115 protein-coding genes, 1 tRNA gene and 1 pseudogene (1 of these 117 cut by a window edge) are annotated in these 109,315 nt (G+C 68.6%); 70 read left to right on the plus strand and 47 right to left on the minus strand.

What is annotated here, in order from left to right:
* From hslU to DFQ59_RS01415, 11 genes are all read left to right on the plus strand, one after another.
* Nucleotides 1-441: the 3' end of an ATP-dependent protease ATPase subunit HslU gene (gene hslU / locus DFQ59_RS01365; protein ID WP_114277869.1), read on the plus strand. It extends 885 nt beyond the left edge of the window; only the last 441 of its 1,326 coding nucleotides appear in the window; the start codon falls outside the window, past its left edge; its stop codon occupies nt 439-441.
* Between the two features lie 139 nt (nt 442-580).
* Nucleotides 581-949, plus strand: coding sequence for a gamma-butyrobetaine hydroxylase family protein (locus DFQ59_RS01370; RefSeq protein ID WP_114277870.1), 369 nt, complete (start codon nt 581-583; stop codon nt 947-949).
* Between the two features lie 53 nt (nt 950-1,002).
* On the plus strand, nt 1,003-1,752 hold the full coding sequence (gene ubiE / locus DFQ59_RS01375) for a bifunctional demethylmenaquinone methyltransferase/2-methoxy-6-polyprenyl-1,4-benzoquinol methylase UbiE (RefSeq protein ID WP_114277871.1): 750 nt from the start codon (nt 1,003-1,005) through the stop codon (nt 1,750-1,752).
* Between the two features lie 3 nt (nt 1,753-1,755).
* Nucleotides 1,756-2,388: a ubiquinone biosynthesis accessory factor UbiJ gene (locus tag DFQ59_RS01380; protein ID WP_114277872.1), complete on the plus strand. Its 633-nt coding sequence runs from the start codon at nt 1,756-1,758 to the stop codon at nt 2,386-2,388.
* Entirely contained in the window at nt 2,385-4,058 is a 1,674-nt protein-coding gene (ubiB, locus tag DFQ59_RS01385) for a ubiquinone biosynthesis regulatory protein kinase UbiB (RefSeq protein WP_114277873.1), read from the plus strand. The genes DFQ59_RS01380 and ubiB overlap by 4 nt, the downstream gene beginning before the upstream one ends.
* A gap of 416 nt (nt 4,059-4,474) precedes the next feature.
* Complete coding sequence (hisI, locus tag DFQ59_RS01390) at nt 4,475-4,870, plus strand: phosphoribosyl-AMP cyclohydrolase (protein WP_114277874.1); 396 nt, start codon at nt 4,475-4,477, stop codon at nt 4,868-4,870.
* A complete protein-coding gene (locus DFQ59_RS01395; RefSeq protein WP_114277875.1) occupies nt 4,867-5,190 on the plus strand; it encodes a phosphoribosyl-ATP diphosphatase in 324 nt (107 codons plus the stop codon). Before hisI ends, DFQ59_RS01395 begins: the two co-directional genes overlap by 4 nt.
* Before the next feature lie 73 nt (nt 5,191-5,263).
* The gene (gene tatA, locus DFQ59_RS01400; protein ID WP_114277876.1) at nt 5,264-5,509 is read left to right on the plus strand and encodes a twin-arginine translocase TatA/TatE family subunit; all 246 of its coding nucleotides are present in this window, start codon (nt 5,264-5,266) and stop codon (nt 5,507-5,509) included.
* A 74-nt stretch (nt 5,510-5,583) separates the two neighbouring features.
* Nucleotides 5,584-5,937, plus strand: coding sequence for a Sec-independent protein translocase protein TatB (gene tatB / locus DFQ59_RS01405; protein WP_114277877.1), 354 nt, complete (start codon nt 5,584-5,586; stop codon nt 5,935-5,937).
* Complete coding sequence (tatC, locus tag DFQ59_RS01410) at nt 5,921-6,979, plus strand: twin-arginine translocase subunit TatC (protein ID WP_114277878.1); 1,059 nt, start codon at nt 5,921-5,923, stop codon at nt 6,977-6,979. Before tatB ends, tatC begins: the two co-directional genes overlap by 17 nt.
* Before the next feature lie 96 nt (nt 6,980-7,075).
* A complete protein-coding gene (locus DFQ59_RS01415; protein WP_114277879.1) occupies nt 7,076-8,926 on the plus strand; it encodes a thioredoxin domain-containing protein in 1,851 nt (616 codons plus the stop codon).
* Here the strand turns inward: DFQ59_RS01415 and DFQ59_RS01420 are convergent.
* Genes DFQ59_RS01420 through DFQ59_RS01435 form a run of 4 tightly spaced genes read right to left on the minus strand, consistent with a single transcriptional unit; the run spans nt 8,900 to nt 11,341 of the window.
* Nucleotides 8,900-9,409, minus strand: coding sequence for a DoxX family protein (locus DFQ59_RS01420; protein ID WP_114277880.1), 510 nt, complete (start codon nt 9,407-9,409; stop codon nt 8,900-8,902). The two genes, DFQ59_RS01415 and DFQ59_RS01420, sit on opposite strands and share 27 nt — an antisense overlap.
* Before the next feature lie 14 nt (nt 9,410-9,423).
* Nucleotides 9,424-10,224, minus strand: a complete 801-nt coding sequence (locus tag DFQ59_RS20430) for an HvfC/BufC N-terminal domain-containing protein (protein WP_114277881.1) — start codon at nt 10,222-10,224, stop codon at nt 9,424-9,426.
* Entirely contained in the window at nt 10,208-11,077 is an 870-nt protein-coding gene (gene bufB / locus DFQ59_RS01430; protein ID WP_114277882.1) for an MNIO family bufferin maturase, read from the minus strand. The genes DFQ59_RS20430 and bufB overlap by 17 nt, the downstream gene beginning before the upstream one ends.
* Before the next feature lie 3 nt (nt 11,078-11,080).
* Nucleotides 11,081-11,341: a BufA1 family periplasmic bufferin-type metallophore gene (locus DFQ59_RS01435; protein ID WP_114277883.1), complete on the minus strand. Its 261-nt coding sequence runs from the start codon at nt 11,339-11,341 to the stop codon at nt 11,081-11,083.
* 162 nt (nt 11,342-11,503) lie between these two features.
* On the opposite strand from DFQ59_RS01435, the gene DFQ59_RS01440 reads away from it, so the two are divergent.
* Nucleotides 11,504-12,487 (plus strand): zinc ABC transporter substrate-binding protein, encoded by a 984-nt coding sequence (locus DFQ59_RS01440; RefSeq protein WP_114277884.1) that lies wholly within the window; start codon nt 11,504-11,506, stop codon nt 12,485-12,487.
* On the opposite strand, the gene DFQ59_RS01445 is transcribed toward DFQ59_RS01440, so the two are convergent.
* The 6 genes and pseudogenes from DFQ59_RS01445 to rpsU all read right to left on the minus strand — a co-directional run bounded on the left by DFQ59_RS01445 (nt 12,424) and on the right by rpsU (nt 19,647).
* Nucleotides 12,424-14,790 (minus strand): putative bifunctional diguanylate cyclase/phosphodiesterase, encoded by a 2,367-nt coding sequence (locus DFQ59_RS01445; protein WP_114277885.1) that lies wholly within the window; start codon nt 14,788-14,790, stop codon nt 12,424-12,426. The genes DFQ59_RS01440 and DFQ59_RS01445 overlap by 64 nt on opposite strands.
* 138 nt (nt 14,791-14,928) lie before the next feature.
* Nucleotides 14,929-15,004: transfer RNA gene (locus tag DFQ59_RS01450), tRNA-Ile, on the minus strand.
* Nucleotides 15,005-15,083: 79 nt separating this feature from the next.
* Nucleotides 15,084-16,943, minus strand: a pseudogene (rpoD, locus tag DFQ59_RS01455) (RNA polymerase sigma factor RpoD); the annotation flags it as partial.
* Nucleotides 16,944-17,044: 101 nt separating this feature from the next.
* Nucleotides 17,045-18,805: a DNA primase gene (gene dnaG / locus DFQ59_RS01460; RefSeq protein WP_114277887.1), complete on the minus strand. Its 1,761-nt coding sequence runs from the start codon at nt 18,803-18,805 to the stop codon at nt 17,045-17,047.
* 147 nt (nt 18,806-18,952) lie between these two features.
* A complete protein-coding gene (locus tag DFQ59_RS01465; protein WP_114277888.1) occupies nt 18,953-19,402 on the minus strand; it encodes a GatB/YqeY domain-containing protein in 450 nt (149 codons plus the stop codon).
* 29 nt (nt 19,403-19,431) lie between these two features.
* A complete protein-coding gene (rpsU, locus tag DFQ59_RS01470; protein ID WP_114277889.1) occupies nt 19,432-19,647 on the minus strand; it encodes a 30S ribosomal protein S21 in 216 nt (71 codons plus the stop codon).
* Between the two features lie 365 nt (nt 19,648-20,012).
* Here rpsU and tsaD point away from each other — a divergent pair, with 365 nt between their 5' ends.
* Nucleotides 20,013-21,026 carry a tRNA (adenosine(37)-N6)-threonylcarbamoyltransferase complex transferase subunit TsaD gene (gene tsaD / locus DFQ59_RS01475; protein ID WP_114277890.1) on the plus strand — a complete coding sequence of 338 codons (1,014 nt, stop codon included), beginning with the start codon at nt 20,013-20,015 and terminating at the stop codon, nt 21,024-21,026.
* Between the two features lie 132 nt (nt 21,027-21,158).
* On the opposite strand, the gene plsY is transcribed toward tsaD, so the two are convergent.
* On the minus strand, nt 21,159-21,740 hold the full coding sequence (plsY, locus tag DFQ59_RS01480) for a glycerol-3-phosphate 1-O-acyltransferase PlsY (protein WP_114277891.1): 582 nt from the start codon (nt 21,738-21,740) through the stop codon (nt 21,159-21,161).
* A gap of 261 nt (nt 21,741-22,001) precedes the next feature.
* Here plsY and folB point away from each other — a divergent pair, with 261 nt between their 5' ends.
* Both folB and folK read left to right on the plus strand, forming a co-directional pair.
* A complete protein-coding gene (gene folB, locus DFQ59_RS01485) occupies nt 22,002-22,358 on the plus strand; it encodes a dihydroneopterin aldolase (RefSeq protein ID WP_114277892.1) in 357 nt (118 codons plus the stop codon).
* A gap of 1 nt (nt 22,359) precedes the next feature.
* Entirely contained in the window at nt 22,360-22,848 is a 489-nt protein-coding gene (folK, locus tag DFQ59_RS01490) for a 2-amino-4-hydroxy-6-hydroxymethyldihydropteridine diphosphokinase (protein ID WP_114277893.1), read from the plus strand.
* On the opposite strand, the gene DFQ59_RS01495 is transcribed toward folK, so the two are convergent.
* Together DFQ59_RS01495 and DFQ59_RS01500 are read right to left on the minus strand one after the other, a co-directional pair.
* Nucleotides 22,845-23,345, minus strand: coding sequence for an asparaginase domain-containing protein (locus DFQ59_RS01495; protein WP_114277894.1), 501 nt, complete (start codon nt 23,343-23,345; stop codon nt 22,845-22,847). The genes folK and DFQ59_RS01495 overlap by 4 nt on opposite strands.
* A 30-nt stretch (nt 23,346-23,375) precedes the next feature.
* Entirely contained in the window at nt 23,376-24,104 is a 729-nt protein-coding gene (locus tag DFQ59_RS01500; protein ID WP_211314777.1) for a pteridine reductase, read from the minus strand.
* A gap of 77 nt (nt 24,105-24,181) precedes the next feature.
* Between DFQ59_RS01500 and DFQ59_RS01505 the strand changes: the two genes are divergently transcribed.
* The 3 genes from DFQ59_RS01505 (at nt 24,182) to DFQ59_RS01515 (ending at nt 27,275) form a co-directional block, all read left to right on the plus strand.
* On the plus strand, nt 24,182-25,369 hold the full coding sequence (locus DFQ59_RS01505) for a class I SAM-dependent methyltransferase (protein WP_114277895.1): 1,188 nt from the start codon (nt 24,182-24,184) through the stop codon (nt 25,367-25,369).
* A gap of 361 nt (nt 25,370-25,730) precedes the next feature.
* Nucleotides 25,731-26,429 carry a class I SAM-dependent methyltransferase gene (locus DFQ59_RS01510; protein ID WP_114277896.1) on the plus strand — a complete coding sequence of 233 codons (699 nt, stop codon included), beginning with the start codon at nt 25,731-25,733 and terminating at the stop codon, nt 26,427-26,429.
* A gap of 48 nt (nt 26,430-26,477) precedes the next feature.
* On the plus strand, nt 26,478-27,275 hold the full coding sequence (locus DFQ59_RS01515; protein WP_114277897.1) for an undecaprenyl-diphosphate phosphatase: 798 nt from the start codon (nt 26,478-26,480) through the stop codon (nt 27,273-27,275).
* 44 nt (nt 27,276-27,319) lie between these two features.
* Here the strand turns inward: DFQ59_RS01515 and DFQ59_RS01520 are convergent, their stop codons facing one another.
* Nucleotides 27,320-28,576: a multifunctional CCA addition/repair protein gene (locus DFQ59_RS01520; protein ID WP_114278463.1), complete on the minus strand. Its 1,257-nt coding sequence runs from the start codon at nt 28,574-28,576 to the stop codon at nt 27,320-27,322.
* Nucleotides 28,577-28,608: 32 nt separating this feature from the next.
* Nucleotides 28,609-29,580, minus strand: a complete 972-nt coding sequence (locus DFQ59_RS01525; RefSeq protein ID WP_114277898.1) for a complex I NDUFA9 subunit family protein — start codon at nt 29,578-29,580, stop codon at nt 28,609-28,611.
* A gap of 192 nt (nt 29,581-29,772) precedes the next feature.
* Between DFQ59_RS01525 and DFQ59_RS01530 the strand changes: the two genes are divergently transcribed.
* From DFQ59_RS01530 to DFQ59_RS01560, 13 genes are all read left to right on the plus strand, one after another.
* Entirely contained in the window at nt 29,773-30,561 is a 789-nt protein-coding gene (locus DFQ59_RS01530; RefSeq protein WP_114277899.1) for a sulfite exporter TauE/SafE family protein, read from the plus strand.
* Between the two features lie 181 nt (nt 30,562-30,742).
* Nucleotides 30,743-31,996: an FIST signal transduction protein gene (locus DFQ59_RS01535; RefSeq protein WP_170141987.1), complete on the plus strand. Its 1,254-nt coding sequence runs from the start codon at nt 30,743-30,745 to the stop codon at nt 31,994-31,996.
* A 3-nt stretch (nt 31,997-31,999) separates the two neighbouring features.
* Nucleotides 32,000-34,294 carry a putative bifunctional diguanylate cyclase/phosphodiesterase gene (locus DFQ59_RS01540; protein ID WP_114277901.1) on the plus strand — a complete coding sequence of 765 codons (2,295 nt, stop codon included), beginning with the start codon at nt 32,000-32,002 and terminating at the stop codon, nt 34,292-34,294.
* A gap of 79 nt (nt 34,295-34,373) precedes the next feature.
* On the plus strand, nt 34,374-35,195 hold the full coding sequence (gene lgt, locus DFQ59_RS01545; RefSeq protein WP_114278464.1) for a prolipoprotein diacylglyceryl transferase: 822 nt from the start codon (nt 34,374-34,376) through the stop codon (nt 35,193-35,195).
* Complete coding sequence (locus DFQ59_RS01550) at nt 35,192-35,986, plus strand: thymidylate synthase (RefSeq protein ID WP_114277902.1); 795 nt, start codon at nt 35,192-35,194, stop codon at nt 35,984-35,986. Before lgt ends, DFQ59_RS01550 begins: the two co-directional genes overlap by 4 nt.
* Before the next feature lie 432 nt (nt 35,987-36,418).
* Nucleotides 36,419-36,769: a hypothetical protein gene (locus tag DFQ59_RS19390; protein WP_147275139.1), complete on the plus strand. Its 351-nt coding sequence runs from the start codon at nt 36,419-36,421 to the stop codon at nt 36,767-36,769.
* Between the two features lie 409 nt (nt 36,770-37,178).
* On the plus strand, nt 37,179-37,508 hold the full coding sequence (locus DFQ59_RS01555; protein WP_114277903.1) for a hypothetical protein: 330 nt from the start codon (nt 37,179-37,181) through the stop codon (nt 37,506-37,508).
* Between the two features lie 84 nt (nt 37,509-37,592).
* Nucleotides 37,593-38,396 (plus strand): hypothetical protein, encoded by an 804-nt coding sequence (locus DFQ59_RS19395; protein WP_147275140.1) that lies wholly within the window; start codon nt 37,593-37,595, stop codon nt 38,394-38,396.
* Between the two features lie 70 nt (nt 38,397-38,466).
* Entirely contained in the window at nt 38,467-39,339 is an 873-nt protein-coding gene (locus DFQ59_RS19400) for a hypothetical protein (protein WP_147275141.1), read from the plus strand.
* Between the two features lie 107 nt (nt 39,340-39,446).
* Nucleotides 39,447-39,851, plus strand: coding sequence for a hypothetical protein (locus tag DFQ59_RS19405; RefSeq protein WP_211314738.1), 405 nt, complete (start codon nt 39,447-39,449; stop codon nt 39,849-39,851).
* A 447-nt stretch (nt 39,852-40,298) separates the two neighbouring features.
* A complete protein-coding gene (locus tag DFQ59_RS19410; protein ID WP_211314739.1) occupies nt 40,299-40,604 on the plus strand; it encodes a hypothetical protein in 306 nt (101 codons plus the stop codon).
* A 154-nt stretch (nt 40,605-40,758) separates the two neighbouring features.
* Complete coding sequence (locus DFQ59_RS19415; protein WP_147275144.1) at nt 40,759-41,004, plus strand: hypothetical protein; 246 nt, start codon at nt 40,759-40,761, stop codon at nt 41,002-41,004.
* Between the two features lie 670 nt (nt 41,005-41,674).
* A complete protein-coding gene (locus DFQ59_RS01560; protein WP_211314740.1) occupies nt 41,675-42,367 on the plus strand; it encodes a methyltransferase family protein in 693 nt (230 codons plus the stop codon).
* On the opposite strand, the gene DFQ59_RS01565 is transcribed toward DFQ59_RS01560, so the two are convergent.
* On the minus strand, nt 42,361-42,669 hold the full coding sequence (locus DFQ59_RS01565; protein ID WP_147275145.1) for a hypothetical protein: 309 nt from the start codon (nt 42,667-42,669) through the stop codon (nt 42,361-42,363). The two genes, DFQ59_RS01560 and DFQ59_RS01565, sit on opposite strands and share 7 nt — an antisense overlap.
* A 286-nt stretch (nt 42,670-42,955) precedes the next feature.
* On the opposite strand from DFQ59_RS01565, the gene DFQ59_RS01570 reads away from it, so the two are divergent.
* The 10 genes from DFQ59_RS01570 (at nt 42,956) to DFQ59_RS01615 (ending at nt 49,292) form a co-directional block, all read left to right on the plus strand.
* Complete coding sequence (locus DFQ59_RS01570; protein WP_114277906.1) at nt 42,956-43,267, plus strand: muconolactone Delta-isomerase; 312 nt, start codon at nt 42,956-42,958, stop codon at nt 43,265-43,267.
* Between the two features lie 156 nt (nt 43,268-43,423).
* Nucleotides 43,424-43,705: a hypothetical protein gene (locus tag DFQ59_RS01575; protein ID WP_114277907.1), complete on the plus strand. Its 282-nt coding sequence runs from the start codon at nt 43,424-43,426 to the stop codon at nt 43,703-43,705.
* A gap of 125 nt (nt 43,706-43,830) precedes the next feature.
* Nucleotides 43,831-44,679, plus strand: coding sequence for a protein NO VEIN domain-containing protein (locus DFQ59_RS01580; protein ID WP_114277908.1), 849 nt, complete (start codon nt 43,831-43,833; stop codon nt 44,677-44,679).
* 34 nt (nt 44,680-44,713) lie between these two features.
* Nucleotides 44,714-45,070 carry an MmcQ/YjbR family DNA-binding protein gene (locus DFQ59_RS01585; RefSeq protein WP_211314741.1) on the plus strand — a complete coding sequence of 119 codons (357 nt, stop codon included), beginning with the start codon at nt 44,714-44,716 and terminating at the stop codon, nt 45,068-45,070.
* Between the two features lie 112 nt (nt 45,071-45,182).
* On the plus strand, nt 45,183-45,485 hold the full coding sequence (locus DFQ59_RS01590; RefSeq protein ID WP_114277910.1) for a hypothetical protein: 303 nt from the start codon (nt 45,183-45,185) through the stop codon (nt 45,483-45,485).
* A 116-nt stretch (nt 45,486-45,601) separates the two neighbouring features.
* Complete coding sequence (locus tag DFQ59_RS01595; protein ID WP_114277911.1) at nt 45,602-46,051, plus strand: GFA family protein; 450 nt, start codon at nt 45,602-45,604, stop codon at nt 46,049-46,051.
* Nucleotides 46,052-46,252: 201 nt separating this feature from the next.
* Nucleotides 46,253-46,798: a YbhB/YbcL family Raf kinase inhibitor-like protein gene (locus DFQ59_RS01600; protein WP_114277912.1), complete on the plus strand. Its 546-nt coding sequence runs from the start codon at nt 46,253-46,255 to the stop codon at nt 46,796-46,798.
* A gap of 84 nt (nt 46,799-46,882) precedes the next feature.
* Nucleotides 46,883-47,452 carry a hypothetical protein gene (locus DFQ59_RS01605; protein WP_147275146.1) on the plus strand — a complete coding sequence of 190 codons (570 nt, stop codon included), beginning with the start codon at nt 46,883-46,885 and terminating at the stop codon, nt 47,450-47,452.
* A gap of 184 nt (nt 47,453-47,636) precedes the next feature.
* Nucleotides 47,637-47,978 carry a zinc ribbon domain-containing protein YjdM gene (locus tag DFQ59_RS01610; protein WP_114277914.1) on the plus strand — a complete coding sequence of 114 codons (342 nt, stop codon included), beginning with the start codon at nt 47,637-47,639 and terminating at the stop codon, nt 47,976-47,978.
* Between the two features lie 720 nt (nt 47,979-48,698).
* A complete protein-coding gene (locus DFQ59_RS01615; RefSeq protein WP_114277915.1) occupies nt 48,699-49,292 on the plus strand; it encodes a hypothetical protein in 594 nt (197 codons plus the stop codon).
* Nucleotides 49,293-49,385: 93 nt separating this feature from the next.
* On the opposite strand, the gene DFQ59_RS01620 is transcribed toward DFQ59_RS01615, so the two are convergent.
* The 5 genes from DFQ59_RS01620 to DFQ59_RS01635 form a co-directional block, all read right to left on the minus strand.
* Nucleotides 49,386-50,768, minus strand: a complete 1,383-nt coding sequence (locus tag DFQ59_RS01620) for an acetamidase/formamidase family protein (RefSeq protein ID WP_211314743.1) — start codon at nt 50,766-50,768, stop codon at nt 49,386-49,388.
* A 467-nt stretch (nt 50,769-51,235) separates the two neighbouring features.
* Nucleotides 51,236-51,388: a hypothetical protein gene (locus DFQ59_RS19685; RefSeq protein ID WP_170141988.1), complete on the minus strand. Its 153-nt coding sequence runs from the start codon at nt 51,386-51,388 to the stop codon at nt 51,236-51,238.
* Between the two features lie 236 nt (nt 51,389-51,624).
* On the minus strand, nt 51,625-52,296 hold the full coding sequence (locus DFQ59_RS01625; RefSeq protein WP_114277916.1) for a cysteine hydrolase family protein: 672 nt from the start codon (nt 52,294-52,296) through the stop codon (nt 51,625-51,627).
* A 40-nt stretch (nt 52,297-52,336) separates the two neighbouring features.
* Nucleotides 52,337-53,008: a hypothetical protein gene (locus DFQ59_RS01630; protein ID WP_114277917.1), complete on the minus strand. Its 672-nt coding sequence runs from the start codon at nt 53,006-53,008 to the stop codon at nt 52,337-52,339.
* A gap of 141 nt (nt 53,009-53,149) precedes the next feature.
* Nucleotides 53,150-53,464: a DUF1840 domain-containing protein gene (locus tag DFQ59_RS01635; RefSeq protein ID WP_114277918.1), complete on the minus strand. Its 315-nt coding sequence runs from the start codon at nt 53,462-53,464 to the stop codon at nt 53,150-53,152.
* Nucleotides 53,465-53,675: 211 nt separating this feature from the next.
* Between DFQ59_RS01635 and DFQ59_RS01640 the strand changes: the two genes are divergently transcribed.
* Together DFQ59_RS01640 and DFQ59_RS01645 are read left to right on the plus strand one after the other, a co-directional pair.
* Nucleotides 53,676-54,104 (plus strand): hypothetical protein, encoded by a 429-nt coding sequence (locus DFQ59_RS01640; protein WP_114277919.1) that lies wholly within the window; start codon nt 53,676-53,678, stop codon nt 54,102-54,104.
* Nucleotides 54,105-54,123: 19 nt separating this feature from the next.
* On the plus strand, nt 54,124-54,663 hold the full coding sequence (locus DFQ59_RS01645; protein WP_114277920.1) for a permease: 540 nt from the start codon (nt 54,124-54,126) through the stop codon (nt 54,661-54,663).
* 64 nt (nt 54,664-54,727) lie between these two features.
* Here DFQ59_RS01645 and DFQ59_RS01650 read toward each other — a convergent pair whose 3' ends face one another.
* The gene (locus DFQ59_RS01650; protein ID WP_114277921.1) at nt 54,728-57,208 is read right to left on the minus strand and encodes an EAL domain-containing protein; all 2,481 of its coding nucleotides are present in this window, start codon (nt 57,206-57,208) and stop codon (nt 54,728-54,730) included.
* On the minus strand, nt 57,205-58,248 hold the full coding sequence (locus DFQ59_RS01655) for an ABC transporter substrate-binding protein (protein WP_114277922.1): 1,044 nt from the start codon (nt 58,246-58,248) through the stop codon (nt 57,205-57,207). Before DFQ59_RS01655 ends, DFQ59_RS01650 begins: the two co-directional genes overlap by 4 nt.
* Nucleotides 58,249-58,581: 333 nt before the next feature.
* Here DFQ59_RS01655 and mgtE point away from each other — a divergent pair, with 333 nt between their 5' ends.
* The gene (gene mgtE, locus DFQ59_RS01660; RefSeq protein WP_114277923.1) at nt 58,582-60,015 is read left to right on the plus strand and encodes a magnesium transporter; all 1,434 of its coding nucleotides are present in this window, start codon (nt 58,582-58,584) and stop codon (nt 60,013-60,015) included.
* 4 nt (nt 60,016-60,019) lie between these two features.
* On the opposite strand, the gene DFQ59_RS01665 is transcribed toward mgtE, so the two are convergent.
* Nucleotides 60,020-61,267 (minus strand): cation:proton antiporter, encoded by a 1,248-nt coding sequence (locus DFQ59_RS01665; protein WP_114277924.1) that lies wholly within the window; start codon nt 61,265-61,267, stop codon nt 60,020-60,022.
* A gap of 151 nt (nt 61,268-61,418) precedes the next feature.
* Here DFQ59_RS01665 and DFQ59_RS01670 point away from each other — a divergent pair, with 151 nt between their 5' ends.
* Together DFQ59_RS01670 and folA are read left to right on the plus strand one after the other, a co-directional pair.
* Complete coding sequence (locus DFQ59_RS01670) at nt 61,419-62,027, plus strand: TMEM165/GDT1 family protein (RefSeq protein ID WP_114277925.1); 609 nt, start codon at nt 61,419-61,421, stop codon at nt 62,025-62,027.
* 183 nt (nt 62,028-62,210) lie between these two features.
* Nucleotides 62,211-62,717 carry a type 3 dihydrofolate reductase gene (gene folA / locus DFQ59_RS01675; RefSeq protein ID WP_114277926.1) on the plus strand — a complete coding sequence of 169 codons (507 nt, stop codon included), beginning with the start codon at nt 62,211-62,213 and terminating at the stop codon, nt 62,715-62,717.
* A gap of 214 nt (nt 62,718-62,931) precedes the next feature.
* On the opposite strand, the gene DFQ59_RS01680 is transcribed toward folA, so the two are convergent.
* From DFQ59_RS01680 to pgl, 5 genes are all read right to left on the minus strand, one after another.
* A complete protein-coding gene (locus tag DFQ59_RS01680) occupies nt 62,932-63,771 on the minus strand; it encodes a symmetrical bis(5'-nucleosyl)-tetraphosphatase (RefSeq protein WP_114277927.1) in 840 nt (279 codons plus the stop codon).
* A gap of 44 nt (nt 63,772-63,815) precedes the next feature.
* The gene (locus DFQ59_RS01685) at nt 63,816-64,472 is read right to left on the minus strand and encodes a DUF2238 domain-containing protein (RefSeq protein WP_114277928.1); all 657 of its coding nucleotides are present in this window, start codon (nt 64,470-64,472) and stop codon (nt 63,816-63,818) included.
* A gap of 1 nt (nt 64,473) precedes the next feature.
* Nucleotides 64,474-64,857: a Co2+/Mg2+ efflux protein ApaG gene (gene apaG / locus DFQ59_RS01690; protein ID WP_114277929.1), complete on the minus strand. Its 384-nt coding sequence runs from the start codon at nt 64,855-64,857 to the stop codon at nt 64,474-64,476.
* A 417-nt stretch (nt 64,858-65,274) separates the two neighbouring features.
* Nucleotides 65,275-66,258, minus strand: a complete 984-nt coding sequence (glk, locus tag DFQ59_RS01695) for a glucokinase (protein ID WP_114277930.1) — start codon at nt 66,256-66,258, stop codon at nt 65,275-65,277.
* Nucleotides 66,255-67,001, minus strand: a complete 747-nt coding sequence (gene pgl, locus DFQ59_RS01700) for a 6-phosphogluconolactonase (RefSeq protein ID WP_245937137.1) — start codon at nt 66,999-67,001, stop codon at nt 66,255-66,257. The genes glk and pgl overlap by 4 nt, the downstream gene beginning before the upstream one ends.
* Before the next feature lie 186 nt (nt 67,002-67,187).
* On the opposite strand from pgl, the gene DFQ59_RS01705 reads away from it, so the two are divergent.
* Both DFQ59_RS01705 and DFQ59_RS01710 read left to right on the plus strand, forming a co-directional pair.
* A complete protein-coding gene (locus tag DFQ59_RS01705) occupies nt 67,188-67,694 on the plus strand; it encodes a GlcG/HbpS family heme-binding protein (RefSeq protein ID WP_114278466.1) in 507 nt (168 codons plus the stop codon).
* A gap of 18 nt (nt 67,695-67,712) precedes the next feature.
* Nucleotides 67,713-67,925, plus strand: a complete 213-nt coding sequence (locus DFQ59_RS01710; protein WP_114277932.1) for an acetyltransferase — start codon at nt 67,713-67,715, stop codon at nt 67,923-67,925.
* Between the two features lie 33 nt (nt 67,926-67,958).
* On the opposite strand, the gene DFQ59_RS01715 is transcribed toward DFQ59_RS01710, so the two are convergent.
* The 6 genes from DFQ59_RS01715 to DFQ59_RS01740 form a co-directional block, all read right to left on the minus strand.
* Nucleotides 67,959-68,396 carry a universal stress protein gene (locus DFQ59_RS01715; protein WP_114277933.1) on the minus strand — a complete coding sequence of 146 codons (438 nt, stop codon included), beginning with the start codon at nt 68,394-68,396 and terminating at the stop codon, nt 67,959-67,961.
* A 29-nt stretch (nt 68,397-68,425) separates the two neighbouring features.
* Complete coding sequence (gene rsmA / locus DFQ59_RS01720; protein WP_114277934.1) at nt 68,426-69,202, minus strand: 16S rRNA (adenine(1518)-N(6)/adenine(1519)-N(6))-dimethyltransferase RsmA; 777 nt, start codon at nt 69,200-69,202, stop codon at nt 68,426-68,428.
* Nucleotides 69,203-69,392: 190 nt separating this feature from the next.
* The gene (locus tag DFQ59_RS01725; RefSeq protein WP_114277935.1) at nt 69,393-70,361 is read right to left on the minus strand and encodes a PDC sensor domain-containing protein; all 969 of its coding nucleotides are present in this window, start codon (nt 70,359-70,361) and stop codon (nt 69,393-69,395) included.
* A 294-nt stretch (nt 70,362-70,655) separates the two neighbouring features.
* Entirely contained in the window at nt 70,656-71,648 is a 993-nt protein-coding gene (pdxA, locus tag DFQ59_RS01730) for a 4-hydroxythreonine-4-phosphate dehydrogenase PdxA (protein ID WP_114277936.1), read from the minus strand.
* Between the two features lie 420 nt (nt 71,649-72,068).
* Complete coding sequence (locus DFQ59_RS01735; RefSeq protein ID WP_114277937.1) at nt 72,069-73,382, minus strand: peptidylprolyl isomerase; 1,314 nt, start codon at nt 73,380-73,382, stop codon at nt 72,069-72,071.
* Between the two features lie 6 nt (nt 73,383-73,388).
* The gene (locus DFQ59_RS01740; protein ID WP_114277938.1) at nt 73,389-75,962 is read right to left on the minus strand and encodes an LPS-assembly protein LptD; all 2,574 of its coding nucleotides are present in this window, start codon (nt 75,960-75,962) and stop codon (nt 73,389-73,391) included.
* A 217-nt stretch (nt 75,963-76,179) separates the two neighbouring features.
* Here DFQ59_RS01740 and DFQ59_RS01745 point away from each other — a divergent pair, with 217 nt between their 5' ends.
* From DFQ59_RS01745 to murU, 3 genes are all read left to right on the plus strand, one after another.
* On the plus strand, nt 76,180-78,393 hold the full coding sequence (locus tag DFQ59_RS01745) for a nucleotidyl cyclase domain-containing protein (RefSeq protein WP_114277939.1): 2,214 nt from the start codon (nt 76,180-76,182) through the stop codon (nt 78,391-78,393).
* Nucleotides 78,394-78,542: 149 nt separating this feature from the next.
* A complete protein-coding gene (locus tag DFQ59_RS01750; protein ID WP_114277940.1) occupies nt 78,543-79,538 on the plus strand; it encodes an aminoglycoside phosphotransferase family protein in 996 nt (331 codons plus the stop codon).
* Between the two features lie 170 nt (nt 79,539-79,708).
* Entirely contained in the window at nt 79,709-80,368 is a 660-nt protein-coding gene (murU, locus tag DFQ59_RS01755) for an N-acetylmuramate alpha-1-phosphate uridylyltransferase MurU (RefSeq protein ID WP_114277941.1), read from the plus strand.
* Nucleotides 80,369-80,511: 143 nt separating this feature from the next.
* Here the strand turns inward: murU and DFQ59_RS01760 are convergent, their stop codons facing one another.
* Nucleotides 80,512-81,114 carry a TatD family nuclease-associated radical SAM protein gene (locus DFQ59_RS01760; protein ID WP_114277942.1) on the minus strand — a complete coding sequence of 201 codons (603 nt, stop codon included), beginning with the start codon at nt 81,112-81,114 and terminating at the stop codon, nt 80,512-80,514.
* A gap of 111 nt (nt 81,115-81,225) precedes the next feature.
* On the opposite strand from DFQ59_RS01760, the gene cysC reads away from it, so the two are divergent.
* The 5 genes from cysC (at nt 81,226) to DFQ59_RS01785 (ending at nt 86,283) form a co-directional block, all read left to right on the plus strand.
* Nucleotides 81,226-81,852, plus strand: coding sequence for an adenylyl-sulfate kinase (cysC, locus tag DFQ59_RS01765; RefSeq protein ID WP_114277943.1), 627 nt, complete (start codon nt 81,226-81,228; stop codon nt 81,850-81,852).
* A 57-nt stretch (nt 81,853-81,909) separates the two neighbouring features.
* Complete coding sequence (locus tag DFQ59_RS01770; protein ID WP_114277944.1) at nt 81,910-83,226, plus strand: nucleotide sugar dehydrogenase; 1,317 nt, start codon at nt 81,910-81,912, stop codon at nt 83,224-83,226.
* Between the two features lie 26 nt (nt 83,227-83,252).
* Nucleotides 83,253-84,269 (plus strand): NAD-dependent epimerase, encoded by a 1,017-nt coding sequence (locus DFQ59_RS01775; RefSeq protein WP_114277945.1) that lies wholly within the window; start codon nt 83,253-83,255, stop codon nt 84,267-84,269.
* Nucleotides 84,270-84,352: 83 nt separating this feature from the next.
* A complete protein-coding gene (gene djlA / locus DFQ59_RS01780; protein WP_114277946.1) occupies nt 84,353-85,153 on the plus strand; it encodes a co-chaperone DjlA in 801 nt (266 codons plus the stop codon).
* A 35-nt stretch (nt 85,154-85,188) separates the two neighbouring features.
* Complete coding sequence (locus DFQ59_RS01785; protein WP_114278467.1) at nt 85,189-86,283, plus strand: lipid A deacylase LpxR family protein; 1,095 nt, start codon at nt 85,189-85,191, stop codon at nt 86,281-86,283.
* A gap of 315 nt (nt 86,284-86,598) precedes the next feature.
* Here DFQ59_RS01785 and DFQ59_RS01790 read toward each other — a convergent pair whose 3' ends face one another.
* Nucleotides 86,599-87,051, minus strand: a complete 453-nt coding sequence (locus tag DFQ59_RS01790; protein WP_114277947.1) for a CopD family protein — start codon at nt 87,049-87,051, stop codon at nt 86,599-86,601.
* Between the two features lie 184 nt (nt 87,052-87,235).
* On the opposite strand from DFQ59_RS01790, the gene rpe reads away from it, so the two are divergent.
* From rpe to DFQ59_RS01825, 7 genes are all read left to right on the plus strand, one after another.
* Nucleotides 87,236-87,928, plus strand: a complete 693-nt coding sequence (rpe, locus tag DFQ59_RS01795; protein ID WP_114277948.1) for a ribulose-phosphate 3-epimerase — start codon at nt 87,236-87,238, stop codon at nt 87,926-87,928.
* Nucleotides 87,929-88,148: 220 nt separating this feature from the next.
* Nucleotides 88,149-88,829, plus strand: coding sequence for a phosphoglycolate phosphatase (locus DFQ59_RS01800; protein WP_114277949.1), 681 nt, complete (start codon nt 88,149-88,151; stop codon nt 88,827-88,829).
* Between the two features lie 110 nt (nt 88,830-88,939).
* Entirely contained in the window at nt 88,940-90,436 is a 1,497-nt protein-coding gene (gene trpE / locus DFQ59_RS01805) for an anthranilate synthase component I (protein ID WP_114277950.1), read from the plus strand.
* 10 nt (nt 90,437-90,446) lie between these two features.
* A complete protein-coding gene (locus DFQ59_RS01810; protein WP_114277951.1) occupies nt 90,447-91,028 on the plus strand; it encodes an aminodeoxychorismate/anthranilate synthase component II in 582 nt (193 codons plus the stop codon).
* Nucleotides 91,029-91,216: 188 nt separating this feature from the next.
* Nucleotides 91,217-92,245, plus strand: a complete 1,029-nt coding sequence (gene trpD, locus DFQ59_RS01815) for an anthranilate phosphoribosyltransferase (RefSeq protein WP_114277952.1) — start codon at nt 91,217-91,219, stop codon at nt 92,243-92,245.
* Complete coding sequence (gene trpC, locus DFQ59_RS01820; RefSeq protein ID WP_114277953.1) at nt 92,242-93,048, plus strand: indole-3-glycerol phosphate synthase TrpC; 807 nt, start codon at nt 92,242-92,244, stop codon at nt 93,046-93,048. The genes trpD and trpC overlap by 4 nt, the downstream gene beginning before the upstream one ends.
* A 279-nt stretch (nt 93,049-93,327) precedes the next feature.
* Complete coding sequence (locus DFQ59_RS01825) at nt 93,328-93,582, plus strand: YkgJ family cysteine cluster protein (protein WP_114277954.1); 255 nt, start codon at nt 93,328-93,330, stop codon at nt 93,580-93,582.
* Between the two features lie 270 nt (nt 93,583-93,852).
* On the opposite strand, the gene crp is transcribed toward DFQ59_RS01825, so the two are convergent.
* Nucleotides 93,853-94,488 carry a cAMP-activated global transcriptional regulator CRP gene (crp, locus tag DFQ59_RS01830; RefSeq protein WP_114277955.1) on the minus strand — a complete coding sequence of 212 codons (636 nt, stop codon included), beginning with the start codon at nt 94,486-94,488 and terminating at the stop codon, nt 93,853-93,855.
* 129 nt (nt 94,489-94,617) lie between these two features.
* Between crp and DFQ59_RS01835 the strand changes: the two genes are divergently transcribed.
* The 3 genes from DFQ59_RS01835 (at nt 94,618) to speD (ending at nt 96,545) form a co-directional block, all read left to right on the plus strand.
* On the plus strand, nt 94,618-95,040 hold the full coding sequence (locus DFQ59_RS01835) for an OsmC family protein (RefSeq protein WP_114277956.1): 423 nt from the start codon (nt 94,618-94,620) through the stop codon (nt 95,038-95,040).
* Nucleotides 95,041-95,077: 37 nt separating this feature from the next.
* Entirely contained in the window at nt 95,078-95,482 is a 405-nt protein-coding gene (locus DFQ59_RS01840) for a VOC family protein (protein WP_114277957.1), read from the plus strand.
* A 241-nt stretch (nt 95,483-95,723) separates the two neighbouring features.
* On the plus strand, nt 95,724-96,545 hold the full coding sequence (gene speD / locus DFQ59_RS01845; RefSeq protein WP_114277958.1) for an adenosylmethionine decarboxylase: 822 nt from the start codon (nt 95,724-95,726) through the stop codon (nt 96,543-96,545).
* A 63-nt stretch (nt 96,546-96,608) separates the two neighbouring features.
* Here speD and DFQ59_RS01850 read toward each other — a convergent pair whose 3' ends face one another.
* Both DFQ59_RS01850 and coq7 read right to left on the minus strand, forming a co-directional pair.
* Nucleotides 96,609-97,049 (minus strand): DsrE family protein, encoded by a 441-nt coding sequence (locus tag DFQ59_RS01850; RefSeq protein ID WP_114277959.1) that lies wholly within the window; start codon nt 97,047-97,049, stop codon nt 96,609-96,611.
* A 266-nt stretch (nt 97,050-97,315) separates the two neighbouring features.
* Complete coding sequence (gene coq7 / locus DFQ59_RS01855) at nt 97,316-97,960, minus strand: 2-polyprenyl-3-methyl-6-methoxy-1,4-benzoquinone monooxygenase (RefSeq protein ID WP_114277960.1); 645 nt, start codon at nt 97,958-97,960, stop codon at nt 97,316-97,318.
* 84 nt (nt 97,961-98,044) lie between these two features.
* Here coq7 and DFQ59_RS01860 point away from each other — a divergent pair, with 84 nt between their 5' ends.
* A complete protein-coding gene (locus DFQ59_RS01860; protein WP_114277961.1) occupies nt 98,045-98,452 on the plus strand; it encodes a secondary thiamine-phosphate synthase enzyme YjbQ in 408 nt (135 codons plus the stop codon).
* A 281-nt stretch (nt 98,453-98,733) separates the two neighbouring features.
* Here DFQ59_RS01860 and moaA read toward each other — a convergent pair whose 3' ends face one another.
* From moaA to DFQ59_RS01895, 7 genes are all read right to left on the minus strand, one after another.
* Complete coding sequence (moaA, locus tag DFQ59_RS01865; RefSeq protein WP_114277962.1) at nt 98,734-99,720, minus strand: GTP 3',8-cyclase MoaA; 987 nt, start codon at nt 99,718-99,720, stop codon at nt 98,734-98,736.
* Nucleotides 99,721-99,907: 187 nt separating this feature from the next.
* A complete protein-coding gene (locus tag DFQ59_RS01870; protein ID WP_114277963.1) occupies nt 99,908-100,831 on the minus strand; it encodes a histone deacetylase family protein in 924 nt (307 codons plus the stop codon).
* 146 nt (nt 100,832-100,977) lie between these two features.
* Nucleotides 100,978-102,273, minus strand: coding sequence for an FCSD flavin-binding domain-containing protein (locus DFQ59_RS01875; RefSeq protein ID WP_114277964.1), 1,296 nt, complete (start codon nt 102,271-102,273; stop codon nt 100,978-100,980).
* A 19-nt stretch (nt 102,274-102,292) separates the two neighbouring features.
* Complete coding sequence (locus DFQ59_RS01880) at nt 102,293-102,883, minus strand: c-type cytochrome (protein WP_114277965.1); 591 nt, start codon at nt 102,881-102,883, stop codon at nt 102,293-102,295.
* A gap of 381 nt (nt 102,884-103,264) precedes the next feature.
* Entirely contained in the window at nt 103,265-104,227 is a 963-nt protein-coding gene (locus DFQ59_RS01885; RefSeq protein ID WP_211314744.1) for an ankyrin repeat domain-containing protein, read from the minus strand.
* A gap of 24 nt (nt 104,228-104,251) precedes the next feature.
* On the minus strand, nt 104,252-104,842 hold the full coding sequence (locus DFQ59_RS01890) for a NapC/NirT family cytochrome c (RefSeq protein WP_114277967.1): 591 nt from the start codon (nt 104,840-104,842) through the stop codon (nt 104,252-104,254).
* Nucleotides 104,843-105,046: 204 nt separating this feature from the next.
* Nucleotides 105,047-105,955, minus strand: coding sequence for a TauD/TfdA family dioxygenase (locus tag DFQ59_RS01895; RefSeq protein WP_114277968.1), 909 nt, complete (start codon nt 105,953-105,955; stop codon nt 105,047-105,049).
* A 231-nt stretch (nt 105,956-106,186) separates the two neighbouring features.
* On the opposite strand from DFQ59_RS01895, the gene mnmL reads away from it, so the two are divergent.
* The 3 genes from mnmL to ubiV all read left to right on the plus strand — a co-directional run bounded on the left by mnmL (nt 106,187) and on the right by ubiV (nt 109,194).
* Complete coding sequence (mnmL, locus tag DFQ59_RS01900; protein WP_114277969.1) at nt 106,187-107,146, plus strand: tRNA modification radical SAM protein MnmL/YtqA; 960 nt, start codon at nt 106,187-106,189, stop codon at nt 107,144-107,146.
* 26 nt (nt 107,147-107,172) lie between these two features.
* Nucleotides 107,173-108,168: a ubiquinone anaerobic biosynthesis protein UbiU gene (gene ubiU / locus DFQ59_RS01905; protein WP_114277970.1), complete on the plus strand. Its 996-nt coding sequence runs from the start codon at nt 107,173-107,175 to the stop codon at nt 108,166-108,168.
* A gap of 120 nt (nt 108,169-108,288) precedes the next feature.
* Nucleotides 108,289-109,194, plus strand: a complete 906-nt coding sequence (ubiV, locus tag DFQ59_RS01910; protein ID WP_114277971.1) for a ubiquinone anaerobic biosynthesis protein UbiV — start codon at nt 108,289-108,291, stop codon at nt 109,192-109,194.
* Nucleotides 109,195-109,315: the final 121 nt, after the last annotated feature.

Here is a 109,315-nt window from a genome sequence, read left to right on the forward strand (position 1 = left end):
CGCACCGACCACATTCTCTTCATCGCCTCCGGCGCCTTCCACCTGGCGCGCCCCTCGGACCTGGTGCCGGAGCTGCAGGGGCGGCTGCCCATCCGGGTGGAGCTCGACGCCCTCGGGGTGGAGGAGTTCGTGCGCATCCTCACCGAGCCGGACTATTCGCTGGTGCAGCAGTACACCGCGCTGCACGCCACCGAGGGGGTCGCCCTGCGCTTCACCGACGACGGCCTGCGGCGCATCGCCGAGGTGGCCTGGCAGGTGAACGAGCGGACCGAGAACATCGGCGCCCGGCGCCTGCACACGGTGATGGAGCGGCTGCTGGAGGAGAGCTCCTACGAGGCGCCGGACCTCGCCGGCGGCGAGGTGGTGGTGGATGCCGCCTACGTGGACCGACAGCTCGGCGCGCTGGCGGAGGACGAGGATCTCAGCCGCTATATCCTCTGAGCACGGTCCACGAACCCGGGCCAATGCGCACTGTCATTGCCCGGCACGGCGGAAGCACACAGAATAGGCCCATAACGATGGCGGCCGCGACCGACGGCCGCCCGTGAGACGACCCTGCAACCGCGGAGAAAGACAGACCATGAGCGAGAAGAAGCACACGCCGACCGAGATCAACCTGCACCAGAAGTCCCGCGTCCTCGAGATCGCCTTCGACGACGGCGCCCGCTTCCAGCTGCCCTGCGAGTACCTGCGGGTCTACTCGCCCTCGGCCGAGGTGCGCGGCCACGCCCCCGGACAGGAGAAGCTGGAGACGGGCAAGGAGACGGTGAACATCACCGCCATCGAGCCGGTCGGCCAGTATGCCGTCTCCATCTTCTTCGACGACGGCCACGACACCGGCATCTACGCCTGGGATACCCTCTACGACCTGGGGGTCAACCAGGAGCGCTACTGGCGGGAGTACCTCGATCGCCTCGAGGCCGCCGGCTACAAGCGCCAGGCCCACTGAAACGCATCGCGGGCGCGGGCCCTGGCCCCGTCCCGCCGCTGACCGAGGGAATCATGAGCGAGAACAAAACCACCCATTTCGGCTACCAGCAGGTACCGGAGGAGGAGAAAGCCGGCCGCGTGGCCCAGGTCTTCCACTCGGTGGCGGACAAGTACGATCTCATGAACGACCTCATGTCGCTCGGTATCCACCGCCTGTGGAAGCGCTTCACCATCGAGCTCTCGGGCGTGCGCGGCGGGCAGCGGGTCCTGGATCTCGCCGGCGGCACCGGCGACCTGGCCGCGCGCTTCTCGCGCATGGTGGGGCCGGCGGGCGAGGTGGTGCTGTGCGACATCAACGACTCCATGCTGCGGGTCGGGCGCGAGCGGCTGGCCGACCGGGGGGCGGTGGGCAATATCCGCTACGTCCAGGCCGACGCCGAGGCGCTGCCCTACCCGGACAACCATTTCGACTGCATCACCATCGCCTTCGGCCTGCGCAACGTCACCCACAAGGAGGCGGCGCTGGCCTCCATGAACCGGGTGCTGAAGCCCGGCGGCCGGCTGCTGGTGCTGGAATTCTCCCAGCCCGTGGCGCCGGGGCTGAAGCCGGTCTACGACCTCTACTCCTTCAGCGTCCTGCCCGTCCTGGGCCGGCTGGTGACCGGCGACAGCGGCAGCTACCGCTACCTGGCCGAGTCCATCCGCATGCACCCGGACCAGAAGACCCTCAAGGGGATGATGGAGGCGGCCGGATTCGGCCGCTGCGAGTACTTCAACCTCACCGGCGGCATCGTCGCCCTGCACCGGGGCTTCAAGGTCTGAGCCATGACCAGCCTGCCCGGACTGATTCCCCTGGCGGCGCTGGAGGCGGCCATCAACACCGCCCTGCGCCTGGACCCGGAAACCTTCCAGCGGCTGCGCGGATTCGAGGGCCGGGTGGTGGCCCTGGAGTTCCGGGGCGCGCCGCTCACCCTCTATCTCCTGCCCGGCGCCGACGGCATCCAGCTCCTCTCCGCCTTCGAGGCCGAGCCCGACACCACCCTGGGCGGAACGCCCCTGGCCCTGCTGCGCTTCGGCGCCGGCGGCGGGGGCCTGTTCGGCGGCGAAGTGACCATCCGCGGCGATGTGGAGCTCGGGCAGCGGTTCAAGGCCCTGCTGGAGGGGCTCCGGATCGACTGGGAAGAGCACCTCTCCCGCCTGCTGGGCGACGTGGCCGCGCACCAGCTCGGCAACCTGGTGCGGGGCGTGGCCGACTGGGGCCGGAACAGCCTCGAGGCGCTGGCCCGTGACACCGGCGAGTACCTGCAGGAGGAGCGCCGCTGGCTGCCCCATCCCCGCCCGGTGCAGGGCTGGATGGCCGAGGTGGACCGGCTGCGCGGCGATCTCGACCGGCTCGAGGCCCGGGTGGAGCGGCTGCGCCGCCGCCTGGACGGCGCAGCGGCCGGGGGCGCGGCATGATCCGTCCCGGCCTGTTCCTGCGCCTTATCCACATCAACCTGGTACTGATTCGCCACGGCCTGGACGAGGTGGTGCTGGCCACCCACCTGTTCCGCCCGCTGCGCTTCCTCTACTACCTCTCGCCCTGGAACTGGCTGCGCCGCGAGCGGGCGCCGCGGGCGGTGCGCATCCGCCGCACCCTGGAGGACCTCGGCCCCATCTTCGTCAAGTTCGGCCAGATCCTCTCCACCCGCCGCGATCTCCTGCCCGACGACATCGCCATCGAGCTCAACCGGCTGCAGGACCGGGTGCCGCCGTTCCCGGGCAGCGAGGCCCGCGCCATCGTCGAGCGCGCCTACGGCCGCTCCCTCGCGGAGGTGTTCGACCACTTCGACGAGCAGCCGCTGGCCTCCGCCTCGGTGGCGCAGGTGCACGCGGTGCGCCTCAAGGACGGCCGCGAGGCGGTGCTCAAGGTGGTGCGGCCCGGCATCCAGCGGACCATCCGCCGCGACGTGGACCTGCTCTACACCGTGGCCGAGCTGGCGGAACGCTACTGGCCCGACGGCCGCCGGCTGCGGCCGCTGGAGGTGGTGGCGGAGTTCGAGAAGACCATCTTCGACGAGCTCGACCTGCAGCGCGAGGCGGCCAACGCCTCCCTGCTGCGGCGCAACTTCATCAACTCCGGCATGGTCTACATCCCCGAGGTCTACTGGCCCTACGTGCACGCCAACGTGATGGTGATGGAGCGCATCAGCGGGGTGCCGGTGAACGACATCGAGACCCTGAAGCGCCACGGCACCAACATGAAGCGCCTGGGCGAGCTGGGGGTGGAGATCTTCTTCACCCAGGTGTTCCGCGACAGCTTCTTCCACGCGGACATGCACCCGGGCAACATCTTCGTGGACATCAGCGATCCGGAGAACCCCCACTACATCTCCGTGGACTTCGGCATCATGGGCAGCCTCAGCGCCGAGGACCAGCGCTACCTGGCGCTCAACCTGCTCGCCTTCTTCAACCGCGACTACCGGCGGGTGGCGGAGCTGCACGTGGAGTCGGGCTGGGTTCCCTACGGCACCCGGGTGGAGGAGTTCGAGGCGGCCATCCGCACCGTCTGCGAACCCATCTTCGAGCGCCCCCTCAAGGACATCTCCTTCGGCCACTTCCTGCTGCGGCTGTTCCAGACCGCGCGGCGCTTCAACATGGAGGTGCAGCCGCAGCTGGTGCTGCTGCAGAAGACGCTGCTCAACATCGAGGGCCTGGGGCGGATGCTCTACCCGGAGCTGGATCTCTGGACCACCGCCAAGCCCTACATGGAGCGCTGGCTGAGCGAGCAGGTGGGCCCGCGGGCGCTGGTCCGGAACCTCCGCGCCAGCCTGCCGCTGCTGGCCGAGCGGCTGCCGGAGATGCCGGCCATGATCTACGACATCGCCCGATCGGTGCGGGAGCGCGAGCGCCAGGGCGGCAGCGACCAGCAGTGGCGGCTGCTGCGGCGGGAGATCCGGCGCGCCAACCGGCGCAGCTTCCTGGCGCTCACCGGCGCGGCGCTGGTGGTCAGCGCCGCGGTGCTGCTGGGGCTGGACGGCTACGGCCAGATGATGCTCGGCCGGGCGCCGGTCACCACCTGGATCCTCGCGGCGCTGGGCGGCGCCATGCTGATGGCCGCCTGGCCCCGGAACAGCGACGGCGACTGAGTCCCTGTGCCATTGTTGCGCCGGCTGTGGAAGTGCTCACCACGAAGGCACGAAGGACACGAAGAAAGGCAAAGGAAGAACATAGACAGGATTTACAGGATTGACCGGATTTCCTTGTGCATCTCACAAGGTCTTGCCCCTGGCGGGAAGATTTCCCATCGTTGCGCTGATCAAGAGACGCGCCAGCAGTGACCTGCCGGCTTCACAGTGCCATTCGAGATCGTATGCCAGCGAGCGTCTAATCCTGCGAATCCTGTAAATCCTGTCCATTCAGTCCTTTCAAGCTTCGTGTCCTTCGTGCCTTCGTGGTGAAGAATCCGTCGAAAGAGTAAACTGGCACTCTCTTTCAGTGCCGCGGCGGCGTTGGCAGGGGTTGCCGCGGTGGATGATTCCCCGGAAACGAGACGAGACCCGGAATGAGCGAAACCTGGCTCGATGAAATCAAGTGGAACGCCGACGGGCTGGTGCCGGCCATCGCCCAGGACGCGGCCAGCGGCCGGGTGCTGATGCTGGCCTGGATGAACCGCGAATCCCTGGCGCTGACGGTGCAGGAGGGGCGGGCCATCTACTGGTCGCGCTCCCGCGGCAAGCTCTGGCGCAAGGGCGAGGAGTCGGGGAACGTGCAGCGCCTGCGCGACCTCCGCCTGGACTGCGACAACGACGTGGTCCTGCTCAGCGTGGAGCAGGTGGGCGGCATCGCCTGCCACACGGGGCGCGAGAGCTGCTTCTACAAGCAGTATCGCGACGGCGGGTGGACGGCGGTGGAGGCCGTGCTGAAGGACCCGGCGGCCCTCTACGGGAAGCAGCCATGAGCGACATACTCGCCCAGCTGGCCGAGGTGCTGGAGGCGCGCAAGGCGGAGGACCCCGCAAAATCCTACGTGGCGGGGCTGTACGCCAAGGGGCTGGACAGGATCCTGAAGAAGGTGGGCGAGGAAGCCACCGAGACCGTGCTGGCGGCCAAGGACGGGGATGCCGCACATGTTGTTTATGAAACCGCGGATCTGTGGTTTCATACGCTGGTGATGCTGGCTTACCTGGACCTGCGTCCGGAACAGGTGCTCGAGGAACTGGCACGGCGGTTCGGCGTCTCGGGACTGGACGAGAAGGCGGCCCGGGGCCAGGCGGAGTAAGCCGGGGAACGGTACGGGCCCGACCCCCCGGACGGCTCTATCGCCCGATTGAGGCAATACTCGGAGAATAACTATGGGTTTGGGTGGAATCAGTATCTGGCAGCTTCTGATTATCCTGGCCATCGTGCTGCTGCTGTTCGGCGCCAAGCGCCTGCGCAACGTCGGCAGCGATCTCGGCGAGGCGATCAAGGGCTTCAAGAAGTCCGTGCGCGAGGGCGAGGAGGAGAAGCCGGCCGAGGCGGACAAGCCGCAGCTGAAGGAGTCGGCCGACGACGCCATCGAAGGCGAGGTCACCTCCAAGGACAAGAAGGAGGTCTGACCCGGGCCTCCTTCCGGTGTCCGCGATGGGCGGCCACCGGTGTTCCGGGTCTCTGATCGGACTCCCCTCACTCCATGTTCGATGTCGGTTTCTGGGAGCTAGCGCTCATCGCAGTGGTGGCACTGCTGGTGCTCGGGCCGGAACGGCTGCCGAAGGCGGCCCGTACCGCCGGGTTGTGGATCGGTCGTGCCCGGCGCGTGGTGATGAACGTCAAGACCGAGATCGATCGCGAGATCAAGGCCGAGGAGCTCAAGCAGATCATGGCCAAGCAGGCCCAGTCGAGCGGCGTGCACGAGATCGTGGAACAGACGCGCGAAGCGGTGGAGGGCGCCGCCCGGCCCGCGCCGGGAAGCAAGCCGCAGGCCGAATCCGGGTCCGCGCCGGCGGGCGCCGCAGAGCCGAAGCAGAGCGATGAGCCAAAGCCCTGATCCCGACATGGCTCCCGGCGACAACGAACAGCCGTTCATGTCGCACCTGGTGGAGCTGCGCGATCGCCTGCTGCGCTGCGTGATGGTGGTGCTGGTGGTGATGGTGGCCCTGCTGCCCTTCGCCAACGATCTCTACACCTTCATCGCCGAGCCGTTGCTGAAGCACCTGCCGGCGGGCACGAGCATGATCGCCACCGAGGTGGCCTCGCCCTTCCTCACCCCGTTCAAGCTGGCGCTGGTGCTGGCCATCTTCGCCTCGCTGCCCTTCATCTTCTACCAGATCTGGGCCTTCGTGGCCCCGGGGCTGTACCAGCACGAACGCCGGATGGTGCTGCCGCTGGTGGTCTCCAGCACCTTCCTGTTCTACCTGGGCATGGTGTTCGCCTACTTCGTGGTCTTCCCGCTGGTGTTCGGCTTCTTCACCAGCACCGCGCCCGAGGGCGTGGCGGTCATGACCGACATCGCCCGCTATCTCGATTTCGTCCTCAAGCTGTTCTTCGCCTTCGGCGTGGCCTTCGAGGTGCCCATCGCCACCATCGTGCTGGTGAGCATGGGGGTCACCACGCCCGAGGCGCTGGTGGCCAAGCGGCCCTACGTCATCATCGTCGCCTTCGTGGTGGGCATGCTGCTCACCCCGCCGGATGTCATCTCCCAGACGCTGCTGGCGCTGCCCATGTGGGTGCTGTTCGAGATCGGCATCTTCTTCTCCCGGGCCATCGTGCGCCGGCGCGATGCCGGGGGGGAGGCGCCCGCGGAGGCCGCCGGAACCGGTAGCGGATCCGGCGCCGCGGCGGCCGCCTCCGCTCCGGCCCGCCCGGAGCCGGGTGTCGGCGGAATGGAGACAGAGGCCGACTTGGAGGCCGAGTTCGATCGCGCCCAGGCGGAACAGGCGGCGCTGGAGGGGGACGCGGCGGCGCCGGAGTCCGACGACGACCAGCGCTATACCCGTGATGGCCTGCAGGAGGAGCTGGACACCCAGGGCGACGACGGCTCCGGGGCGACACCCGGGGCGCCGGACGGGGATCGGCCGCCGAAAGCCTAGCCCTCCGGCCGGAGCGCACAAACCAAAACCGCGCAGCGCGGTCTGAAGAGTGTGTGCCCGGACGATCCGCGCCGGCCACGCACCGGAGATCGCCCCATGCCACTGCGCCCCGCCGTCGCCGCTCTCCTCGCCCTGCTCCTGGCGCCGCCCACGCCCGCCGCCGCCGCCAGCCCGCTCGCCGATCATCCTTCCCCCTACCTGGCGCTGCATGCCGGGGATCCCGTGGAGTGGCGGCTGTGGGGGCCAGAGGCCCTGGCGGAGGCGCGCCGGGAGGGGCGCCTGCTGTTCGTCTCCAGCGGCTACTTCGCCTGTCACTGGTGCCACGTGATGCGGCGCGAGAGCTTCAGCGACCCCGCCATCGCCGCCCTGCTCAACGAACACTTCGTGCCGGTGAAGGTGGACCGTGAGCTGCTGCCGGCTCTCGATGCGCGGCTCATCGACTTCACCGAGCGGACCCAGGGCCGGGCGGGCTGGCCGCTGGGGGTGTTCATCACACCCGCGGGCCATCCCCTGCTCGGTTTCACCTACCTGCCGCCGGAGCGGTTCCGGGCCCTGCTCGAAGCCATGGCCGGGCGCTGGGAATCGGAGGGGGAGTCGCTGTCGGCGCTGGCGGCCCGGGTGGTGGAGACCCTGGAGGCGCAGACGGGCGGGACGGTTCAGCCCCTGGACCCGGGCCGGGCGCCGGCGCTGGAGGCGGCATTCCGTGACCAGGCCCTGGACCTTGCCGACGGGCTCGCCGGGGGCTTCGGCCACGAGAACAAGTTCCCCATGGCGCCCCAGCTGGCGGCCCTGCTGCAGCTGCAGGGGCGGCATCCCGATGCCGGGCTGGGGGCGTTTCTCGCCCTGACGCTGGAGCAGATGGCCAGCCAGGGCCTCTACGACCTGCTGGGGGGCGGGTTCTTCCGCTACACCGTCGACCCCGCCTGGCACCTCCCCCATTTCGAGAAGATGCTCTACGACAATGCCCAGCTCGCCACCCTCTACCTGGAGGCGGGCCGGAGTCTCGGCCGGCCCGAGCTCACGGCCGTGGGTCGGGAGACCCTCGCCTTCATGCTGCGCGAGCTGGCCGCGCCCGACGGCGGCTTCATCGCCTCCCTCTCGGCGGTGGACGACCAGGACGTGGAGGGCGGCTACTACCTCTGGCGCGAGGAGACGCTGACCGGCCTGCTCGACCCGGAGGAGCGTGCGGCGGTGCGGGTGGCCTGGGGGCTGGATGGCATTCCGGAGCTGGAGGCGGGGCAGCTGCCGCGGCGTGTGGCCGGGCTGGAGGCGACCGCCGCGGAGCTGGGGCGGCCGGCCGGGACGGTGGCGACCCAGCTGGAGCATGCGGCGGCGAAGCTGCGCAAGGCCCGCGCACTGCGCGGCCTGCCCCGGGACGGCAAGGTGGTGGCCGCCTGGAACGGGCTGGCGCTGGAGGCCCTGGCCGCCGGGACGCGGCTGCCGGACGGGGCGGCGTTCCGGGCGGCGGGCGAACGCCTGTACGCCTACCTGGCCGGGGTGCTGTGGGACGGCGGGCGCCTGGCCCGCGCCGGGCACGGCCGCCAGGCGGTGGGGGAGGGCACCCTGGAGGATTACGCCCTGGTGGCCCGCGGGCTGCTGGCCTGGGCCGGGGCCACCGGCGATGCCGGGGCCCGGCGCTTCGCCGCACGCCTGGTCGCCACGGCCTGGGAACGCTTTCACGGCCCGGCCGGCTGGCGCCTGGCGAGTGACTCCCTGTTGGGCTACGGCGGGGCGGAACCGGCCCTCATGGACGGTGTGCTGCCCTCGCCGGGCGCGGTGCTGGCGGGGGTGACGCTGGCGCTGGCCCGCACCGGCGAGCTGCCCGACTCGCTGGCCCGCCAGGCGGCCGCCGCCCTGGCGGCGGGCGGCGGTGCCGCGCGGGATGGGCCGTTCTGGTATGCCAGCTACGTGCGCCTGCTCTCAGCGCCGGTCGGCGGCGAGGGGTGAGGCGGGGGGCCGGCCCTGCACTTCGCCGGGACGGGGCGCCCACCAGCGCCTGCGGATGAAGTGGTCCACGGACAGTCGGCCGGGGCCGTGGAACAGGGGCACCAGCAGCAGAGCGCCCCAGAGCACGTGGTCCTTCATGCCCACCGCGTTGAGCCCGGGGTAGGAGACCACGGCCATGATGTTGAAGGCGAACAGGGCCAGGGCGGCCATGCGGCCGCCGAGGCCGAGGGCGAGGAACACCGGCAGGGTCAGCTCGGCGGCGGTGCCCAGCACGGCGGCGGTGGCCGGCGGGAGCAGCGGCACCTGGTACTCGTATTCGAACAGCCACAGGGTGCTGTCCCAGGTCTGGATCTTGGTCAGGCCCGCCTTCCAGAACACGTTGGCCACGTAGAGGCGGATGCCCAGATCCAGCAGCGGGGCGAGACGGTCGAGCCCGGTGACGGGCGGCCGCAGCAGGCGGCGCAGGGTCGGGATCGGGTTCATGGCGGAATCTCCGGTCAGTGGGGGTCGGTGCCGCCGCCGGGCCCGGGCAGCGTGGCGTCCACCAGCGTGGTGCGCTGCAGGTGGCGCTGCAGGCAGGCGTTGAGGTCGAATCCGGGCTCGACGGCCAGCGCCGAACCGGTGGCCGCCGCGAGTGTCCCGCCGGCGGCCAGCGCCGAAAGCCAGGCCGCCTCGCCCGCCTCCAGCCCCATCACCTCCACCGCCAGTCCGCGGCGCTGGACCAGCACCGACTCCCCGCCCGCCTCCAGGCGCAGGGACTCGATGGCCGGCCCCTCCGGCTGGTGGGCGGCCCAGATGCGGCCCACCGGCCAGTCCGAGGCGATGATCGCCACGCTGGGGTGGAATTCGAAGCGCAGCTCGCCGTAGCGGTCCGGGGCCAGGCCCGCCAGCCGGGCGGGCTCGAAGGCGGGCGCCTCCGCGGCGTGGAAGGCGCGGTGCCAGGCCCATTCGACCCGCGCGGTGTCCGGGAGATAGGGCAGGCCGGCCGCGGGCTCCCAGCCGGCCAGGAAGGCGGGGAAGGCCGCGCCGAAGGCGTGCAGGTTGCCGGAGCGGGAGGGGTGGAGCGGCAGGAAGGCGCGGGCGGCGGCGGCGAAGAAGGCCTCGCCCACCAGCTGCTCCACCACCGGGTAGACGGCCGCCAGCGCCTCGCGCAGGCTGATGTAGAGGTTGTTGCGATAGATGGCCAGGCGCGCCTCCGGCGCGAACTCCCCGCCGATGACGAGATCGCGGGCATCGCTGCGCCCGGCGTCGAACACCTCGCGGGAGAAGGCCGTCTGCAGCTCACGCAACGAGGGCATGGTGTCTCTCCGCCATCGCCTGCGCCCGCCCCGCCTCGTCGAGCAGGGTTTCCAGGGGCGGGATGCGCGTGTCCCACTCGATGAGGGTGGGGCAGCGGCCGAAGCGCTCCAGGGCCGCGGCGTAGAGGGACCAGACCGGGTCGCTGACCCGCCCGCCGTGATCGTCGATCAGGATCTCGCCCTCGGGATGGCGCTTCACCGTGTGGCCGGCGAGATGGATCTCGCCCACCCGCTCCACGGGCAGGGCCCGCAGGTAGGTCCCGGCGTCGAAGCCGTGGTTGCGGGCGCTCACGTAGACGTTGTTCACGTCCAGCAGCAGGCCGCAGCCGGTGCGCCGGGCCACCTCGGCCAGGAACTCCCACTCGGGGATGGTGGAGTGACGGAAGCGCAGGTAGCTGGAGGGATTCTCCACCAGCAGGGTGCGCCCCAGGGCCACCTGGGCCTGCTCCACCCGCCGGCAGAAGTGGTCCAGTGCCTCCTCGGTGTAGGGCAGCGGCAGCAGGTCGTTGTGGTGGACGCCGCCGACCGAGCCCCACGACAGGTGCTCGGAGACCAGCCCGGGCTGAAAGCGGCCGATGAGCGAGCGCAGCCGTTCCAGGTGGGCGGTGTCCAGGGGATCGGTGGAACCGAGGGACATGCCGACGCCGTGGAAGCTGAGCGGGTAGTGGCCGCGCAGGGCCTCCAGGTAGTGGAGCGGCGGGCCCCCGTCGCCGAAGTAGTTCTCCGGGTGGACCTCGAGCCAGCCCACGGCGGGACGCCGTTCCAGCAGGTCGCGGTAGTGGGGGGCGCGCAGCCCGATCCCGGCGCGCGCCGGGATCGGGTCTGGCGCAGGCTGTGATGCAGCCGTGGTCATGGCTCAGCTGCTGGCGGTGCTGCCGCCCACGATCTTGTCGCAGGTACCGGCGGGCACGACGATGAAGGCGTCCTTCGCCCCGTCCATCTTGGAGGTGCCGGCACAGGAGCCGGTGGCGGTCTGGCAGTCGTTCTTGCCGGCCTTGGAGACGCCGTAGCACTTCTCCATCTCGGCCTTACCCTCCGCCATGGCGGGGGCGGCGCTCAGGCCGAGGACGAGCAGGCCGGTGACGGCGGATGCGATCATGCGGTTGGTGTGGTTCATGGTCATTCTCCTCAGGGTTGTCGGTGTCTGAAGACCGCGAACGGCGGCATTCGGACGAGTAGACCCGGACGGATGGGAAAACCTTGCAGGAAAAGGGTTGGCGGATTGAATTGGTACGTTATAACATTACATGCCAAGTCCGGTCCGGAGCCCGCCAAGCCGATGCGTCCCGCCCCCTCGCTGCGTTACCTGCTGTTGCTCGCCGCCCTGCTCGCGCTCCCGGCCCGGGCCGGGCCGCCCTCCGTGGTGGTCAGCATCAAGCCCATCCACTCCCTGGTGGCCGGCGTCATGGAGGGCGTGGGCGAACCGGTGCTGCTGGTCCGGGGCGCCGCCTCGCCCCACGGATACGCCCTGCGGCCCTCGCAGGCGCGGGCGCTGTCACGGGCGCAGCTGGTGGTGTGGGTGGGGCCGGGACTGGAGGCCTTCCTCGTCCATGCCCTGGAGACCCTGGGCCGGGAGGCCCGGGTGCTGACCCTGGCCGAGACGCCCGGCGTGCGGCTGCTGGAGGCCCGTGCGGGCGGAACCTGGGAACGCCACCGCCATGAGGAGGAAGGGGAGGCGCACGAACCGGAGCCCCAGGGCCACGACGGGGTGGGGGGGGAGCATGCCGCCCGTGACCACGGCGACGCGGATCCGCACCTGTGGCTGGACCCGGAGAACGGGCGGGCCATCGTGCGGGCGGTGAGTGCCGCCCTGCAGGCGATGGATCCGGGCAACGGGGCGGCCTATGCGGCCAACGCGGCGCGGCTGGACGCGCGCCTCGTGGCGCTGGGGGGGCGGCTGGAGGCGGAACTGGCGCCGGTGCGCGCAGAGCCCTACGTGGTCTTCCACGACGCCTACCACTACTTCGAGGCCCGCTTCGGCCTGAACGCCGTGGGGTCGGTGACCGTGAACCCGGAGACGCCGCCCGGCGCGCGCCGGCTGGCGGCGATCCGCGAGCGCATCGAGACCCTCGGCGCCCGCTGCGTCTTCGCCGAGCCCCAGTTCGAGCCGGCGCTGGTCCGCACCGTGGTGGAGGGCACGGCCGCCCGGGTGGCCACGCTGGATCCCGTGGGGGCGGCGCTCGAACCGGGCGCGGGCCTCTACTTCGAGCTGCTGGAGGGGCTGGGGGGCGCCTTCGCCGGCTGCCTGGCGGAGGCCGACTGACCCTGCACCCGCCGTTCCAGCTCGGCGGCGGTGCCGGGCTGGCCCAGGTAGTAGCCCTGGAAGGCGCCGCAGCCGTGGGCGCGCAGGAACTCGAACTCGGCCGTGGTCTCCACCCCCTCGGCCACCACCTCCAGGTCCAGGTGGGCGGCCATGCCGAGGATGGTCTCGACGATGGCGGCGTTGTTGCGATCCCCCGGTATGCCGCGGACGAAGGACTGGTCGATCTTCAGCCGGCGCAGGGGCAGCCGCTTCAGGTAGGCGAGCGACGAGTAGCCGGTGCCGAAGTCGTCGATGCTGATGCGCACCCCGAGCGCCTGCAGGGCGCGCATCCGCTCCGCCACCCCCTCGGTGTCCGCCAGCATGACCCCCTCGGTGAGCTCCACCTCGAGCCGCGCGGGGTCCACGTCCCGCTCCGCCAGCACTTCGCGGACCCGGTCCACGAACCCCGGCTGCAGGAACTGCACCGGGCTGATGTTCACCGACAGCCCGGCCAGCCGGCCGGACAGGCCCCGATCATCCCATTCGCGCAGCTGCCGGCAGCTCTCCTCGAGCACCCAGTCGCCGATGTACTGGATGAGCCCGATATCCTCCGCCACCGGTATGAACAGGGCCGGCGGCATGTAGACCCCGTCCTCCCGCTGCCAGCGCAGCAGCGCCTCGGCGCCGATGACGCGGCGGTCGGCGTCGAACTGGGGCTGGTAGTGCAGGGTGAACCGGCGGGCCTCCATGGCCTGGCGCAGGTCGGTTTCCAGGCGCAGCCGCTCGTCGGCGGCCCGCTGCATGCTGGGGCGGAAGAAGCGGATGGCGTCCCGGCCGTCGGTCTTGGCCCGGTACATGGCCGTGTCGGCGGCCCGGAGCACGTCATCGGCGCTGTCCTCCCCGGCGGGGAACAGCGCGATGCCGATGCTCGGGGTGACATGCAGGCGCTGGCCGAAGGGGCTGTAGGGTTGGGAGAGGGCGGCGCGCACCCGCTCCGCGACCTGCTGCGCCTCCCGTGCCGCGATCTCCTGGTCCGCGCCCAGATCGTCCAGCAGCACCACGAACTCGTCCCCGCCCAGGCGTGCGGCGATGTCCTGGTGGCGGATGCAGGTCGGCAGGCGGCGAGCGGTCTCCTGCAGCAGGGCATCGCCCACCGGGTGGCCGAGGGAGTCGTTGATGCGCTTGAACCGGTCGAGATCGATGAACAGCAGCGCACCCAGCTGGCCCGAGCGCCGGCTGCGCTCCAGTGTCAGCTGCAGCCGCTCCAGCAGCAGCCGCCGGTTGGGCAGCTCGGTGAGGGTGTCGTAGTGGGCCTGGCGGCGGATCAGGGCCTCGGCGGCCTTGCGCTCGGTGAAGTCCTCGACGATGCCCACCCCGGCGATGATCTCCCCGCCGATGTTGCGTACGCCGCTGAAGAAGCCGCGTATGGGCGTGCTCTTCACGGCGGTGAGGGATTTGTATATCCCCTCGTAGTAGCCCTGGCCGCTGGCGAGGGAGTCGCGCAGCGCCGCCTTGAGCCGCTCATCGCGCAGCGTGCCGGGCATGTCCAGCCCGATGATCTGCCGGCGGCTGGAGCCGACGATGCCCACGAAGGCTTCGTTGCAGTCGAGCATCACGCCGTTGCGGTCGTAGTGCAGCATGCCCAGCGGCGAATGGCTGAAGATGAGCCGGTAGCGCTCCTCGCTCTCGCGCAGGGCCTCCTCCCGCACCGCCGCCTCGATGCGCAGCGCCGTGTTGAGCAGCAGGTTGTTGTGCATGCGCCGGGCGTTGAGCAGCATGATGCTGTAGTAGAGCGCCACCATGGCGGCAACCGCCAGGGAGAGCTCGCCGCCGTGGGCGAGATGGCGGATGCCCAGCGGCAGCAGGCACAGGCTGATGAAGCTGGCGCTCGAGCCCCAGGAGGGGGCGAGGGTGGCGAGCGAGCCGCCCGCCATCCCGGCCAGGACCAGGGTCAGGAAGGCCTGGCGGCTGAAGTCCCCGGGGGTGAACAGCAGCAGGCCGGCGCTACCCCAGACCACGCCGGAGGCCACGGCGCCGACCAGGAAGCGCCGCTCCCAGCGGTGGGCGTCATCGGCGGGCGGCCGGCGGTGATAGGCGGCGTTGAGAAGGGTGCGGGCGATGCTGACGAGGATCAGGATCGCCAGCCAGGTGGTCAGGATTCCGCTGTGGATGTACCCGCTGTGGGCCCAGGCGAGCACCAGGGCCACGGCCACCGAACCCGGCAGGACGAGAGGGAGCCCGCCGAAGAGCAGCTTCACCTGCTCGCGGTGGATGAGCTCCTCGGCGCGCGTGCCGCCGGAAGCCACGCCGTGTGGGGTGGTCATCGTTCTCTCACCCTGGCTCCGTGGTTGGGTGATCCGGGCGTCGCTGGTCGATGGGCCAGTCTAGCCAACCGGGGGGATGCAGAACTTGACGGAACCGACAAAAGCGCAGGCCGGTCGACGACCGGCCTGCGGAGGGTATGGTGGGCCCACCAGGACTCGAACCTGGAACCAAGGGATTATGAGTCCCCTGCTCTGACCATTGAGCTATAGGCCCGGGTGGCGGGCATTATAGCCCGTCCGGGTTCGGCGGGGAGGGTTTGCGCCCCCGGGCTCCGGGGGCGCGGAGACGGAGCTCAGTCCATGTCCAGGAAGCTGCGCAGCTGCTCGGAGCGGCTGGGGTGGCGCAGCTTGCGCAGGGCCTTGGCCTCGATCTGGCGGATGCGCTCGCGGGTGACGTCGAACTGCTTGCCCACTTCCTCGAGGGTGTGGTCGGTGTTCATGCCGATGCCGAAGCGCATGCGCAGCACCTTCGCCTCGCGGGCGGTGAGGCCGGAGAGCACCGACTGGGTGGCCTCGAACAGCCCCTGGCGGGTGGCGGAATCCACCGGCGACTCGATGGTCACGTCCTCGATGAAATCGCCCAGGTGCGAATCCTCGTCGTCGCCGATGGGCGTCTCCATGGAGATGGGCTCCTTGGCGATCTTGAGCACCTTGCGCACCTTCTCCTCGGGCATCTCCATGCGCTCGGCCAGCTCCTCGGGGCTCGGCTCGCGGCCCATCTCCTGGAGCATCTGGCGCGAGATCCGGTTGAGCTTGTTGATGGTCTCGATCATGTGCACCGGGATGCGGATGGTGCGCGCCTGGTCGGCGATGGAGCGGGTGATGGCCTGCCGGATCCACCAGGTGGCGTAGGTGGAGAACTTGTAGCCGCGGCGGTACTCGAACTTGTCCACCGCCTTCATCAGGCCGATGTTGCCCTCCTGGATGAGATCCAGGAACTGCAGGCCGCGGTTGGTGTACTTCTTGGCGATGGAGATCACCAGGCGCAGGTTGGCCTCCACCATCTCCTTCTTGGCGCGGCGGGCCTTGGCCTCGCCGATGGACATCTTGCGGTTGATCTCCTTGATGTCGCGGATGTTGAGGCCGGTGTCCGCTTCCACCGACGCCAGCCGCGCCTGGGCGCGGCGGATGTCGTCGGCGTTCTCCGCCAGGGCGCTGGAGTAGGCCTTCTTCGCCTTCAGGTGCTGGTCGAGCCAGGCCGGATCGGTCTCGTTGTCCGGGAAGGAGAGAATGAACTGCTTGCGGGGCATGCGGGCCTGGTCCACGCAGATGCGCATGATGACGCGCTCGTGGGTCCGGATCTGGTCCAGGATGCCGCGCACGATGCCCACCAGCTCGTCGAACATGCGCGGGGTCAGCTTGAGCTGCATGAACTCGTCGGCGAGCTCGTCGCGCAGCTTGACCGTCCGGTCGTGGTACATGCCGTGCCGGGCGGCGGACTTCATCAGCTTGTCGTAGGCGCCGCGCAGGCTGGTGAAGCGGGCCTTCGCCTCCTCCGGATCGGGCCCGGTGTCGATTTCCGAGTCGCTGTCGCTGTCGCTGTCGTCGTCCTCGTCATTGTCGTTGCTGTCGGCGTTCAGCTGGCTGCCGACGGTGCTGCCGGCGGGGGTCACCGGCTCGGCCGGCTCGCTGCTGTCGGCGGTCAGGTCGACGAAACCGGTGATGAGGTCGTTGAGGCGCACGTCGCCCTCTTCCACCCGCCCGTACTGGGCGATCAGGTGGGCGATGGTGCCGGGGTAGGTGGCCAGGGTGGAGAGCACCTGGCGCAGGCCTTCCTCGATGCGCTTGGCAATCTCGATCTCGCCCTCGCGGGTCAGCAGCTCGACGGTGCCCATCTCGCGCATGTACATGCGCACGGGGTCGGTGGTGCGGCCGAACTCGTTGTCCACGGCCAGCGCCGCCACCGCCTCCTCGGCCGCCTCCTCGTCGGTGACCGAATCCTCGGCCAGCATGAGGGTGTCCGCGTCGGGGGTGTGCTCATACACGGTGATCCCCATATCGGTGATCATCGCGATGATGTCCTCTATCTGCTCGGGATCGACGATCTCGGGCGGAAGATGGTCGTTGACCTCGCCATAAGTGAGATAACCCTGCTCCTTGCCCTTGGCAATCAGGAGCTTGAGCTGTGACTGTTGCTGCTGGGAGTTCATAGGGTCAGTGGTTCCTCGTACCCGGCGGCGGAATTCGCGAAACCGCCGATTCTAATACACTGTCATTAGGATAGACAACGTTGACCGGTATGCCAGTTCCCTGGTCATTCCGACCGCTTGCCTGCTTTGACCGCCGCCAGGCGCTGGTATTCCATGATTTCATCACGGTTGAGATCGCCCCGCTTGAGCCTGGCGTGGAGCTGTTCGAGCCGCGCCTCGACGCCGCGGGCGGCAATGGAACGGGTCGCGTCGAGAAACTCCTGTTCGACCTCCGCGTCGGACAGGAGCTGCTCCAGGGTGAGCAGGCGGGTGAGCTGGGAGAGGGTGGGGGTGTCACGCCAGCGCTCCAGTGCCGCTCCAGTGGTCATATTGGGGTTGTTCCTGAACAATTCAAGGAGTTGGACCAGCAGATCCGCCCCGGCGACGCCGCTCGCGCGCAGGCCCTGGAGGTCGCAGTCCAGGGCGGCGAGGCGCGGGTTCTGCAACAGCAGCGAGACGGCCAGCCGCACCAGGGAGCGGAAGTGGCGCTGGCGCTCGGGCCGCCGGACGGGCGCCCGCGGGCGGGGTGCGGCGGGCGCCTGGCCGGGCAGGATCTGGTGCGGATCCATGTCGGCCCGGCGCGCCAGCTCCCCGGCCAGCAGGGTGCGGAAGACGCCGGCCGGGACCCGCTCCAGGTAGGGGCGGGCCAGCTCCACCAGGCGGGCGCGGCCGTCCAGGCTGTCCATGTCCACCTGCTCGGCCAGACTCTCCAGCAGGAAGGCCGACAGGGGCTGGGCGGACTCGATGCGCGCGGCGAAGGCCGCCTGCCCCTCGCGCCGCACCAGGCTGTCGGGATCCTCGCCCTCGGGGAGGAACAGGAACCGGGCCTGGTGGCCTTCGCGCATGAACGGGAGGGCCTCCTCCAGCGCCTTCCAGGCCGCCTTGCGTCCGGCGGCATCGCCGTCGAAGCAGAACACCACCTCGGGCACCGCCCGGTAGAGCCGTTCCAGGTGGCCGGCGGTGGTGGCGGTGCCGAGGGTGGCCACGGTGCCCGGCAGGCCGTGCTGGGCCAGGGCCACCACGTCCATGTAGCCCTCCACCACCAGCAGCCGCTCGGGATGGCGCAGGGCCTGGCGCGCCTCGAACAGCCCGTACAGCTCCCGGCCCTTGTGGAACACCGGGGTCTCGGGGGAGTTCAGGTACTTCGGGGTGTCGTCGCCCAGCACCCGCCCGCCGAAGCCCACCACCCGGCCGCGCTGGTCGCGGATGGGGAAGACGATCCGGTCGCGGAAGCGGTCATAGCGGCGGCCGTCCTCCTCGCGCTGGATGACCAGGCCGGCCTCCACCAGGGGCCCGGGATTGCGCTGGCCGTCGAGCGCCCGCAGGAGGTTCTCGAAGCCCGGTGGCGCGTAGCCGAGCCCGAAGCGCTTGGCGATCTCGCCGCTCAGCCCGCGGCCCTTGAGGTAGTCGACGGCGCGGCCGGCCTTGGGATGTTCGCGCAGCTGGCGCTGGAACCAGGCCGCGGCCCGCTCCAGCACGTCGAACAGGGGCCGGTGGTCGACCCGCGGCGGCTCGCTGCCGCCGCCCTCGTGGGGCACCTCGAGCCCGGCGCGGCCGGCGAGCTCCTCCACCGCCTCCACGAAACCCATGTGCTCGTATTCCATCAGGAAGCCGATGGCGTTGCCGGTGGCGCCGCAGCCGAAGCAGTAATAGAACTGCTTGTCGGGGCTGACGCTGAAGGAGGGGGTCTTCTCGTCGTGGAAGGGGCAGCGGGCGCTGTAGTTGCTGCCGGTCTTGCGCAGCTGCACCCGGGTGTCGATCACGTCGACGATGTCGGTCCGCGCCAGCAGCTCGTCGATGAAGGACCTGGGGATGCGGCCTGCCATGGTGTGCGGGTTCGGGGTTTCCGGGGGCGGTTGTCTGGGCCAAGGGAGTATAGCGGACGGCCTGCCGGGCCGCCGGCCGGGCACGCGAAAACCGCGCACCCGGCGGAGCGGGGCGCGGTCAGCGGAGAGGCGTCCTGCAGGTCCGGTTCAGCCCAGGCGGGCCTTGACGGCGGCGCTCACCGCGCCCATGTCGGCGCGGCCCTGGACCTGGGGCCTGAGCACGCCCATCACCTTGCCCATGTCCTGCATGCCGCCGGCCCCGGTGGAGGCGACCGCGGCATCGATGAGCGCGGCAATCTCGGCTGCGGACAGGGGCTGGGGCATGTAGTCCTGGATGATCTCCAGCTCGCGCTGCTCCTTGTCCGCCAGGTCCTGGCGGCCGGCGCCCTCGTACTGGGCGATGGAGTCGCGGCGCTGCTTGGCCATCTTGTCCAGGACCGCCAGCACCTGGGTGTCGTCCAGGGTGGTGCGCTCATCCACCTCGCGCTGCTTGATGGCGGCGAGGATGAGGCGCACGGTGCCCAGGCGCTCGCGATCCTTGGCGCGCATCGCCGCCTTCATGTCGGCATCGATGCGCTGCTTCAGGGAGTCGCTCATGGGTGCTGGAGGGGTGGTCCGGGTCTGGATCAGTACGGACGGGCGCGGCGGGTGACGTCGCGCATCACCTTCTTGATGTGGCGCTTCACGGCCGCGGCCTTCTTGCGCTTGCGCTCGGAGGTGGGCTTTTCGTAGAACTCACGGCGGCGCACCTCGGCCAGCACACCGGCCTTTTCGCAGGAGCGCTTGAAGCGGCGGAGGGCAACCTCGAAAGGCTCGTTCTCCTTCACACGGACGCTAGGCATTCAGTAATCACCTCTGACAGGAATTCGGTTCATGGTTCGATCGCCCGAAAGCGAGAACGGGAAATTCTAAACGCTCTCCCACGCCAATGCAAAGCCTCGCGGGGCGGCGGGCGGGGGTGCGGCGGTCCCGGAACGGGCCGGCCGTCTCTCCGGGGCGGGTTCCGCGCCGCCGCCGGGGCGCGGGCAAAGCCCGGAAAGGTGCGCAACGCATTGTATCAAATGGGGAATGTCGGCGCCCGGGCGGTCCGGGGGCGAGGCGACGGGAAGCGGCCGGAGCCGGGGAGTTTTCCGGCGTCCGGTGCGGCGCGGCGGGCGGCGACAGGGTAACATAGCGCCTTGAACCCACCACGGAGAGCGCTGCCCCCATGCTGGTTCTCGGTATCGAGACCTCCTGCGACGAAACCGGGCTTGCCCTGTACGACTCGGAAACGGGGCTGCGCGCCCATGTCCTGCACAGCCAGGTGGCGGTCCACGCCGAGTACGGCGGCGTGGTCCCCGAGCTGGCATCCCGCGACCACGTGCGCAAGACGCTGCCCCTGCTGCGCCAGGTGCTGGACGAGGCCGGCGCGCGGCCGGGGGCGGTGGACGGGGTGGCCTACACCGCCGGCCCGGGCCTCATCGGCGCGCTGCTGGTGGGCGCCTCCATCGGCCGCAGCCTGGCCTGGGCCTGGGGGGTGCCGGCGGTGGCGGTCCATCACATGGAGGGACACCTGCTGGCGCCCATGCTCGAGCCCGACCCGCCGGCCTTTCCGTTTGTCGCCCTGCTGGTCTCCGGCGGCCACACCCAGCTGGTGCGGGTGGACGGGGTGGGGCACTACCGGATCCTGGGCGAGTCCCTCGACGACGCCGCCGGCGAGGCCTTCGACAAGACCGCCAAGCTGCTCGGCCTGGGCTACCCCGGCGGCCCCGCGGTGGCGCGGGAGGCGGAGCGCGGGGACCCGGAGCGGTTCCGCTTTCCCCGGCCCATGACCGATCGCCCGGGGCTCGACTTCAGCTTCTCCGGCCTCAAGACCTTCGCCCTCAACACCCTGCAGGAGGTGGGCGCCGACGCCCGGTCCCGGGCCGACATCTCCCGCGCCTTCCAGGACGCGGTGGTGGACACCCTGGCCATCAAGTGCCGCCGCGCGCTGCAGGAGACCGGCCTCCAGCGGCTGGTCATCGCCGGCGGGGTCGGCGCCAACACCGCGCTCCGCGAGCGGCTCGCGGTTATCGCCGCCGAGGCCGGGGGGCGGGTCTACTACCCGCGCCCGCTGTTCTGCACCGACAACGGCGCCATGATCGCCTACGCCGGCAGCGTGCGCCTCGCCGCCGGCCAGCACGAGCCGCTCGCCATCGAGGCCCGCGCCCGCTGGCCGATGGAAAGCCTCGCTGCGCTCTGAGGCGCCCGTGTTACGTATCATGTATTACGTATTACGTTCAGGAACCTGGGCTGGCGTGGCGGTCATGGCGCATGTCCAGCCTCCGATCGGGCACAGCCACTGACCACGGAACACGGAACACGGAACACCCCTTCACCGCCCGATCCGCTTCTCCTCGCCCGCGACGAGCTTGCGGATGTTGCTGCGGTGGCGCCAGATGAGCAGGACGCACATGACGAGGATCATGGGCAGGAGCGGGGGCGCCAGGAAGGCGGCGTACAGCGGCGCCAGCGCCGCGGCGGTGAGTGCGGAGAGCGAGGAGATGCGGAACAGGAAGGCCATGGCGAGCCAGGTGGCGAGCACCGCCAGGGCCACCGGCCAGGCCGCCCCCATCAGCACGCCGAAGGCGGTGGCCACCCCCTTGCCGCCCTGGAAGCGGAAGAAGATCGGGTAGAGGTGGCCGAGGAAGGCCGCCAGCCCCACCAGGCCGACGACCGTCGGCGCCGCGCCCAGGGCCTGGGCCGCCACGACCGGCAGCAGCCCCTTCAGGGTGTCCCCGAGCAGGGTCAGCGCCGCGACCTTCCTGCCGCCGAGACGCAGCACGTTTGTGGCGCCCGGGTTGCCCGAGCCCTCCGTGCGCGGGTCCGGCAGCCCCATCAGGCGGCACAGGATGATGGCGCTCGACAGCGAGCCGAGCAGGTAGGCGGCAAGAACGAACAGGACGTTGAACACCATCAGCGGCAACCACTCCGGGCGGGCGACAATGGCGGCTATTGTAACCGCAGCGGCGCGGCAGGTCCGGTGAAAGGTGAATGGTGAAAGGTGATGGGGCAATGCATCATCGCGGTTCACGCACTCACGCACTCACGCACTCACGCACTCACGCATTCACGCACTCACGCACTCACGCACACACGCACACACGCACTCACGCATTCACGCACTCACGCACTCGCGCCATGTAGAATAGCCCCCGGGCCTGAAACGAGAGCGAGCATGGACATCATCTACCTGCGGGATCTCCGCATCGAGACCGTCATCGGCATCTTCGACTGGGAGCGCGCCACCCGCCAGACGGTGAGCATCGACCTGGAGATGGGCGCAGACATCCGCAAGGCCGCCGACACCGACAGCATCGACGACACCCTCGACTACAAGGCGGTGGCGAAGCGCATCATCGACTTCGTCAGCGCCAGCGAGTTCCAGCTGGTGGAGACCCTCTCCGAGCGGATCGCCGAGATCGTGATCGGGGAGTTCGACGTGCCCTGGGTGCGGCTGCGCCTGAGCAAGCCCGGCGCCATCCGCGGCGCCCAGGACGTGGGCATCGTCATCGAGCGCGGGTCGAGGGACTGAGATGACCCGCGTCTATGTCAGCATGGGCAGCAACGTCGACCGCGAGCGCCATATCCGCGCCGGCCTGGACGCCCTGCGGGCGGCCTTCGGGCCGCTGACGGTCTCCACCGTCTACGAGAGCGAGGCGGTGGGCTTCGAGGGCGAGAACTTCTACAACCTGGTGGTGGGCTTCGACACCGGCAGGGCGCCCCGGGAGCTGGACCGGCTCATGCACGCCATCGAGGCGGACAACGGCCGCGACCGCAGCGGCCCGAAGTTCGGTCCGCGGACCCTGGATCTCGACCTCCTCACCTACGACGACCTGGTCACCCGGGAGGAGGGGCTCGAGCTGCCGCGGGGAGAGATCACCCGCTACGCCTTCGTCCTGCTGCCGCTGGCCGAGATCGCCGGCGACGAGCGCCACCCGGTGAGCGGGGAGACCTACCGCGCGCTGTGGGACGCCTTCGACCAGGACGCCCAGCGCCTCTGGCCGGTGCCCTTCGAGCGCTAGCCCGGCTGCTGGTCCAGCGCCTCGAACACCCCCTGCTCGCGGTTCTTGCGCACGTTGTCCCACGGGAAGGTGCGGGCGTTCATGGCCACGTGGACCCCGGGCGGCAGGCTCTGGGCCATGGCCAGGGCGTAGCCGAGATTGAACAGGGCGTCGGAGCCGGCCACCGAGTAGGGCACCATGGCCCCGGTGAGGACGACCGTCTTCCCCAGCCCGGCCTCGCCCAGGGCGCGCGCGGTCTCCACCAGGGTGTCGGTGCCGTGGATGACGAGGAGGCGCGACTCGGGCGCCTGGGCGCAGGCGGCCAGCACCCGCTGCCGGTCCGCCGCCTGCATGTGCAGGCTGTCGATGAGCTGGTTCACCTCCAGCACCACTGGCGCGGTGCAGCGCACCAGCTCCAGGATCCGCGGCAGGTGGGAGTCCTTGAAGGTGAGCTCGCCCTTGAGGGCGTCGTATTGCTTCTCGAAGGTGCCGCCGGTGACAATGACGCGCACGCTCATGGGCAGGTCCTCGGTGGGGATGCGCCGGTGTCAGTGCTGCAGGCTGCGGCCGCCGTCCACGGTGAGCACGTGGCCGCTGGTATAGACCGCGTCGCGGACGAGGAAGCGCACCGCCCGGGCGATGTCGATGGGATCGCCCTGGCGCTTCAGGGCGGTGCGGCCGATGATCTCCCGCTGGGCCGCGCTGTCGAGCTCGGCCTCGTTCTCCGGCCACAGGATGGCGCCGGGGGCCACCGCGTTGACGCGGATCTCCGGGCCCAGCTCCCGGGCCAGGGTCTTGGTGAGCATCACCAGCCCGGCCTTGGCCATGCTGTAGACCGGGTAGCCCTTCAGCGGCCGGTCGGCGTGGATGTCGACGATGTTGACGATGCAGCCGCCGCCGGCGCGCAGGCGCGGGGCGGCGGCCTGGGAGAGGAAGAAGGGCGCCTTGAGATTGCTGCCCATCAGGTCGTCCCACTGCGCCTCGGTGACCTCGCCCATGGGGGTGGGGTAGAAGCTGGAGGCGTTGTTCACCAGCACGTCGAGCCGGCCCCAGGCCGCGGCGGCCCGCTCCACGAGGGCGTCCAGCCCGGCGGTGTCGTGCAGGTCGGCGCTCAAGGTGACCACCGAGTCCGGGCGCGCGGCGTTGAGCTCCGCGGCCAGGGCCTCGGCCGCCGCGGTGGAGCCGCGGTAGTGCACCACGATATTCATGCCTTCGCCGTGGAGGAGGCGGGCGGTGGTGGCCCCGATGCGGTGGGCCGCGCCGGTGATGAGCGCCACGCGGCCGGTCAGGGAGGTTTCATGAGTCATTGTCACGGGTTCTCCGCAGGCTGGTCCCCGGTGGGGGAGGCGGGCCGGTGAGCCGGGAGTCCGGCGCCGGGCTGCCCGCCCCGTCGGCGGCGGCGGCGGACCACAGCGCGCGGCTGGTGGAACACATCCGCCGGCGCCTGGAGGCGGCCGGCGGGCGCCTGCCCTTCGCCGATTACATGCAGGAGGCATTGTACGCACCGGGTCTCGGCTATTACAGCGCCGGGAGCCGCAAGCTGGGGCCGGCGGGGGACTTCACCACCGCCCCCGAGCTCTCGCCCCTGTTCGGCCGCTGCCTGGCCCGGCAGTGCGCCGACGTGCTGGCGGAGCTGGGCGGGGGCGACATCCTCGAGTTCGGCGCCGGCAGCGGGCGGCTCGCCGCCGACCTGCTGGCGGAGCTGGAGCGGCTCGGCCGGCCGCCGGCGCGCTACCTCATCCTCGAGGTGAGCGCCGATCTGCGCGAGCGCCAGCGCGAGACCCTGGCGCGGCTGGCGCCCGGGCTGGCGGCGCGGGTGGCGTGGGTGGAGACCCCGCCGGCGGGGCTGCGCGGGGTGATCCTCGCCAACGAGGTGCTCGACGCCCTGCCGGTGCACCGCTTCCGGCTCGGCCCGGCGGGGGTGGAGGAGGGGTGCGTGGCCTGGAGCGGGACGGGCTTCGCCTGGGAGTGGACGGCGCCGCGCACGCCGGGGCTGGCGGAGCGGGCCGCGGCGGTGCTGGCCGGGGCCGGCGGTGGCCAGGCCCCGGGCTACGCCTCCGAGCTGGGGCTGGCGGCCGGCCCCTGGATCGCGGCGCTGGGCGGGAGCCTGGCGGCGGGGCTGGCGCTGCTGGTGGACTACGGCTTCCCGCGCCGGGAGTTCTACCATCCCGAGCGCGCCGGGGGCACGCTGATGTGCCACTACCGCCACCGCGCCCACGACGACCCCTTCTTCCTGCCCGGGCTGCAGGACATCACCGCCCACGTGGACTTCACCGCCGTGGCGGAGGCGGCCGACGCCGCGGGGCTGCGGGTGGCCGGCTACACCAGCCAGGCCGCCTTCCTGCTCGCCACCGGCATCACCGAGCTGGCCGCCGGCGCGGAGGTGGCGGGCGACGCCGCCCTGGCGGCCGCCGGCCACGCCCTGAACCGCCTGCTCTCCCCGGCGGAGATGGGCGAGCTGTTCAAGGTCATCGCCCTGACCCGCGGCCTCGACGCCCCCCTGCGCGGCTTCGCCCTGCAGGACCGCCGCGGGCGGCTGTAGCTTTCTGTTTTAAAAGATATTTTTTCACCACGAAGGCACGAAGGACACGAAGAACGGCAAAAGACGAATAAACCCCAGATTACGTTGATTTACGGTGATTATCCTCAGTTAACCGCCTTCGCGGGTCGTTGGCCGGATAACGATGGCGGCAAACGCCATGCCCTGGCTAACAGGTTGTTGCAGGTCGTTGCCTGAAGTGAGGGACCAGGCTCGTCGACGGGCCTTCCCCACACGACGGCAAATTTACGCAAATCAACGTAATCTGCGGTTAAACCAGCTGTTCTTCGTGTTCTTCGTGTTCTTCGTGTCTTCGTGGTTAGATCCTTACTTTTTGCAACCAGACGCAGGAGCAAGACGACCCATGCCCGAGACGCCCGACAAGACCCTGGAGATGCTGGAGCGCCACCACCGTGACGGGGCGCGCTTCGCGGCGATGATGAAGGAGGGCTTCGAGCGCCGCTACGACGTCGCCTTCTGGGCGGAATGGGAGCACTGGATGGGTCCGGTGCTGCCGGAGCGGCCGGTCATCATCGATCTCGGCGCGGGGCCGGGGATGCTGGTGCAGGCCCTGGGCCGGCGCTACCCCGGCGCGCGGGTGACGGGGGTGGAGGTGGCGCCCTACATGCTGGAGGCGGCGGTGGAGCTGCCGGAGGGCTGCGCCCTGGTGGCCGAGGATCTCCACGATCCGCACCTGCCGCTGGCGGCGGGAAGCGTCGACGCCGCCCACGCCGCGGTGGTGTTCCACGAGATGAACCAGCCGGTGCGCGCCCTGCAGGAGGTGGCCCGGGTGCTGCGCCCCGGCGGGCGCTTCTACATCACCGACTGGGTGCGGGCGCCGCTGCCGGTCTACGTCGCCGCCCAGACCGAGGAGGCGCGGGTGTTCGACGCCGCCACCCCGGTGGCGGAGCTGGACGATCTCTTCGTCCACTTCATGGAGCACAACCGCTACTCGGCCGAGGACCTGGTCTGGCTGCTGGAGCGGACCGGCTTCAACGTGCTGGCCACCGAGGTGACCCGCGAGGGCCGCTACGCCCGGCTGGTGGCCGAGCGCCGCGGCTGAGGGCGGGCGCCCTTCACCCATCACCCATCGCTCATCACGGAGTAAACCTTGGACACCTGGCACCTGGTGGTACTCGCCCTGGTGCAGGGGCTCACCGAGTTCCTGCCCATCTCCAGCTCCGCCCACCTGATTCTCGTTCCGCGCCTGCTCGGCTGGCCGGACCAGGGGCTGGCCTTCGACGTGGCGGTGCACGTGGGCACCCTGGCGGCGGTGGTCATCTACTTCCGCGCCGAGCTCTGGCGCATGGCCCGGGCCTGGGCCGGCTCGATCCTCACCCGCACCGACTCCACCGAGAGCCGGCTGGCGTGGGCGGTGATCTGGGGCACGGTCCCGGTGGGGCTGGCGGGGCTGGCGCTGGAGGCGAGCGGCGACGCCTGGCTGCGCTCGCCGCTGCTCATCGCCACCACCACGGTGCTGTTCGGGCTGCTGCTGTGGTGGGCCGACGCCCGCCGGCGCGGCGAGCGCAGCGAGCACGAGCTCACCTGGAAGGACGTGATCGTGGTGGGCCTGGCCCAGGCGCTGGCCCTGCTGCCCGGCACCTCGCGCTCGGGCATCACCATGACCGCCGGGCTGATGCTCGGGCTCTCGGCCACCGGCGCGGCGCGCTTCTCCTTTCTCCTCTCCATCCCCGTCATCATCCTGGCCGGGGGGCTCAAGGGCATCGAGCTGGTGCAGAGCGGGGTGGGGCCGGACGGGTCGGAGATCCTGATCGGGGTGGGGGTGTCGGGGGTGAGCGCCCTGCTCTGCATCCACGCCTTCCTGGCGCTGGTGCAGCGCATCGGCATGGCGCCCTTCGCCGTCTACCGGGTGCTGCTCGGCTTCTACCTCTTCTACCTGTTCATCTGAGGCGCGGGGATTCTCCCTGGCGCCGCCGGTGCGCGCGGCGCACCCTACCTCGCGTCCGCGTCGCCCTTCGCCGGCCCGGCGGCCGGCCTCTCCACGGCCCGGATCGCCTCCAGGCGCGCCGCGCGCAGGGCCTCGCCCAGCCGCGGACCCTTGAGCCCCCGCTGCGCCAGCGGCGCCACCGGCACCGCGGCGGCGGCCGCGCGACAGGCGCGCAGGTAGTCCGCCTGGGGATAGCCGTCGTCCGCGCGCCCGGCGCGGCCGCGGGCGTCGGCCGCGCAGGCGAGCAGGAAGCCCTCGAAGCGCTCCGGCCGGCGGAAGGCGTCCAGCGCCTCCAGGGTCTCCAGCACGGTGGCGGGGCGCAGCTCCAGGGCCCGGTGGCAGCGGCCGTGCCAGCGGGCGGCCATGACCGCCAGGTTGCGGTGGGCGTTGGGGACGCGGAAGCGGTCGCAGAGGGCGTTCACCAGCGCCACGCCGCGCTCCTCGTGGCCGTGGTGGGCGGGCCACTCCGCCGCCGGGGTGGCGCCCTTGCCGAGATCGTGCACCAGCGCGGCGAAGCGCACCGCGGTGTCGGGGCTGAGCCGGGCGGCGGCCTCCAGCACCAGCAGGGCGTGGGCGCCGGTGTCCACCTCGCCGTGGTGGCGCTCGGGCTGGGGCACGCCGAACAGGGCGTCGATCTCCGGGAACAGCACCGCCAGCGCCCCGCAGCCGCGCAGCACCTCGAAGAAGCGCGCCGGGCGATCCTCGCCCAGCGCCCGCTCCAGCTCCTTCCAGACCCGCTCGGGCACCAGCGCGTCCACCTCGCCGGCGGCCACCATGCGCCGCATCAGCGCGTTGGTGCCGTGGGCCACGCGGAAGCCCCAGCGGGCGAAGCGGGCGGCGAAGCGCGCCACCCGCAGGATCCGCACCGGGTCCTCGGCGAAGGCGGGCGAGACGTGGCGCAGCAGGCCCTGGTCCAGGTCCCCGCGGCCGTCGAAAGGGTCGATGAGATTCCCCGCGGCGTCCTCGGCCATGGCGTTGATGGTGAGATCGCGGCGGCGGAGATCCTCCTCCAGGGTCACGTCGGGGGCGGCGTGGAAGCTGAAGCCGGTGTAGCCGGGGCCGGTCTTGCGCTCGGTGCGGGCCAGCGCGTACTCCTCGCCCGTGTCCGGGTGGAGGAAGACGGGAAAGTCGCGCCCCACCGGGCGGAAGCCGCGCCGCTTCAGCTCCTCGGGCGTGGCGCCCACCACCACCCAGTCGCGCTCCCGGGCCTCCTGCCCCAGCAGGCGGTCCCGCACCGCCCCGCCCACCAGGTAGATCTCCAGCCCCTCGGTGCGCGGATCGCCAGGGGCCATTCTCAGGCGCGCCCGGCCGTGCGCCGGTAGCGCTCGTAGTGGCCGCGCCGGCTGGCCAGGGTGAGGTAGCGGGGCACCTCCGCCTCCACCGAGCGCGGATGGAGGCCGAACACCGCCGGGAAGGGGGCCAGGCAGATGCCGTCCACCTGGCAGGAGAGGTAGTTGTCGCGGGAGAAGGGCTTGCCCGGGACGTACTCCATGAGGTTCGCCTGCAGGCGCGCGAGCCCGTCGGGCAGGGCCCAGATGCGGCGCCGCAGGCCGAGCACCTGGGCGGTGTACTCCACCAGCTCGTCGAGGGTGTAGGCGGCGGGCCCGCAGAGATCGTAGCCCTCCCCGAAGGTGGCCTTCTCCTCCAGGGCGATGTGCATGGCCGCCACCAGGTCGCCCACGTAGAGGGGGGCGAAGCGGGACCAGGCGCAGGCGAGCGGGAATACCGCCGGGGTCAGCCGCAGCAGCCCGGCGAAGCGGGTGAAGAAGCTGTCCCCGGGGCCGAACACCACCGAGGGGCGGAAGCTGGTCACCGCCAGCCCCGGGCCGGCCTCGGCGTGCACCGCCGCCTCGCCCTCGCCCTTGGTGCGCAGGTAGTGGCTGGGGCCCTTTTCCGCGTCGGCGTTCAGCGCGCTCATGTGCAGCAGCCGCGGCACCCCCGCCTCGTTGCAGGCGGCCACCACGCCGCGGGCGAGATCCACGTGGGCGGCGCGGAAGCCGCTGCCGTCGTGGCCGCGCTCGTTGAGGATGCCCACCAGGTTGACGACCGCGTCGCTGCCGTCCACCACCGCGCGCAGGGTCCCGGCGTCGTTCACGTCGCCCCGCACCACCTCCACGCCGCCGGCGATGCCCAGATCCCGGTGGCGCTGGGGGTGGCGGGTGGGGATGCGCACCCGCCAGCCGGCATCGGTCAGGCGGTTGGTCAGGTGGCGGCCGATGAAGCCGGTGCCGCCGATGATGGTCACGATCCTCGACTCTGCTGCCATGACGGATCTCCTCGGGGTTGTTCCGGAATCTTCCACCGCTCCCCGAGGGGGGTCAAGGGCGGGGGCGCGCCGGCGCAGCGTGGCCGGAGTCCGGGTGGCCGCGCCGGTCCGCCCCCGGCATAATGTCCGTCCATTGACGGCCGGGCATCCGCGCACCGGCCTCCGGCCCGCGGCAGCGGTAAGCGAGCAGACGTGGAAACCCTTCTCATCTACCTGGTGGTGGGCGCCTTCGCCGGGGTGCTGGCGGGGCTGTTCGGGGTGGGCGGCGGACTCATCATCGTCCCCGCCCTGGCCTTCACCTTCCAGGCCCAGGCCGTGGACCCCGCGGTGCTGATGCACGTGGCCATCGGCACTTCGCTGGCCACCATCGTGGTTACCTCCCTCTCCTCGGTGCGCGCCCATCACCGCCGCGGCGCCGTGCTGTGGGAAATCTTCCGGCGCCTCACCCCGGGCATCGTGGTGGGGGCGCTGCTGGGCGCGGCGGTGGCCGACCTGCTCCCGGGCGACTGGCTGCGGCGCATCTTCGCCCTGTTCGTGCTGACCATCGCCGCGCAGATGGGCTTCGGGCTCAGGCCCGCGCCCCACCGCGGCCTGCCCGGTACCCCGGGGATGTTCGGCGCCGGCGGGGTGATCGGCTCCATCTCGGCCATCGTCGGCATCGGCGGCGGCAGCCTCACGGTGCCGTTCCTCACCTGGTGCAACGTGGAGATGCGCAACGCCGTGGCCACCTCCGCCGCCTGCGGGCTGCCCATCGCGGTGGCCGGCGCCGCCGGCTTCATCTTCCAGGGCTGGGGCGAGGCCGCCCTGCCGGCCTGGAGCAGCGGCTACGTCTACTGGCCCGCCTTCGCCGGCATCGCGGTGGCGAGCACTGCCTTCGCCCCCCTGGGCGCGAAGCTGGCCCACAGCCTGCCGGGCGCGAAGCTGAAGCGCATCTTCGCCCTGTTCCTGGCGGTCATCGGCCTGCGCCTGCTGCTCGGGTAAAGGGCAGGCCTGGGCGCGCCGGCCGTGCCCCGTCGCGGCCGTATTATCCGGAGCTTGTAACATCCGGAACCAGGTGTGGTTGGACATGACGCGGCGAATGGCCTGAGAATCGGCAATAATTGTCGGTATCGGCGCGCACCAGGGAGAGGACGGGTGCGCGGCGGAAAATGGATCAACACCCGTGCAGGGACTCCAAGTGAACGCACCGGAGCAGGGACACGCGCCCCGCGTGGGCATCGGCGAGAGCCGCCGGACGGAGAGCGGAGCCGCGGGCCGCGAGGCCGCCGCGCGGGCCCGGGACGGACTCGGCGGCCAGCCGCCGGGCTGGGTTCTCGCCTTCTGCGGCGGACGCCATGATCCGGAGGCCTTCCTGGCGGGGCTGCGCGCCGAGCTGGGGGAGATCCCGGTGGTGGGCGGAGCCGCCGTGGGCACCATCACCGCCGGGCTGATGGGGGTCAGCGGCTACGAGTGCGCCCTGGCCCTGTTCCCCGCCACCCTCGAGCCCCGCTTCCTGCTGAGCGAGCCCCTCTGCGACGATCTCCACGGCGCCGGCCTCGAGCTGGGCCGCCGGCTGGCCGCCACGGCGGGGCCGGACAACGCCGTGCTGCTGTTCTACGACTCGGTGCACGACGGCGGCCCGCCGCCGAAGCTGCACACGGCCAGCCGGCTCATGGACGGGCTCAACGCGGCCTTCGGCGACGAGCCGCCGATGGTGGTGGGCGCCGGCACCCTGCAGTACTTCGCCCTCACCGAGAGCTACATCTTCGACGGCCGGGGCGCGGCCAAGCACCGCGCCCTGGCGGTGGTGCTGCCCCCGGGGCTCTTGGGCACCCACACCATCATGCACGGCTGCGTACCGGCCAGCGCCTTCCTGGAGATCACCCGCATCGAGGGGGCGCAGGTCTACGAGCTCGATCACCGCCCGGCGGTGGACGTGCTGGCCGAGCGGGTGGGGCGCGATCCCGGGGCCCTGCTGGGCCGGGAGCTCTCCATGCTCCTGACCCTGGGCGAGAAGCACGGCGATCCCTTCACGCCCTTCGACGAGACCCGCTACGTCAACCGGCTGGTGATCGCCTCCGACACGGAGACCGGCGCGGTCACCCTGTTCGAGGCCGACTACCGGCCCGGCACCCGGGTGCAGGTGATGGTCACCGACGCCGAGCGGCTCAACGACTCGGTGGCCGCGCGGACCCGCGAGCTGGTGCAGTCCCTGGCCGGGCTGCGGGTGCTGTTCGGCCTCTACTTCGACTGCGCCGCCCGCGCCTCGGCCTTCAGCGGAGTGGACCGCGAGGACGCCGAGGTGCTGCTGGAGAACCTCGGCCCCGGCGTGCCGCTGCTCGGCTTCTACTCCGGGGTGGAGATCGCGCCCCTGCTCGGGCAGCCCCGCCCGCTCGACTGGACCGGCGTCCTGACCCTGTTCACCCTGCGGGAGTAGCGCGTGTCGGAGCTGGAGCGGGAAAGGGATTTCTATCGCCACCAGGCGGACGAGCTCGGCGGCCAGCTGCTGCGGCTGAAGGAGACGCTCACCCAGGTGAGCCGGGAGGCCCGCCGCCACAGCGCCACCGCCACCCTGGTGCGCGCCCTCTACCGGCAGGTGGGGGCGGCCCCGGCGCAGGGCGAGCTGGCGGACCGCTTTCTCGCCCTGCTGCTGGAGCGCCTACCGCTGGACCGCGCGGCGCTGCTGCGGCTCGGGCCGGACGGCCGCCTGGAGGTGCTGCACGCGCTCGGCTGCGCGGAGGGTTTCGGCGCCGCGCTGGGCCGGCTGCCGCCGCTCGAGCCGCCCTGTCCCGAGGCCGCGCTGCCCGAGGCCTACGCCGCGCGGCTGCGCGAGCTGTCCGGGCTGGCGGCCATGCTCTGGGCCTGCCATCCCCGCAGCGGCACCGTGCTGCTGCTGGGCAACTCCACCGGGCGGCTGCCCGTGGTCAGCCTCGACAGCACCGACCGGAAGATCGCCGAGGCGGCGCTGGACGCCTACGTGGGCATCTGCGATCTGCTGGCCACCCAGGCCGCCCTGCGCACCTCCGAGGCCAACTACCGCGCCATCTTCGACAACGTCAACGACGCCATCGCGGTGCTGGACCCCGGGTCCGGCCGGCTGCTGGACGCCAACACGCGGATGGAGGAGATGTTCGGCTACAGCGGCGCGGAGCTGCGGCACCTCTCCGTGCACGACCTGGGGGCCATCGAGGCCGGCCTGACCCGCGAGCAGGCCGGCCGCCACGCGGAGCTGGCCCTGCGCGGCTGGCCCCAGCTGGTGGAGTTCCGGGCCCGGCACCGGGACGGCAGCCCCCTGTGGGTGGAGCTCAACCTGCGCACCGCCGAGATCGGCGGCGGCCCGCGCCTGCTGGCGGTGCTGCGCGACATTTCCCGGCGCAAGCAGGTGGAGGAGCAGATCCGCCACGACGCCTTCCACGACACCCTCACCGGCCTGCCCAACCGGGCGCTGATCCTCGATCGCGTGGGTCTGGCCCTGAGCCGGGCCGAGCGCGATTCCGGCTACCGCTTCGCCCTGCTGTACCTGGACCTGGACCGGTTCAAGGTCATCAACGACAGCCTCGGCCACGGCGTGGGCGACCAGCTGCTGGTGGCCCTGGCCGATCGGCTGCGGGAGGAGATGCGCCCGGGCGACACCATCGCCCGGCTCGGCGGCGACGAGTTCCTGGTGCTGCTGGACAACCTCCAGCGCACCGAGGACATCCTCTGGATCGCCGAGCGCATCCAGGCGGCCATCTGCCGCCCCTTCCAGGTGCAGGAGCGCGAGGTGCACACCAGCGCCGGCATCGGCATCGCCGTGAGCGAGGGCGGCTACCGGCGCCCCGAGGAGATGCTGCGCGACGCCGACATCGCCATGTACCAGGCCAAGTCCCAGGGCACCGGCCAGGCCCAGCTGTTCCGCGCCACCATGCACCGGCAGGCGATGGAGCGGCTGCAGCTGGAGGAGGAGCTGCGCCGGGCGGTGGAGGGCGACGAGCTGCGGCTCTGGTACCAGCCGGTGGTGGAGCTGGAGAGCGGCCGCCTGACCGGCTTCGAGGCGCTGGTGCGCTGGCTGCACCCGGAGCGGGGGCTGGTGATGCCTGGCGGCTTCATCCCCCTGGCCGAGGAGACTGGCCTCATCATTCCCCTGGGGGCGTGGGTGCTGCGCCGCGCCTGCCGCGACCTGGCCGCCTGGCAGCGGGACGGGTACGGTGGGTTCAGCCTCAGCGTCAACCTCTCCCGGGCCCAGGTCGCGCAACCCGGGCTGGTGCAGACGGTGCGGACCATCCTCGACGAGAGCGGTTGCGATCCCGGCCGGCTGGTGCTGGAGATCACCGAGAGCGCCATCATGGCCAACGCCCTGCAGGCCCGGGAGACCCTGGAGCAGCTGCGGGCGCTGGGGCCGCGGCTGAGCATGGACGACTTCGGCACTGGCTACTCCTCCCTGAGCTACCTGCACCAGTTCCCCATCGACGTACTCAAGATCGACCGCTCCTTCGTCCAGCGCCTGGAGCAGGGCGAGGAGGGCGAGCAGATGGTGGCCACCATCATCACCCTGGGCCACAGCCTGGGCATGAAGGTGGTGGCCGAGGGGGTGGAGACCCCCGGCCAGCTGGCCGTCCTGGCCCGGCTCGGCTGCGAGTATGTCCAGGGCTTCCTCTACTCCCAGGCGGTGCCGCGCGACCAGGCCGGGGAGCTGCTGCGGGCCGGGGTGATGAGCCCCGCGCCGGCCGGGGCGCCCGAATCGTCCGCCGGGTGAACCGCGTCAACCTTTCTCCGCCCGATCTTCATGGAGCGCCCCTGCCTGCCTCGCGGCGGGGGTGATAAACTGCGCCCTCATGCTGACCTATCCCGACATCGATCCCGTCGCCATCAGCCTCGGCCCGCTCCAGGTGCACTGGTACGGCCTCATGTACGTGGTGGGCTTCGTGGCCGCCTGGTGGCTGGGGGCGCGCCGGGCGCGGCGCCCCGGCAGCGGCTGGACCCCCGACGACGTGGGCGATCTCATCTTCTACGGCGCGCTGGGGGTGATCCTCGGCGGGCGCATCGGCTACACCCTGTTCTACGGGCTGGACGCCTTCCTCGCCGATCCCCTGCGCATCCTCCGGCTGTGGGAGGGGGGCATGTCCTTCCACGGCGGCCTGCTGGGCGTGCTCGCGGCCATGGCCTGGTTCGCCCGCCGCACCGGGCGGCGCTTCTTCACCGTCACCGACTTCATCGCCCCGCTGGTGCCCATCGGGCTCGGCGCCGGGCGGCTCGGCAACTTCATCAACGGCGAGCTCTGGGGCCGGGTCACCGACTCCCCCGTCGGCATGGTCTTCCCCACCGGCGGCCCCCTGCCGCGCCACCCCTCGCAGCTCTACGAGGCCTTCCTCGAGGGGCTGGTGCTGTTCGCGGTGCTGTGGTGGTTCTCGGCCCGGCCGCGCCCGCGCATGGCCGTCTCCGCCCTGTTCCTGCTCGGCTACGGCACCTTCCGCTTCAGCGTGGAGTTCCTGCGCGAGCCCGACGCCCACCTCGGCTTCGTGGCCCTGGGGTGGATGAGCATGGGCCAGCTGCTCTCCGTGCCCCTGGTCCTGTTCGGAATCCTGTTGATGATTCTCGCCTACCGCGGCGGCAGGCGCGGCGCCGCCCAGACCCCGGAGGAGAAGCGGGCCCCATGAGACAGTACCTCGACCTGATGCGCCGGGTGCGCGAGCACGGCGCGCGCAAGGAGGACCGGACCGGCACCGGCACCCTGAGCGTCTTCGGCCACCAGATGCGCTTCGACCTCGCCGAGGGCTTCCCGGTGGTCACCACCAAGAAGCTCCACCTGCGGAGCATCATCCACGAGCTGCTCTGGTTCCTGCGCGGCGACACCAACATCCGCTACCTCCACGACAACGGCGTCAGCATCTGGGACGAGTGGGCCGACGAAAATGGCGACCTCGGCCCCGTCTACGGCTACCAGTGGCGCTCCTGGCCCACCCCCGACGGCGGCCACATCGACCAGGTGAGCCAGGTGGTGGAGCAGATCCGGACCAGCCCCGACTCCCGCCGCATCATCGTCAGCGCCTGGAACGTGGGCGAGATCGGGCGCATGGCCCTGCCGCCCTGCCACCTCCTGTTCCAGTTCTACGTCGCCGATGGGCGGCTCTCCTGCCAGCTCTACCAGCGCAGCGCCGACATCTTCCTCGGCGTGCCCTTCAACATCGCCTCCTACAGCCTGCTCACCCTCATGATGGCCCAGGTTACCGGGCTCCAGCCCGGCGAGTTCATCTGGACCGGCGGCGACTGCCACCTCTACCTCAACCACCTGGAGCAGACCGACCTCCAGCTCTCCCGCACGCCCCACCCCCTGCCCGCCATGCGCCTCAACCCGGCGGTCGACGACCTGTTCGCGTTCAAGTTCGAGGACTTCGAGCTGACCGGCTACGAGCACCATCCCCACATCAAGGCGCCGGTGGCGGTCTGATTCAGTCGCCGGTAGCCGGTTTCCGGTAGCCAGTCGCTGCGGCGCGCCCGGGAGGGCGGGGGCCGCTTTCGCCTTGCGGATGGGCGGTTCCTGTCTATAGTTCAAGGAGTTGCAGGAATGCCGGGCGGGCAGGGGGTTTGGCAGGGAGGCTGCAGGGATGGTGCGGGTGCTGACGTTCACTTCCGGGTTTGACGCGGTGCGGTTGGCGCCGCTGTTGGTGGTTCTTTCTCCCTCCCTGGTTCGTTTCAGCCTTGGTGCTGGCGTTGTGCTGTGCGCTGTATCTCGTTCCAGTACGGTGTGGTGTTTGTGGGTGGTGGTCTCTTTGGGTTTGGGGGTTGCGGTGTGGGGGCGGGTTTTATGTGGCGAAAGTGACGTATTTAAATGCGTCATTTGCGCAGTCTAAATGTAGTTAGCCTTTCAGAGGAGTATTACATGTACACAGGAAGTCTTTGGCTTGATTTTGAAAGCGAGGACGAGGAGGCGCACTACGTAGCGAATGTGTCGCGATGCATCATCCGTGACAATGAACTAATTCTTGAGTTCTCAGGAAGCGACGAAGGTCATCATTTTATTGGTAATTGCACGCTCTCAAAAAGTGGTGCTGGCTACTCTGGCAAAGGCAGCTTTGAATACGCCGGAAACAGCGAAGTCTCTTCAAGTGTTGCAGTGTCGATTGAAGAAAGTGGATCTGAAATATTGCTTCATGGTACGTGGAGAGATGAAGGAGAGACGGTGCCATACGAACTTGAGGCAGAACTTAGCAAGAGTAAAAGGGGTCGGTGACAACTGGTAATTATAAAGATTCTCATTTGTCACCGACCCCTTTCGACCTATTGTGAGCGGAAGCGGCTTTCTGCTCAAAAGGCGGGCTACGTTCATGAGTCCGAACACTGGTTGCTGGTGTATGACAATTGGTCGGTTCCTGCGTTGAACGCCGAACGCGGCGCTGTGTTGACTCATGACGCACTGCTCGGGAACGGATCGCTGGCTTCCTTTGATCGCGTTTATGTCATCAACGAGTGCACGCTTTGGAAATTTAACGTGGCCGGGTGGGGGGTTTGTCCAGCGAGTGAGTTGTAGGGCGGCGAAGCTAACAAAAAGCTTCACCCGACGCCGGGTAAGCAGCCGTGCCCTGCTCATGCGTCCGGAAGCCGGCGCGGGTGAGCTTTAACGTTAGATTTCGGAGAAAGAAATGGCATTACCGAATTACAAGGACATAGTCGAACTCCTGAAGAAAGGAGCAACGATTGAGGCTCAAGAAAAGATCATGGAGCTTAGAGAGGCCGCCCTTGAGCTTCAAGAAGAGAACATTAACTTGAAGAATCAAGTGATCGAGCTTCAGGGGAAAGTTCGAAAGCTTGAATCTTTCGAAGGCGAACCATGCCCAAAATGCAGGAAGCCGGCTTGGGTGGTCGAGTCGAGCAAGCCCGATCCGCAGTTTGGAGACCTGGGTGGCATTCGTCGAGAATATCGCTGCACTGAATGTGGCTTCACGGAATCTCAGTTAGTAACGCCAAAATGAAATCTAACACGTCGATCCAGCCGATGTCAGGCCGCAATGCGGCCTTCCTCGGCTGAGCTAGGCGTTAGGGCGCAGATACAAACTATGTCCACCGAAGATTATCTGGCAGAAACGCTTCAGCGGCTTGAGCACTTCTATGCTCAGATGGATAAGTCCACGGGAAATCTGTTTTTTCGGAATGTTGGCCCCTATATGCAGTTTCGGCATGAAACCCTGACAGAATCCCTAGCCTGCTACTTGAAGGGCATTAAGACCATCTCGACGCTCAATGCCTGCATAGTCTTACTTCGTCATGGTTATGCGCAAGAAGTCGGTGCGCTCTGCCGCATGGCCGATGACTTTTGTAACGAGATTTTCTTCTTGCTACAGCCACAAGGAGAGAACGGCAACTTTAGCAATGACCAAGTCCGCTTCCTCGAGAATTTTTACCAAGAAGAATTCGATAAACCCGCAGACCCGCTCAGGTCTACCCAAAAGCGAGAAACTGTAGCTGTAAAAAGGATTCATGCAACGTTTGGTAAATTGGCGGCAGGAGAACTAAACCCTTCAGATGCGCAGGAACTATTGCGTACCACTCATCAGGCATTTTCCGGCTATGTACACGGCGCATATCCCCACATAATGGAAATGTGTGGAGGCAATCCGCCGCGTTACCATGTGTCGGGGATGCTCCACACGCCGCGAATTGAGGAATGGAGAGGCCAGCTCATTGGCTATGTTCAGCGCCTTATCATTGCATCGGTTTTTGTTGCACGTAAGCTCGGAGTAACCGACCTCGAAGCGCCTTTACGATCGTTGCTCGAAGAATTCGAGAAGGCCACAGGAACAGAACCGGTGCTTAAGGCAAGTGACCTGCTCGCGAAATACAAGAAGAAACATGCGCCCTAACAAACGCGAGCTGGAACAACGGGGTCGGACCAGCGTAACCGTGTAGCAGATATGTAGTTAGGACAACAAGATGACCAGAAAAAACGAAACAAAGGAGCAAAAATACGTGTCTACTGACGAAAAGATTGCGCTAAGGAATAGCTGGCTAAAGGTTGGGGTTATTGGTTCGGCTACAGCTGTACTTGTAGTAAAAATTTGGCAAGCAGATTTTACTCAAGCTTTCTCAGGCTTCGACTTTTCCGATTTATTGTCATTGTTTCTTGCTATTTTCTCTATTAGTTTGGCTGTTCTTTTCTACTTAAAGGCAACGGATACATCCAATGTCTTCTACGATAATACCTATCGATTTACGAAGGATGTTTCTGAAATACTAGGAAGAGTTGAAGCGGGTTTTGGGGAACGTTTGCGGCATCTTGATGAGGGATACACTGGGTTAAAGAGTGCTGTTGAAAAGCTTCCTTTTGATAGAGCAAAAGCTGAGGAGGAGATAAAGGAAGAAGAGGAACAGCTACAAAAAGTGGAGCAAGAGAGGGTTGAGCTTATCGAAAGCCTTGCGAAACGTGCTCAACTGCAGGAAGAGGAAAAGCGTTCATTATTCACCCGCCTTGAAGAACAAGATAAAGAATTAAGTAGCGCTAGAAGAGAGTTGCACTTTCTGCGGCGACGCCTCCATGCAGCAGAAGTTGTTGATGAAGATCTGGTAAGGCGAATCCCCTCTCATGTTAGGCACATGCTAAACAAAGCAGTCGGGTTAAAGGTGCTGGACGAAATATCTCACGGCGCACCAATGAGAATTATAAATAGGCGATTCAATGCATTGCGCGATGAACTGCCAACCCGGTTCATTGAAGAGCTAAGGGAGTTTGGGATTGTTGATTCGGATGGAGAACTCACTCGAATTGGATTCGAATTACTTAAAAGCATTAACAGTGAAAGGTCCTAGCAATCACAGGTGCTCTGGCAGTAAAAAGCGCCGCTTCTCCATCGCTCTGCTTTGTACTGCCAGCGAAGTGTAGCGGTAGAGTTCATCGGATTAACGCTCTAAAAGGGATGCGTATGACGATATTTACGTTTTCGGCCGATGGTGGATGGCAGACAATAGAAGACTTTCTTGCGGTTCCTGATGTGTCAGATTGTGCTGAAGAAAGAGCCCTGGCCGGTTTTTCAAAGTATCCAGCGCTCTCTGTTGGCGATACGGAGGGTGGTGCTTTCTGTGTTGAGATTTATGGCCGGGAATTCGGTGCGGCATCTAGAAAGCAGTCGCAATATGAATATTTGGTAGCTGTAGATGTCGGTGACTCCGGAGAATTTATCGCAATTCCTTCGCTTCCCGACCTCCTGGAGTTCATGCGCTTGACGATTCCTTTATGCGTTACCATTGATGACTGGCGAATCCGACACGAGAAATATATGGCGGAAATCGAGGAAAAATTGAACTCAGGGCGTCAGAAGTGAAAATATAATCGAGCCCTAACCCCTCGTTCTGACCATTACACACAGGTCATGGCGTAAAATCACGGCTCCCAGGGCGAATAGATCAACGCAAGCAAAAAGGGGTCGGTGACAAATGAGAATCTTTATAATTACCAGTTGTCACCGACACCTGAACAACGGGGTCGGACCAGCGTAACCGACTAAGCACCTGAACAACGGGGTCGGACCAGCGTAACCGACTAAGTATTCAAGAAAAATCGGAAATATGTGGCCATATTCTGCGCTTGCAAGCCACATTTACGCGTCATAAACGATGAATGTTGCGTGGAGTGCCGACACCGCCGCTTCCTGCGCGGAGGCGCCAGCATCCGGCAACTCCACAGCGCAGCGGGCGGGGTCAGGTCTAACATTCCAACAGTTAGGACGGGATGACAAGTTAATAAACTGTAGCCGGCTTTAAAAAATTGCATGCACAACTTACAAAGGAATGTGTTTTTCGTGATGGTATTAGCTGGCGGCAGTGCTTCGACCTACGATCTGGAACACAATTTAAATTCCCTGGTGGGCAGCAAGCTGAAACCCGCAGAAGCACAAGAAATGAAAGTGGTTCAGCGAGTGGACGGGAAACCATCGCTCTATGAGTTTAATTCCAGAAATGGCCAGTGCACTGTTCTGGTCGCCATCAACCCGCGCACACAGGTTATAGAGGGTTGGCGCTATCAAAGCGGGTCGAAGCGTTGCCGGAAAACCCGCGAGTATGGCCATGCCTGGTAGCAAAACGGCGCGGGTTGCGGGCGCGGTGCGCAAGTAACACAGGGGCCGGCCACGGTTTTCCTATGCGGCATCTGGCCCACGAACACAATCACGGGGCGTCATGCAAATGAATAGTACCAGACCAGCTCCCAATGAGGTACGGCCGATAGTCCGGGTGCTCGCAGTCATCCTTGCGATTTGCTGCTGGGGTGTCGCATTGATGATTGCGTACTCATTTGCACTTTCTGGTAGTGTCGCTGAAGGTTCAATCAAGGTTTTGGCCAGCGCCGTGCTTTTCGGTTCAGTATCAAGCTTTGTTGTCGTAAAAGGTTTTGTCCCGCCCTGGCTCATGCGCCTTATCCCGTTCGTCGGCTCGGCCACGGCCGGTCAGGAGTTGAGGAAAAATAAATGGAATCGGTGACAGCTGGTTATTGTAAAGATTGTCATCTGTTTTCAATCTCTTCTGGCTCAGTACGACTGAAATCGACTTAAGCTTTATGAAAAATATCGTCATCACGATATGCTATTTGCTGTTGTTCGGTTGTGGCCCAACTAGATACAGCTATGATTGCACTGTGCCATCTTTTGTGATTCAGTCGCCGCACATAATAAATGAGTCATTCCCAACGGATGACTACTTGAAGAGCAGTTGCAAGATCAAGACCGCTAAAAATTATACAATCTTAACGAAAACAAATGGTGTTGTTGTTGATGTCCGTCAGGAGGCGTTTAGGCCAACGCTTTACATGAGTCCGCGATCAGATACGGGAAAAAGGATTGTCATAACGGGCCAGGATATTTACGAAACGGCGCCGATGCATTCATATGCGATTGATATTGAGTTGTCTTCAAAGCGAAGCATCTCTTTTGATGTTCGTGATTCAGAGAACAACCATATCGATACAATTGCGCTTGCATATACGCCAGTTGTCTGCGAATGCGTGGGATATGATGCACCATAAAGGGCTGACGCTGCCTTTCAGCGGACGCAGGAGCCGTTGCGGCTCCGGTGCTGAAAGCGTTCGCTGGCCGCCCGATAAAGTGCTGTGATTTGAGGGGATGGCATGTCACCGAGTACGGATGAACCAAAGGTGGATCAGGCAGCATCCCCTCGCCAGTGGATCAGACTGGTTGCTGTTTATCTGTTCATACCCCTGGTTCTCCTGGTGTGCGGAGGGGATTTCGGTTGGTGCCAGGCGTGGGTCTATTCCCTGCTGATTGTCGCCGCCGGCCCGGGGGGGCGCCTTTGGGCGGAACGGCGGCATCCGGGGTTGATGGCCGAGCGGCAGAACATGGAGAAGGTCCAAAGAGCGAAGGCATGGGACAGGGTGCTAGCGCCGTTGATGGCGCTGAGTGTGAGTTTCCCCCCGGTCATCGTGGCCGGGCTGGATCATCGCTTTGACTGGTCACCCGAATTTCCGTTGTGGCTCATGGTGCTCGGCTTCCTCTTGATCGCGCTAGGATACGCTTTCGCTGCGTGGGCATTGATAGAGAACCGCTTTTTCTCCAGCGTGGTGCGTATTCAGGTGGAACGGGGGCATGTGGTTTGCGACAGCGGCCCCTATCGGATAGTTCGACACCCGGGCTACGCCGGAAACATGTTGGCGCTCCCGGGTATGGCGCTGGCCTTGAACTCGTTGTGGACACTTGTTCCGGCGGCGGTGGCGCTGGTCATCGCGGTGATCAGAACGGCGCTGGAGGACCGGACTCTACAGGACGAGTTACCGGGCTATCGCGACTATGCGCGACGCGTGCGCTATCGGTTGATTCCCGGGATTTACTGAAGGGACTCATCTGCTGCGAACAGCGGGGCCGGATCGGCGTTATCGACCATGTAGGCTAGAAAAACCGGAAATAGCTGGCCATATTCTGCGCTTGCAAGCCACATTTGCACGTCATGAACGATGAATGTTGCGTGGAGTGCCGACCGCACCGCTTCCTGCGCGGAGGCGCCAGCATCCGGCAACACCATGACAACGCTGTCAGCGCCTGGAACCAGAGCGAAATAGAGCCCATGGCTCTGCCGTCCGGACACCTCCTGTTCCGGTCCCGCATCGCCGGGGGGCGGCTCTCCCGCCACTTCCACCTCTCCCCTCCGAAGCGGGACGACCTCCGGCTCTGCCGCTAAACCTGCCCCCTTCCCGCAGTGCGCCGCAACGCCCGGTTGCGGGCGCGATGGCCGCGCCCGCCTTGCGGTTGGGTTGCTTGTGTCTATAGTTCAACAGGTTGGGTCAAGCCGTACTGCCGCGTCCGCGGCGGGGTGGCTGCAAGGGTCGGCAGGGTTCGGTGACAGGTGCGACTCGGCACCCAGACCTGCGGCCCGCTTTCCCGACCCCGCAGCCGGGGCAGTTGTGCCGATGGAGGACAATAACATGCTGTATCACCTGGATTTCCATGTGGAATACCCGGCATCCATGCCGCAGAAGGATCTCTTCTCAATCTGGGCCCGGGAAGCCGATGCGGCCCTGGGCGCGAAGCAGGCGGGCGTGGTCGTCGATCTCTGGAAATGCGTGGGCGCCCGGCGCGTGATCGCCGTCGTCAACGTGGACAGCCTCGACACCCTCGACCAGATCCTGCTCGATTTGCCGATCATGAAGGAGCATGGCCAGCACGTGCAGATCGACGTGACCCCCCTGCGCCGGTACGAGGACTTCGCGGCGGATGTGAAGAAGCGGCTGGGCTGATATAGCCGCTGCGGGATATCGATGCCGGGGGTGACCGCAGGGAGTGCGCCAGGGGCCACGCGGGTGGGTGACGAATGGAAGCGCCTTCCATTCCTCGCCCACCCCATATCGACAAGACCCCGTTGCTCCCGGCCATTGCGACAGGAGACATGTCAAATGACAACGCTCATCATCTTTCACGAAGTTGAAGATGGGCGGCGGTGGGCGAGCGCCTGGAAACAGGGGCCTGGCAGCCGTCAGGAAATGTTTGCCCGAATTGGCGTCACGGCCCGTTGCTTCCGGGACCCTGAACATCCGGACTCGACGGGCCTGATACTGGAAGTGCCGGATATGGAGCGCTTCCAGACCTTCATGGCATCCGAAGAGGCGAAGAAGGCCATGGAAGAGGATCGTCTCAAGGTCGGGACGATGCGGGTGCTCGCAGAGTTCGTCCCCTAGCGGAGAGGCAATGGGAGGGGTCGGTGACAACGGGTGATTCTCTGGATTCACATTCGTCATCGATCCTTTTCATGGGTTGGGAAATCCTCCCCGGTCAGGTATGGCTTCGGATTTGACGGGCGACAATGGCTGGCAACTGGTCAGTGGCAGAGGTTGAAGCGGCTGTTGAGGATTACTTCGACATGCTTCGGCGCGAGCTGACGGGTCGCCGGTTCAACAAGGCGGCGCATCGGCGTGCACTCCGGGAGCGTCTGAACAACCGGTCCGATGGATCAGTGGAGTTGAAGCACCAGAATATCAGCGCCGTGCTGATCGAGATGGGTATTCCCTATATCGATGGCTACAAGCCCCGATTCAATTACCAGCGTTCGCTGTTGCCGGCGGTGGTTGCGGAATACCTGAAGCACAATCCGGAGATTCAGGCGCTGTTCCTGGCCGACTCGGAGATGACGCCCGCAATCCCGTCTGTGGAGGACTTTCTGGCGGCGCGGGAGGCGCCGCCGGCCCGGGATGTTCGAAGCCCCACTATGGTTGCGGAGGGCTCAGTCATCTACAACCCCATCGGCATGAACTACCTGGAGATCGAGGCGCGGAATCAGTTGCTCGGCGGCGCCGGCGAGCAGTTCGTGATCAATTTCGAGCGCGCCCGTCTCATTCATGCGGGACAGGAGGCGCTTGCCGATCGAATCGAGCAGGTATCCGTGACAGTGGGGCCGTCGGCCGGGTTCGATATCCACTCATTCGAAGTGAATGGATCCGATCGGTTCATCGAGGCCAAGACCACGAAGTACGGTAAGAGCACGCCGTTCTTCATCACGCCCAGTGAACTCCGATTTTCCCGCGATAACGCATCCCGGTATTTTCTGTACCGGATCTTCAGGTTCCGCACCGATCCGCGCCTGTTCGCATTGCATGGCCACCTGGAGGGACAGTGCAAGCTGGAGCCGTCACAGTACATGGCGTGGCCTGCATGAAGGCCGGACCTGGCGGATGATGGGAGGGGCAGGTGTGTCGAAGCCGACGTGGAATCCCGGTCTCAGGGCGGTCCTGAATGAATTGCCGCTCGATTTGCCTGGCGTGGTGGAAGGGAAGATGTTCGGTTTTCCCGCCTACTACGTGCACGGCAAGCTGTTCGCCTGCCTCTATGGCGAGGGGGTCGGGCTCAAGGTGCCCGGAGAAATCGCGAACAGCCTGCTGACGGAGAGGCATGTCGTTCCTTTTCAACCGCTTGGGAGGCCGCCCATGAGGGAATGGGTCCAGATCAACCGCCCGCAGGCGGAGGATTACCGCCAGGATGCGGCACTCTTCCGGGCTTCGGCGGAGTTCGTTGGCACGGTGGTGGGAACTGCAGGGAAGAAGAGATGACGCCATGTGAGCGGGCCGGCGCCCGGGTCATGTTGCTGTTTCCCGCAAGCCGGGGCGCGGAGTCCGTCGCAGGGTCCCACGTCCCGGGCGGTGAAGTCGGGCGGCAGCGTTCATGACACTCGTCCGGCTCATCGTCGCCGCGCTGCCCCAACTCCTGCTGCTGCTCGCCGTGGGCGGGGCGCTGGATCTGCTCGGCGGCTGGAACCACACGGACGGGGCCATGGGCGCGTTGCTCGGGCTCATCATTCTGAGCCCGGTGGCCACCGCCCTCCTGCTGGGGCTGGAGGCGGTGGGCGCCTTCCGCCAGCGCCGGCGGGGGGTTCGGCCGGTCACCTTCAGGCCGGGGCTCGCGGCGTTGCTCTTCGCCGAGGCCCTGGTCATCGACGGCGTCCTGTTGACCCAGATGCGCATGTAGGCGGCCCGGTCATGCCTTCGGGCCGTGACGGTGGCGCGGGGCGAGCTCTGCCGTCAGGAACAGGCGCACCGGCGCGGGCAAGGGTCCGGCCGCCGCGATGCCACGGAGACACGGACATGGAGGCTTTCGGGAACGAACTGGCGGGCGGCTGCCACTGCGGCAACATCCGCTACCGGCTGCAGACGGGGAAAAGCCCCGCGGAACTGCCCCTGCGGAGTTGCCGGTGCTCTTTCTGCCGGCGGATCGGGGCCCGCTACACCGCCGACCCGGAAGGCGCGCTGCGCATCGGGATCGCCGATCCCGCGGCGGTCAGCCGCTACCGCTTCGCCTCCGGGGTGGTGGACTTCCTGGTCTGCCGCCGCTGCGGTGGCATGCCCGCCGCGCTGACCGGGATCGACGGCCGGACCTTCGGCATCGTCAACGCCAACACCCTGCAGACGCCCCTCGAGGGAGACGCCCCCGTGGTCGATTTCTCCGCCGAGACGCCGGAAGCGGGCCGGGAGCGGCGCCGGCGGACGTGGATCGGCCGGGTGACGCTCCCGGAGGGCATGGAGGCGCCGGGATGAGGCCCGCGCCGCCGGGCCGACGCGCCGAATCCCCCGATGGGCTATCATTTTCTTCTCGCCGTCCAGTCGGGCCGGGGAAGCGATTCGCTGCCGCCCCGCCCCGATGCTGAAGGACCGGGGCGCGTGTGAACAACAACCGGAAACGGGGCGGTCGCCACGGGTTGGCCGCCACCGCCGGGACAGCCAGACAGGGAGATGCCGATGAACCTCAGCTATGCCGTCCTCATGCTCGCCGCCTTCGCCGCCGCACCCGCCGCCGCCTTCGAGGTGACCAGCAACGACATGCAAGCGGGCCGGCCCATGTCCGGGGCGCAGGTGTTCAAGGGGTTCGGCTGCGAGGGCGGCAACGTCTCGCCCCAGCTCGCCTGGCGCGACATCCCCGCGGGGACGAAGAGTTTCGCCGTCACGGCCTACGACCCGGACGCGCCCACCGGCAGCGGCTGGTGGCACTGGGTGATCTTCAACATCCCCGCGGACGTGCGCGAGCTGCCCACGGGAGCCGGCGACCCGGCCTCGGGACTCGCGCCCGGGGGCAGCGTGCAGAGCCGCACCGACTACGGCGCGCCCGGCTATGGCGGGCCCTGCCCGCCGGAGGGCCACGGCCCGCACCGCTACCAGTTCCGCGTCTTCGCCCTCGACGTGGAGCGGCTCGACCTCGCCCCCGACAGCTCCGCCGCCCTGGTGGGCTTCATGCTCAACGCCCACAAGCTCGGCGTGGCGCAGCTCGAGGCGCTGTACGAGCGCTGAAACCCGTAACGACGGGACTGGGGATGTCCCCCATCCCGGATGGTTGAGACGGGACGGCCTCCCCGTCCCGTCAGGGAGGTTGCCATGAGAAGCCATCATTCCCCGCGAAGCGATAGCGGCCGTGTCCGGGCCACGGCATCTGGATGGCTGGCGGTGCTGCCGCTGGCGTTGTTCCTGGGGGCCTGTTCCAGCTCCACCTCCTCCGACGGGGGCGCGGTCTACACGGCGGAGCAGGTGAGCTGCGCCCTCTTCAGCCGGGATGACGCCGCCGCCGTTCTCGGCGTGCCGGCCGCGGATATCCAGGTGACCGCCGAGGAGCTCTACGAGGGGAACTGGGATTGCGGCTTCAACGGGGGCGGCCTGGACAAGCTGGTGAGCTTCAATATCACCCTGTCGCCGGGCGTGGAGGAGGCGGCGGTGGATATGGCCCAGTACCGCGGCCACCTGGAGACCGCCAGCGGCACCAGTCCCTTCAGGGAGGACCTGGCGGATGGCGCCTACAGCGAGGTGGACGGGCTGGGCGACGAGGCGCTGTGGACCGCGGTGAACGGCACCCTGACCGTGCGCCAGGGGAACTTCTCCCTGCAGATCAGCCTGCCGAAGGACCGGGAGGTCCAGGTGGGGATAGCGAAGAAGATCCTCGCGCCGCTCTGATTCCCGCGCCTGGGCCGGGGGCCGGATCCCGGTCCCCGGCCCCGGTCGTCGGGGAGGGGGCGGGGCTCCCGCCTTCCTTTCTGTCCCCGCCCCTTTTTGTTATAAAGCCACGCTCCTTGTGTCGCCTCGCCTTGTCGAACCGGTGGCGCCTGGCGCCGACCCCGCTGAACAGGATGTGAAAACCATGACCGATCTGCCCAACTGCCCCGAATGCGGCTCCACCTACACCTACGAGGACAGCGCCATGTTCGTCTGCCCCGAATGCGGGCACGAGTGGGCGAAGGCCGCGCCCGCCGCCGCTGAGGACGAGGGGCCGGTGGTGAAGGACGCCAACGGCAACCTGCTCCGGGACGGCGACACGGTCACGGTGATCAAGGACCTCAAGGTCAGGGGTTCGTCCGCGGTGGTCAAGGTGGGCACCAAGGTGCGGAACATCCGCCTGGTGGAGGGCGACCACAACATCGACTGCAAAATCGACGGCATTGGCGCCATGCAGCTGAAGTCGGAGTTCGTCAAGAAGGCCTGACCCGGTGTGGGTGGGATGCGCCCGGTGTGGGCCATGGGTTCACATGGCCCGCCGGTTTGTTTATAGTCACTGCGCCGCTCCATGGAGGAGCGGAGTCGCGGGCTTGCTCGGCCCGGGATCTTCCACAAACACGGATAGGGAGTAATCAACATGTTCGGACTCGAAAACCTTCTCGGCGGTATCCTGGGCCTGGTCACCGGTCTGCTGGACACCGTCCTCGGTCTGGTGACGGGCCTGCTGGGCGGACTCCTGGGCTAAATCCAGGGACTGCCGCCGGGGAGGGGAGTGCACCCCCCTTCCCGGTTTGTGAAAAAACGCCTGTCGCAACCCGCATTTCCCCCGCCACCGCTTCAAGACCCTTCCGCCGGACACGGCGGCCGCTCCCCTCCGGCACCGCCACGCGCGCCGCCCTCCCAGTGACCTGCCGCCGCTCCCGGCCCCGGTGCCGCTGTCCGCGTTCAGTGAGGGTGTGTTCGGGCATCCGCACCACTCCCCGCGACCGGGGCAGGCCGGGCCGGGGCGATGCCGCTCCGGAGCGGGGCACCTGTCCGCTGCGGCGAACAGCCGGACGCGGGCGGATTGGCGCCAGGCAATCCGCCGGGTGTATCTTCAGTATCCATAACAACGACGATATTCGGGGTGGATAGGGAATGTTCCATTCCGCGCGGGGCATGCCGATGCCCGCCCCGTGCGCTCATGCCCCTGGCAAGGAGGTGAAGCATGAGCCTGGATCTCGATATTCAGCGGCTGCTGCGCTCCAACGAGGTGAAGCAGATCAATTTCACCATGGCCGGCATCCGGGTCTCCGGGCACGGCTTCTGGGAGTTGTCGAACTGTTTCTCCGACCAGACCATGGGCCACCGGATCCGGGTCACGGTGCGCCCGGCGCTGGTGGGGCCGCACGCCGAGGCGGCCTATGACCCGGGCGGCGACAAGATCAACCTGCGCTCCGCCACGGTCCTGGGAACGCCCTTCGGCCGCGCCTCGGTGGTCCATGAGTGCACCCATGCCCAGATGGACCTGCGGGGCGTCCACACGCCCATCCGCTCCGAGGAGGGCGCCGCCTTCATCGCCGAGGCCTGGTACCTGCTTGCCTGCAACCTCCACGTCCCCACGGCATCGCCCGGCTTCCCGGCGGAGATCGCGGCCATCGCGGCCGACCTCAGGGGGCAGGCCGCGCGGGCCATCGGTCGCCCGGTGGCGATGACGCCCGACCAGATCAACCAGGCCCGCCGGGTGATGGTCAGCTTCAGGTATCCCACCGGCCACTACCACTCCGACGGCATCCGCGGCCATCGCTACCGCGGTCCCTGAGGCGCCCCGGGCGGGTACGCCGGCAGCGCCCGCGCCCCGCCCGGAAGGGGGGCCGTCCGCGGAGGGCCCCCCTTCCGGGCCCGCCCTGCACGGCTACTCCGCGTCGCCGGCGAACACCCGCTTGGGCAGGGTGGCGTGGATGCCCCAGTTGCCGTCCACCACCTGGGTGACGCCGAAGTCCACCGCCACGGACATGAGGGAGATGGCCTCGTCCTCGGACAGCCCCCGGGTGGTCATGAGGAAGTGCCGCATCTTCCTGAAGGCGTCCACCATGGCCTTGTCCAGGGAGGAGTTGGCGTAGATCTCCTGCTGCGCCCCGGGGCCGAGCTCGGCCAGGTAGTTGGCGTAGCTGAAGCCGTGCACCACCCACTCGTCCCCGGTCTCCAGCAGGGGGTAGTCGAGCCCCTCCACCACGGTGCCGGCCAGCTCGTCCTTCTTGTGCAGCACGATCTGCAGCACGCCGGTCAGCGAGGTCTCGATGGCGGTGCCGTCCAGCTCCGAGTCGCCCTGGGCGGCGTGGGGATCGCCCACGGAGAGCAGGGCGCCCTCCACGGCGACGGGGTAGTACATGGTGCCGCCCTTGCCGATGCGCCAGTCGTCGATGTTGCCGCCGGTGTAGCTCGGGGGGATGGAGTCCACCATGTCCGCCTCCGCCGGGGCCACGCCCATGGTGCCGAAGTGCAGCCGCACCGGGATGCGCGCCTCACCCAGGATGTCGTGGTTCTCCTTCACCAGGCTGTGGTCCACGCGCACGCCCGGGTAGTCGATGGTCTCGTGCACCACGCCGAAGGGGTCGGTCTGGGGCACCCAGCGGAAGTTGTAGACCGCCCTGGCCCAGTCCTGCTGCCCGGTGGCGTCCACCTGGTAGATGGTGATCACCTCGCGCGGCTTCGGCTCCTCGATGAGGTGCTTGTAGTGGAAGCCCCACCAGGCCGCGGCGTTGGAGCCGAAGGTCTTGCCCGCGTAGTCCGGGTTGGCGCTGGGGCGCGGATGCATGTCGAGGATGCGCACCTCCAGCACGTCGCCGGGCTCGGCGCCGCAGACCTTGATGGGGCCGGTGAGGATGTGCACGCCGAAGCCCTCGCCGGCGCCGCGGCCGTGGATGGAGGCGTCCATGGGGCCGGCGCCGCGGCGGTCCACGTTCTTGTGCTTGGCGTCCCAGGTGTAGACGCTCTCGGCGCCCGGATCGCCCTTGATCATGCGCTCGTAGTCGTCGTCGGCGTGGTGGGTGAGGGTCTCGATGGTGACCATGTCGCCCGACTTGACGGTCAGCGCCGGGGGAATGCTCTTGCTGAAGTAGCCCCAGTTCACGGTCTTGTCGTTGGCGGGCAGCGTGTAGTGCCGCGGTTCGCCCGCGGCGCAGGGATCGGTCCCGCCCTCGGCCCCGGTGCCGCCAAGGGCGAGGGCGAGGCCGACGACGACGGGTGCGAGGGGTGCGATCGGCCGGTGCCTGGTGTCTCTTTCGCGTGGAATCATACCGGTTCTCTCCTGGCAGCTGCCGCCCCGCTTCCGGATGGAGGGGCGGTCGTTGTGGGTGGGCCGGATCCGGCGCGGGGCGTTGTCCCGCGTCGTCATGCCGGCCATGCGCAGGAACCGGAGTGCAGGGGCTGTGCCAACGGGGGTGGCGGCGCACAACGGGTTGTCAAGAAAGGATAAATGGCGGATCCGGGAGGCGCGCGGGCGACCGGTCCGCCGCACCATGGTGGACCGCGCCCGCCGACCTCCCGCGGACGGTTGTAAAGCGGGTTGGGACCGGGGCGCCGGTTGTGAAGCCGGGGTGGGCGGGACAGCAACGATCGGGCCGGTAGCGGGGGCCCGGCGCGCCGGCTGTCAGGTGGGAGGCGGACCGCGGGCGCGGAGTTCGTTCCTGGTGCGGATTACCCCAGTCCGGGCAGGGACGGGGAGGTGGCGCGGGCACGTCGGCGCGCGGGGCCCTCAGTGCGTCAGGCAGCGGATCCCTGCGCTGAACCCGGCGCACGTCGCCACCGGGCCTTGTCGCTCTCCCAGGCGCTGCCGGTGGCGGTGACGGAGTCCGGCGCCATGGCGCCGCCGCAGAGGGCAAGGGCGAGGCACAGCGTGGTGACGGGACGCTTCATGTTTCCTCCCGGTGGTGGGGCCTCCATCGGCCGCAGTGGCGAAAAAGGAAGCCCGCGATGGGGGGCGGGCCTCAAAGTGGGGACTGCCGGATGGAGATGACTCCTGGGAGTCGACCGTAATGCTACAACCTGGGCGGTGCCGGCGCGTTGATAATGCGCAATGGTAAAACGCTGATTTAAATCACCTTATGGATGGGTGTGAGTGGGCGGATCGATGCGGAGACGGGCGCCGATCCTCAGCGCCCCAGGATCGCCCGCAGCTCGGCGCTGGAGAGGACGTGGCAGTAGATCATGTTGATGATCTCCAGCTCCCGCCGGTGCAGCTCGTCGGTGCCGGCGGCGCAGCAGTCCTCCACCACGATGACGTTGAAGCTCTCGTCGGCCAGGCTGCGCACCGTGGAGGAGACGCACTGGTCGGTGAAGATGCCCGTCAGCACCACGTTGCGGATGCCCATGTTGGCGAGGATGAGCCGCAGGTTGGTGCCGGTCAGGGCGCTGTCGGTGGTCTTGGTGATCACGATCTCCCCGGGCCGCGGCGCCAGCTCGGGGACGATCCGGCTCGCCTCGCTCTCCTTCGGCAGGAGCAGGTAGTTCCAGCCCGGCTTCTTCTGGCTCAGCGAGCGGTCGCGGCCGTCCTCCAGCAGGCAGGCGATGCGGGCGTGGATCACGTCCATGCCCGCGGCGCGGAAGGCGTCCTGCAGGGCCCGGGTGGCGGGGATGACCGTCCCGCGCATGCGCCGCCGGAAGGGCTCCCAGCGCTCCGCCTCCACCGGGTCGTCGGAGACCTGGAGGTAGATGTTCTGGACGTCGATGCTGAGCATCGCGGTCGCGGCGGGATCGAGGGAGAGATCCGCGGGCTCGGGGGCCCGCTCGTAGTAGAAGGAGCGGTAGGCGCTCTTCCAGTTCATGGGGTGTTCTCCCGGCGGGCCGGGGGGCTCTCCGGCCGGGTCATTCAAACACGCTCATCGGGCAACGCAGGAGCTCCTGGACCTGTTCCGGCGTCCGCTCATCGGGCGGCAAGGCCCGCAGATCCAGGCACCGCTGAACGATCCGCCGCTCGTAGTCGTCGAGGCGGGTCGTCCAGAGCTGGAGGCGGACCAGGCCGGGGTCTTCCCCGCCCTGGGCGCTGCCGCCCACCACGGCGGTCAGGCGGATATCGTCCCTCTGCCAGGCCAGCACCAGGTGATGTCCCGCCGCGCCGCTCTCCTCCGCGGGTGCGCCCAACCGCGCCACCAGCAGACTGCGGGCCTGGTCCAGGTCGACCGGGCCCGGGAGCTCATCCTGGACCTCGACAAAGCCCAGCTCCGACCCCATGTACTGGAGCCTGACGCGGCTGCGGTCGCCGGGACGGGCGGTCCGGTAGGCCTGGATATGGTTGCTGTAGCTGTAGCCGGTGTCGCTGAGCATCCCGTCCGCCTCCGCCACGGCCATCCCGGGGCGTAGCCCCATGAGGCTCGTGGAAGCGAGGCCGTCACCCTGGAGCCACCGGTCCAGCACCTGTTCGAAGTCCAGGGCAGCCGTGCTGTCGGCGGGCTTGCCGGCGGCCGGTTCGGCCGCGGTGATGGCGGGGGCGAGCAGAGCGAGCAGCGTGATGAAGGCGAGGCAGGTTCGTATCCGCATCCGGGGATCCTTGGTTGGTCGGGAATGGAGTCTGGGCCGTCGGCCCCCGCAGCTCCCCACGACTGGGGACTGGCGGTTATTGTGCGACCCCGGCAGGTCCCGATAAAGGGGCATTCGTCAATTCCCCCGCCCGGCGGCGGGTCAGTTCTTGTCCCACATGACGTTGCACTCCGCCTTCGCCGAGGCCTCCAGCAGCTCGATGAGCGGCAGGGCGCGGTGGGCGAGGCTGACCACCTCGTCGTCCGGGGCCTGGTCCCGGTCGCGGCCGGGCATGGCGGGCGCGGCGCCGCCCGCGGCGATGGCGGTGCGCAGGCGCAGCAGCGCCTCGGGGACATCCTCGGCCAGGATGGCGCCGGGGACGCTGCCGCTGTGGCCCATGAGGCGGATGAGCTGGAGGGCGACGTTGCCGAACATGGTGATGTTGGGGTAGGCCCGGCTCTGGAAGGTAATCAGCATGGAGGTGCCTCCCTGGTGGTCTCACTCCACAGTCTAGCGCCAGGAGCGCCGCCGGCGCAGTCCCGCCGGGCGCCGCCGGGTCGACATGTCCGCCGTCCACCCCGGCGCGGTCGCGTGCCGCGGGATCCGGGGCCGGTGGTGATACCCTTGATCCCGAAGGTGGCGCCGGGGCGCCGCCGGCCACCGCCGTTCGGATTTCGAGGACTCATCCGTGGACGCCAACCGCCTCCGACAGGTCCTGGGCAAGACCCTGCGCACCTTCGTCAACATCCTGCCCATCGTGGCGGGCATGCTGCTGCTCACCAGCCTGCTGCTCACTCTCTTTCCGGACCTGCTCTCGGCCCGGTTGTTCGGCGGTCCGCCCTGGGCCGACGCCCTGCTCGGGACCGCCATCGGCAGCGTGGCGGCGGGCCCGCCCCTGGTGAGCTACGTGCTCGGCGGCGAGCTGCTGTCCAAGGGGGTGAGCCAGTTCGCCGTGACCGCACTGCTGGTGAGCTGGGTGACGGTGGGCATCGTGCAGCTCCCGGCGGAGGCGCTGCTGCTGGGCCGGCGCTTCGCTCTCCTCCGCAACGGGCTGTGCTTCCTGTCGGCCATGGCCATCGCCTGGCTCACCGCGCTGACGCTGCCGCTGCTGGGGTAGGGTGATGGGAGCCGGGACGATGAGCGGGGAGCGGCCGCCGGAGGCGCCCGAGGGCGCGGCGGGGAGAAAGGCGGGCGGCCGCGGCGGCTGGATCTTCCTGGCCATCGTGGCCGGGCTCTACGGGCTGGCGGCGCTGTTCGACCGGGAAGCGGCGGGCCGTTCGCTGCAGGTCTTCGCCGGGCTGCTGGGCAACGTGGTGCCCGCGCTCGGCCTGGTGCTGGTGCTGCTGTTCCTCGTCAACCTGCTGCTCAGCCCGAAACGGGTGGAGAAGTACCTGGGCCGGGGTTCCGGCCTGCGGGGGTGGGTGACGGCCCTGGCTGCCGGGGTGATCTCCACCGGCCCGGTCTATGCCGCCTACGCGGTGCTGCGGGAGCTGCGCCTGAAGGGCATGCGCCCCTCGCTCATGGCGGCGCTGCTCTACGCCCGGGCGGTGAAGCTGCCGCTGCTGCCGTTGCTGGTCCACTACTTCGGCATCGCCTACACCGGGCTGCTGGTGTTCTGGATCCTCGCCTTCGCCGTGCTGGGCGGGCTGGTGATGGGGTGGGTCGAGGAGGAATGAAGGCGGCTCCCGGGCGTCCGCGGCGGGTCTCCGCCGGCCGCCGGGTGAACCGGTCCGGGGCGGCTCAGAGTTCTCTGGGCACCCACATGAAGTCGCGGTTGCGCGTGACCAGGTCCGGTATCCGCTCCGGTGGAATCGGCCTGCTCACCAGGTATCCCTGGATTTCGTCGCATCCCGAAGCCTGCAGGAAGTGCAGCTGCCGGAGGGTCTCGACGCCCTCCGCCGACACCCGGATCTTCATGCTGTGGCCGAGGGCAATGATGGATTTGGCGATGGCGATGCTGTCGGCGTCGTCGGGGATGTCGTGCATGAAGGCCTGAGCAATCTTGAGCCGGTTCAGCGGGAACTGTTTCAACGCCGCCAGGCTCGAGTAGCCGGTACCGAAATCGTCGATGGACAGACCCACACCCAGCTCGCGAATCGCGGTCATGGTATGGATCGATTCGTCGAGATTGCGCATGAAGAGTCCTTCGGTCAGCTCGAGCTCGAGCAGGCCCGGGTCGAGGCCGCTCCCGTGCAGGATGGTCTCTATCGTTCCGGGCAGTCCGGCCTGCCGGAACTGGCGTGGCGAGAGGTTGACCGCCACCCTCAGGTGCGGCAGGCCCTGGTCCGCCCACTCCCGGGCCTGGGCGCAGGCGGCATGCAGGACATACTCTCCGAGCGGCAGGATCAGGCCGGTCTCCTCCGCCACCGGGATGAACTGCTCGGGTGTGATCAGGCCCTGTTCCGGGTGGTTCCAGCGGACCAGGGCCTCCATGGCGACGAACCTGCCGCTGAGCAGTTCGACCTGGGGCAGGTAGTGAATGACGAACTCCTGCCGATCGACGGCCTGGCGCAGCGCGTTGTGCAGCGACAACCGCTGGGTGATGCGCTTGTGCAGGTCCTTGGAATAGGGCTGGTAGTTGTCGCGCCCCAGTTCCTTGGCCTTGTACATGGCTTCATCGGCGTTGCGGAGCAGGGTCTCCGCATCCGTGCCGTCCTCGGGATAGACCGCGAAGCCGATGCTGGAGGTCACGCTGTATTCGCGTCCACCCAGCGCCAGGGGCTGGCGGATGCTGCCCCGGATCCGTTCGAGCACCGGTATGACGTCCGTGTTGAGCTCGGGTTGATCGAACAGGATGACGACGAACTCGTCACCGCCGAGGCGGGCGACGGTGTCGACTTCGCGTACGCACTCGGCCAGTCTGCCGGCGACGGCCTTGAGCAGCATGTCGCCATGGGCGTGTCCGAGGCTGTCGTTGATGAACTTGAAGTTGTCCAGGTCGAGAAAAACGACCGTTGTGCAGCGGGAGTAGCGTTGGGCGAAGGCCAGTGCGCTGTTGAGCCGGTCGAGCATCAGGGAGCGGTTCGGCAGGCCCGTCAGGATGTCGTGGCTGGCGATGTGCTCCAGCGCCTCGGTCTTCTGTCTCGCAACGGTCACGTCATGGACTACCACCTGGGCGGCGGGTTTGTCATCGTAGACGAAGGCGATGCCCGTGATCTCCACGTCGAGAACGGTGCCGTCCAGGCGAATGAGCTGGATGTCCGTTGCCTGGAACGTCTGCGCGCCCTGGTACAGCGATTCGATGTGCTGCTGTATTTTCTGGCGCGAATCCGGATGCACGAACTCGATCAGCGGCTTCCCCAGCAACTGTCCCGTCAGTTCCGCCCCCAGAAGCCTGTGTCCGGCGGGATTGACGAACACGAGATGGTTGTCGCAGTCGACGAGGATGGCGCTGGGAGAAGTCTCCACCACGCGCCGGTAGCGCTCCTCGGTTTCCTGCAGCGCATGCAGCGCGTTTTCGAGCTCGGCCTTGGAGACGGTCGTGCTCTGCAGGTCCTCCATCAGTCCGTTGAAAGTCCTGGCCAGGCGCTGGATCTCCCCGTTGGTGGTCACCGACACCCGTCGTGTCAGGTCGGTGGCGCTGTGCCGGATTTCATCGAGGCTGGTGATGAGGCGGGTCAGCGGCCGGGTGACCAGCGCCGAGAGGGCCACGACCAGCGCCATGGCGCCGAGCGCCATGAAAATGATTCCGATCCCGACGCCGATGCCAAGCATTCCACGCGCCTTGCTGGCCACCAGCGAGCTCGGAAAACCGACGATGATGGCGGCCTTCAGGAGCCCTTCCGGGCCGGCGACGGGCACCACGGCGGCATAGTTTTCGATGCCGTTCCGGGTATACAGCGCCACGCCCTGCTCCCCCGATTCGACCAGTTCCAGAAGTGCGGGGGCGGCCAGCCGGTGTCCCCGGTTCCGTGCCTCGTTGTGGAACAGGACTGTCCCGTTGTTGTCGACCACCATGGCGAAATCGATGCCCGGATAGGCTTCGACGGCTTCCTGGCACTGCGCGTCGAACCCGATCAGGTTCTCGATCGGTATGCCGTACTGGAGCAGACGCTCCATTTGCACCCTGAGGGAGGTGGCAATGGCGACCGAGCGCGAGGTCAGGGCGACCGTGTGCTCCCGGACGAAGACGTAGCCGCTGGCCACCAGGATCGAGCTCACCGCGACCAGCATGGCCACGGTGGCGATGACCACCACCCGGGTCTGAAGACTGAGTTTCACCGCGAATCCCAGTCGTAGCTCTGGATCACTTCCGATGACAGCAGGATGCTGGTGGTGGGAATGAAGCCCAGGTCCCTGGCCCGCGCCAGGCTCAGCACCGGGAGTCCCTTTACGGTCGGTTGCATCGGGAACTCGGCGGGTGACCGTCCTTCGGCCAGGATGGCGCGGGCGATGCGTCCCGCCGCGAGGCCCTGCTCCTGTTCCGAGACGGTCACCGCGCAGAGCGTGCCGTAATGCACCCGGTCGACCCAGAAGCCGAAGTCCGGTAGACGGCTGTTCTCCGCCGTCCATTTCAGCACTTCCTGGTAGGGCACGTTGTTTCCCCCTTCATCCTTGAAGTTGAAGATGCCGATGAGCCCGATCGCATCGACCGTGTCCTGGTACTCGCTTATCTTCCGCTTGTATTCCGCGAAGGTCCGGATGGTGTCCCAGGGTCCGAACGCGATGCCGGGCAGCCTCCCGGCGCCCTTCAGCATGCGCTCCCTCACGGGATCCCACATGGCGGCATCATCGAATACCACCGCGATTTTCTTCACGCCGGGCACGATTTTTCCGAGAAACTGGACCGATTCAACGAAATGCTCGTGCTCGACCACCCCGGTGATATTGCGGCTGCCGACGAATCCGTAGGTGGCGGGATCCTTGTTGACGCCGCTGAACACGAACGGTATGTCAGCATCGATGTAGTGCCGTGCCACGTACTCCTGGGCATCGTCGTCGGTGGTATAGACCAGGTCGGGCTGCCATGCATCGATGAGCGCTCTCGCCTCCCGGCCCACCCGCTCCTTGGCCTCGGGGCTGCTGTTGCGCTTGGTGTCCATCTGGAAGACCCGGTATTCCACCTGCAGGTCCTCCAGGGCCTCCTTGAAACCCTGGAGCTGACCGTCGGTCCATCGCCAGGGCGAGTGGTAGCTCATGACATGGAGGATTCGGTAGCCGGCATCGTCTGCGGCGGTCTCCGCATCCGCCGCCCGTGGGGAGAGGCAGAGCTGGAGTGCCATCAGGGCACCGAGGCTCAACGCGGTGAGGGTGCGGTTCATGCGGACCTCCGCTGATTCCGTGGCACATTGCGTCCAGGCGCAGGCCGGCTGCATTTCGCTGGCGCGAAGAAGGCGCCGTGCCTGGTGGGCGGCCGGGTGACGAGAGCGACAATCGTCAGTGGATGAAATAGAGAGTAGTCAAAAATCCGCGCAAGTGACGCGGTGAGATTCCGCCCTGTCCGGCTGCCGGCCCCCGCTCCGGTGCCGGCGGGCCCGGGGTGTTCTGTTCACGCCGGCCCCGCTTTTCATCCGGTACGCACATTCCTTCCCGGGGGGGCGTCTATAATCGGCTCTCCAACCCAGCCCGTCCACGCCGCCGGATCCCTGCCTCCAATGAGCAAAGCGCGCCGTCACGATCTCCAGGCCACCCTGGATCACATCACCGCCCTGCTGGAGAAGCAGGACCTGGTGGCGGGGCTGGTGCACAAGCAGCACCAGCCCCGCCAGGAGCTGGTGGAGTCGCTGGTGGCGCGCCAGCAGAGCACGGAGCTGCGCCGGGAGGTGAACGCCCTGCACCCCGCCGACATCGCCTTCGTGCTGGAGCGCCTGCCGCCCGGCCGGCGGCTGCAGGTTTGGGACCTGGTGGACAGCGCCCACGACGGCGCGGTGCTGCTCGAGGCCTCCGACGCGGTGCGCGAGAGCCTCATCGCCGACATGGACCAGGGCGAGATCGTGCAGGCGGCCGAGGGACTCGACTCCGACGAGATCGCCGACCTGGTGCCGGACCTGCCCCGCGAGGTGGTGCCGGAGCTGCTGCGGCGGCTGGATCGGCGCGGGCGCGAGGAGGTGCGCTCGGCGCTCGCGTTCCCGGAGGGGAGCGTGGGCGCCCTGATGGACTTCGACATCACCGCGGTGCGCGAGGACGTGGCCCTGGACGTGGTGCTGCGCTACCTGCGCCGGCGCGGCCGGCTGTCGGACAACTCCGGGCTGCTGATGGTGGTGGACCGCGACGGGGTGCTGAAGGGGACGCTGGCGCTGGAGGCGCTGGTGACCCACGAGGCGGAGACCCCGGTGGCGGCGCTGATGGAGCGCGAGCCGGTCACCTTCCACACCACCGACGAGGCGGTGGAGGCGGCCCGGGCGTTCGACCGCTACGACCTCATCACCGCCCCGGTGGTGAACGTCCATCACCGGCTGGTGGGCTGCCTCAAGGTGGAGGACATGGTGGACCTGCTGCGGGAGCACTCCCAGAAGGAGTTCCTGGCCCAGGCGGGCCTGCGCGAGGACGAGGATTTCTACGCCCCGGTGTGGCGTACCGCCCGCAACCGCTGGGGCTGGCTGGCGCTGAACCTGCTCACCGCCTTCATCGCCTCGCGGGTGATCGGCCAGTTCGAGGGCACCATCGAGAAGGTGGTGGCGCTGGCGGCGCTGATGCCCATCGTGGCCAGCGTCGGCGGCAACACCGGCCACCAGACCCTGGCGCTGATGATCCAGGGGCTGGCCCTGAAGCAGATCACCCCCCACAGCTTCCGCCACCTGCTGGCGCGCGAGACGGGGGTGAGCCTGGTGAACGGACTCATCTGGGGCGCGGTGATGGGCGGGTTCACCTGGCTGCTCTACGGCCGCGCGGAGCTGGCGGCCATCATGCTGGCCGCCATGGTGCTCAACCTGGTGCTGGCGGCGCTGGCCGGCGCCTACATCCCGCTGACGCTGAAGCGCTTCGGCCGCGACCCGGTGCTCGGCAGCAGCGTCTTCCTCACCGGGCTCACCGACAGCATGGGCTTTCTCATCTTCCTCGGGCTGGCGGCGCTGTTCCTGCCGGTGTGATTTCTCATGCCCCGGGTGCGCCGCCGCCGGTGCCGGTCTTCGCCACCCACTCGATGGTGAGGCCCTGGACCACGATGGAGAAGACCACCACCACGTAGGTGATGGTGAGCAGCGCGTCGCGCACCGCGCCCGGGGGCAGGGCCAGGGCCATGGCCACGGAGATGCCGCCGCGCAGCCCGCCCCAGGTCATCACCCGCACCACGTTGGGGCTGAAGGTCCGCGCCCCGCGCATCAGCCCGATGGGCAGTCCCACGCTCACCAGGCGCGCCAGCAGCACCGCCGGGATGGCCGCCAGCCCCGCCACCAGGTACTCGCCGCGCAGGTTGAGCACGATGAGCTCCAGGCCGATGAGCACGAACAGGGTGGCGTTGAGCACCTCGTCGATGAGCTCCCAGAAGGTGTCCAGGTGCTCGCGGGTATGGTCCGACATGCCGAACAGCCGGCCGTGGTTGCCGATGAGCAGTCCCGCCACCACCATGGCCAGCGGACCGGAGACGTGGATTTCGCTGGCCAGCGCGTAGCCGCCCATCACCAGCGCGAGGGTGATGAGGACCTCCACCCGGTAGTCATCCACCCGCCTGAGCAGGGAGTAGGCGGCGTAGCCGATGGCCAGCCCGAACAGGATGCCGCCCAGGGCCTCCTCGGCCAGCAGCAGCGCCACTCCGCCGGCGCTGACCTCGTGGCCGCCGGCGGCGATGCCCAGCAGCACCAGGAACACCACCACGGCGATGCCGTCGTTGAACAGGGACTCGCCGGTGATCTTGGTCTCCAGCGTCCTGGGGACGCCGGCGGTCTTGAGCAGCCCCAGCACCGCGATGGGGTCGGTGGGGGAGATGAGGGCGCCGAACAGCAGGCACCAGATGAGCGGCAGGTCCAGCCCCAGCACTCCGAACAGCCACCAGGCCAGCCCGCCCACCAGGAAGGTGGAGGTGACCACGCCCGCGGTGGCGAGCACGATGATGACCCACTTCTGCCGGGCCAGGTCGTCCAGGTTCACGTGCAGGGCGCCGGCGAAGAGCAGGAAGCTCAGCATGCCCTGCAGCAGCACCTCCTCGAAGTCGATCCGGCCCAGCACCTCGCGGGCCAGCCGCTCGGGGTAGACCCAGCCCAGGTGGTGGGCCCCGAGCATCGCCAGCGACAGCGCCAGCGCGATGACCATCACGCCGATGGTGGTGGGCAGTCCCACGTAGCGGTAGTTCAGGTAGCTGAACAGGGCGGTGAGAGTGATGACGAGGGCGACGATATCGAGCATGGAGCGGCTTCCTTGGCGAATCGGGTCTTCCGGCCCTTCCCCGCGCGGCCTGTCGGCCACATCGTCCGCCGTGATTCATCGCGGAGACAGTATGAGTCGACCGGAAGTCTCCTATAATAGCTCGGCTCCAGTTCACCGTCCGGGACCACCCATGCCTGAAGCCTTGACCGCCGGCTGGCTCTCCAGCGCCGGCGCCGCCTTCCTGCTCATCGCGCTGGCCGAGTTCGGCGACAAGAGCCAGCTGGTCTGCATGACCCTGGCCTGCCGCTACCGCGGCGGGCCGGTGCTGCTCGGTGCGGTGAGCGCCTTCGCGCTCCTCAACGCCCTGGCCGTGGGCTTCGGCGCGGCGGTGGCCCGCTGGCTGCCGGAACCGATCCTGGCCGGGGGGGTGGCGCTGCTGTTCGCCGGTTTCGGCATCCACGCCCTGCGGGCGGCGAACGGCGCCGACGGCGAGGAGACGGTGCCCGAGCGCAGCGGTCACGGCATCTTCCTCACCACCTTCCTGCTCATCGTGATGGCGGAGTTCGGCGACAAGACCCAGATCGCCGTGGCCGGGCTCGGCAGCGCGACCCGGCCCGTGGCGGTATGGACGGGCGCCACGCTGGCGCTGCTGTTCACCTCCGGGGTGGGCGTGGTGGCGGGCCGCCGGGTGCTCCAGCGCCTGCCGCTCGGCTGGCTCCACCGGGTCAGCGGCGGCCTGTTCCTGCTGCTCGCCGTGTTCGCCGCCTGGCGGGCGTGGCAGGCGCTGGCGGCGGGCTGAAGGGCGGCGCCCCGGAACCGCCAGAGCGGCGAGGGTTCATTATCCGGGTTGACCGCCTGATGGCGGGGGCTGGCCCGTTTCCTCTTCCACGTCTTGGCGTCTTGGCGTTGAACCGGGCGGCGGGGTGCGCGCGCGGGCGGTTTCTGGCAGGATGCCCGGGACCGCATTCGAGGAGCCCGCCCCATGCTGATCTCCCTCATCGTCGCCATGGCCGAGGACCGCGCCATCGGCATCGAGAACCGCCTGCCCTGGCACCTGCCCGCGGATCTGCGCCACTTCCGCGACACCACCATGGGCAGCCCCCTGATCATGGGGCGCCTCACCCACGAGTCCATCGGCCGGCCGCTGCCCGGGCGGCGCAACATCATCGTCAGCCGCGACCCGGACTACCGCGCCGAGGGCTGCGAGGTGGTGGGGTCTGTGGAGGCCGCGCTGGCCGCGGCGGCGGGGGCCGGGGAGGTGTTCGTGATGGGGGGTGCGAGCCTCTACGCCCAGCTCCTGCCCCGCTGCGACCGGCTCTACCTGACCCTGGTGGAGGGCAGCTTCACGGCCGACGCCTACTTCCCCGGGATCGATCCGGGCGCGTGGCGCGAGATCGCCCGCGAGGATCACGCCCCCGACGCCGACAATCCCCATCCCTACAGCTTCCGGGTGCTGGAGCGGGTCGGGGCTTCGGACAGGAAGGAATAGACAGGATTGACAGGATTTACGGGATTAAAAACAAAATTGGGGGCTGTCGCTCTGTCGGATGTGGTTCCCTCCGGGTGATTGAAGCCACAGCCGGTCTCTTGCTCCCAACGACCGTAGGAGCGGCTTCCAGCCGCGAACCGCTCCGGAGTCATCCCCGTCGACCGGCTGCTTGCGCTCTCGCCACTCGAAACTCGGAACTCGCCACTGTCTGTTGTTACAGCCCCCTCCGCGGGTGCAGGGTCTCCGGGCACTGCAGGGTGGTCCGCCGCCCCGTCTCCAGCTCCAGCGCGGTGAGCTGTCCCCCCCAGATGCAGCCGCTGTCCAGCGGGTAGACGCCGGTATCCTCCACGTGCGCCAGGGCGAGGGTGGACCAGTGGCCGAAGAGGATGCGCAGGCCGGCGCTGGCGCGGCCGGGGACGTGGAACCAGGGCATGAGCCCCTTGGCCTGGGAGCCCGGCGGACCCTTCTCGGTGAGCTCCAGCCGGCCCTTGCGGTCGCAGTAGCGCAGGCGGGTGAAGCAGTTGGTGATGTAGCGCAGCCGCTCCCAGCCCTTCAGGCCGGTGTTCCAGCGATCGGGGCGGTTGCCGTACATGTGGGCGTAGAAGGCCCCGGCGTCGGGGCCGCGCAGCACCGCCTCCAGCTCCGCGGCGCAGCCCTGGGCGGTGGCGAGATCCCACTCGGGCGGCAGGCCGGCGTGCACCAGGGTGAAGCCGAGCCCGGGGTCGTGGTGGAGGAGGGGCCGGGCGGCCAGCCAGCCCAGCAGCTCGTCGCGATCCGGCGCCGCCAGGATGGCCGCCAGGGTGTCCTTCTTCTTCAGCCGGCCGTGATCGGCGGCGATGGCCAGCAGGTGCAGGTCGTGGTTGCCCAGCACGGTGACGGCGGCCGCGCCCAGGTCGCGGACGAAGCGCAGGGTCTCCAGGGAGCGGGGGCCGCGGTTCACCAGGTCGCCGGTGAACCAGACCCGGTCACGGGCCGGGTCGAAGCGGAGCTGGTCCAGCAGCCGCAGCAGGGGCTCGAGGCAACCCTGCAGGTCGCCGATGGCGTAGGTGGACATGGGGCAACGCTACCGCACGGGCTGGCGGATGGGAACCGCCGCCCTCAGGTTGCCGCCCCGCCGCCCGCCGGCAGCCGGGCGATCTCCCGGTCGTGCAGGCGGGCCAGGGCGATCTGGGCGGCGATGGCGCCGATCAGGGCCAGGAACATGTCCCACTGGGTGTCCCAGATATCGCCCTGGGTGGCCAGGAAGACCTCCGCCTCCTCGCCGGTCAGCAGCGCCACCCACCACTCGATGAACTCGTAGCAGGCGCTGATGGAGAGGCAGATGCAGGCGACGATGAAGAACAGCCACTTGCCCGGCCGCAGGGGGGAGCGGCGCAGCAGGATTTCGCGGGCGACGATGGCCGGCACGAACCCCTGCAGGAGGTGCCCGAGGCGGTCGTAGTAGTTGCGCTCCAGGTCCAGCGCCTGCTGCAGCCATTCGAACAGCGGGTTGTCGGCGTAGGTGTAGTAGCCGCCCCAGATGAGCACCAGCGCATGGAGCGCCAGCAGTCGGTAGGCCAGCGGGGTGAAGGGAAAGGCGCGGTAGGTGGGCACCAGGAGGGCGATGCCGATCATCACCGGGAAGGTCTCCAGGAACCAGATCTGGTGCCCCGAGGCCGGCATCAGCCCGGTGAACGCCAGCACCAGTCCCACGCCCGCCAGCAGCCAGCCGGGTTCACGGCGGCGCGGTTGCAGGGCGGCGGGCACGGTGGACATCTCAGTGGAGCGTGTGGGGCAGGGAGAGGGTGAAGACGGGGATCTCGGCATCGAAGGTCACCCCGTCATCACCCACCATCTGGTAGGTGCCGTACATGCTGCCCACCGGGGTGTCGAGCAGGGTCCCGCTGGTGTAGCGGTAGGATTGCCCGGGCTCCAGGTAGGGCTGCTCGCCCACCACGCCCATGCCGCGCACCTCCTGGGTCTTGCCGTCGGCGTCGGTGATGACCCAGTGGCGGCTGATGAGCTTGGCGCCCACGGTGCCCTGGTTGCGGAGGGTGATGGTGTAGGCGAAGGCGTAACGCGCGGCGCCCGGGTCCGACTGGTCGGCCAGGTAGGCGGTCTCCACGTTCACCTCGATGGTGTGGGCGGGGTCGTGACTCATGACGGTCGGGGTCTCTCTGCGTTCTGTCGGTCTGCCTAGTGTACTGCGTCACTCTTGGAGGTACTTTCAGAGCCCCCCGAAAGTGCCAGGACAAGGCGCAGTGCGCAGGCAATGGTTGTTTCCCTTGTCAAGCGCTGCAACGCGGTCATGGCGCTTTCGGGGGGCTCCCTGCGGGCGAGCCGTTGGCCGGCCATCTGCGGCGTTGCGCTTGCTTGAAAGGGGGCCTGCCATTCCTGCGCAAGCGCGCCTTGCATCTGACCGGCCAACGACTCGCTGAATGTGCCTCCAGGAGTGACGCAGTACACTAGTTGTACCCGCACAATAGCGGAAGGCGGGGAGGAAATTAACCCGGAACATTGCGGGCCATAGCCCTTGTCCCGGTTGCGCCGCCGCAGCCTCCGGCCGATAGCCCTGGAATCAATCGCCCCGGCCCGCCGCCAGCGCCGCGCCCAGCAGACCCACCTTCGGGTTGAGCACCACGTGGACGGGGATGCGCTCCATGAGCCCCGTCATCGGGCCCTTGGCGCGGAAGGCGGCGGTGAACCCCCCGCCGGAGAGTGCCCCGATCAGGCGCGGGGCGATGCCGCCGGCCACGTACAGCCCGCCCCGCGGGATGCAGGCCAGGGCCAGGTTTCCGGCCTGGGCCCCGTAGGCGTGGACGAACAGCGCCAGCGCCTCCTGCGCCACCGGGTCGTGCCCCGCCGCGGCGCTCACCGCCGCCGCCGGATCCCCTTCCGCCGCCGCCCGTGCCAGCGCCGCGCCCGGGCGGGCCCCGCTCTCCACCAGCCAGTGGTAGATGGCGCCCAGGCCCGGTCCCGAGACCACGTGCTCCCAGCTGGCGCGGCCGTGCCGGGCGCGCAGCCAGCGCCACAGGTCGGCCTGGCGCTCGTCGGCGGGGGCGAAGTCGGCGTGGCCGAGCTCGCTGCCGAGCACCGTGTGGCCGCCGCCGGAGCGGGGGGCGAGGATGGCGTGGCCGAGGCCGGTGCCCGCGCCGATGACCGCCCGCACGCCCCGCGGGCGCGGCTCGCCCGGCTGCAGCGTGTGGAGATCCTCCGGCGCCAGTGCGGCGATGCCGTGGGCCACGGCGCTGAAGTCGTTGATGAGCCGCACCGGGGCGCCCGCCTGCCTGGCGAGGGCCACGGGATCGAGCACCCAGGGCAGGTTGGTGACCTTCACCTTCTCGCCGCCCACCGGGCCGGCCACGCCCAGGCAGGCCGCGGCGGGCTCCGGTTGCCCGGCGTCCGCCAGCCGGGCGAGGAAGTCCGCGAGCAGGGGTGCGAATTCGGGCCACTCGCCGCTGGGGTAGCGCCGCTCCACGAGGGGCTCCACCCCGGTGCCCTCCACCCGGGCCAGGGTCAGCAGGGTCTTGGTGCCGCCGATGTCGCCCGCGAGCACGATCATGGCCGGGTCTCCTCCAGTCCCGCGGCGGCCGCCGCGTCCAGGTACCAGGTCACCTCGCCGGCCGGCGCGAGCCGCTGCACCGGCAGACCCGCCGGGTCGTGGGGGGTGGCCAGGGCGCGGGCCACCGCCGGGGCCTTGTCCGCGCCGGTGACGATGAACATCAGGTGGCGCGCGGCCTCCAGCAGCGGCCGGGTGAGGCTGACGCGCCAGGCCTTGAGCCGGTCCACGTAGACCGCCGCCGCGGGGCGCTCGGTCTCGCTGAGGATGCAGCTGCCGGGGAACAGCGAGGCGGTGTGGCCGTCGGGGCCCATGCCCAGCACCGCCAGGTCGAGGCGGGGCATGCCGCCGGCCGCGGCGGGCAGGCGCGCGGCCAGCGTGCGGGCATAGGCGTGGGCCGCCCGGCGGCAGTCCGCGGGGCTGCAGAGGATGGGGTGGATATGCCCGGGGGCGATGGGCACCCGGTCGAACAGGGTCTCGCGGGCCATGCGGTAGTTGCTTTCCGGGTCGTCCGGCGGGACGCAGCGCTCGTCGCCGAACCAGGCCTCAACCGCCGCCCAGGGCGGGGGCGGCGCCGCCGCGGCCAGTGCCGCGTGGAGCCGCCGCGGCGTACTGCCCCCGGAGAGCGCCACGTGAAAGACGCCCTGTTCGGACACGGCCTCCCGCGCCAGGCGCAGCCAGTTGCGGGCCGCGGCCGCGGCGACGGCGTCGGGGTCCTTCTCGATGACGATCCGGGGGCGGTTCACGGCGACCCTCCTCGCGCTTGTTGGATTCCCTGCAGCGGCTGCGGGCGGTGGGATGTCCCGCCCGGCTCCGGCCGGCCCCGCCCGCGGGGCGTGCCGGCGCGGGCTGACAATTGCCGGGGTTTGGCATATGTTCAGAACAGTGGTTCCGAACCCGAGTCCACGATGGAGGAGCATAACAAGATGAGCATGAATTTGCCCCGCGCCGCAGCGCTCGGCCTCGTTCTCGCCGCCGTTGCCGCCATGCCCGCCCGCGCCGCCGATCCGCTGACCGTCTCGGTCAAGCGGCTCAGCATGGAGACCGCCGTGCGCATCGCCCGGGCCGCGGTCGAGGCCTGCCGCGCCGAGGGCGTGCAGGTGGCGGTCACCGTGGTGGACCGCGGCGGGCATCCCCAGGCGGTGCTGCGCGACACCCTGGCCCCGGATGTGACCCTCAACATCAGCCGCCAGAAGGCCTACACGGCCATGTCCTTCAACGCGCCGCTCTCCAGCATGGAGGATCGCTTCACCGCCCCCTTCTCGGTGGGCAAGGTGGACGGCCTGGTCTTCTCCGCCGGCGGCCTGCCCATCGAGGTGGGCGGCATCATCTACGGCGGTATCGGGGTCAGCGGCGCGCCCTCGGGCGAGCAGGACGAGCGCTGTGCCATGGCGGGGCTCAATGCGGTCAGGGACGACCTGGAGATGGCCGGGCTCTAACCCGGCAAGGAGGCGACGATGTACCTGAAGGACAAGCGTAGTGGTGACGCAGTGGAGATCCTCGACCTGCAGGCCCTGTTCGATCCCTCCCAGGGGCAGGTGAACGGCCGGTTCCATGCCGGGGAGGAGATGCAGGACCCGGCCGCATTCTCCAAGTCGGAGCTGGGCTTTCCCTCCGGCGAGGACCTGCCGCGCTGCTGGACCGATCCGGCCTACCGCAGCGGCGGTTGAGCCCGCCGGCGGGAGCGGGGTGGCCCCGGCGGCTCAGATCCTGACCGCGAGGACGTCGCAGCCGACGCCGTGGAGCACGGCGTTGGCGGTGGAGCCGAGCAGCAGGGCGAGGCCGTGGCGGCCGTGGCTGCCGATGACGATGAGGTCGATGCCCTGCTCCTCGGCCACCCGCAGGATCTCGGCCTTGGTGGATCCCACCTCCACGTGCCGGTCGGCCGCGGCCACGCCGAGGCTCTCGCCCAGGGCGTCCATCTGCTCCCGGGCGGCGGCGACCAGCTTGTTCTCCAGGTCGAGATCCTCGGGCATGATGAGGTCGCCCGCATACTCCATGGCGACGTATTCGACCACGTGAATCAGGCTCAGGCGCGCCCCGTAGCGCTCGGTGAGATCCCGGGCGCGGGCGGCGAGCGCCTCGCTCTCGGGCGATAGATCGGTGGCCAGCAGCAGGTGGGTGTAGGCTTCGGCTTGCATCGATGGGCGACTCACGGAATTTGGGGTTTTCAGTCGAGAGTATTGCTGATGCGGGCGTACTGTTCCAGCGACAGGTTCTCCGGCCGCAGGCCCGTGTCGATCCCGAGCGCCTCGATGGCGGCGGGCTCCACCAGCCCCTTGAGGGCGTTGCGCAGGGTCTTGCGGCGGCGGGTGAAGGCCTGGGCCACCACCTGCTCCAGCCGGCGCGGGTCGTTCACCGCCACCGGCGGAACCGCGTGGGGCGTCAGCCGCACCACCGCGGAGTCCACCTTCGGCGGCGGCGTGAAGGCCCCCGGCCCCACCCGGAACAGCGGCTCCACCCGGCAGTGGAACTGCACCATGATGCCGAGCCGCCCGTAGGCGTCCTCGCCGGGTCCCGCGGCGAGGCGGTCCACCACCTCCTTCTGCAGCATGAACAGGCAGTCGCGGATGCGGTGGGCCTGGCCGATGAGGTGGAAGATGAGCGGCGTGGAGACGTTGTAGGGCAGGTTGCCGAACACCCGCAGGGGCGGCCCGTCGCCCGCCAGCGCCGCGAAGTCGAACTTCAGGGCGTCGGCCTGGTGCACCACCAGCTCGCCCAGCCCGGCGCAGCTCTCCCGCAGGTGGGGAATCACGTCCCGGTCCAGCTCCACCACCTCCACCCGGCCCGCCAGCGGGAGCACCTCCCGGGTCAGCGCCCCGAGCCCCGGCCCGATCTCCACCAGCCGCTCGCCCGGCCCGGGGTCCAGCGCCGTCACGATGCGCCGGAGCACGCCCGGGTCGTGGAGGAAGTGCTGGCCGAATCTTTTCCTGGGACGGTGGTTCAAGGGGTCGTCCTGATGTTCGTCGTCTGGTTCATGCGTATTTCAGGGGGCAAATCCGGGTCGCCATGGAGATGGGGGGTGCCGGGGCTGCGTGCGGAGTCGTGCCCGGGCGCTGTCCGAGGTGTGCGCCGAACGGCGACGCATCCGGAGCCGGAGCGATGGACGATTGTATGCCGGTGGGCGCCACTTCCGGCTAACCGCACGCCTTGGGGGCCGTGGATGCCCCCAGCCAGAAGCCGATATCCTTGTCGAGGAACTCCTTCCAGGGCATGTAGTGGGAGCCGTCGCAGGAGAAGGTCAGTCCGACCAGGCCGTTGAATATGTTGAGTATCCCGGAGCGCAGGTAGATGATCTCGTCCATGTAGCGCAGCTCCCGGAAGCCCTGCAGGATGCGGGGGATCGCAGCGGCCGGAATGTCGGCGTCCGCGGGGTAGTCGCGCCGCGGGTAGGCCAGGCAGAGATCCGGGTCGGAGAGGTCATCGATGCCGTGGATGCGGAAGCGGTACGGGTCGTCCATGGACCAGAGGGTGGCGCGGGAGCTGGAGAAGTGCAGCTTCATGTGGAAGACGCCGTTCACCGTGATCAGTTCGGTGAGCAGGTCCAGCACCATGTCGATGCGTTCGTCCAGAGGACTGGTCACCCGCTCCTGGTAGAAGAGTCCGGAGCGGATGGCGGGGTCGCCCTTGAGCTGCATCCAGTGCCCCGGCTGCCGGTACAAGGCCTGCGTGGCGGGCAGCTCGCGCAGGTCGAAGTCCGCTCCCAGGTAGCCCAGCAGACGGCCGTCCTCTCCCCGGATGATCTGCACCGCGGTCAGCGACGGACGGCGGGAGTTGCGGCTGATGTAGGCATCCGAGAGGGAGAAGGTGTTGCCGGCGAGGGCCTCCGCCAGGTAGGGGCGATCGCTCCGGTCGCGCCCGTAGTGCGACTCCAGCAGGCCGGCGCGGGAGGCGTTGGAAGTGATCTGCAGGGCCCGGTCATCCAGCAGGTAGAGGTACTTGCAGTAGGGCAGTTCCGCCAGTCCCTCCATGAGCCGTCTCTCGAGGGTCCGCCGATCCGGCCAGGCAAGCCGGCAGTCGTCCGCCAGCAGGGCCAGCGATGAGGAGAGCCAGCCCTTGAGGATGCTGCGCTGGCGGTCGATGGATGCCTGCAGGGTCGCGTTCATGTCCGTCGGATGGGCCTGCCTGTGCGGTGCCGGTCGTGGCGGAAATCGACGGCCGCGTCCTCTGGCCCCCGTCATCGGAAGTCCGGTGCGCCCGCGCTGCCGGCGGCACCCGTCCCCTTGCGTCCCCGCCGCGCGTGGCCGGCCGGGAAATCGCCCGGTCAGCCGGAATCCGCTGCGGCACGGCGGCCCGCGCGGGCGGCGGCTGTGAGCGCGATCTTCTGTCGCCCGGCGTGGGTTGTCAACGCGGCGGGGGCCGGCGTGGCATGTCCGCGGGGAGTCGGGAGGCTTCCCCCGTCACCGCGAGTGGCGGGCCATCTCCAGGGCGGTGGCGAGGGCGACCTGCAGGCTGCCGGGGTCGGCGCGGCCGCTGCCGGCCAGATCCAGCGCGGTGCCGTGGTCCACGGAGGTGCGGATGATGGGCAGGCCCAGGGTGACGTTCACGGCGCGGCCGAAGCCCTTGTACTTGAGCACGGGCAGGCCCTGGTCGTGGTACATGGCCAGCACCGCGTCGGCCCCCGCCAGGTGGCGGGGCGTGAACAGGGTGTCGGCCGGCAGCGGTCCCTCGAGCCGGATGCCTTCGGCGGCGAGGCGCTCGAGCACCGGCGTGATGACTTCGATCTCCTCCCGGCCCAGGTGGCCGCCCTCGCCGGCGTGGGGATTCAGGCCGCAGACCAGGATGCGCGGATCGGCCAGGCCGAAGCGCCCGCGGAGGTCGCCGTGCAGGACCCGGATGACCCGCTCCAGCCGCTCCGGGGTGATGGCGTCGGCCACCTCCCGCAGGGGCAGGTGGGTGGTGGCCAGCGCCACCCGCAGTCCCTCGGTGGCGAGCATCATCACCACCTGGGCGGTGCCGGTGAGCGCCTGCAGGAACTCGGTGTGGCCGGAGAAGGGGATGCCCGCCTCGTTGATGATGCCCTTGTGGACGGGGCCGGTCACCAGGGCGGCGAACGCGCCGGCCTCGCAGCCGCGTGCCGCGCGCTCCAGGGTCTCCAGCACGTAGGGGGCGTTGGCCGGGTCGAGGCGGCCGGCCACGGCCGGCGCGCGCAGGGGCACCGGCAGCACCCGCAGGGTCCCGGGCCGATGCGCTTGCGGCGGGTCGCCGGGGGTGTGCTCCAGCAGCTCCAGCGGCAGGCCGAGCCGTTGGGCCCGCTCGGCCAGCAGCGCCGGATCCGCCGCCGCCACCACCTCCGCCGGCAGCGCCCGCTGGGCCGCCTGCACGGCCAGATCGGGCCCGATCCCGGCCGGCTCGCCGGGCGTGAGGACAATGCGCAGGGGGTTCGTGGTCATGGGGCGGTCGTTAATAGACAGGATTTACAGGATTGTCAGGATTATTGCATTGTGCATCTGGTATCGGGTTCGAGACAGATGCTTGGGCGTCGGTGACTGGTTTGGATGCCAGCAGGTCTCTGGCAGGATGCGTGGCGCTCATTCCTGCCGGCGAGAAGGGCGAATCCACGGCTGACAGCCTTTCTTCCCGAATCCTGTCAATCCGGTAAATCCTGTCTATTAACCCAGATTTTTCTCGCCAAGATCGCCAAGAACGCCAAGGTTAAGAATGATCACGACCTTATGAATTGAGCATCGAGCATCGTCTTGTACGAGGGCCGCTGCAGTATAAGACCGTCAATCCTTTGTTTTCCCGGCGTTCTTCGCGTCTTGGCGAGAGACTTACGAAAAATTGGGGCTAGAAAGGCTTTCTGGAGCCCGTCACTCGTCCAGGCGGAGCTCCACGTAGGCCTCGTCGCGCATGCGGCGCAGCCAGGTCTCGGTCTCCTCCTCGGCCTTGCGCTTGCGGATCGCCTCGGCGGCGCGGCTGCGCTGGTACTCGAGGGTGTCGTCCTGCTGGCGCCGCTCCAGGACCTGGATGATGTGCCAGCCGAAGCGGGTGTGGAAGGGCTGGCTCACCTGGCCGGGCTGGAGATCGTTCATCGTCTGCTCGAATTCGGGCACCAGGTCGCCGGGCTTGACCCAGCCCAGGTCGCCGCCGTTGGTGGCGCTGCCCAGGTCCTCGGAGTTGGAGCGGGCCAGGTCGGCGAAGTCCGAGCCGCCCACGATGCGTTCGCGCAGCTGTTCCAGCCGCACCCGCGCGTCGTCCTGGGAGACCACCTCGCTGGTCTTGATGAGGATGTGCCGGGCATGGGTCTGGGTGATCACGTGGCGATCCCCGCCCCGGCGGTCGATCAGCTTGATGATGTGGAAGCCGCTGGGGCTGCGGATGGGGCCGGCCAGTTCGCCCGGCGCCATGCTCGCCACCGTCTCGGAGAAGAGGATCGGGACCTCGCCCATCTTGCGCCAGCCCAGGTCGCCGCCCTCGAGGGCCTGCTGACCGCTGGAGACAGATACCGCGGTCTGGCGGAAGTCGGCGCCCTCGTTCAGCGACTTGAGGGTGTCGCGGGCCTTCTGCTCGGCCTGCTGGATCACCTCCGGGGATGCGGCGTCGGGCACGGCGATGAGGATGTGGCCCAGGTGGTACTCGGTATCGTCGCCGCCGCGGGTCGCCTGGTTGGCCAGGAAGTTGTCGATCTCCTGCGGGGTGACGTTGATCTGGTTGATGATCTGGCGCTGGCGCAGCCGGCCGATGATCATCTCGTTGCGGATGTCCTCGCGGAAGCGGTTGAAATTGTAGCCGTCCCGCTCGAGCACGGCGCGGAAATCGCTGAGGCTCAGGTTGTTCTGCTTGGCCAGGCTGGCGATGGCCCGGTTGAGGCTGTCGTCGTCCACCTTGACCCCGGTGCTGGCGGCCACCTGCAGCTGCAGCCGTTCCATCACCAGGTTTTCGAGCACCTGGCGGGTGATCGTCTCCTGCGCCGGCAGCTTGGTGTTGTTCTGCCGCAGCTGCTCCATCACCAGGCGCAGCTTGCGCTTGAGCTCGCTCATCATGATGACGTCGTCGTTCACCACGGCGACGATTCGATCGATCTCCTGGACCGACTGGGCCTGGGCGGCGCCGGGCTGGGCCGCCAGCCACAGCGCGGGGGCAATCAGGCAGGAGAGCAGGAGGTTACGCAGGAAAGACTTCATGGATGGTTACCAGGTGGTCGGGTCGTCGGGATTGACCGAGTAGCCAAGAATACCATGCTCCAGGAGGTTGCTGATGGAGTTGCCCACCCGCGTCAGTCCCTTGAGCTCGAGCTGGAGGTAGAGCGCGTTGTTGCTCTCCTCGTCCAGGTCGTTCACGTAGTGGCGGGCCACCAGGCGCAGGGCCCAGCAGCAGCTGCCGTATTCGAACCCGGCAAAGGCGTCCAGGGTGCGCCGGTCCTCGATGGAGTAGTTCCACCGGCCCACCACGCTCCAGTTGGGGTTCAGCGGCCAGAGCAGCGAGGCGTCGGTCTGCTCCAGGGTCTCGTCGATATCCTTGCGCAGGCGGTAGGCCAGGTTGAGGATGCGCCGGTTGTCGGGCTGGTAGTGGAACTGCAGCGTGCCGCGGCGCATGTCGTTCTCGTCGGTGTTCCACTGCAGGCCGCCGCGGGCGTACCAGGCGTCGCTCAAGCGGTAGTCGACTTCGCCCACCAGGTCCGAGGTTCCGCTGTCCTCCGCCGGCGCGCCGGTCTCCAGGCCCACCTCGCGGTCGCTGAAGTAGAACACGCTGCCCAGCCCGGCGCGCAGCCGCTCGCGGCCGTCGGCGTTGTCCAGCACCCGGCTGGTGAGGGCGAGGGTCAGCTGGTTGGCGTCGCCCACCCGGTCGCGGCCGCTGAAGCGGTTGTCGCGGAACAGCTGCTCGAAGCTGAAGTCGAGGGCGGCGCTGTCGAACACCGGGATGTCGTCCTGGTTCTCGTTGGGGACGTAGAGGTAGTAGAGCCGCGGCTCCAGGGTCTGGGTGTAGTCGCCGCCGTCCCAGGCCAGGGGGCGCTCGAAGAACAGTCCGCCGTCCAGGCTCAGCACCGGCAGGGCGCGGGTGGTGCTGTCGGGGTAGACCCCGTCGGGGTCGTCGAGGCTGTAGCCCGTGTAGCGGTACTTCGCGCTGGGGGTGAGGAACCAGGCGGCGCCGGCCAGGGGCAGGCTCAGGCCCGGCTCCAGGTCCACGCGCTGGCCGGTGACCAGGGACTCGTGGTCGAAGCGGGTGTACTCGGCGCGCAGCGAGGTGCGCAGGGTGCCGGCGATTTCCGGCAGGGCGCCCCGGAACAGCAGCTGGGGCATCCGGTCGTAGGGGCGCTCGTCCGGGCCGAGGGTCTCGTCCACGGTCTGGAACGACTGGGCCCGGCCCAGCACCGACCAGTAGGTGCTGTCGTAGCGCAGGTCCGCGCGCCGGTCGAGATGGGTGGTGCTGGTGAGATTGATGCCGTTGCCCAGGTCGCGGAAGTACTGCTCGTCGGAGACGTAGTTCAGGTCCACGTCGGTGCTCCAGCCGGGAGCGAAGACGCCCTGGTGCTGGTAGCTCAGCAGCTCGCGGTGATCGCCGAACTCGTTGTCGTGGGGGAGCACCTCGGCGGTGACCTGCCCGCCCTGGCCCTCCAGCAGGTAGCGGAACTCGCCCTGGACCTGCAGTCCGCGCCGGCTCATGAGGCGCGGGGTCAGGGTGGCGTCGTAGCTGGGCGCCAGGTTGATGTAGTAGGGGACGCTCAGGTCCAGCCCGGTCGCCTCGGAGGTGCCGAAGGTGGGGACCAGGAAGCCGGTGTGGCGCTTGTCGTCGATGGGGAAGCTCAGGTACGGCCAGTAGAAGATGGGCACATCCTTGAAGTCCACCTTCACCTGGCGGGCCTCGCCGCGGCCGGTGGCCGGATCGAGCTTCACCTCGCCGGCGCTCAGCTCCCAGTCGGGGCGCCCGGGATCGCAGGTGGTGTAGGTGGCCTCCTTCAGCACCACCACGTCCCCGCTGCGCAGCTCGGCGCGCTCGGCGCGGCCGCTGGCATGGAGGCCGGGCAGCTCGTAGCTCGCCTGCTCCAGCTCGCCGGTGCGCTCGTCGAGGCGCAGCCGGGCGCGTTCGGCCGCCACCGCGAAGCCGGGCTCGGAGTAGCGCACGCCCCCCTCGGCCTCGAACCGGTTCTCGGCGCGCCACACGGTGACCTGGCTGGCCTGCAGGTGGCGATCGCCCTGGGTCAGCCGGACCTCGCCCTCGAGCCGATCCTCGCCATCCTGGGTGGAGCGGACGCGGTCGGCGCTCACCTCGATGGGCAGGTCCGACGTGGAGGCGGCCGACCCCGGCCGGAAGGTTCCGGGGGCGCTGCTCACCGCGCACAGCGCCCAGGGGTCGCGGCCGCCGGGCCCCGCATCGGCGGTGGCGACGGCCGTGGAGGCCGGACGCAGGGGAGGGGGGGTTCGCCGGGCGACGGCGGGCGCCGCCGCGCCCTCGTCGCGCCCGCCGGCCGAGGGCCGGGCGGCCGGTTCCGGGGCCGGTTCACGCGCCGGCGCCGGCCGCTCCCGGGCGGGTGCGGCGCCGGTGGCAGAGGGTGTCGATGGCCCGGGCGGGGCCGGCGTGGCCGCGGGCGCCGGCATGGCGGCGGGCATGGCGGGCTCCGCTCCCGCGCAGACCCACTTGCCGCCGGCTTCCTGCCGGCAGTCCCAGGGGGAGGCCGCTTCGGCGGCCTGGAGCGCCAGGCCCGGGTAGCAGGCGAGGAGAATGGAGATCGTGATGGGCGACAGCCCGGGCTTGGTCGTGTTCACGTGCGCCGCATGATCAGGGTTAGAAGCCCGATAAAATCGCACAGAATGGGCATGGCTTCAAATGGAGCCGGTCACGCGCTTGCGCTGGAGGCCGGTCCATGCCATTGATCCGGCAACCGGCCCGGCCGGCGGAATGACCTGGAGAACGACCGTGTGGTGGCAGCCCCCCCGACAACCTGCCTTCTGCCTGTTCCGGCCGCGGATGCCGTTCTTTCCGTTGGCGTCGTTCCAGCGCGGCATCGACAACATCCGCATCGACGTCTCCCTGAGCCCCCTGTTCACCCAGCTGGCGCGGAGCCTGGCCGCGAGCCTGCTCAGCCAGCAGGCCGCCTCGGTGCGCAAGCAGATCCGGGTGGCGGGGGCGGTGCGCCATGACCTGGAGGCGTTCCGGGAGTCCTATGCCAGCATGCTGGAGGCGGCCATCCACCGCGCCCGGGTGGAGGAGCAGCACAACCTCCTGGCCCTCATGCAGCTGGCGGTCATCAAGTTCGTCACCGAGCTGGTCATCCTGGAGCTCGGCCAGTTCATCCATGAGCTCAAGGTCTCCCTGAGCGGCACCCGGCCGGAGCAGGTGGAGAAGTCCACCCAGCTCTACGACCGCGTGGTCTGGCTGACCAAGAACCAGGCGCGGATCCGCTACACCGTCACGCGGATGATGCTGCAGCAGCTCTACAAGGTGGAGAAGGGCGGTCTCGGGGAACTGCAGGCGGCCCTGCTCGGGGGGCGCCGGGTGGTGCCGGCCAGCGTCTTCACCAACCCGCTGCTCCAGGCCGGCGCCCCCATCAGCGACGAGATCCTGCTCAAGCACTACGTGCTCATCGGCAACCGCGTGGATGACCGCAACAGCCTGGCCGCGCTCCGCGGCCTGATGCGGCGCGCCTTCGCCGACCTCCATACCTCGGACTGTCAGCCCTGCCCCGTCACCTATGTCGGCTCGGACGGCCTGGAGCCCATCCCGCCGGTGGAGCTCGTGGCCGAGGACGTGGAGGTGCCGGGCTGGTGGGAGGCGCCGGAGAACATGGACATTCTCCTGAACCGGGAGCGCTACCAGGAATACGCCACCCAGCTGCGCCAGCGGGGTCGCGCCGGGGAGCACGGCGTGCTGCCCCAGGTGGAGGCGCACCTGCGCTTCCAGCGGGCCCAGCTCGACAACATCGAGATCCTGCTGCGGGAGACGGGGCTGAAGTACGACGTGCTCGCCAACCACGAGCTGCGCACGCTGTACAACGACTTTTCCGAGTGGGTCAATCCCCAGCTTCTCTACCAGTACCTGGTGGGCGGGCGCCAGGCCCGCAACGTGTTGCAGAAGATCCGGGTGCTGGTGCGGGAAGGGGAGCCGGGCCTGCTCATGCGCCGCCTGGAGGATGCCGCCCGCCGGGTCCGGCGCCAGGCCCGGCGCAAGAGCCCGGTGCGGGTCCTGCACTACCTGAAGGAGCTGGCGGCCTACCAGCGCGACCTGCACCAGTATGACGTGGTGCAGGAGGCGATGAAGGGCATCAACCTGCTGGAGGAGCCCAACGACCTGCGCCTGTCCCGGGGCAACAACCGCCTCTACGAGTTCACCACGCTGGACGAGGAGCCGGGCGCGCGGCACGTCATCCGCACCCACACGGTGCTGAAGGCCGATGTGCGCGGCTCCACCCGGGTGACCGCCGAGCTCCTGCGCCACGGGCTCAACCCGGCGAGCCACTTCGACTCCAACTTCTTCGCCCCGATCCGCGAACTGCTCGATCCCTTCGGCGCGGCCAAGGTGTTCATCGAGGGCGACGCGGTGATCCTGGCCATCTTCGAGAGCGAGGGGGACGCCGGGAACTGGCTCAGCGTCGCGCGCGCCTGCGGCCTGGCCCAGAGCATGCTGCAGGTGGTGGCCATGCACAATCGCAAGAACCGGACCCACCGGCTGCCGCTGCTGGAGTTCGGCATCGGCATCGCCTACGCGCCCGAGCCGCCCGCCTTCCTCTACGACGGGGAGCAGCCGATCATGATCTCGTCGGCCATCGGGCGGGCCGATCGCCTCTCCTCCTGCGCCTGGGGGCTGCGGGCCCACTATCCGGGCGGCGGGGTGCCCCGCAACCCCGTGGCGGTGTTCGAGATCGACGAGCAGGCCCTCAGCGAGCCCCAGTTCGGCGGCAAGGGCGAGCGCTACGCCCGCTACAACATCAACGGCATCGCCCTGGACGAGGCGGCATTCGAGAAGCTGCGCTCGGAGATCGACCTCAAGCGGGTCACCCTCGATGTCTACGGCAGCGGCAAGCCGGCGGTCTTCTACCTGGGGCGCTATCCCCAGACCACCGGGGTGCTGCGCCGGCTGGCGGTGCGCGAGGGCAGGGTCCGCTCCCTGCGCGAGCCGGAGCGGGAGACCGGCCGGTTCTACTACGAGGTGGTGACCAACCCGAAGCTCCTGGAGCTGCTGGACAGCTTCTTCTACTGAGTGGAATTCCGGGCCCGCCGGCCCGGCTCAGGTCCGACCGGCGCCGACCCCGCCCACCTCGCCGCAGCCATCCCTTTGCGCGCCCAGCGCGGGTGCGAGAGAATCCTCCACTTCCCGATTGCCACCGCCACCGCTGGAGAGACGAACCGATGACCGATCGCCTGGAGGCCCTGCGCGGCTGGCTGCACGCCGAGGCGGGCCTGCCGGAGCGCTGCGAGCTGGTGCCCGCATCGGGTGATGCCAGCTTCCGCCGCTATTTCCGCGTCACCTGGGACGGGCGCAGCGCCATCGCCATGGATGCGCCGCCGGAGAAGGAGGACAGCCGCCCGTTCCTGCACATCGCCGCCCTGCTGCACGGCTTCGGGCTCAATGTTCCCGAGGTGCTGGCGGCGGACGCCGGACGGGGCTTCGCGCTGCTCGGCGATCTGGGCGATCGCCAGTACCTGGGCGCCCTGGGCCCGGAAACGGTGGAGCGGCTCTATGGCGATGCCCTGGGCGCCCTGCTGACCCTGCAGGTGCACGGGCCCACCGAGCCGGGCCCGGTGCCGGCCTACGACCGGGGGCTGCTGCTGCGCGAGATGGCCCTGTTCCCGGACTGGCTGCTGGAGCGCCACCTGGGCCTGGAGCTGGGCGAGGGGGCGCGCGCGGCGCTGGGCGAGGCCTTCGAGCTGCTGACCGCGGCCGCCCTGGAGCAGCCCCGGGTGCTGGTCCACCGCGACTACCACTCCCGCAACCTGATGCTCACCCCGCGCAACAACCCCGGCATCCTCGACTTCCAGGACGCCGTGGTGGGTCCGGTCACCTACGACCTGGTCTCCCTGCTGCGGGACTGCTACGTCGCCTGGCCGCGGGAGGCGGTGGAGGCGTGGGCGCTGGGCTACCACGACCTGGCGCTGCAGTCCGGCGTGCTGCGGGAGGAGGATCCGGAGCGGTTCCTGCACTGGTTCGACCTGATGGGCGTACAGCGCCACCTCAAGGCCGCCGGCATCTTCGCCCGCCTGCTCCACCGCGACGGCAAGCAGGGCTACCTCAAGGACGTGCCCCGCACCGTGGGCTACATCCGCGCGGTCGCCCCCCGCCACCGCGGACTGCGCGAGCTCGCCGCGTTCCTGGAACGGGACGTGGTGCCGCGCCTGGCAGGCTGAGGCCGGACGCTTGACCCGTTAACCGCAGATTTGCGTTGATTGGCGTGGATTTCGTCCGGAGCCGAGGCCATGCCGCAGTTTGCGGAGACCCGCGGCCTCCGGGTCGGCGCAGTATTTGCGCGTGCTTCAATTCAGGTAAATCAACGTCAATCTGCGGTTAATATCCAGCCATGAGAGCGATGATCCTGGCCGCCGGGCGCGGGGAGCGCATGCGGCCGCTGACCGACACCATCCCGAAGCCGCTGCTGCCGCTGGCGGGGCGGCCCCTCATCGAGTACCACCTGCGGGCGCTGGCCGCGGCGGGGGTGCGGGAGGTGGTGATCAACCACGCCCACCTGGGTCACCGGCTGGAGGATGCCCTCGGCGACGGATCACGCTGGGGGCTCGCCATCGCCTGGTCGCCGGAGGGCGAGGCGCTGGAGACCGGCGGCGGCATCTTCCGGGCCCTGCCCCTGCTGGGGGAGGCGCCCTTCATCGTGGTCAACGGCGATGTCTGGAGCGACTTCGACTTCTCCGGCCTGCCGGCGGAGCCCGCGGGCCTGGCGCACCTGGTGCTGGTGGACAACCCGGCGCACCACCCGGCGGGCGACTTCGTCCTGGCGGACGGGCGGGTGCGGGAGGGGGACGGGCCGCGGCTCACCTTCAGCGGCATCGGCGTCTACCGGCCGGCGCTCTTCGCCGGCTGCGCGCCCGGGCGTTTTCCCCTCGGCCCCCTGCTGCGCACGGCCATGGCCCGGGACGAGGTGAGCGGCGAGCACTACCGCGGGCGCTGGGTCGACGTGGGCACGCCCGAGCGGCTGGCGGCCCTGGAGGCGGAGCTGCTGCGGTGACTCCGTCCCGCCGGTGTGATTGTTGGCAAACGCCAGGACGCAGGGAAGGGCCATTGACCGCGGGACGGCTGAGGTAGGGGCATGGCCGTTGTCGGGTCGTCCTTGGCGTTGAATCCCGCATGCGCTGAGCCCGTCAGCGGCGCTCAGCCCACCACGTCGAGGTGGCGGGCGCGGAACTTCACGCCCAGGGACTCGGCCAGGCGCCGGCAGGCCTCGATGTCCACCCCCTCCAGGCCGTCGATGGCGGTGGCGGTGACCTCGGGGATCCAGCGCGGGGCCTCGCGCAGGAACGCCAGCAGGGCGGCGTAGGAGCCGGGCAGCTGGGGCTGGCAGTGACGGTTGTAGGTGGCCTCGTCCTGGGCGTTGAGGGAGACCGACAGGGCGTCCACCCGGCCGGCCATCTCCGGCAGCACGTTGCGCTTGTGCACCAGGTTGGCCAGGCCGTCGGTGTTGACCCGCACCCGCCCGCCATGGGCCTTGATGTGGTCGGCCACCGCCAGCAGGGTCCGCAGGCGCAGGGTGGGCTCGCCGTAGCCGCAGAACACCACTTCGCGGTAGCGGGCGGGATCGCCCACCGCGGCCACCAGCTCCTCCACCTCCGGCCGGTGATCGAGGCTCAGGTCGTAGCCCCGGACCTCCAGGCTGCCCTGGGTCTTGGGGCAGAACTCGCACACCAGGGTGCAGCGGTCGGTGATGCTGAGATAGAGGTTGTCGTGAATGGGGTAGGCGATGGTCTGGGCGTTCATGGCCCTATTCTACCTCCTGGGGCAGCCCTTCGGGGAGGCCGGCGCGGGCGGATCGCACCCGGTAAAATCACACGGATTCCGGTAGAATGCGCGGATTCCGGGATCGTGAGGATGGGTGCGGTGGCGAGCAGCAACGTGGTTTGGCATCACGCGACGGTCACGCGCGAGCGGCGCGAGCGGCTGAATCGGCACCGCAGCGTGAACCTGTGGTTCACCGGGCTGTCCGGGGCCGGCAAATCCACCATCGCCCATGCCCTGGAGGAGGAGCTGTACCGCCGCGGCTGCCGCACCTTCGTCCTCGACGGCGACAATGTCCGCCACGGACTGTGCGCGGATCTGGGCTTCAGCGACGAGGACCGGCGCGAGAACATCCGCCGCATCGGCGAGATGGTAAAGCTGTTCCTCAACGCCGGGGTGATCGCGCTCACCGCATTCATCTCTCCCTTCCGCGACGATCGCCAGCGGGTGCGGGAGCTGCTGGGCGAGGGCGATTTCATCGAGGTCTATTGCCGCTGCAGCCTGGACGTGTGCGAGCAGCGCGACGTCAAGGGGCTCTACCAGCGCGCCCGCGCCGGCGAGATCCCCCACTTCACGGGCATCTCCTCGCCCTACGAGGAGCCGGAGGCGCCCGAGGTGGTGGTGGAGACCGACACCCGGAGCCTGGAGGCCTGCGTGGACCAGCTGGTGGGGTACCTCGAGCAGCGGGGTGTTCTCGAGCCGCTGGAAGCGATCGTCTGAGCCCGGCGCCCGTGTCTGCCCATCCGGCCTGAGTCCCTCACATCCAGGAGGTCCCCTATGGAGCTGGTCGCAGTCGTTGGCCTGGGTTACGTGGGGCTGCCGCTGGCGGTGGCCTTCGGCCGGCAGCGCAGGACCCTCGGCTTCGATATCGATCCGGTAAAGCTGGCGCGCTACCGGGCCGGCGAGGATCCCACCGGCGAGGTGGGCGGCGAGGAGCTGCGCAAGGCCGTCCAGCTGGAATACACCCACGATCCCGCCGCCCTGCGCGAGGCCGACCTGGTGGTGGTGGCGGTGCCCACCCCCATCGACGCCGCGCGCCAGCCCGACCTGACCCCCCTCATCGGCGCCTGCCGCACGGTGGGCCGCAACCTCAAGCCCGGGGCGGTGGTGATCTTCGAGTCCACCGTCTACCCCGGCTGCACCGAGGAGGTCTGCGTGCCCATCCTCGAGCAGGAGTCGGGCTATACCTGGTCCGCCCGTCCGGAACGGAACACGGAGCACGGAGCACGGAACACGTTCTCCGTCGGCTACTCCCCGGAGCGGGTGAACCCGGGCGACCGGGTCCACCGGCTGGAGAGCATCGTGAAGGTGGTCTCGGGGGACGGCCCGGAGACCCTGGAGCGGGTGGACGCCCTCTACCGGGGCATCATCACCGCCGGGCTGCACCGGGCCTCGGGCATCCGGGTGGCGGAGGCGGCGAAGGTGATCGAGAACACCCAGCGGGACCTGAACATCGCGCTGATGAACGAGCTGGCGCTGATCTTCGACCGGCTGGGGATCGACACGCTGGAGGTGCTGGAGGCGGCGGGGACGAAGTGGAACTTCCTGCCCTTCCGGCCCGGGCTGGTGGGCGGACACTGCATCGGGGTGGACCCCTACTACCTGACCTACAAGGCCGAGACGCTGGGCTACCACCCGCAGGTGATCGTGGCCGGGCGGCGCATCAACGACGGCATGGGCGCCTACATCGCGGGCCAGGCGGTTAAACACCTGATCCGCTCGGGAAGCTGCGTGATGGGCGCCCGGGTCAACGTCCTGGGGCTGACCTTCAAGGAGGACTGCCCGGATCTGCGCAACTCCAGGGTGGTGGACGTCATCAGCGAGCTGCGCGACTACGGCTGCCAGGTGGCGGTCCATGATCCGATGGCCGACCCGGAAGAGGCCCGCCGCGAATACGGCCTGGAGCTGACCCCCTGGGAGGCGCTCGCCCCGGCCGACGCGGTGGTGGTCGCGGTGGCCCACCGGGACTACCGCGAACGGCCCCTGGACGAGTTCGACAGCGTGCTGAAGCCGGGCGGCTGCCTCATCGACGTGAAGGGCATCCTCGATCGCGAGGCCGCCGCGGCCATGGGCTGGCCGCTGTGGCGACTCTGAAACCATAGCAAGCAGGGATTGTGCACATGAAGATTCTGATCACCGGCGCCGCCGGATTCATCGGTTCCACCCTCGCGCTGCGGCTGCTGGCCCGCGGCGACACGGTGGTGGGCGTCGACAACCTCAACGACTACTACGACGTGAGCCTGAAGGAGGCGCGGCTGGACCGCTGCCGGGCCCACGCCGGTTTCCGCTTCGAGCGCCTGGACATCGCCGATCGCCCCGCCATGGAGCGGCTGTTCCGGGAGGAGGGCTTCGACGCGGTGATGAACCTGGCCGCCCAGGCCGGGGTGCGCTACTCCATCGAGAACCCCAGCGCCTACGTGGACGCCAACCTGGTGGGTTTCGGCAATATCCTGGAGGGGTGCCGCCACAGCGGGGTGAAGCACCTGGTGTTCGCCTCCTCCAGCTCGGTGTACGGGGCCAACACGAAGCTGCCCTTCTCCGAGCACCACAACGTGGACCACCCGGTGTCGCTGTACGCGGCCACCAAGAAGGCCAACGAGCTGATGGCCCACAGCTACGCCCACCTCTACGGGCTCGCCTGCACGGGGCTGCGCTTCTTCACCGTCTACGGGCCGTGGGGCCGGCCGGACATGGCGCTGTTCAAGTTCACCAAGGGGATCCTGGAGGGCACGCCGATCCCGGTGTTCAACGAGGGGCGGATGATCCGGGACTTCACCTACATCGACGACATCGTGGAGGGGGTGGTGCGGGTCATCGACACCCCGGCGGCGCCGGACCCGGCCTGGAGCGGCGAGGCGCCGGACCCGGCCACCAGCTACGCGCCGTTCCGGGTGTTCAACATCGGCAACAACCAGCCGGTGGAGCTGCTGCGCTACATCGAGGTGCTGGAGGCGTGCCTGGGTCGGAAGGCGCGGATGGACCTGCTGCCGATGCAGCCGGGGGACGTCTCCGCCACCATGGCCGACACCGCCGAGCTGGAGCGGGCGGTGGGCTTCCGCCCCGCCACCACGGTGGAGGAGGGGGTGGCGAAGTTCGTGGAGTGGTATCGGGAGTACTATGGTGTGCGTGAGGCGTGAGGCGTGAGGCGTGAGGCGTGAGGCGTGAGGCGTTCAGGCCGCCGGGTGCGGCGTGATGGTCCGGTTCCATTGAGGATGAGCTGATGAGCTGGTGGGGCAAGCTGGCGGGCGGGGCCTTCGGGTTCATGATGGGCGGCCCCCTGGGCGCGCTGCTGGGCGTCGCCCTGGGGCACCAGTTCGACCGCGGGGTGAGCTCGGTCCGCTCCGGGCTGGAGGAGCAGTTCGAGCCCGGCGCCCAGGAGCGGGTGCAGATGGTCTTCTTCACCGCCGCCTTCTCGGTGATGGGGCACCTGGCCAAGGCCGACGGCCGGGTCTCCGAGGACGAGATCCGGCTGGCGCGCCAGGTGATGGAGCGCATGGGGCTGGGCGGGGAGCAGCGCCGCCTGGCCATGGAGCTTTTCAACGAGGGCAAGCAGCCCGGCTTCGATCTCGACGCGGTGCTGGACCAGTTCCGCCAGGAGTGCCGGCGCCGGGTCAACCTGATCCGCATGTTCGTGGAGATCCAGCTGGCCGCCGCGCTGGCCGACGGCGAGATGCATCCCGCCGAACGCCGGATCCTGCTCCACATCTGCGAACGGCTCGGCTTTCCCCGCTTCGCCTTCGAGCAGCTGGAGCGCATGGCCCGGGCCGGCACCCGCTACGACCACCAGGCGGCTCCGGGCAGCCGCGGCCGCAGCCTGGAGGATGCCTATGCCATCCTCGGGGTGGAGGCCGGGGCCACGGATGCGGAGGTGAAGAAGGCCTACCGCCGCCTGATGAGCCAGCACCATCCCGACAAGCTGGTGTCCCGGGGGCTGCCCGAGGAGATGATGAAGGTGGCCACCGAGAAGACCCAGGAGATCAAGGCCGCCTATGAGCAGGTGAAGGCGGCGCGGGGGATGTGACCGGGCCGCCCGGTCGTTGTCCTGGAACCATGAACATGCCTGAACAGCTTTCCAGCCGCAGTCTTGCCCTGGTCCTGGCCGCCCTCCTGGGGCTGGCCCCGGTTCAGGCCCGTGCCGAGGCGCCGGCCACCCCGACGGCCGATCCGCGCCAGTCCTGGACCGTCAGCTTCACCCTCGAGAACGACCTGTTCGCCGAAACCGACCAGGCCTACACCAATGGCGTCGGCGTCAGCTGGATTTCCCCGGACACCAGCGACTATCTCAACGATCCCAACATGCCCGCCTGGGTGCGCTGGGTGAACCGGGAGCTGGAGTGGCTCCACGGCGGGCTGACCGGCGACGCTGCGTTGCAGCGCAACCTGGTCATCAGCCTGGGGCAGAAGATGTTCACCCCCGCCGATCCCGTCCCCACGGCGCTCATCGAGGACGACCGTCCCTACGCCGGCTGGCTCTACCTCGGCTTCGGCTACCATGCCCGCAGCCGGCTGCGCATGGACTCCCTGGAGTTGAACCTGGGGGTGGTGGGACCCTCGTCCCTGGCCGAGGAGGCGCAGAATTTCATCCACGACCTGCGCGGGTTCGAGCGCTTCAACGGCTGGGACAACCAGCTCTCCGACGAGCCCGGGGTGCAGCTCATCTACGAGCTCAAGCGGCAACTGCTGCCGGACTGCATCCTGCCCGTGGGAATGGAGTGCGACCTGATCGGCCACGCCGGCTTCAGCCTCGGCAACGTGGCCACCTACCTCAACGCCGGCGGCGAGTTCCGCCTCGGCTGGGACATCCCCGCGGACTTCGGCACCTCCTCCCTGCGTCCCGGGGGCAGCAACAGCGCGCCCAGCTCCCGCTGGGATCCGCGCCTGCGCGAACTCCCCTTCGGCGGCATCCACGCCTTTGTCTCCCTCGACGGCCGCCTGGTGGGGCGCGACATCACGCTGGACGGCAACACCTTCGAGGACAGCCACTCGGTGGACAAGCGCTACCTGGTGGGCGATGCCGCCGTGGGCGTGAGCGGCCTGTTCTACGGCTTCAAGCTCTCCTTCGCCCGGGTCTTCACCAGCCAGGAGTTCGAGGGCCAGGACGATCCCCACACCTACGGCTCCGTCTCCCTCTCCTACAGCCGGCCGTTCTGATTTCTCACCACAAAGACGTTCACCGCGAAGGCACGAAGGGAAAAAGACCAAAGATCTTGTATCCGCAGATTACGCAGATTACGCCGATTGGTTTGTTGCTGTCGGGGTTCCCAACAGAAAATCCCCCGCCTGTGGCTTGAGCTGAATGTTCAGCCCTTACCGGCCTGGTTGGAATGTGACTTCACTCCCTGCCCCGCCAGGCGGTACCGGAAAATCTGCGTAATCTGTGTAATCTGCGGATAGTTGTCATTCTTTTATTTTTATCTTCGTGCCTTCGTGGTGAATCGAAACGGCGCTCGGGGATCTGGCCCGGGGTCAGAGGAGGTAGCGGCCGGTGCCGCCGAGGACGGAGGTGACGAGCCCGAGCACCAGGTTGGTGGCGATGAGGCGGCGGATCATGGCCAGGTGGGGCGCGGCGGCGGGGATGTCGCCGGCGTCCACGGCCCGGCCCAGGCGGCGGTAGGGGGCGAACCAGAGGTAGGCGAAGATGGCCGCCATCACCAGCCCGAGGCCGGACATGATGTGCACGTGCAGGCCGGCCTTGCCCTGGAAGGCCACCAGGAAGATCCAGTAGCCGGTCACGAGGAGGATCGCCACCGACGCCCAGACCCAGGGGAAGAAGCCGGCGAAGACCCGGCGCATGAGGGGCAGGCGCAGGGGCGGTTCCAGCAGCGCGTTGGCGGCCGGGCGCAGCGCCATGTGGGCGAAGAACATGCCGCCCACCCAGATGATGGCGGCGAGCAGGTGCAGGGCAATGGCGATGGTCATGGGTCCTCCTTGGCTCGATCCGGCGCCGGCGGGGGTGCCGGCTCCGGCCCTATTCTGACCAGCGCGCTCAGGAAGTCCAGCGGCGGAGGCTGCAATGCGCCCCCGGTTGCGGTAAATTCTCCGGTTCACGTGCCCGCGTGCGGGCCGAAATACAACCATCAGCGAGATTTGGAGAGTCAAGAACATGGCCGAGAACCTCATCGCCCCCTCCATCCTGTCGGCGGATTTCGCACGGCTCGGCCAGGAGGTGGAGAACGTGCTGGCGGCCGGGGCCGACATCGTGCACTTCGACGTGATGGACAACCATTACGTTCCCAACCTGACCATCGGCCCGCTGGTGTGCGAGGCGCTGCGCAAGCACGGCGTCACCGCGCCCATCGACGTGCACCTGATGGTCAAGCCGGTGGATCGCATCATCCCCGACTTCGCCAAGGCCGGCGCCACTTACATCACCTTCCACCCGGAGGCCTCCGAGCACGTGGACCGGACCCTGCAGCTGATCCAGGGCGAGGGCTGCAAGGCGGGCCTGGTGTTCAACCCGGCCACCCCCCTGGACGTGCTCAAGTACGTCATCGACAAGGTGGACATGGTGCTGCTGATGTCGGTGAACCCCGGCTTCGGCGGCCAGAGCTTCATCATGAGCGCCCTGGACAAGCTGCGCGAGGCGCGGGCCATCATCGACGCCAGCGGCCGTGACATCCGGCTGGAGATCGACGGCGGGGTGAAGGTGGACAACATCCGCGCCATCGCCGAGGCCGGCGCCGACACCTTCGTGGCCGGCTCCGCCATCTTCGGCGCCGGCAAGGACGGCGACCCCAACCGCTACGACAGCGTCATCGCCGCCATGCGCGCGGAGCTGGCCCAGGCCGGGAAATAGCTTTTTGTTATCCGCAGATTACGCAGATTACGCCGATTGGTATGAGGGAAACCTTGTTCGCGTCGGTGTCCCGCCGCTCCGGGCTGGAGGGCCCTCCAGCAGGAGCGCCGGCCGGGGGGCAGGCCGGGTTGCCATCCGGTTCCTTCAGGAATCGGTGTAATCTGCTTAATCTGCGGAGAGAAATGGTTTTTTCGCTTTTTTTGGGATTGAGAAACAGACGATGAGCCTGAAACGCCCGCAGATGGTGCTGCTGGACCTGGACGGTACGCTGGTGGACAGCGTGCCGGACCTGGCCGCGAGCGTGGACTGGATGATGGGCGAGCTGGGGCTGCCCGCCTGCGGCGAGACGCGGGTGCGCGACTGGGTCGGCAACGGGGTGGAGCGGCTGGTGATGCGCGCCCTCACCGGCGAGCTCTGGGCCGATCCGCCGGAAGAGGCGTTCGCGCGCGCCCTGCCGCTGTTCCGCACCGCCTACACCGAGCACAACGGCCGCCACAGCCGCCTCTTCCCCGGCGTGGCCGGCGGGCTCGAGTACCTGCGCGGGGCGGGCTACCGGCTCGGCTGCGTCACCAACAAGGCCGAGGCCTTCACCCTGCCCCTGCTGCGGGCGCTGGGCATCGACGGTTACTTCGGCATCGTGGTCAGCGGCGACACCCTGCCGCAGAAGAAGCCCGATCCCGCGCCGCTGCTCCACGCCGCCGAACGGCTCGGCGTGGCCCCGGCCCGGGCGCTGATGGTGGGCGACTCGGAGCACGACGTGAAGGCGGCCCGGGCGGCGGGGTTCCAGGTGGCGTGCGTCAGCTACGGCTACAACCACGGCCGCGACATCGCCACCGCCCAACCGGATGCCGTGGTGGATTCCCTCGAGCAACTGCGCACCCTGCTGGAGGCGGCGGCCTGAACATGAACGACCGCACGGAGAGCGCCCCGATGTGGCGCCTGGACAAGCGATGGCGATGGCGTTGCTGACGCAGTGCCCCTTCGTTCGTCCCCTTTTCCGTGAGGTGAGTCATGACGCCTGAACAGTTCGACGCCTATGCCCGCGAGGGCTACAACCGTATTCCCGTGATGCGCGAGGTCCTCGCCGACCTCGACACGCCGCTCAGCACCTATCTCAAGCTCGCCGAGGGCTCCCACTCCTACCTGCTGGAGTCGGTGCACGGCGGCGAGCAGTGGGGCCGCTACTCCATCATCGGCCTGCCCTGCCGCACCGTGCTGCGGGTGCGGGACCACGAAGTGAGCGTGGAGCGCGACGGCGAGATCGCCGAGCGCGCCGAGGTGGAGGATCCCCTGGCCTGGATCGAGGCCTACCAGGCGCGCTACCGGGTGCCGAAAGTGCCGGGGCTGCCGCTGTTCACCGGCGGGCTGGTGGGCTATTTCGGCTACGACACGGTGCGCTACGTGGAGCCGCGCCTGGGCCCCTGCACCAAGCCCGATCCCATCGGCACCCCCGACATCCTCCTGCTGGTCTCCGAGGAGGTGGTGGTGTTCGACAACCTGAGCGGCAAGCTGTTCGTCATCACCCACGTGGACCCGGCGCTCGAGGACGCCTGGGTGCGCGCCCAGCGCCGGCTCGACACCCTGGTGCGGCGGCTGCGCAGCCAGCCCACCCCCCAGTACGCCTACGGGCGGACCGCGGAGCGGCGCGAGGTGGCGGAGGCCGATTTCGTCTCCGGCTTCACCCGGGCGGGCTTCGAGGCGGCGGTGGAGCGGGCCAAGGAGTACATCATCGAGGGGGACATCATGCAGGTGGTCCTCTCCCAGCGCCTCTCCATCCCCTACGCGGGCGCGCCGCTCGATCTCTACCGGGCCCTGCGCAGCCTCAACCCCTCGCCGTACATGTATTTCCTCGATCTCTGCGGCTTCCAGGTGGTGGGCTCCTCGCCCGAGATCCTGGTGCGGGAGGAGGAGGGCATGATCACCGTGCGCCCCATCGCCGGCACCCGCCACCGCGGCGCCACGCCGGAGGAGGACCAGGCGCTGGAGGCGGAGCTGCTGGCCGATCCCAAGGAGCGGGCCGAGCACCTGATGCTCATCGACCTGGGCCGCAACGACGCGGGCCGGGTCTCCGAGACCGGCAGCGTGAAGGTCACCGAGCAGATGGTGGTGGAGCGCTACTCCCATGTGATGCACATCGTCTCCAACGTCACCGGCCGGCTGCGCCCGGAAACCACCTCGATGGACGCCCTGCGCGCCACCTTCCCGGCGGGCACGGTGAGCGGCGCGCCCAAGATCCGGGCCATGGAGATCATCGACGAGCTGGAGCCGGTCAAGCGCGGCATCTACTCCGGCGCGGTGGGCTACCTCTCCTGGCACGGCAACATGGACACCGCCATCGCCATCCGCACCGCGGTCATCAAGGACCAGGTCCTGCACATCCAGGCGGGGGCCGGCATCGTCTACGACTCGGTGCCTGCGCTGGAGTGGGCGGAGACCATGAACAAGGGCCGGGCGGTATTCCGCGCCGTGACCATGGCCGAGGGCGGGCTGGACGGGATCAACGGGTGAGGGCACGACCATGCTGCTGATGATCGACAACTACGACTCCTTCACCTACAACCTGGTGCAGTACTTCGGCGAGCTGGGCGCCCAGGTTCAGGTCTACCGCAACGACCAGATCACGCTGGAGGCGATCGAGGCGCTGGCACCCGCCCACCTGGTCATCTCCCCCGGCCCCTGCACCCCCCGCGAGGCGGGCATCTCGGTGGCGGCGATCCGCCACTTCGCCGGGCGCATCCCGATCCTGGGGGTCTGCCTGGGGCACCAGAGCATCGGCGAGGCCTTCGGCGGCAAAATCGTGCACGCCCGGGAGGTGATGCACGGCAAGACCTCGCTGATCCATCACACCGACACCGGGGTGTTCCACGGCCTCGACAACCCCTTCGAGGCCACCCGCTACCACTCTCTGGTCATCGAGCGGGCGAGCCTGCCGGAGTGCCTGGAGATCACCGCCTGGACCGCCGATGCGTCCGGCGCGATGGACGAAATCATGGGGGTCCGCCACCGCGAGCTGCCGGTGCAGGGCGTGCAGTTCCACCCCGAATCCATCCTCACCCGCCACGGCCACGACCTCCTGCGCAACTTTCTGGAGGGGGTTTGAGCTGGTCGTTTTCAAATTCTCACCACGAAGGCACGAAGGACGCGAAGATCAAGAAGAAGAACACCATAAGAGCGCCCATGGCGCTTGGCGGGTTGTCGAAGACAGATGCTGATTTCAGCTATCTTCTGCTTTTCTTCGTGATCTTCGTGACTTCGTGGTGAACCGGTACTGATTCAGGGGGAAACAACATGGACATGCAGGGTGCGATTCGGGCGGTGACCGAGCACCGCAACCTCACCCACGAGGAGATGGTGGAGGTGATGCGCCTCATCATGACCGGGGAGGCGACGCCGGCGCAGATCGGCGGGTTCCTCATCGGCCTGCGCATGAAGGGCGAGACGGTGGCCGAGATCGCCGCCGCGGCCCAGGTGATGCGCGAACTGGCCACCCGGGTGGCGGTGGACGAGCCGCACCTGGTGGACACCTGCGGGACGGGGGGCGACGCCGCCCACACCTTCAATATCTCCACCACCGCCGCCTTCGTGGCCGCCGCCGCCGGGGCGCACGTGGCCAAGCACGGCAACCGCTCCGTCTCCAGCAGCACCGGCAGCGCCGACGTGCTGGAGGCCGGCGGGGTGCGCCTGGAGCTCTCCCCGGAGCAGGTGGCGGGCGCCATCCACGAGGTGGGGGTCGGCTTCATGTTCGCCCCCATGCACCACGGCGCCATGCGCCACGCCATCGGCCCGCGCCGGGAGATGGGGGTGCGCACCCTGTTCAACCTGCTGGGACCGCTGACCAACCCCGCCGGGGCGCCCAACCAGCTGCTGGGCGTCTTCAGCCGGCAGTGGGTGGAGCCGGTGGCCGAGGTGCTGCACTTCCTCGGCAGCCACCACGTGCTGGTGGTGAATGCCGAGGACGGCCTCGACGAGATCAGCATCGGCGCCCCCACCTACGTGGCGGAGCTGAAGGACGGGCAGGTCAGCACCTACACCATCACTCCCGAGGAGTTCGGCCTCGAGCGCTCGCCGCTGGAGGGCATCCGGGTCCACGACGCCGCCGGGAGCCTCGCCATGATGCGCTCGGTGCTGGACAACCAGCCCGGGCCGGCCCGGGATATCGTGGCGCTCAATGCCGGCGCCGCCGTCTACGTGGCGGGCCTGGCCGGGAGCCTGAAGCAGGGCGTGGAGCTGGCGCTGGCGGCCATCGCCAGCGGCGAGGCCCAGCATCGCCTCGAGGCGCTGGTGGACTACACCGCGCGCGTGGCGGTCTCCTCATGAGCGGCGACACCCCGGATATCCTGCGCCGGATCCTGGCGCGCAAGGCCGAGGAGGTGGCGGAGCGCTCCGGGCGCGTCGCCCTGGACGCGCTGCGCGGCCGGGTCGCCGGCGCCCCCGCGGCGAGGGACTTCGTGGGCGCCCTGCGCGGGCGCATCGCGGCGGGCCAGCCCGGGGTGATCGCCGAGATCAAGAAGGCCTCGCCCAGCAAGGGCGTCCTGCGCGCGGAGTTCCACCCGGCGGAGATCGCCGCCAGCTACGCCCGCGGCGGGGCGGCCTGCCTGTCGGTGCTCACCGACGTGGATTTCTTCCAGGGCGCCGACGCCTACCTGCAGGAGGCGCGGGCGGCCTGCGCGCTGCCGGTGCTGCGCAAGGATTTCATGATCGACCCCTACCAGGTCTACGAGGCGCGGGTGCTGGGGGCCGACTGCATCCTGCTCATCGCCGCCGCCCTGGACGATGCACGAATGCACGGCCTTGCGGAGCTGGCCCGGGACCTGGGCATGGCGGTGCTGGTGGAGGTGCACGACGCCGCCGAGCTGGAACGGGCGCTCGCCCTGGATACGCCCCTGGTGGGCATCAACAACCGCGATCTGCGCACCTTCGAGACCCGGCTGGAAACCACCCTGGAGCTGCTCGATCGCATCCCGGACGACCGCATCGTGGTCACCGAGAGCGGCATCCTCGACCCCGCCGACGTGGCGCGGATGCGCGAACACGGCGTCAACGCCTTCCTGGTGGGCGAGGCCTTCATGCGCGCCGAGGACCCGGGCGAGCGCCTGGCGGCGCTGTTCGGGATCGGGTAAGGCCTGGAATAGACAGGATTCACAGGATTTACAGGATAAGGACCAAAGGCGATTAACCGCAGATTACGCTGATTGTGCAGATTGTTCGTGGAGCTGGAGAGCCGGTTGCCTGAACCTGTATTCTGCCGTTCCGGGCCGAAGGGCGTCTCAGGGAGGCGGTTCAAAGCGACGCAGCCGCCTGCTGGACCGGCGGCCACGGGGCCAAGCGCGACAAGCGGTTCGGAGGAGCAGTCCGCGACCATGAATCCGGTCAATCGTGTAAATCCTGTCTATTTCAATATGAACTGCCGGCCCGGCTGCGCGGCGTGCTGCATCGCGCCTTCCATCTCCTCGCCGATTCCCGGCATGCCCCAGGGCAAGCCGGCGGGGGTGGCGTGCGTGCAGCTGGACGGGGATCTGCGCTGCCGGCTCTTCGGCCGCCCGGAGCGACCGCGGGTCTGCGGCGGCCTGCGGCCGTCGGCGGAGATGTGCGGGGAGGATGCGGAAGCCGCCCGGGCGGGCCTGGCGCTGCTGGAGGCGCTGACCGCGCCTTGATGTAAATGGACAGGATTTACAGGATTGATCTGTTTGACCGCAGATTACGCAGATTCAAGTTAAAGAGCAGGAGAGGCCGTGGTTCAGCCGGGACACCCGGGCCAGGTCACTGGGGGGATGGCCCCACCCCTTTCACAGACGCCCGGGGTTGCCACTGCACGTCTACCGTGTCTCCAAATAATCTGCGTAAATCAGCGTAATCTGCGGTTAACAGGTTTTTTGTTTTTTTCTCCTGTACATCCGGTTAATCCTGTCAATTTAACAAAACGATCAACGCGGCTGGAACACCACGATGGTCTTGCCGTGGGCGGTGATGAGGCCCTGCTCCTCGAGGCTCTTGAGCACCCGGCCCACCATCTCGCGGGAGCAACCCACGATGCGGCCCAGCTCCTGGCGGGTGACGCGGATCTGGATGCCGTCGGGGTGGGTCATGGCGTCGGGTTCGTGGCACAGGTCGAGCAGGGCGCGGGCCACGCGGCCGGTGACGTCCATGAAGGCCAGGTCGCTCACCTTGCGGCTGGTGTTGCGCAGGCGCAGGGCCATCTGCGAGGCGAGCTGGAACAGGATCTCCGGGTCGTCGGTCACCAGCTTGCGGAAGTTGCTGTAGCTGATGAGGGCCACCTCGCAGGCGGTCTTGGCCCGGATCCAGGCGCTGCGGTTGGCCTCTTCCTGGAACAGGCCCATCTCGCCGAAGAAGTCGCCGGGATTGAGGTAGGCGAGGATGATCTCGCGACCGTTCGGATCCTCGATGAGAACGCTTACCGAACCCTGGAGAATGAAGTAGAGCGTGTCGGGCTTGTCCCCGGCGCGAATGATGGTGTGCTTCGCCCCGTAGCGCCGACGATGGCAATGGCTGAGAAAACGCTGGATGGCGTTGTCGGCTGGATTGTCGCCCGGTTGCGCCATGTTGTTGTGTCTCCAAGAGTTGCAATCGACGAGAGTATGCCACAGCCTCGATAGGGGCTTCCATGACTATGGCATGGCGGCAGGATGGCTGTGCTAAGCTTCCGCCTTCTGCAGGCGGAGGAGAGGATCATGGAGGCGCGGATCAAATGGGTGGAGGGGGCCACCTTCGTGGGCGAGTCCGGCAGCGGGCACGCGGTGGTGATGGACGGTCCCCCCGACATGGGCGGGCGCAACCTGGGCGTGCGCCCGATGGAGATGGTGCTGCTGGGCATGGGCGGTTGTACCGCCTTCGATGTCGTGCACATCCTGAAAAAGGCGCGCCAGCCGGTGACCGACTGCGTGGTGGAGCTCAACGCCGATCGGGCCGAGGCCGAGCCCAAGGTCTTCACCCGCATCCATGCCCACTTCATCGTCACCGGCGCGGGCCTCAAGGAGGCCCAGGTGGCCCGGGCCATCCAGCTCTCGGCCGAAAAGTACTGCTCCGCCTCCATCATGCTCGGCGCCACCGCCGAGATTACCCACGACTACGAAATCCGCGCCGCGGGCGCCTGAGCCCGATGTCGTGGGCCGGCGCCGGGGAGGGAATGGCATGAGCACGCCCCCGGACCATCTGGGCATGCGCCACCTGGCCCTGCAGGTGCGGGATCTCGCCGCCTGCGAGGCCTTCTACACCGGGCTCCTGCGGCTGCGGGTGGAGTGGCGTCCCGATCCGGACAACGTCTACCTGACCTCCGGCAACGACAGCCTCGCCCTGCACCGGGTGCCCGACCCGGCCGCACCGCCCGCGGGGCAGCGGCTCGACCATCTCGGTTTCATCCTCCCCGATCCCGCCGCGGTGGATGCCTGGCACGGGTATCTGCTGGCCCGCGGCGTGAAGATGCGCGCCGGGCCCCGTACCCACCGCGACGGGGCCCGCAGCTTCTACTGCGAGGACCCGGAAGGGAACGTGGTGCAGATGATTTATCATCCCCCTTTGGCCCCTGATCGTGGATAATTGCGCCCGCCGGCAGGAATTCCCCCTTAGCGGTTGCTGGTGTACTGTTTCACTCTTGGAGGGCTCTGAAAGCACCTCCAAGAGTGAAACAGTACACTAGTGCAGGGGGAGCGTGCCGGTACCGATCCTGCGGGTGGGTCAGCCCCCTCGCCGGTAGTGTTTCACCGCAGTCGCGGGGCGGATGGCGTCCAGGGACTTACCGGGCGTTGTTTCAAGGTCCCTGCATCGGGAGGGTTCGAGGTTGGCCAAGACATCCAGAAAGCTGAAGCTCTACGGCTTCAACAATCTGACCAAGTCGCTCAGTTTCAACATCTACGACATCTGCTACGCGCCCACGCCCAAGCAGCGGCGCGAGTACATCGAGTACATCGACGAGGTATACAACGCCAAGCGCCTGACCCAGATCCTGACGGATGTGGCCAACATCATCGGCGCCAACATCCTCAATATCGCCCGCCAGGACTACGAGCCCCAGGGCGCCAGCGTCACCATCCTCATCTCCGAGGAGCCGCTGGCCTCCGAGCAGCTCTCCAACACCGAGGCGCCGGGACCGATTCCGGAAACCGTGCTGGCGCACCTGGACAAGAGCCACATCACGGTCCACACCTATCCCGAGAGCCATCCCGAGGACGGCATCAGCACCTTCCGCGCCGATATCGATGTCTCCACCTGCGGACGCATCTCGCCGCTGAAGGCCCTGAACTACCTGATCCACGCCCTGGAGTCGGATATCGTCTACATGGACTACCGGGTGCGGGGCTTCACCCGGGACATCTCCGGCAAGAAGCACTTCATCGACCACAAGATCAACTCCATCCAGAACTTCCTGTCCCGGGACACCCGCGACCGGTACCAGATGATCGACACCAACGTCTACCAGGAGAACATCTTCCACACCAAGATGATCCTGAAGGACTTCGATCTCAACAACTACCTGTTCGGAATGGAGAAGGAGGATCTCTCGGTGCGCGAGGTGCAGCGCATCAAGAAGCTGCTGCGCTGGGAGATGCTGGAGATCTTCTATGGCCGCAACATGAACAAGCTGCCGAAGTTCATGGATTGAATCCCGCCGGAACGAAAAAGCCCGGCCGAGACGGCCGGGCTTTTTCATTTTCGCCGCCGGGCTTCAGGGGCGCACGTAGGCGTAGCCCTGCTCCTGCAGCTCCATGATGCGGGTGACCCCCGCGGGAACCACCTTGACCCCTTCGGTGAGCTCCGGCATCTTGCCGGTCTTCTTCTCGATGCCCTTCATGGTGTTGTTGCAGGCGCTGAAGGTGATGTCCTGCATGGCCAGGCTCTGCACCCGGCCGGACAGTTCGTTCTCCCGGGTGAGCATGCCGAGGCCGGGGCCGTAGGCGACGATCTCGATCTCCACGTTGTCCATGCCGAGATCCTTCTGCAGGTTCACGGCGTTGTTCATCGCGATGGTCTGGGTCTGGGGATCGTCGGTGCTGACCTGGATCACCAGCTTGTGGGGCTTGCCCTCGGCAAAGGCCGGCAGGGCGACAGCCACGGTGAGCAGGGCGGCGAGAAGCAGGCGGGTTAGGGCGACGCTGTTGCGGGTCATGGTTCAACTCTCCTTCCATCAGGCGGTGGGACCGTTCCGGGCTTCTGTCGGCGCAGGATAACGGTGGTCAATCGGAAACCGCGTTACCGGCGCCCGGCAAGGGGCGCGGCCACCCGGTCGCCGCTGTCAGTAGACCAGCAAACTCGGTGCCATCTTTCCGGGTTTTGCAACCTGTTGATTTGTATTCTTATTGATTTCCGCACCGGGAAGGCGTGCGGCAATCTGCAATAGGCGGAGTTGCAGATTGAAACCGCGGGACGGCTGCTTCAGAGATGATAGGCGGTGCGGGTCATCACCCTGGAAACCAGCCCCATGAGGCGGCGCACGGGCTCGGGCAGGGGGGCCGCACCGGCTTCCAGGGCGGTGTCGGCGTGGCGGGCCTCGTCCTCGCGCATCCGTTCCAGGATGGCGCGGCTGCGTCCGTCGCCGGGCGGCAGCTGGGCCAGGTGGTCGTCGAGGTGCCTCACCACCTGGCGCTCGGTCTCCACCACGAAGCCCAGGCTCCACTTGTCCCCGGCCCAGCCGGCGAAGGCGCCGATGGCCAGCGAGCCGGCATACCAGGCCGGGTTGAGCCAGCTCTTGTGGCTGCCGAGCTCCGCCAGGCGCTGCTCGCACCAGAGCAGGTGATCGTTCTCCTCCTGCGCCGCCCGCGCCATCCGGTCGCGGACCCCCGGCAGCCGGGCGGTCAGGGCCTGGCCCTGGTAGAGAGCCTGGGCGCAGACCTCGCCGGCATGGTCGACCCGCATCAGGCCGGCCGCGTGGCTCCGTTCGCCCTCGGTCAGCTCCGCATCGGGAACGGCGCCGGCGGGATTGGTGCGCTCGGTGGCGCGCGGGCGGCCGAACAGGGTGCGCAGCCCCTGGTCGAGCTCCATCAGCAGGCGGTCGGGAAAGCTGTAGTGGCGGTGTCTCATGGCGGCATCGGCGGCGGTTCGGTTTCGGCTTCCGCTCCCGGAACGTTAACATGCACCCCGGGACGGGCGGACAGGATAGAGAAGATGATAACCCATCTGAGCGTCAGCGCGCGGGGCCAGGGACTGGTGGAGTTCACCGGCCAGGTGGAGGCGGCCGTGCGCGAATCGGGCATCCGCGAGGGGCTCTGCACCCTGTTCCTGCAGCACACCTCCGCCAGCCTGATCATCCAGGAGAACGCCGACCCCTCGGCCCGTCGCGATCTCGAGCGCTGGCTCGACCGCCTGGTGCCGGAGGGGGACGCCCTCTACAGCCATACCCTCGAGGGCGCCGACGACATGCCCGCCCACATCAAGGCCGTCCTCACCGCCGTCAGCCTCTCCATCCCCGTCACCGGCGGCCGCCTGGCGCTCGGCACCTGGCAGGGCGTCTACCTCTGGGAGCACCGCCACGCCGCCGGCCCGCGCCGGGTGGTGGTGCACATCGGGGAGTGAGGGCTCGTTTGAATAGACAGGATTCACAGGACAAAGGACAAAGACCGGTTATCCGCAGATTACGCGGATTACGCAGATTAATGGTTTGATGGGCGACGGGCAGGGGAAAGATCCGGGTACGGATCTGTTCATGAGATTGCCCCGTCAGAAGCGGGGACAGCGGCAGATGCGCTGGTAGAGTTCCGGCGTCACCAGGTGACCCCGGCATGGTCCCGAATAGAGCGTCTTACTTACGTCCTGTTAATCCTGTAAATCCTGTCTAAACAAACGTCTTTCAACAATCAGCCGCCGGTCTGGGACATGAAGCGGACCACCTGGCCGGGGGTCTCGTTGAAGGTGTGGCGTTCGGGCTTGCGGGCGATGGCCGCGGCCACGGCCGAGCGCAGTTCCGCGTCGTCCGCGCCGGCGCGCAGCAGCGGGCGCAGCTCCACCCGGTGGTCCTGGCCCAGGCACAGGTAGAGGGTGCCGTCCACTCCCAGGCGGACGCGGTTGCAGGTGTCGCAGAAGTGCTGGGACAGGGGGGTGATGAAGCCGATGCGGAGATCGGTGCCCTCCACCTGCACGTAGCGGGCCGGTCCGCCGCCGTTCATCACCGCCGGCAGCAGCCGGTAGTGGCGTTCGAGGCGCTCGCGCACCTCCCCGAGATCCACGTAGTGGGCGCCTGCCGCGCTGCCGGTGGCGCCTACCGGCATGGTTTCGATGAAGCGCAGGGTGAAACCGTTGTCGAGGCAGAAGGCCACCATGGCCTCCACCTCGTCGAGGTTGATGCCGCGCATCGCCACCATGTTGATCTTGATGGGTTCGAAGCCGGCCCGACGGGCGGCGTCGAGCCCCTCCAGCACCCGCCGCAGCTGCCCGCCGCCGGTGATGTCGTGGAAGCGATCCGCGCGCAGGGTGTCGAGGCTCACGTTCAGGCGGGTCACGCCCGCACGGCGGAGGGGGGCGGCCAGCCGCGCCAGCCGCATGCCGTTGGTGCTCAGGGAAAGGTCCTCGATACCCGGCAGGGCGGCGAGGCGGCCGGCAATCCGCGGCAGGTCGCGGCGCAGGAGCGGTTCGCCGCCGGTGAGGCGGACCCGGCGCACGCCCAGTCGGGCGAAGGCGCCCGTCACCCGCTCGATCTCCCCGGCGGTCAGCCAGTGCTCCGGCGTCTCGTAGTCGGAGAACCCCTTCGGCATGCAGTAGAAGCAGCGCAGGTCGCAGCGGTCCGTCAGTGACAGGCGCAGGTACTCGACGCGGCGTCCAAAGGGATCGAGCAGTGGCGTATCCATGGGTTCTATCTAGCAGGTGGCGTGGTTGCGGTCCTTGACCTGGAACAAGTCGCGGGGTGCGTCATGCGTGTTGGTGAAACGCCACGGCGCGAAGAGGCGAAGACGCCAAGGCCGCCCGGCCGCTGCTGGACAGGGGTGCCGGTGCCTGACCGGCGGGCAGGCCGCGTGGCGCCATCCCGGCACCACGTCAGACCCCGGACAGCTCCTTCAGGTGCGCGGTCACGCTGCGGCCGAGCGCGTGGAGCTCGTAGCCGCCCTCGAGGGTGGAGACCACGCGGCCCCCGGCATGGGTCTCGGCCAGTTGCAGCAGTTGGCGGGTGACCCAGGCGTAGTCGGGTTCGGTCAGGCGCAGGTCCGCCATGTCGTCGTCACGATGGGCGTCGAAGCCGGCGGAGATGAAGATCATCTCGGGGCGGAAAATCTCCAGGTTCGGCAGCCACACGTCCATGACCGCCTCGCGGAACCTGGCCCCCGAGGCGCCGGGTGGCAGGGGGCAGCTGATGATGTTGCGCCCGGTGGGCTCGTGGCCGCTGTAGGGGAACAGGGGGTGCTGGAAGGTGGAGCAGAGCATCACCCGCGGGTCGTGCTGGAAGATATCCTCGGTGCCGTTGCCGTGATGGACGTCGAAGTCGATGACGGCCACCCGCTCCAGTTCGTGGATCTCAAGGGCATGGGCGGCGCCCACGGCGACGTTGTTGTAGAAGCAGAAGCCCATGGCCTTGCTGCGCTCGGCATGGTGGCCGGGTGGCCGCACGGCGCAGAAGGCGTTCTGGACCACGCCGGCCATGACCAGGTCCACCGCCTTGATCACCGCGCCCGCCGCCAGCCGCGCGGCCCGCAGGGTGTGGGGGGTGAGGATGGTGTCGCGGTCGATCTGTACCGTGCTGTTGCGCGGCGACTGGGCGTCGAGCATGGCCAGGTAGCCCGGGGTGTGCACCCGCAGCAGCTGCTCCCGGGTGGCCTCGGAGGCATCGTGATGGTACAGCACGCCGTGGATGCCGGAAGCCAGCAGCTGGTCCTGGATGGCGCCCAGGCGGCCGGGGCACTCGGGGTGGATCTCGCCCATGTCGTGGAGCTGGCAGTCGTCATGGGTGATGAAGGCGGTGGGCATGGGCGTACTCGGCAAGATCGGCGATGACTCAAGATTAATCGAATCTTCAATCCCGGATAAACAGGCATTGTGACCCGTCCCGGCAGTACAGACAAAAAAAACGGGGCCCCTCAGGGCCCCGCCGGTTACGACAAGCCGTGCGGCGGTCAGCCGAAGGTGTCGTGGGTGATGTTGTTGAACCAGCTGTGGGCGAAGGTGACCTCGCGCTTGAGCATCTCCTCGGAGGCGTCGCCCGGGGTCAGCCCGCCGGCGCCTTCCACGGAGGCGATCTTGCCGTCGTCGCCGAGGCGGTAGACGGCGGCCACCGAGATGCCGTGATCCTTGCCCACGATGCTGTAGCAGGTATTCACGTAGGAGGGCTGGCCCGGCTCCTTGCCATTGAGCAGGTCCACCACCGCCGCGGCGCAGACCTTGGCCTCGGAGTTGGCGGCGTAGCCCGACTTGGGCAGCGGGGAGGCGATGCTGGCGTCACCCACTACGTGGATCCCGGCATGGACGGTGGACTCGAAGGTCTTCGGGTTCACCGGGCACCAGCCGGAGTCGTCCGTGAGCCCGGCGGTCTGGGCGATGGTGCCCGCCCGCTGGGCCGGAATGATGTTGATGACATCACCCTTGTAGCTCTCCACGGCCGCCTGCAGGGTCATGCTGCCGGCATCGAAGGACTCCACCTTGCCGCCGGCGGCGCCGGAGATCCATTCGATCATGGAGTTGTCGGTGCCGTAGCCGTAGAACTTCTTCCAGCCCGCGGTGAACAGCCCCTGCTTGGAGAACTTGTCCTTCGGGTCGAGGATGAGCACCTTCGACTTCGGCTTGTTGTTCTTCAGGTAGTGGGCGATGAGGCTGGCCCGCTCGTAGGGCCCGGGGGGGCAGCGGAAGGGATTCGGCGGGGCGACGATGACCACGGTGCCGCCGTCGGGCATGGCTTCCAGCTGCTTGCGCAGGGTGACGGTCTGCGGACCGGCCTTCCAGGCGTGGGGGACGGTCTCGGCCACCTCGGCGCTGTAGCCGGGCACGCTGTCGTAGAGCAGGCTGATGCCGGGAGCCACGATGCAGCGATCGTAGCTCAGGGTCTGGCCGCCGGCGGTGGTCACGGTCCGGGCGGCCGGGTCGATGGCGGTGACCGAATCCTTGACCACGTTCACGCCGTGGCCCTTCAGGCCGTCATAGGTGAAGCGGATGGAGTCGATGCTGCGCTCCCCGGCCAGCACCTCGTTGCTCATGAAGCAGGTGTGGTAGTCGGCATTGGGCTCGACCAGGGTCACCTCGACGCTGGAGTCGGCCATGCGGATGTACTTGGCCGCGGTGGTGCCACCGATGCCGCCACCCACGATGACCACCTTCTTGCCGGCGGCGCCCACGATCTGCGGAAACCCCACCACCATGCCGGCCACGGCGGCACTGCCGGTGAGTTTGATGAAATCACGACGATTGAATTTGCTCATCCTTTCTTCTCCCCCGCGCTCACTTCTGGCTGCCGTAGTAGTTGACCAGGGCCTCGACACCGGCTTCGCCCTGATCGGCCTGCAGCTTCTCCATCTGGCGCCGCATTTTCTTCGGCGTCTCGCGGCGTTCGTTGGCGAAGTCGTCGAGCGCATAGTCGAGGTAGGTCATCCACTGACCGGCCAGGATGCCGCCCTCGTCGGCCTTCGTGCCGCCGTCCTCGTGGCACTTCTCACAGTACTTCTTGTGCAGCTTGCGGCCGAAATCCGCCTTTTCGGCATCGTGGGCCTGGGCCTGGCGCAGGAAGGGCTTGTCGGAGAAGAAATCGGCCATGGCCTTGATCTCCTCGTCGGTGTAGCCCTTGGCGATACGGGTCATGATGGTGGATTCCCGCTCACCGTTCTTGTAGGACGTCATCGTGTCCACGAAGTACTCCGGGGTGATCCCGGCGATGGTGGGAGTGGCGGGCCCCATGCTGGAGCCGTTGGTGCCGTGGCACCCGGCGCAGGTGTTGCCCAGCATCTGTCCGGACGGCATGTCGGCCGCCTGGGCCGTGGCGCCGAACGCCAGCCCTCCGAGCAGTAGCAGGCTGCTGATGGCTTTGTACCCCATGTTTCCTCCTTAGCGAGTCGTGCATTGCCGCTTCGGGCGTCATGTCCGTTGGCGGCATTATTGTGGACCGGTTCTCCCCGGTCGGTGGTTGTGCGGAGCGGTCAACGAACCGTTCCGCCTGCTCACTTTCAGATTCCGCTCCGCTCATGGAGCGAGCGGGAAGTCGAAATACCCATGCAATCAGCAGGCCAAATTGCCGTGACCGGTTGCCATCGCGCCACCGGGCGGCTTTGGACTCTGGCGCTTGCCCATGTCGGTCCGGGATTGTCACAAAATCGGCCATATGTCATCTGACACTTCATGACATTACTGCCGCAATCTGGCAGGTGTCAGGCTTTGTGTCAGGTTCCGGCTTTCCCCGCCGACCGTTCCCACCCGGTCCTAGCGGGTGGCCGCAGGGGCGTTGCGCAGGAGGTTCGCCACCGCGTCGTGCCCGGCGCGCGCGGCGAGATCGAGCGCCGTGTGGCCGCTGTGATCCCGGTTTCCGGTGGGCACGCCGAGGCGCAGCAGCAGTTGCACCGCCTCCAGGTGGCCGTGCCGCGCCGCCTCCATGAGCGGCGTGACGCCGTTCTCGTCGGCCAGTCCCGCCGGGGCGCCCGCGGCGACCAGGAGTTCCATGACATCGGCGTGGCCGCGGCTGGCGGCCCAGATGAGGGCGCTGGCGCCGTCGTTGTCGAGCAGGGTGGCGTCGGCGCCGCCCTCGAGGAGGGTGCCGACCACCTCGGGATGGCCGTTCTCCGCCGCCAGGAACAGGGCGGTGGCGCCATTGTGATCACGGCTGTTGGGTTCGGCGCGGCCGGCGAGCAGGGCGCGGACCACATCCACGTGCCCCTTGGCGGCGGCCCCCATCAGGGCCGTCTGGCCGTCCTTGTCCCGGGCCCCCGTGTCGGCACCCATGAAGATGAGCTGCCGGACCAGCAGCTCGTGGCCCTGGCGGGCGGCGATCATCAGCGAATCCCAGCCGGAGCGGGTGCGGTCGTGGACATTGGCCCCATGGTGCAGGAGCAGGGCGGCCACGCCGGGGTGGTTGAACTCCGCGGAGAAGGTGAGCGCGGTGCAGCCGGCGACGGTGCGGGCGTTGACATCGGCGCCGCGCCTCACCAGGTAGGCCACCACGCGCACGTTGCCCTCCTCGGCGGCGCGCATCAGCGCGGTCTTGCCGAACTTGTTCTTGCCGTTGATATCGGCGCCGCGGTCCACCAGGTCGCGCACCTCGTCGATATCGCCGATGAAGGCGGCGTCCCGCAGCGCGATGCCCAGCGGGTCGCCGGATTCGTCCTGGGCACCCGCCGCGCCCGGCAGGACGAGCGCAAGCGCGAGCAGCATGACGTTCCATGGTCTCATGGTCGGACTTCTCCCGTTGGCGGTTCAGTTGCCGGCGGCCGCGGGCTCGTCGGGCTCCAGTGGCTCCTCGTGGGCGATGCCCGTATGGCAGTCGATGCAGGTCTGGCCCTCGTCGAGCGCCTTTTCATGCTTGCTGCGGGCCGAGCGCCCCTGGAGGCTGAGGTCCATCCGCTCGAAGGCGTGGCAGTTGCGGCATTCGCGCGAGTTGGATGCCTTCATCTTCGCCCACACCCGGGAGGCCATGTCCCAGCGGTGGGCCTCGTACTTCTCGGGCGTGTCGATGGTGCCGATGATCTCGTGGTAGATGTCCTTCGCCGCGAGGATCTTCGCCTTCATCTTGGGAAAGAAGGGCTTCGGAACATGGCAGTCGGCGCAGCCGACCGTGGCGCCCACCCGGCCCAGGTAGTGGGGGGTCTCCTTGAACTCCTCGAAATTGGTCTGCATGGAGTGGCAGGAGACGCAGAACTCGGTCCGGTTGGTGGCTTCCAGTACGGTCATGAAGCCGCCGAAGAACAGGGCCCCGGCCAGGAACGCCAGGAGTGCGACGACCAGCAGGCGCTTGCGGGTGAAGGTAAACGTACGGCGTTTCTCGATCGGGCTGTTGGGTTCAGCCATATTCTCCATCTCCCCCCGGGACGGCGGCTGCGGTGCGGCAGGACCGTCCGGTTATTGTTTGTCGTTGTCGTTGTATGGCGGGCAGGCGCCCGCCGCAGTCCTGCAAGAAAATTGCCAGAACGAAACTGTCCCTACAAGTGTTGTGATAATTATTCCGGGGTGCGCGGGCGCCAGGCGTGGCCCGGCCGGCGCGGCGGGGCGGTGTCAGGTCCGGGCGGATCCGGCGGTGCCGCGCACGCGTTCGTGGTAGCGGGCGCGGTAGAGCAGGCGGGGCGGGTGGCCGGGGAGATCCTCGAAGCCGGCCCGATCGTGGAGCACGTTGTTGCTCAGCAGCCCCATACCCGACTCCAGCCGGGCGCGGAAAATGGCCGGGTGGTCGCTGGCGAGGAGGCGTTCGAGGCAGGCGACGGCCTCGCGCAGCACCGCCTCGTCGCGCCAGCGGATGTTGTGGCGGCGGGCGGTGTAGCGCATGTGGAGCGCCCCCTCCGGGGTGAGGGAGAAGACCGGCCCGGTGACCTCGGCGCGGGCCACCGCTCCGTTCTCCTCGCGGGCCGGTATGGACATGGCCTGCGGATGCATGAGCGCCGCGATGTAGGCGGGGTCGCAGTCGCGCAGGTGGATGTAGGCGATCTCCGGGTCCAGCAGCGCGTTTCCGCCGCCCCGGGCGGCGGGATGCACGCAGTGCAGCAGCAGGCCGCGCACCTGGCGGCCGGGCGGGTTGTAGTAGCCGTCGGTGTGCCAGCGGATGGGGCGATCGGTGTAGGGGATGTAGCCCGGCCGCGCCCCGGTCCGGCTGACGGCGAGCGGGGTGATGGCGTCCTCGTCGGCGAGCCAGTTGTGATCGAGGTGGAGCAGGCCGAACTGCCGGCCCAGCGCCGCGGGTATGGACTTGTCCGGATCGGCGCCGCAGCGGCTCGCGTAGACGGCCATGTTGGCCCGGCGGCAGCGTTCCAGCAGGGCGTCGTGCTCGGCGGCGGTGAGGCTGCGCGGATCGCGCACCTCCACCACCAGCTCCTCCAGCCGGACCGGGTGGTCGGCGAGCTTGCGATCCCGCCAGGCACGGTAGGCGTCGGGTTGATGGAGGTCGAAGTGGCTGGTGGAGTCGGGGTTCATGGCGCTTTCAGGGGCTCTCGTCAGGCAATTTGCTGGAATGTGCCTTCAGGAGTGACGCCGTACACTAGCAGAGCCGGCGGCTTCGCCATGTTGATCCAGGTCAATTACTCGACCCCCCGGCTATGGAAAGGTTGTCCATCCGCCAGGGCAGGTCCCAGGAGAGCCGTTAAGCGTCCGTAGCGCAGCGATTCCGTCGCCCTGTCCCTGGGTTGTCAATGCTGAGGAATCGCCGTGGCGCTGTCGGATCGCGTGCACACCCTGGGTCAGGACCTGCTGCGCCGCTACGGCGAGCGGGTGCACAAGCTCGCCATCAACGCCGGCTTCACCTGCCCCAACCGGGACGGCAGCAAGGGCCGCGGCGGCTGCACGTTCTGCAACAACGTCTCCTTCAGCCCCAACGCCCGGCAGGAGCCGGCCATCGCCGCCCAGCTGGCGGCGGGACGGGCGGTGCTGGCGAGGCGCACCGGGGCCCGGCGGTTCATCGCCTACTTCCAGGCCTACACCAACACCTACGACGAGGTGGATCGGCTGGCCCGGCTCTACGGCGAGGCGCTGGCGGAGCCGGACGTGGTGGGGCTGTCGGTGGGAACCCGGCCCGACTGCGTCCCCGACGCGGTCCTGGACCTGCTCGCCGGCTACCAGGCCGAGGGACGGGAGGTGTGGCTGGAGCTGGGGCTGCAGTCGGCCTTCGACGAGACCCTGGCGCGGGTGAACCGGGGTCACGGCTTCGCGGAATACCGCCAGGCGGTGCGGGCCGCCCAGCTGCGCGGCCTGAAGGTCTGCACCCATCTCATCGTGGGGCTGCCCGGCGAGAGCGGCTGGCACGCGCACCAGACCCTGGAGCGGGTCCTGGAGCTGGGGGTGGAAGGGCTCAAGCTGCACCCCCTGCACGTGGTGAGGAACACCCTGCTGGCGCACCAGTGGCGCCGGGGGGGCTACCGGCCGCTGGCGCTGGAGGAGTATGTCGCCATCGCCGCCGACCTGGTGGAGCGGACCCCGCCGGAGGTGGTCTGGCACCGGCTCACGGGCACCGCCTCGCGGGACATCCTCCTGGCCCCCGGGTGGTGCGCCCGCAAGTGGGCGGTGCTGAACGCCGTCGAGGCGGAGCTGGCCCGGCGCGACAGCCGCCAGGGCGCGGCCCTGGTCCCGGGGCATGTCCGCCACGGCGGACTGGCCCGGGCCGGTAACTGACATCGCAAGAGGTACGGAACAGGAACATGGAACTCGTCTGCCCCGCCGGCAATCTGCCGTCCCTGAAGGCCGCCGTGGACAACGGCGCCGATGCCGTCTACATGGGCTTCCGGGACGATACCAACGCGCGCCACTTCGCCGGGCTGAATTTCACGCCCGAGAAGATGCACGAGGGCATCCGCTACGCCCGCCAGCGCGGTCGGCGGGTGTTCCTGGCCCTGAACACCTTTCCCCAGCCCGGCGGCTGGGACCGCTGGCGGGCGGCGGTGGACCGGGCCGCCGAGCTGGGCGTGGACGCCCTCATCATCGCTGACCTCGGGGTGCTGGACTATGCCGCCGAGCGCTGGCCGGAGCTCGCCCGCCACCTCTCCGTGCAGGGCTCGGCCACCAACTACGAGGCGCTGCGTTTCTATCAGCGCCATTTCGGCATCCGCCGGGTGGTGGTGCCGCGGGTGCTGTCCCTGCCCCAGGTGGCGCACCTGGTGGAGAACAGCCCGGTGGAGGTGGAGGTATTCGGCTTCGGCAGCCTGTGCGTGATGGTGGAGGGGCGCTGCCTGCTCTCCTCCTACGCCACCGGCCAGTCGCCCAACACCTACGGCGCCTGCTCCCCGGCCCACGCGGTGGAGTGGCGGGAGATCGGCCAGGGCCTCGAGACCCGCCTCGGCGGGGTGCTGATCGAGCGCTACGGGGAGGGCGAGAACGCGGGCTATCCCACCCTCTGCAAGGGTCGCTTCCGGGTCGGACAGGACACCTTCCATGCCATCGAGGAGCCCACCAGCCTCAACACCCTGGAGCTGCTGCCGCAGCTGGTGGCCGCCGGCGTGGCGGCGGTGAAGATCGAGGGGCGCCAGCGCAGCCCGGCCTACGTGGCCCAGGTGACGCGGGTCTGGCGCGCCGCCATGGACGCCTGTGCCCGCGACCCGGAGCGCTACCACAGCCGCCCCGAGTGGGATGCCGAGCTGGCGCGGGTGTCCGAGGGCGCGCAGACCACCCTCGGCGCCTACCACCGCCCGTGGCAGTGAGGGGTTGCGAGTGAGGGGTGAGGAGAGAGGGGTGAGGGGTTCCTCGCTCCTAACGCCTCACTCCTCACCAACTCCCACGCTACCCTCGTCACCATCACAACCAACTTCTCCGAGCCTTCCATGAAATCTCCCAAGCTTTCACTCGGCCCCATCCTCTACTACTGGCCCCGCGAGCAGGTGTTCGACTTCTATGCCGAGGCGGCGGAGTGGCCGGTGGACATCGTCTACCTGGGCGAGGCGATCTGCTCCAAGCGTCGCCTGGTGCGCACGGAGGACTGGCTGGAGCTGGCGCAGCGGCTGGAGGCGGCCGGCAAGACGGCGGTGCTCTCCACCCTGACGCTGCTGGAGGCGGAGTCGGAGCTCATCAGTCTGCGCCGTATCTGCAGCGACGGCCGGTTCATGGTGGAGGCCAACGACCTGGGCGCGGTGAATCTGCTGGAGGGGCGGCCCTTCGTTACCGGTCCGTCGGTGAACGTCTACAATCAGCGCACCCTGGCGCGGTTGGCGGCCCTGGGCCTGAAACGCTGGGTGCTGCCGGTGGAGCTCTCCCGGGACACCCTGGCGGAGATGCAGGCGGCCCGCCCGGAAGGGGTGGAGACGGAGGTGTTCGCCTGGGGGCGGCTGCCCCTGGCCTACTCGGCCCGCTGCTTCACCGCGCGGGCCCACAACCTGCCCAAGGACGACTGCCAGTACCGCTGCCTCGACTACCCCGACGGACTGACCCTCTCCACCCAGGAGGACCAGCGCTTCCTCGCCCTCAACGGCATCCAGACCCAGTCGGCCCAGACCTTCAGTCTCCTGGGGCAGCTGCCGGATCTGCAGCGCCTGGCCGTGGACGTGCTGCGCATCAGCCCCCAGTCACGGGGCACCGGGCAGGTGGTGGCCGCCTTCCGGGAGTGCCTGGAGGGGCGGCGCGATCCGGTGCAGGCCGCCGCCGCGCTGGAGGCGCTGATGCCGGCCGGGCCCTGTGACGGGTACTGGTTCGGGGAGTCGGGGATGGTCGCCCATGGGGGCGGGGCGGTCTAGCGGCGCCGCTGGAAGGCGCGGCGTCTGGGCGCGGTCGCGCCGGCAGGGGGGGGTGACAGCGCCGGCGGCTGGACCGGAAAGCGGGCAGGCGCCGGCGGATGGCCGCGCCCGCCCGGTCCCC

It is taken from the genome of Thioalbus denitrificans, from assembly GCF_003337735.1.
GTDB lineage: Bacteria > Pseudomonadota > Gammaproteobacteria > DSM-26407 > DSM-26407 > Thioalbus > Thioalbus denitrificans.

What these genes read in the sequence shown, in the direction of transcription:
- folB (WP_114277892.1), top strand. Translation starts at nt 22,002, where the DNA reads ATGGACATCATCTACCTGCGGGATCTCCGCATCGAGACCGTCATCGGC.
- hisI (WP_114277874.1), top strand. Translation starts at nt 4,475, where the DNA reads ATGAGCGAAACCTGGCTCGATGAAATCAAGTGGAACGCCGACGGGCTG.
- DFQ59_RS01725 (WP_114277935.1), bottom strand. Translation starts at nt 70,361, where the DNA reads ATGAACGCGACCCTGCAGGCATCCATCGACCGCCAGCGCAGCATCCTC.
- DFQ59_RS01370 (WP_114277870.1), top strand. Translation starts at nt 581, where the DNA reads ATGAGCGAGAAGAAGCACACGCCGACCGAGATCAACCTGCACCAGAAG.
- DFQ59_RS01670 (WP_114277925.1), top strand. Translation starts at nt 61,419, where the DNA reads ATGCCTGAAGCCTTGACCGCCGGCTGGCTCTCCAGCGCCGGCGCCGCC.
- cysC (WP_114277943.1), top strand. Translation starts at nt 81,226, where the DNA reads ATGGGTGCGGTGGCGAGCAGCAACGTGGTTTGGCATCACGCGACGGTC.
- trpE (WP_114277950.1), top strand. Translation starts at nt 88,940, where the DNA reads ATGACGCCTGAACAGTTCGACGCCTATGCCCGCGAGGGCTACAACCGT.
- DFQ59_RS01645 (WP_114277920.1), top strand. Translation starts at nt 54,124, where the DNA reads ATGAGCGGGGAGCGGCCGCCGGAGGCGCCCGAGGGCGCGGCGGGGAGA.
- DFQ59_RS01680 (WP_114277927.1), bottom strand. Translation starts at nt 63,771, where the DNA reads ATGTCCACCTACGCCATCGGCGACCTGCAGGGTTGCCTCGAGCCCCTG.
- tatC (WP_114277878.1), top strand. Translation starts at nt 5,921, where the DNA reads ATGAGCCAAAGCCCTGATCCCGACATGGCTCCCGGCGACAACGAACAG.
- trpC (WP_114277953.1), top strand. Translation starts at nt 92,242, where the DNA reads ATGAGCGGCGACACCCCGGATATCCTGCGCCGGATCCTGGCGCGCAAG.
- djlA (WP_114277946.1), top strand. Translation starts at nt 84,353, where the DNA reads ATGAGCTGGTGGGGCAAGCTGGCGGGCGGGGCCTTCGGGTTCATGATG.
- DFQ59_RS01635 (WP_114277918.1), bottom strand. Translation starts at nt 53,464, where the DNA reads ATGCTGATTACCTTCCAGAGCCGGGCCTACCCCAACATCACCATGTTC.
- DFQ59_RS01575 (WP_114277907.1), top strand. Translation starts at nt 43,424, where the DNA reads ATGACAACGCTCATCATCTTTCACGAAGTTGAAGATGGGCGGCGGTGG.
- DFQ59_RS01605 (WP_147275146.1), top strand. Translation starts at nt 46,883, where the DNA reads ATGAGAAGCCATCATTCCCCGCGAAGCGATAGCGGCCGTGTCCGGGCC.
- DFQ59_RS19410 (WP_211314739.1), top strand. Translation starts at nt 40,299, where the DNA reads ATGCACAACTTACAAAGGAATGTGTTTTTCGTGATGGTATTAGCTGGC.
- DFQ59_RS01885 (WP_211314744.1), bottom strand. Translation starts at nt 104,227, where the DNA reads ATGAGACCATGGAACGTCATGCTGCTCGCGCTTGCGCTCGTCCTGCCG.
- DFQ59_RS01550 (WP_114277902.1), top strand. Translation starts at nt 35,192, where the DNA reads ATGAGACAGTACCTCGACCTGATGCGCCGGGTGCGCGAGCACGGCGCG.
- DFQ59_RS19395 (WP_147275140.1), top strand. Translation starts at nt 37,593, where the DNA reads ATGTCCACCGAAGATTATCTGGCAGAAACGCTTCAGCGGCTTGAGCAC.
- DFQ59_RS01790 (WP_114277947.1), bottom strand. Translation starts at nt 87,051, where the DNA reads ATGACCATCGCCATTGCCCTGCACCTGCTCGCCGCCATCATCTGGGTG.
- glk (WP_114277930.1), bottom strand. Translation starts at nt 66,258, where the DNA reads ATGATCGTGCTCGCGGGCGACATCGGCGGCACCAAGACCCTGCTGACC.
- DFQ59_RS19400 (WP_147275141.1), top strand. Translation starts at nt 38,467, where the DNA reads ATGACCAGAAAAAACGAAACAAAGGAGCAAAAATACGTGTCTACTGAC.
- DFQ59_RS01750 (WP_114277940.1), top strand. Translation starts at nt 78,543, where the DNA reads ATGACCGATCGCCTGGAGGCCCTGCGCGGCTGGCTGCACGCCGAGGCG.
- DFQ59_RS01685 (WP_114277928.1), bottom strand. Translation starts at nt 64,472, where the DNA reads ATGTCCACCGTGCCCGCCGCCCTGCAACCGCGCCGCCGTGAACCCGGC.
- DFQ59_RS01555 (WP_114277903.1), top strand. Translation starts at nt 37,179, where the DNA reads ATGGCATTACCGAATTACAAGGACATAGTCGAACTCCTGAAGAAAGGA.
- tatA (WP_114277876.1), top strand. Translation starts at nt 5,264, where the DNA reads ATGGGTTTGGGTGGAATCAGTATCTGGCAGCTTCTGATTATCCTGGCC.
- DFQ59_RS01420 (WP_114277880.1), bottom strand. Translation starts at nt 9,409, where the DNA reads ATGAACCCGATCCCGACCCTGCGCCGCCTGCTGCGGCCGCCCGTCACC.
- tsaD (WP_114277890.1), top strand. Translation starts at nt 20,013, where the DNA reads ATGCTGGTTCTCGGTATCGAGACCTCCTGCGACGAAACCGGGCTTGCC.
- bufB (WP_114277882.1), bottom strand. Translation starts at nt 11,077, where the DNA reads ATGACCACGGCTGCATCACAGCCTGCGCCAGACCCGATCCCGGCGCGC.
- DFQ59_RS19685 (WP_170141988.1), bottom strand. Translation starts at nt 51,388, where the DNA reads ATGAAGCGTCCCGTCACCACGCTGTGCCTCGCCCTTGCCCTCTGCGGC.
- DFQ59_RS01495 (WP_114277894.1), bottom strand. Translation starts at nt 23,345, where the DNA reads ATGAGCGTGCGCGTCATTGTCACCGGCGGCACCTTCGAGAAGCAATAC.
- folA (WP_114277926.1), top strand. Translation starts at nt 62,211, where the DNA reads ATGCTGATCTCCCTCATCGTCGCCATGGCCGAGGACCGCGCCATCGGC.
- DFQ59_RS01890 (WP_114277967.1), bottom strand. Translation starts at nt 104,842, where the DNA reads ATGGCTGAACCCAACAGCCCGATCGAGAAACGCCGTACGTTTACCTTC.
- DFQ59_RS01760 (WP_114277942.1), bottom strand. Translation starts at nt 81,114, where the DNA reads ATGAACGCCCAGACCATCGCCTACCCCATTCACGACAACCTCTATCTC.
- DFQ59_RS01665 (WP_114277924.1), bottom strand. Translation starts at nt 61,267, where the DNA reads ATGCTCGATATCGTCGCCCTCGTCATCACTCTCACCGCCCTGTTCAGC.
- DFQ59_RS01510 (WP_114277896.1), top strand. Translation starts at nt 25,731, where the DNA reads ATGCCCGAGACGCCCGACAAGACCCTGGAGATGCTGGAGCGCCACCAC.
- DFQ59_RS01600 (WP_114277912.1), top strand. Translation starts at nt 46,253, where the DNA reads ATGAACCTCAGCTATGCCGTCCTCATGCTCGCCGCCTTCGCCGCCGCA.
- apaG (WP_114277929.1), bottom strand. Translation starts at nt 64,857, where the DNA reads ATGAGTCACGACCCCGCCCACACCATCGAGGTGAACGTGGAGACCGCC.
- DFQ59_RS01810 (WP_114277951.1), top strand. Translation starts at nt 90,447, where the DNA reads ATGCTGCTGATGATCGACAACTACGACTCCTTCACCTACAACCTGGTG.
- moaA (WP_114277962.1), bottom strand. Translation starts at nt 99,720, where the DNA reads ATGGATACGCCACTGCTCGATCCCTTTGGACGCCGCGTCGAGTACCTG.
- DFQ59_RS01610 (WP_114277914.1), top strand. Translation starts at nt 47,637, where the DNA reads ATGACCGATCTGCCCAACTGCCCCGAATGCGGCTCCACCTACACCTAC.
- DFQ59_RS01440 (WP_114277884.1), top strand. Translation starts at nt 11,504, where the DNA reads ATGCGTCCCGCCCCCTCGCTGCGTTACCTGCTGTTGCTCGCCGCCCTG.
- rpsU (WP_114277889.1), bottom strand. Translation starts at nt 19,647, where the DNA reads ATGCCTAGCGTCCGTGTGAAGGAGAACGAGCCTTTCGAGGTTGCCCTC.
- dnaG (WP_114277887.1), bottom strand. Translation starts at nt 18,805, where the DNA reads ATGGCAGGCCGCATCCCCAGGTCCTTCATCGACGAGCTGCTGGCGCGG.
- DFQ59_RS01380 (WP_114277872.1), top strand. Translation starts at nt 1,756, where the DNA reads ATGACCAGCCTGCCCGGACTGATTCCCCTGGCGGCGCTGGAGGCGGCC.
- DFQ59_RS01625 (WP_114277916.1), bottom strand. Translation starts at nt 52,296, where the DNA reads ATGAACTGGAAGAGCGCCTACCGCTCCTTCTACTACGAGCGGGCCCCC.
- DFQ59_RS01705 (WP_114278466.1), top strand. Translation starts at nt 67,188, where the DNA reads ATGAATTTGCCCCGCGCCGCAGCGCTCGGCCTCGTTCTCGCCGCCGTT.
- DFQ59_RS01785 (WP_114278467.1), top strand. Translation starts at nt 85,189, where the DNA reads ATGCCTGAACAGCTTTCCAGCCGCAGTCTTGCCCTGGTCCTGGCCGCC.
- DFQ59_RS01525 (WP_114277898.1), bottom strand. Translation starts at nt 29,580, where the DNA reads ATGGCAGCAGAGTCGAGGATCGTGACCATCATCGGCGGCACCGGCTTC.
- DFQ59_RS01655 (WP_114277922.1), bottom strand. Translation starts at nt 58,248, where the DNA reads ATGAACCGCACCCTCACCGCGTTGAGCCTCGGTGCCCTGATGGCACTC.
- DFQ59_RS01710 (WP_114277932.1), top strand. Translation starts at nt 67,713, where the DNA reads ATGTACCTGAAGGACAAGCGTAGTGGTGACGCAGTGGAGATCCTCGAC.
- DFQ59_RS19390 (WP_147275139.1), top strand. Translation starts at nt 36,419, where the DNA reads ATGTACACAGGAAGTCTTTGGCTTGATTTTGAAAGCGAGGACGAGGAG.
- DFQ59_RS01435 (WP_114277883.1), bottom strand. Translation starts at nt 11,341, where the DNA reads ATGAACCACACCAACCGCATGATCGCATCCGCCGTCACCGGCCTGCTC.
- DFQ59_RS01850 (WP_114277959.1), bottom strand. Translation starts at nt 97,049, where the DNA reads ATGACCCGCAACAGCGTCGCCCTAACCCGCCTGCTTCTCGCCGCCCTG.
- mgtE (WP_114277923.1), top strand. Translation starts at nt 58,582, where the DNA reads ATGAGCAAAGCGCGCCGTCACGATCTCCAGGCCACCCTGGATCACATC.
- DFQ59_RS01775 (WP_114277945.1), top strand. Translation starts at nt 83,253, where the DNA reads ATGAAGATTCTGATCACCGGCGCCGCCGGATTCATCGGTTCCACCCTC.
- DFQ59_RS01880 (WP_114277965.1), bottom strand. Translation starts at nt 102,883, where the DNA reads ATGGGGTACAAAGCCATCAGCAGCCTGCTACTGCTCGGAGGGCTGGCG.
- DFQ59_RS01800 (WP_114277949.1), top strand. Translation starts at nt 88,149, where the DNA reads ATGAGCCTGAAACGCCCGCAGATGGTGCTGCTGGACCTGGACGGTACG.
- DFQ59_RS01825 (WP_114277954.1), top strand. Translation starts at nt 93,328, where the DNA reads ATGAACTGCCGGCCCGGCTGCGCGGCGTGCTGCATCGCGCCTTCCATC.
- ubiU (WP_114277970.1), top strand. Translation starts at nt 107,173, where the DNA reads ATGGAACTCGTCTGCCCCGCCGGCAATCTGCCGTCCCTGAAGGCCGCC.
- DFQ59_RS01615 (WP_114277915.1), top strand. Translation starts at nt 48,699, where the DNA reads ATGAGCCTGGATCTCGATATTCAGCGGCTGCTGCGCTCCAACGAGGTG.
- ubiB (WP_114277873.1), top strand. Translation starts at nt 2,385, where the DNA reads ATGATCCGTCCCGGCCTGTTCCTGCGCCTTATCCACATCAACCTGGTA.
- DFQ59_RS01590 (WP_114277910.1), top strand. Translation starts at nt 45,183, where the DNA reads ATGACACTCGTCCGGCTCATCGTCGCCGCGCTGCCCCAACTCCTGCTG.
- DFQ59_RS01595 (WP_114277911.1), top strand. Translation starts at nt 45,602, where the DNA reads ATGGAGGCTTTCGGGAACGAACTGGCGGGCGGCTGCCACTGCGGCAAC.
- DFQ59_RS01415 (WP_114277879.1), top strand. Translation starts at nt 7,076, where the DNA reads ATGCCACTGCGCCCCGCCGTCGCCGCTCTCCTCGCCCTGCTCCTGGCG.
- DFQ59_RS01445 (WP_114277885.1), bottom strand. Translation starts at nt 14,790, where the DNA reads ATGACCACCCCACACGGCGTGGCTTCCGGCGGCACGCGCGCCGAGGAG.
- DFQ59_RS01630 (WP_114277917.1), bottom strand. Translation starts at nt 53,008, where the DNA reads ATGCGGATACGAACCTGCCTCGCCTTCATCACGCTGCTCGCTCTGCTC.
- DFQ59_RS01620 (WP_211314743.1), bottom strand. Translation starts at nt 50,768, where the DNA reads ATGATTCCACGCGAAAGAGACACCAGGCACCGGCCGATCGCACCCCTC.
- ubiV (WP_114277971.1), top strand. Translation starts at nt 108,289, where the DNA reads ATGAAATCTCCCAAGCTTTCACTCGGCCCCATCCTCTACTACTGGCCC.
- pdxA (WP_114277936.1), bottom strand. Translation starts at nt 71,648, where the DNA reads ATGACCACGAACCCCCTGCGCATTGTCCTCACGCCCGGCGAGCCGGCC.
- DFQ59_RS01840 (WP_114277957.1), top strand. Translation starts at nt 95,078, where the DNA reads ATGAGCACGCCCCCGGACCATCTGGGCATGCGCCACCTGGCCCTGCAG.
- DFQ59_RS01465 (WP_114277888.1), bottom strand. Translation starts at nt 19,402, where the DNA reads ATGAGCGACTCCCTGAAGCAGCGCATCGATGCCGACATGAAGGCGGCG.
- DFQ59_RS01395 (WP_114277875.1), top strand. Translation starts at nt 4,867, where the DNA reads ATGAGCGACATACTCGCCCAGCTGGCCGAGGTGCTGGAGGCGCGCAAG.
- DFQ59_RS01870 (WP_114277963.1), bottom strand. Translation starts at nt 100,831, where the DNA reads ATGCCCACCGCCTTCATCACCCATGACGACTGCCAGCTCCACGACATG.
- murU (WP_114277941.1), top strand. Translation starts at nt 79,709, where the DNA reads ATGAGAGCGATGATCCTGGCCGCCGGGCGCGGGGAGCGCATGCGGCCG.
- folK (WP_114277893.1), top strand. Translation starts at nt 22,360, where the DNA reads ATGACCCGCGTCTATGTCAGCATGGGCAGCAACGTCGACCGCGAGCGC.
- DFQ59_RS01835 (WP_114277956.1), top strand. Translation starts at nt 94,618, where the DNA reads ATGGAGGCGCGGATCAAATGGGTGGAGGGGGCCACCTTCGTGGGCGAG.
- DFQ59_RS20430 (WP_114277881.1), bottom strand. Translation starts at nt 10,224, where the DNA reads ATGCCCTCGTTGCGTGAGCTGCAGACGGCCTTCTCCCGCGAGGTGTTC.
- DFQ59_RS01770 (WP_114277944.1), top strand. Translation starts at nt 81,910, where the DNA reads ATGGAGCTGGTCGCAGTCGTTGGCCTGGGTTACGTGGGGCTGCCGCTG.
- DFQ59_RS01860 (WP_114277961.1), top strand. Translation starts at nt 98,045, where the DNA reads ATGATAACCCATCTGAGCGTCAGCGCGCGGGGCCAGGGACTGGTGGAG.
- DFQ59_RS01570 (WP_114277906.1), top strand. Translation starts at nt 42,956, where the DNA reads ATGCTGTATCACCTGGATTTCCATGTGGAATACCCGGCATCCATGCCG.
- lgt (WP_114278464.1), top strand. Translation starts at nt 34,374, where the DNA reads ATGCTGACCTATCCCGACATCGATCCCGTCGCCATCAGCCTCGGCCCG.
- DFQ59_RS01735 (WP_114277937.1), bottom strand. Translation starts at nt 73,382, where the DNA reads ATGAAGTCTTTCCTGCGTAACCTCCTGCTCTCCTGCCTGATTGCCCCC.
- ubiE (WP_114277871.1), top strand. Translation starts at nt 1,003, where the DNA reads ATGAGCGAGAACAAAACCACCCATTTCGGCTACCAGCAGGTACCGGAG.
- tatB (WP_114277877.1), top strand. Translation starts at nt 5,584, where the DNA reads ATGTTCGATGTCGGTTTCTGGGAGCTAGCGCTCATCGCAGTGGTGGCA.
- DFQ59_RS01580 (WP_114277908.1), top strand. Translation starts at nt 43,831, where the DNA reads ATGGCTGGCAACTGGTCAGTGGCAGAGGTTGAAGCGGCTGTTGAGGAT.
- coq7 (WP_114277960.1), bottom strand. Translation starts at nt 97,960, where the DNA reads ATGAGACACCGCCACTACAGCTTTCCCGACCGCCTGCTGATGGAGCTC.
- DFQ59_RS19405 (WP_211314738.1), top strand. Translation starts at nt 39,447, where the DNA reads ATGCGTATGACGATATTTACGTTTTCGGCCGATGGTGGATGGCAGACA.
- DFQ59_RS01715 (WP_114277933.1), bottom strand. Translation starts at nt 68,396, where the DNA reads ATGCAAGCCGAAGCCTACACCCACCTGCTGCTGGCCACCGATCTATCG.
- trpD (WP_114277952.1), top strand. Translation starts at nt 91,217, where the DNA reads ATGGACATGCAGGGTGCGATTCGGGCGGTGACCGAGCACCGCAACCTC.
- DFQ59_RS01895 (WP_114277968.1), bottom strand. Translation starts at nt 105,955, where the DNA reads ATGAACCCCGACTCCACCAGCCACTTCGACCTCCATCAACCCGACGCC.
- crp (WP_114277955.1), bottom strand. Translation starts at nt 94,488, where the DNA reads ATGGCGCAACCGGGCGACAATCCAGCCGACAACGCCATCCAGCGTTTT.
- plsY (WP_114277891.1), bottom strand. Translation starts at nt 21,740, where the DNA reads ATGGTGTTCAACGTCCTGTTCGTTCTTGCCGCCTACCTGCTCGGCTCG.
- rpe (WP_114277948.1), top strand. Translation starts at nt 87,236, where the DNA reads ATGGCCGAGAACCTCATCGCCCCCTCCATCCTGTCGGCGGATTTCGCA.
- DFQ59_RS01875 (WP_114277964.1), bottom strand. Translation starts at nt 102,273, where the DNA reads ATGAGCAAATTCAATCGTCGTGATTTCATCAAACTCACCGGCAGTGCC.